We start from the raw sequence: 114,324 nt of genomic DNA, 5'->3' as shown, positions 1-114,324 counted from the left end.
GGTTGCGCACCACCCGGTCGAGCGTGGTGTTGTTGCCCTCGATGTCGATCCGCTCGACGAAGACCCGCTCGCCGCGCACCAGCGCGTAGTCGATGTCGAGCGCCAGCGCGCGATCGTTGCGGGTGATGCGCGGCTCGACCGTCAGGAACGGCACGCCGTTGCGCGCGCCCAGCCGCTCGAGCCGCTCGATGTTCTCGTCGACGAATTGCGGCGAGTAGACCTGACCCTCGCGCGGGCGGATCGCCTGCACGTAATCGGCCACGTCCGCTTCGGGGATCTCGGACGAGACGGTGACGTTGCCGATCCTGAACTGCTGCCCTTCCTGGATGTTGAAGGTGATCAGGTAGGCGTCGCGCTCGGCCGTCAGGCTGACATCGGCGCCGGTGATCTGCATGTCGACATAGCCGCGCGACTGGTAGAAGTCGCGCAGCACCTGCTGGTCGAACTCGAACCTCGCGGGATCGAACACGTCGCGCTGGATGATCTGGCGCAGCAGACCCGCCTGCTTGGTCTCGAGCACGCCGCGCAGACGCGCATCCGAGAAGGACCGGTTGCCGACGAAGGAGATGCGCTCGATCTCGGAGACGCCGCCCTCGGCGATCTCGTAGACGACGTCGACGACGTTGTTCTCGCGCTCGATCAGGACCGGGCGGACGGTGGCGTTGATCCGGCCGCGGCGGGCATATTCCTCGGTGATGAGCAGCGCGTCCGCCTCGACATTGGCGGGGTTGTAGACCCGCCGCGCGGTGCCCGAGACGAGCGCCAGCAGCTCCTCGTCGCTCAGGCGGCTGTTCCCCTCGAAGGCGATGCGGCCGATCGTCGGGAATTCCTGGACGTTGAGGACCAGCGTGCCGCCCTGCGGCACCGCGTCCACGCTGGCGAAGAGGCCGGTATTTCGGATCGCCTGGATGCCGTCGTTCAGCTGGCCGGCGGTCACCGCCTCGCCGCGCGAGATGCCGAGATAGGACAGGATTGTCGCGTCCTCGAGCGCGACGTTCCCGTTCACGACGACGTCGTTGAAGGCATAGGTCTGGCCTGCGGCGGTTCCGGCCCAGAGCGCGGCCGACACGGTGCCCGCCAGGACCGCCGCGCGGCGGCCGCGCCGGGTGATCATACGCCTCGCCGCGCGATGCGCCGCCTGCCCGTGTCCCGCCATCTGTCCCGCCTGTTCTGCTTGGCCCCTCGTGTAGTCCGGACTAGCCGAGGCGCAATATCTTGTCAAAACGTCAGACGCCCCCGGCGTCATATCGGCGGGGGCGTTCCTGTCGGGCGACGCTGAAGACGGGGCTGCGGCGCTCAGCCCGCCATCCAGCCGGCGAAGCAGAGCGAGGCATAGAGCACGCCGATCGCGGCCACGCGGTCCCAGTTCAGGGACATGAGGAAGGCAATCCTGCGGGTTTCCGTCGCGATGGTCTGCATGGTCGGGCCGAAATCTGGAATGGGTCGCTGCCCAGCCTTGTGACCTGAAATTCGGGCGAAAGTTTGACGCGCGGTCAGGCCCTCGAGGGCCCGGACTCATGAGCCGCCGAGAGACGGCGCGGCCCGTGTGCCGCCCGGGCCCCGTGTCCCGCGCCGGGCCCCGTGTGCCGCGCCGGGGCCCTCCGCGCGGCCTGCCCGCGCGTGGAGCCTCGACTCGAATGGGTCACGGGCACAGGATCAGGTCGTTGAGCAGCGCGAAGCACATCAGCGCCAGGACGATCGCCAGCCCCGCCGCCATCATCACCCGCAGCGCCCCGTCCGAGGGCATCCGCCCCGTCACCGCCTCCCAGGCGTGGAACATCAGGTGCCCGCCATCGAGCACCGGCACGGGAAAGAGGTTCAGCAGCCCCACCGCGACCGAGATCACGCCGAGGAACCACAGGAAGCTGACCGTGCCCTGGCTCGCCATCTGGCCGCTCGTCTCGGCGATGCCGACGGGGCCCGAGAGGTTGCAGGTCGAGATCGCGCCGGTCAGGATGTGCCACATCCCCGACAGCGACGACGACACGATGAAGCCGATCTGCTGGCCCGACTGGACGAAGGCCTCGACGGGGCCGGACCGCTCCATCACCGGGGTGAACATCAGGTCCGCCCCGGCGCCCAGCAGCCAGCGCGTCTCGAACCCGCCGCCCGGCAGCGGCAGATCGGTGCGGCGCGGCGTCAGGGTCACGTCGAAGCTCTCGCCGTCGCGCCAGACGGTCAGGTCCATCGGCGCGCCGCCGGATTCGCGCACCGCGTCGACGAGCTGATCGAAGGCGTAGACGGGGTCGCCGCCGACCGCCGTGACGACATCGCCCGGCCGCAGCCCGCCGTCATAGGCCGCCGAGCCGGGATTGATCGACCCCAGGAGCGAGGGGAACGGATAGGGCGCCGCGATCTCGATCGTCTCGCCGTCGCGCACGATCGTCCAGACCGGCGCGGGCTCCACCGGCAGGTCGGCCGGGAACTGCCCGCCCTCCAGCGCCTGCCCCGCGACCGCGAGCACCTCGTCCCCGGGCAGGAGCGTCTGCTCGAAGCTGTCGGGAAGCGGCGTCAGCTCGCCCACGCTCAGCGGGTCGGCCGGGCGGCCCTGGCTGAACAGGACCGCGGCGAAGAGGAGGAACGAGAAGACGAAGTTGAAGGCCGGCCCCGCCGCCACCGTCGCCGCGCGCGCCCAGAGCGGGGCGCCCAGCATGGTCCGCCGGCGGTCGGCCTCGCCGACCTCGGTCGACCCGACCGAGGCGGCGTTGGCGTCGCCCAGGAACTTGACGTAGCCGCCCAGCGGCAGCGCGGCGACCTGCCAGCGCGTGCCCCGGCGATCCACGCGGCTGAACAGCACCGGACCGAAGCCGAGCGAGAACACCTCGGCATGGATCCCCGACCAGCGGCCGACGATGTAGTGGCCGTATTCGTGGACCGCGACGATGATCGAGATCGCGACGATGAAGGCCAGGACCGTGAAGGTCGCGCCGCCGAAGCTCGGCAGGGTCTGGATCAGGTCCACGTCTCGTCTCCTCGCAGGTGCGTCGCAGGTCGGGTCGCAGGTCTCAGCGCGTCAGCGCCGCGGCCGCCTCGTCGGCGCGGGCGCGGGCGTCGGCGTCGATGCCTGCCACGCTCTCTACCGTAATCGCGGCGGAATGCAGCCCGCCTTGCGATGACATCCTGTCGATCACGCGCGCGACCACCTCGGCCATTCCCGGGAACGGGATCCGCCGGGCGAGGAAATGGTCCAGCGCCCGCTCCTTCGCGGCGTTGAAGGCGGCGCCCGCATGGCCGCCGATTTGCATCGTCTCGGCCGCGAGGGCCAGCGCGGGATAGCGCGCGGGGTCGGGCGCGGCGAAATCGAGCCGCCCCACCGCGGCGAGGTCGAGCCGGTCGACCGGCAGGTCGCGCCGCTCGGGCCAGTGCAGCGCATGGCCGATCGCGTGGCGCATGTCGGGCGCGCCCAGATGGGCCATCAGCGCGCCGTCGGCGAACTGCACGAGCGCATGGACCAGCGATTGCGGATGGATCACCGCCTCGATCCGCGCCGGCTCGATGCCGAAGAACTCGCGCGTCTCGATCAGCTCCATCGCCTTGTTGAACATCGACGCGCTGTCGACCGTGATGCGCTGGCCCATGTCCCAGTTGGGATGGGTCGCGGCCTCTTCGGGGGTCGCGTCCTTCAGCCGCTCGAGCGGCCAGTCGCGGAAGGCGCCGCCGCTGGCGGTCAGGATCACCTTCTCGACGGCCGAGGCCTCTTCCCCCCGCAGCGCCTGGAAGATCGCCGAATGCTCGCTGTCGACCGGCAGCACCCGCGCCCCCGCCCTGCGCGCCCGCGCCATGACGAGAGGGCCCGCGCAGACCAGCGTCTCCTTGTTGGCGAGCGCCAGCGTCGTGCCCTGATCCAGCGCCGCCAGCGAGGGGGCGAGGCCGGCGAAGCCGACGATGGCCGACATGATCCAGTCCGCCGGGCGCGCCGCGGCCTCGATCACCGCCGCCGTGCCGGCCTGCGCCTCGATCCCCGACCCGTCCAGCGCCGCGCGCAGGTCGTCCAGCAGGTCGGGCTCGGCGATCACCGCGACATCTGCCCGCAGCCGCCGTGCGTCCTCGGCGAGGCGCGCGACGTTGCGCCCGCCGGTCAGCGCGACCACGTCGTAGAGCGCGGGCTCGCGGGCGATCAGGTCGATGGTGCTCTGCCCGATGGAGCCGGTGGCCCCCAGGATCGTGACCCGCCTCAAAAGCCGACCCCGGGCAGGTCGAACAGGCCGACGACCAGCAGCAGAAACAGCGAGGCGCCGAGCAGCGCGTCGAACCGGTCGAAGAGGCCGCCATGCCCCGGGATCAGGGTCGAGCTGTCCTTGACCCCCATCCGGCGCTTCAGCGCGCTCTCGGCCACGTCGCCCATCTGTCCGGCAAAGGCCAGCGCGACCGAGAGCGGGATGATCTCCCACGAGGTGCGCACGAAGAGCAGGTCGAACACCGCCCCCACCAGCGCCGCCGCGACCCAGCCGCCGATCGTGCCCGACCAGGTCTTCTTGGGGCTGACGCGGGGCCAGAATTTCGGCCCGCCGAGGGATTTGCCGACGAAGTATCCGGCCACGTCGGCGGCGATGATGATCAGCACCATCCAGACCAGCCAGGTGAAGCCGTATTCGTGCCGGAACATGACGAGGCCCCAGCCCGCGATCTGGATGCCGAGGGCAAAGGCCAGCCAGGTCCGGCGCTCGCGCCGGAGCGTCGCCCAGCCGACGATCGGCGCGACCAGGAACAGCACCGCCGCCCAGGGCGAGGTGAAGGTCAGCATCCCCGACAGGACCGACGCGACCAGGGCGGCGAAGATCGAGCCCGAGGTCGGACGCCCCGGCTCGATCATCATCCACAGCTCCCACACCATCACGGCGCAGGCGAAGACGGCGAGCATGGTGAACCACGGCCCGCCCAGGATGATGGCGACGAGGCCGATCACCGCGATCACCGCGCCCGAGATCAGACGCGGCGCGAGATCGGCCCAGCGATCGCCCGCGCCGGGCGGGGTGGCGGGTTGCCCGGTCACCGTCCCGTCAGGCCTTTACCGCCCCGAAGCGGCGGTCGCGGATACCGAAGGCCCGGATGATGCGGGAGAATTCGGCCTGCGTGAAATCGGGCCAGAGCGTGTCGACGAACTCGTATTCCGAATAGGCCGATTGCCAGAGCAGGAAGTTCGAGATCCGCGCCTCGCCCGAGGTGCGGATGACGAGGTCGGGGTCGGGAAGGACACGGGTGTCGAGGAACTTCGCCAGCGTCTCGGCATCGACGTCCTGATGCGTCAGCCGGCCCTGCTCGATCTCGTAGGCGAGCCGCTTGGCGGCACGCGTCACCTCGTCCCGGCCGCCGTAATTGATGGCGATGGTCAGGTGCACGCGGTCGTTGCAACTGGTCAGCATCTCGAGGTCGTCCATCAGCGCGACCAGCTTGTCCTCCAGCCGGACGCGGTCGCCGATGAACCGCACCCGCACGCCGCTCTTGAGCAGGGCCCGGGCCTCGCGCTCGATGTAGCGGCGGAACAGGCTCATCAGGCCGGCCACCTCGGTCTGGGTGCGCTTCCAGTTCTCGGTCGAGAAGGCGAAGATCGTCAGGTACTTGACGCCGAGCTCCGGGCAGGCCTCCACGATCTCGCGGACGCGCTTGGCGCCGGCATGGTGGCCGAAGAGGCGGGGCTTGCCGCGGGACTGCGCCCAGCGTCCGTTGCCGTCCATGATGACGGCGACATGGCCCGGGCCGTTCCCGGTGGCCGTCGTCCTGATCTGTTCGTCGCGGGCCATTGCCGGCCTCCTTCAGCGTGGAACTTCCGGCCGAACCTGCCCCGACGGGCCGGCCGCTTGATCGTCGCGCGGCGCCCCGGACCCGGCCGCCGCGACCCGTCGCCCTCAGACCTGCATGATCTCGGACTGCTTGGTCTCGAGCGAGCTGTCGACCAGCTTGATGTGCCTGTCCGTCAGCTCCTGCACCTCGGCCTCCCAGAATTTCTGGTCGTCCTCGGACATGCCGTCGGCCTTGGCCTTCTTGATCTGGTCCATGCCGTCGCGGCGCAGGTTGCGGATAGCGACCCGGGCCCGCTCGGCATAATCGCCCGCCACCTTCGTCAGCTCGCGCCGGCGCTCCTCGTTCAGTTCGGGGATCGGCAGCATGATGATCGTGCCGTTCAGCTGCGGATTGATGCCGAGCCCGCTCTCGCGGATCGCCTTCTCGACCTTGCCGACGAGGGCCTTGTCCCAGACGTTGATGGTGACCATCCGCGGCTCGGGGACATTGACGGTCCCGACCTGGTTGATCGGCGTGGGCGAGCCGTAGGCGTCGACCATGACCGGGTCCAGCATCGAGCCCGAGGCGCGCCCCGTCCGCAGCGAGGCGAATTCCGTGCGCAGGTTGGCGAGCGCGCCTTCCATGCGGCGCTGGAGATCGCCCGTGTCCAGTTCGAAATCGTCTGCCATGACGCTGCCCGCCCTCTTCGTTGTCGGCCCGCCTGTCCCGGCGGCCCGCAGAGCTATAACGGGACGGCCCGCGGCTGTATAGGCCGCGGGCCGCCCACCATCCGTCCGCGCGGCGGCCGGCCGCCGGCGCGCGGACGGCTCAGGCCGAGAGCAGATCGTCCGCGAAGACGATGTCGTCCGCGTCGCGCACGCCCAGGAGGGTGATCCGGTCGCCGTCGCCCTCGAGCGTGAGCGTCACGGTCAGGAACCGGTCCTGGACCCGCGCCACCTCGACCCCGCCCAGGTCCAGGACGTCGTGCCGCACGTCGAAGTCGAAGATCGTCGCGTTTCCGCGGTCCCCGTCCCCGGCCGCCCCGTCCGCGAAGACGAAGGCATCGGACCCGCTGCCCCCGAAGAGCAGATCGGCCCGACCCTCCCCGAAGACGATCCTGTCGTCGCCGGCACCGCCCAGGATCCTGTCGTTGCCCTCGCCGCCGTCGATCTCGTCATCGCCGTCGCCGCCGAGGATGTAGTCCCCGCCCGCGCCGCCGAAGATCAGGTCGTCGCCGCCCCCGCCGAAGGCGACATCGGTGCCGCGGCCCAGGACGATCTCGTCCCCCGCGGCGGTCCCCGCCACCACGTCGCGGCGGTCGGTGCCCTCGATCAGGGTGCGCAGGTCGAACCCGACGATCACCGGGTCGTGGTCGGAATACCGCGCCGCGGTCGTCTCGTCGTAGAGGTCCGGGTCGCGCCCGAAATCGAGGTTGTAGTCGAAGGCATCCGCCTCGTTCGAGTTGATGTGCCACTCGGTCGCGCCGGTCAGCTCGCTCGCGAGCCTCTCGTTCGCGAAGGCGTAGTCGAGCGTTCCGACCAGCCCGTCGAAGACGTAGCTGTAGGGATCCTCGATCGCCGCCGCGGCGAGGTCGGTGAAGCCCGCCGCGCGCATCACGTCGATCGGGTCCTCCTGCGCGTAGGCGTTGAAGTCGCCCAGGACGAGCTGCCGGGACGCGCCGGTCCCGGTCGGGTCCGAGGCCAGCCAGTCGGCCAGGATGTCGGCCGCCGCCTCGCGCGTGGCGTCGTTGTTGCCCGCCCCGTCGCCCTGATCCTCGTCCTCCGGCAGGCCGGAAAGAGAGCCCTTGGACTTCAGGTGGTTGACCGACACCGTCACCAGCTGCCCGGTGCCGAGATCCTCGAAGGTCTGGGCGATCGCCGCCCGGTTCAGGTCGCGCCCGGCGCCCAGAGGGTCGAGGAAGTCGCGGCCCTCGAACTCGGTCAGGATCGCCATGTCGCCGACCGTCTCGACGCGGTCGGTGCGGTAGATCAGGGCGTTGGCGATGGCGTCGGTGCCGACGAATTCCTGCCCCGGATCGACCCAGGCATAGACGTCCTGCCCCAGCTCGGCATTGAGCCGGGCCACAAGGTCGGCCACGGCGATGTCCGCGCCGGCGAAGTCGTTCTCGATCTCGACCAGTCCGAACACGTCGGCGTCGATCTCGAGGATCGCGTCGACGATCTTGCCCGCCTGCCGCTCGAACTCCTCCGCCGAATTGGCGCCGCGCGCCTCCAGCCCGATATCGGTATTGCCCGACAGCGTGGTGAAGTAGTTGAGCACGTTCATGCCCGCGGCGCGGAAGTTGCCGCCCACGTCCTCGGGGCTCTCGGGGCGGACCTGCGTGTTCTCGTAGGTGCCGGTCGGATCCTGCAGGCGGAACTGGTCGAAGCCGTAGCCGAGCACGCCCGAGAGCCGGGACAGCGTGTCTCCCATCGAGAAGGTGTCGGATGGGGACAGCACGCCGTCATTGCCGTCGATCACCGTGATCTCGGCCGGGTTCTGCGCGCTCGCCCCGTCATCGACATAGACCGACGAACGGGCGACCTGCTGCAGATAGGCGTCGTTCCCCGCCGCGTCGGGTTCGGCGAACTGGGTGAACTGCTCGAACCGGTCGGTCGACAGCTGGTACTCGCCGAAGCGGTCGAGGTTGAACAGCTCGGTGACCAGCATCTCCTGCGGCAGGTCGATCAGCATTCCCTCGTAGGCCTCGAGATTGGCGACGTAGCCGCCCGAGCCGTCGATCATCACGTTCGCCACCGGGAACTCGACCTCGACCGAGCTGGGCAGCGCCACGCCCGAGGCGATCGCCTCGACCGACATGGCCGAGATCTGGGTCTGGCCGGAATACTCGCCCACGGTGCCGGTCACCGTCACGAGATCGCCCACCGCCACGTCGAGCCCGTCCAGCGCGCCGGCAAAGACGAACACGCCCTCCGACGTCAGCGGGTTGTCGTCCCAGTCCGCATCCTCTTCCTGCAGGTAGAAGCCGCGCAGACCCGACATGAAGTCGGCCGTCACGACGGCGGTCACCGACACGGTCGTCCCGGCGAGGGGCGAGACGTCGTCGACGCCCGACACGGCATAGGCGCTGGTGCCGGCGGTTCCCTGGATCTGCGAGATCAGCACCTCCTGCGGGGGCTGGACCGGCGGAACGGCCCCGCCCGGGCTGGGCGTTCCGGCGACGAAGCTGCCGTCGCCCTGGCGGATCAGGCTCTCGCCCTCGCTGTCGCCGTTCGCGTCCTCGTCGTACTGGACCGTCTGGCCGAGCGCGGCGAGCAGGCCGGTATCGGCCGCATCGTTCGTGCCGTAGACGACGGCGTCGACGAGGTTCGTGGTGGTCGCCGCCTCCCCGGTGGCGGGCGCCCCGCCGAGATAGAGCGCGACCGCGTCGGCGCCGTTCTGCAGACCGTTGGTCGTCCACGCGACGAGGTCCACGTTGTCGACGAGGTCCGAGCCGATGACGAAATAGCCGTCCTCGTTGGTGCTGTAGCCGTCGAGCGGGATCGTCGTGTAGGCGGCATCGCCATTGCCGTTGAACAGGACGAGGGTCAGCCCGTCGAGCGAGGTGTTCCCCGCGCCGCCGTCGAACAATTCGACGAATTCGGCGCTGTCGGTCCCGTCCTGGTCGGCGTCGATCTCGCTGATCCGCACCGGGCTGGTCGGGCCGGGATCGGGATCGGGGCCGGGACCTGTCGGTCCCCCGTCGGAGAGGACGATCTCGTCGATCGCGATGTCCTCGTCCCCCGAATCGAACTGGAAGGTCAGCCGCAGGTCCAAGAGCGATCCGGCCCCCGCGATGGCGGAGGAGAAGGTCTGGAACTGCGAGGTCAGCGCGGTGCCCCCCAGCAGCGGCGCCGAATTGAAGGTGCTGCCGTCGTTCTGGACAAGGAACAGGCCGGCCCAGGCGCCGCCGTCGATCCGGTACTCGACCAGAAAGGAATCCCCCGAATCCCAGTCCTCGTTCCCGTCGCTGGCATCGTCCTCGGCCAGGTCGATCGACAGCGACAGGCCGGACAGGCCCGAGATGTCGATCCCGTCGAAGGACAGCGTCGCCGGCAGCGCCGCGCCCTCGCCGTCGATGTCCTGCGCGGCGAAGTAGTGCGACCCGGTCGCGCCCGTCACCTCGTAGCCGGACCCGATCCCCGTCCCGTCCGTCCGGGTGAAGAAATCGTAGGAGCCGTCGCTGAATTGCGGGATGCCGGTGGTGTACCGGGTGCCCGACCCGTCGGTCTCGAACCCTTCGCGAAAGATGATGGCCATGCTCGTTCCCCCTGCTGGCGCCGCTGCAGGCGCATTATGGGCAGGTTCATCACGGACGGGTGACATGGCGCGCATGACGTGGCGCAACCCGGGGGAACGGGCGGGAATTCGCTGACCGGATGGTCAGGATCCGGGCGCCGCGAACGGCAGGACCGCGGGGTCAGCCCTTCACGGTCGTGTAGGTGCCCTGCCCCGCCAGGATCCCGCGGAAGCCGCCGGGCTCGTCCAGCGAGAAGACGATGATCGGCAGCCGGTTGTCCCGCGCCAGCGCGATGGCGGAGGCGTCCATCACGCCCAGATTCCTGGCCAGCGCCTCGTTGTAGCTGACCGTCTCGTAGCGCTTGGCGTCGTCGAATTTCTTGGGATCCTTGTCGTAGACGCCGTCCACCTTGGTGCCCTTGAAGATCGCCTCGCAGTTCATCTCGCTGGCCCGCAGCGTCGCGGCGGTATCGGTGGTGAAGTAGGGATTGCCCGTCCCGGCGGCGAAGATGCAGACCCGCTTCTTCTCGAGATGGCGCACCGCGCGGCGGCGGATATAGGGCTCGCAGACCTGGTCCATCGGGATGGCGCTGATCGTGCGGGTATGGATCTTCAGCTCTTCCAGGGCCGATTGCATCGCCAGCGCGTTCATCACCGTCGCCAGCATCCCCATGTAATCGGCCGTCGTGCGCTCCATCCCCTGCGCGCTGCCCTGCAGCCCGCGGAAGATGTTGCCGCCCCCGATCACCATGCAGATCTCGACGCCGAGATCGTGCACGCTCTTCACCTCCTGCGCGATGCGCTGGACGGTCGGCGGGTGCAGGCCGAAGGCGGTCTCGCCCATCAGCGCCTCGCCCGAGATCTTGAGCATGACCCGCTTGAATCTCACGGGCGCGTCGGAGGCGGCGGTCGCGGTGACGGTCATGGGGGGATCCTCCGGAAGGGTGGCGACTGGCGGTCGGACCGGGATATGTCGGAAAGCCGGGCCGGGATCAACGTGGCGGGGGAACGGGTGACGGGCGAGACGCTGGATGCCGAGAAGCTGCGCGCGCGGATCGCCGGGCTGCCGCCGGATCGGCCGGTCCTGATCGCGGGCCCGACCGCCAGCGGCAAGTCCGCCCTCGCCCTGCGCATCGCCGAGGAGGCGGGCGGCGTCGTCGTGAACGCCGACGCGCTGCAGGTCTATGCCGGCTGGGAGGTGCTGACCGCCCAGCCCCCGGCCGAGGATCGGGCGCGGGCGCCGCATCTGCTCTACGGTCATCTCGCGCCCGAGGCGGACTGGTCGGTCGGCCACTGGCTGCGCGCCGTCGAGCCGCTGCTGGCGGGCGGCGCCCGGCCCATCGTCACCGGCGGGACCGGCCTCTACTTCACCGCCCTGACCGAGGGTCTGGCAGAGGTGCCGCCCGTGCCGCCCGCGATCCGGGCCCAGGGCGATTCCCTGTCGCTCGAGGCGCTGCGCGACGGTCTCGCCCCTGCCGATGCGGCGCGGATCGACATCGCCAACCGGGCCCGCGTCCAGCGCGCCTGGGAGGTGCGGCGCGCTACCGGCCGGGCGCTGGCCGAGTGGCAGGCCGCGCCCGCCGCGCCGCTGCTGCCCCCGGGATCGGCCGAGCGGCTGCTGATCGACGCGCCGAAGGACTGGCTCACCCCCCGGATCGAACGACGCTTCGACGCGATGCTGGCGGGCGGCGCGCTGGACGAGGCGCGGGCGATGCATCCCCGCTGGGACCCCGCGCTGCCCTCCTCCCGCGCGATCGGCGCAGCCGAGCTGATCGCGCATCTGGAGGGGCGGATGGGTCTCGACGAGGTGCGCGTCCGCGCCGCGATCCAGACCCGGCAATACGCCAAGCGGCAGCGGACATGGTTCCGCGCCCGGATGGGCGACTGGTCGGCGGTGCCCGCCTTATCCACAGGCTGAGCCGCGCGGCGCCCCTGTCCCGGCGGGCGCGCCGGGGCGCGCGGCCCCGGGTTATCCCCAGCTCGATCCCCAACTTTTCCTGCCGCCGCCGCAACTTTGCCTTTGTCGGCGGGCCCTCCTCGGCCAACACTTGCACTAATCGAACCGGGGGGTTTGGGCCATGACCATGACGACGTCTCTGGCGGGCGGCGACCGCCTGTCGCTGCAACCGATCGCGCTGACCTCCGGCCTCGGCCGATGGCGGACCGAGGCGATGCGCGCCCACCGCACGCCGCGGCTGATGTTCGTCACCAAGGGACAGGGCCGCCTGACGATGGCCGGGCTGACCCGCGGCTACGGCGCCAACAACCTCGTCTTCCTGCCCGCCGGCACGATGTACGGCTACGAGGCCGGCCCGCTCGTCTCGGGGCACCTCCTGACGATCCCCGGCGCGATGGCCGCCGAATGGCCGGACGAGCCGGTGCACCTGCGCCTGCGCGACGTGATGGCGCAGCGCGAGGTGGCGGCGATCTTCGACGCGCTGGAACGCGAGCTCAAGGATGCCCGACCGGGCGCGGCACGTGCGGCGCATTACCATCTCGGCCTGCTGGGGGTCTACTTCCACCGCCAGTACGACGCCCTCGCCGAGACCGCCCGGGGCGAGCGCGAGGACAGCGCCGCCGCCCGCCTCGTCGCCGCCTATTCCGACCTCGTCGAACGCGAGTTCCGCCGCCAGCCCGCCATCGCCCATTTCGCCCGCACGCTCGGCGTCACGCCGACGCATCTCACCCGCGCCTGCCGACAGACCTGCGGCCGCTCGGCGCACGAGCTGCTGACCGACCGGCTGCTCTTCGAGGCGCGCGAGATGCTGCGCGTCGATCCCCGCCCGGTGAAGGAGGTGGCGGCCGCGCTCGGCTACAACTCGCCCGCCTATTTCACCCGCGCCTTCCAGCGCGCCACCGGGCAGACGCCCTCCGACTTCCGCCGCGCCTCGCGCCTGCAGGGGGCCGGGCCCCGCCCGGTCACGCTGCACTAGGCCCGCCCGGGCCGGACTCGCGCCATCGTGTGTCCCGCTGCACCGCCTCTCCCTGCTAAGGGGCCGGCAGGGCCGTTCCTTTCGCGGCCGGCGGCATAGATCATCCCGCGGACATGAATGCGGCAGAGGGAGTGGCGAGATGACGCGCGAGGCAGGCAAGATCCATCCCGCCGCCCTGCGTTACGCGGGCGAGCTGCGCGCGGGCACGATGGACCGGCGCGAATTCCTCGCCCGGGCCACCGCGCTCGGCCTCTCCGCTCCCGCCGCCTGGGGCCTGGCCGGCCGTGCCGCCCCCGCCGCCGCGCAGGGCCTGCCGACCGCGCGGCAGGGCGGCACGATCCGCTGCCAGATGAGCGTGCGGGCGCTCAAGGACACCCGCACCTTCGACTGGTCCGAGCTCGGCAACCTGACCCGGGGCACGCTGGAATACCTCGTCGAATACGACAGCGACGGCACCTTCCGCGGCATGCTGCTGGAGGGGTGGGAGGCGAACGAGGATGCCAGCGCCTACCTGCTGCATGTCCGCCCCGGCGTGAGCTGGAGCAACGGCGAGCCCTTCACCGCCGGGGACGTGGCCCGCAACATCGCCCGCTGGTGCGACGCCTCGGTGGCGGGCAATTCCATGGCTGGCCGCATGGTCAGCCTGATCGACCCCGCCACCGGCCGCCTGCGCGACGGCGCGGTCGAGGTGGTGGACGAGCTGACGGTCCGGCTCACCCTCTCCAGCCCCGACATCACCCTCGTTCCCGGTTTCTCGGACTACCCGGCCGCGATCGTCCCCGCCTCCTACGACCCGGCGGACACGGCAGCGGCGATCGGCACAGGGCCCTACCGCATCGCCGAGATCGAGCCCGGCGTGCGGGCCGTGCTCGAGCGCGTGCCCGGCCATGTCTGGTGGGGCACCGGGATCTATGGCGGCCCCTATCTCGACCGGATCGAGTATCTCGACTACGGCACCGACCCCGCCGCCTGGCTCGCCGCGATGGAGGCGGGCGAGGTCGACATGCTCTACGAGAGCGTCGGCGATTTCATCGACGCGCTCGACGCGCTGGGATTCCCGAAATCCGAGGTGGTCAGCATGGCCACCTGCGTGATCCGCCCCAACCAGCTGGCAGAGGTGGACGGGATGCGCCCCTATGCCGACATCCGGGTGCGCCGCGCGATCCAGCTGGCCACGGACAACGCCATCCTGCTCGAACTCGGCTACGGAAACCGGGGCGAGACGGCCGAGAACCACCATGTCGGCCGCCTGCACCCCGAATACGCCCCGATGCCGCCCCGGCCCTTCGACCCCGCCGCCGCGCTCGCGCTGCTGGAGGAGGCGGGCATGGCGGCGTTCGAGTTCGAGCTGACCTCGGTCGACGACGACTGGCTGCGCAACACCACCGACGCGGTCGGCGCGATGCTGCGCGACGCGGGCTTCACCGTCCGGCGAACCATCCTGCCCGAGGATGTCTTCGCCGGGGGCTGGCGGCGCTGGCCCTTCAGCGCGACCAACTGGAACCACCGCCCGCTCGGCGTGCAGGTCCACGCGCTCGCCTACCGCTCCGGTGCGGCCTGGAACGAGTTCGGCTGGTCGAATCCCGACTTCGACGCCCTGCTCGCGCAGGCCCTGTCGATCGAGGACGCCGCGACCCGGCGCGAGACGATGGCGCGGATGGAGGCGCTGATCCAGGAAGAGGGCGTGACGATCCAGCCCTACTGGCGCTCGCTCTACCGTCACTACCGGACCGGGCTGCTCGGCGTCGACATGCACGTCTCGTTCGAGCATCACCACTACAAGTGGGGTCTGGCCTGACGCGTCGGGGCCTGATGCGTCGGGGCCTGATGCGTCGGGGCCTGACGCGCCCGGGACCGTCCCGGCGCGGGGCCGGGCCCCGTCACATCGCCTGCCCCTCGGCGCGCAGCGGCTGCGGCCGGGCGAGGCGCGCCGTCTCCTCCGCCATCGCCCGCAGCGCCGCCAGCTCCGCGGGCAGGGTCACCGCCCCTTCCGCGTAGGCGATCCCGTTCGCCGATTCGGCCGCCGCCCCAGCGCCGAACAGCACCGGGTTCGCGCTGGCCAGCGTCCGCAGCACGCGCTGTGCCCGGATCTGCACCTCGACCAGCGCCGCGCCGTCGCGCAGGATCGGCCGGATGCAGGCGCGCAGCATCTCGGCGGCATCGAGCGCGGCGACATGCACCCGGTCGAATCGCATCTCGGGCGCGGGCACGTCGCGCCAGTCCAGCAGCACCCTCAGGATCCGGTTCAGCACGTCGATCGCCGTGCCGGGATCGTTCACCGCCGGGGACAGCGCCCGCGAGGCGACCTCGGACATCACGATCAGCCCGAAGAGCGGATCCTGGTCGAAGCTGCGCGCCGCGTCGGTGGTGATCGCGCCGGTCAGCCTCCCGACCAGCCGCGCCGCCTCCCCGTCCCCGTCCCTGTCCTCCTCCCCGCCCCCGTCCTCGTCCGGCAGGCCGGTCACCGCCAGGATCGGGTCGAGCGGCGTGACGAACGTGCCGGGCGGCGCCAGCAGCCAGACCGACAGGCCCGCCTCCTGCGCCGTATCCTGCAGCGCCTCCATGTCGACATGCTGGACGCTTCCGGTCCGGGCCGCGGTCAGGTAGCGCGCCCCGCCGGGAACCGGTCCCTCCATCGGCCGGCCGCCCAGATAGGGCGCCTCGCGCCGCACCTTCAGCGCCCGCGCCGTCGCCTCCTCGACCCGGCGCAGCGTGTCGGTCAGGCGCCCGAAGACCGTCAGATGCGCGATCCAGCGCATCAGCGCGATGACGATGACCGCGATCACCGCGATCGTCACCGCGAACAGGATCGCCCGCCCCCCCTCGCCGTAGAGGCCGGCGCGCAACGCGACGATGCCGGTCAGGGAATAGATGAACGCCCCGACGAAGATGGCGAGGACGTAGCGCGTCTGCCGGTCCGATTGCAGCAGCGTCAGCGTGCGCGGCGTCGCCGAGGAGGCGGCCGAGGCGAAGGCCGTCACCATGATCGAGACCGAAAAGGTCGTGACCCCCAGCATCGAGGTGGCGAGGACGTTCAGGATCTGGTCGATCGCGTCGACGCCGATATCGCCGCCGAAATCCTCCGGCAGCCAGGGCCGCGCCCCGATGGCGAGAAAGGACGTGACGAGGCCGAGCAGCGCGAAGCCGATCACGGGGGCCCAGATGCTGCGCAGCCAGCGGCGCAGGCGCCAGTTCAGTTTGGAGATCATGGTGGGGGACGCGTCCGGCGCGCGGCGGGCGGCGCCTCAGGATCCCCAGATGGCGCGGACGTAGCCTTCGGTCTCGGCATAGGGCGGGATCCCGCCGTAGCGCTGCACCGCGCCCGGACCCGCATTGTAGGCGGCCAGCGCCAGCGGCCAGGACCCGAAGGCGGCGAATTGGGCGGCGAGGTAGCGGGCCCCGCCGTCGAGGTTCTGCGCCGGATCGCCGGGATCGACGCCCAGGAGCGCCGCCGTCTCGGGCATCAGCTGGGCGAGGCCGAGCGCGCCCTTGTGGCTGACCGCGCCCGCGTTCCATCCGCTCTCCTGCTGGACGAGGCGCAGGAACAGGTCCTCGGGGATGCCATGGCGCCGGGCCGCGGCCCGGGCGACGGCGAGGTGCGGGCCGGCATAACTGCCCGCATAGGCGGGGGCCGCGACCGGTGCCGCCCCGAAGAGCGGGTCCGACCGCTCAGGCTGGAGCCGGGCCGAGTTCTCGTATTGCTGCGCCGCCCGCCCGTCGAGCACGTTGACCTGCGAGGCGAAGAGCGCGGCGCGGTTGTTCATCGTCGAGACCGTGTCCGCCGCCGCCGGACCGGCCAGCAGGGCCGCGAGACCGCTGGAAAGGGCCAGAGCGGCCGCCGTGCGCCGGTTCCCTGCGGGCGCAGGGCGCCGGGCCAGTTCGGGCGCGCGGCGCCGGTTCGGATCGATCATTTCGGTCGTCCCCCGATCAGGCGGCCGCCGGGCACGATCCCCGGGGGCCATTCCCGCCGCCCCGGTCGCGTTCCGGGATCGGCCGTTCCGGCGCGAAGACTAGCAGGACGCACGCCCTCTGGCCAGCGTCCTGCGGATGCCGCCCTCCCGTGCCACCTGCGGTGCGGCCCCCGGGCGCCGCCCCGGGCCGTGCGCGGACGGCCCCGCCCTTCCGCCGGCGGTGAGGATCGGTTAACCAACCTTCGATAATCCGGAAGCGAATGCGGCCGCCCGCCGGGCCGGCCGAGACATGGGGGAGCGGCCGATGGCAGGCAGCGTGAACAAGGTGATCATCGTCGGCAATCTGGGGCGCGACCCCGAGACGCGGACGTTCCAGAACGGGGGCAAGGTCTGCAACCTGCGGATCGCCACCTCCGAGAACTGGAAGGACCGCAATACCGGCGAACGGCGCGAGAAGACGGAATGGCATTCCGTCGCCATCTTCTCCGAGCCGCTGGCCCGGATCGCCGAGCAGTACCTCAAGAAGGGCTCCAAGGTCTATATCGAGGGCCAGCTCGAGACCCGCAAATGGCAGGACCAGTCCGGCCAGGACCGCTACTCGACCGAGGTCGTGCTGCGCCCCTATCGTGGCGAGCTGACCCTGCTCGACGGTCGCGGCGAGGGCGGCGGCGGGGGTGGCGGCGGCAATTACGGCGGCGGCAATGGCGGCTATGAGGACCGCGGCGGCTCCGGCAGCTACGGCGGCTACGACGACCGGGGAGGGGCGTCCTCGGGCGGCGGCGGCGGCCGCGGCGACATGGACGACGACATCCCGTTCTGATCGTCCCCCGCGGCGCCCCGGCCGGGCGCCGCGCTTCCGCCGGGCACGGGCCCACGGGTTCGTGGCATTACGGCGGATGGGAGGCGCCCCGTCCGCGGCGGCGATCCCGGACAGCGATCCCCGGCCGGGATCCGCCTTTCCATAGGGTGCAGGCCAGTAGGTAACCTTCGCTTTCGACGGCGGGGATCGTCCCGTCGGGGACTGCGTCGGACGGCGATTCCCGGTCGGGGCGCCGCCGGCCCGAGGCCGATCCCCTCGCCGCCTGGCTAGGCGGCGGCCCGGTGCGCGACGGACCGCCCGCCCCGATCCCAGTCCCGGCAGGCCTCCCCCGGGACCTAGCCCCGCGCCGCCAGCGATTCGGACAGGAGGTCCCGCACCGCGTCGCGCGGCACGTCTCCCGTGACGAAGGCATCGCCGATCCGCCGGGCGAGGACGAAGCGCAGCTGCCCGTCCACCACCTTCTTGTCCTGGCCCATCAGCGCAAGCAGCGCCTCGGCGTCCGGCAGATCGCCCGGGATGTCGGCGAGGTCGCGCCGCATCCCCATCGCCGCCAGATGGGCGCGCACCCGCCCCGGCTCCTCCTGCGGACAGAGGCCGAGCCGCGCCGACAGCTCGAAGGCCAGCGCGCAGCCGATCGCCACCCCCTCGCCGTGCAGCAGCCGGTCCGAATATCCCGTGGCCGATTCGAGCGCGTGGCAGAAGGTATGGCCGAGATTGAGCAGCGCCCGCTCCCCCTGCTCGGTCTCGTCGCGCATGACGATCCCGGCCTTCATCTCGCAGGACCGGCGCACCGCGCGCACCAGAGCCGCGGGATCGTCCCTCAGCCGCGGACCGGCGGCTTCCAGCCAGTCCCAGAACGCCGGATCGCCGAGCAGGCCGTATTTCATCACCTCGCCGTAGCCCGCGCGGAAATCCCGATCGGGCAGGCTCGCCAGAAGCGCGGTATCCGCGATCACGAGGCTCGGCTGGTGGAACGCGCCGACCAGGTTCTTGCCCTGCGCCGTGTTGATGCCGGTCTTGCCCCCGACCGAGCTGTCGACCTGCGCCAGCAGGGTCGTCGGCACCTGGACGAAGCGCACGCCGCGCCGCAGGATCGCCGCGGCGAAGCCCACGAGATCGCCGATCACCCCGCCGCCGAAGGCGACGACCACGTCGCCCCGCTCCACCCCCTGCGCCAGCAGCCACTCGGTCACGCGTGCGAGCTCGGCCCAGCACTTCGTCCCCTCGCCCGGCGGCAGGACCAGCGCCTCGGCCGCGATCCCCTCGGCGGCGAAGGCGGCGCCGAGCGCCCCGAGATGCGCGGCGGCGACCCGGTCCTCGGTCACGATCGCGACGCGCGGGCGGCGCAGCAGCGGTGCGACCAGCGCCCCGGCCCGGGCGGTCAGCCCCGGCCCGATCAGGATCTCGTAGGCCCGTCCGGGCAGGTCGACGGCGACACGCTCCATGCGCTCACTCCTCCGCCAGCAGGCCGGGACGGGCGCGCAGCGCCTCCATCACCCGGTCGGTGGTCTGTTCCAGGGTGAAGCCCGCCTCGCTGCGCACCGCCAGATCGGCCAGCGCGTAGAAGGGGCGCCGCTCCTCCAGCAGCGCGGCCAGCCGGGCCCGTGGGTCGGGGGCGCGCAGCAGCGGGCGCGTGTCCTTGTGGCGCACCCTCTCCCACAGGGTGGGCAGGTCGGCGTCGAGCCAGACCGAGACGCCCTTCTCGCCGATCACCCGGCGGTTGCGCTCGAAGAGGAAGGCGCCGCCCCCGGTCGACAGGATGGCCGGCGGCCCGGAGAGCAGGCGGGCGATCACCTCGTGCTCGCGGTCGCGGAAGAACGCCTCGCCGTCGCGGGCGAAGATCTCGGCGATGGACCGCCGCGCGGCCTCTTCCAGCGCGGCGTCGGAATCGAGCAGCGGCAGGCCCAGCCGGGCGGCGAGGGTCCGGCCGATCGCGCTCTTTCCCGATCCCATCATACCGACGAGCGCCACGGAGCGGTGAAGGCGGATGCCGCGTTCGGCCATGTCGTCCCGGTCCCCCCTCGCCGGATCCCTGCCGGCCCCTTCCCGTGCCGCCACCGCATCTGTCGGCGACCGCTTGCCGGGACCGGGCCCTGAATGGCGTGATCTCGCCCGGAAGACCAGATATAAGCCGCCTCGACAACACGCTGCGCACCGGGCCCGCCCGGCGACGGGCGGACCCGCAGGCAGAGGCGAGAACCATCATGTGGCGCGCGATCAAGCTCATCTTCTGGCTGGTGGTCCTGGCCGCCATCGCCCTGCTCGCCTACGCCTATATCGGGCCGGTCTTCTTTCCGGGCGATTTCGAGCCGCCGCTGCGCGAGATGCGCCAGCCCGTGACACTGGGCCAGGACTGATGCGCCGGACCACGATCCTCGCCGCGCTCGTGCTGATCGCCGGACCGGCCCGGGCGCAGGAGGTCGCGTCGCAGGACGCGCCGCTCTCGGCCATCGACTGGCTGTCGCAGAGCGTCGCCCTGCCCGCGCCGGATCCCGAACCCGCCGCGCCGGACGAGCCGGCCGTCGCCGACGACGCGACCGCCCCCGACATCACCGTCAGCGCGCTCGACACGCCCTCCGCCGACCGGGTGGGCGTGCTGCCGCCCGCGATCTCGGGCCTGCCGGCGACGCTCTGGTCCGCCACGCCCGAGGACGAGGTGCTGGCCGCGCTGGCCGCGCTCCCCGGCTCGGGCCTTCCGGCCAGCATCGACCTGCAGACCCGCCTCATGCTGGCCGAGGCCGCCCCCCCGCAGGGCGCGGGCGCCGACGGCGCGCTCTACATGGCCCGGGTCGACCGGCTGCTGCAGCTCGGCGCGCTCGACGCCGCGCGGGCACTGCTCGAGGCGGGCGATCCCGCCGCCGATCCGCGCCGCTTCCGCCGCTGGTTCGACGTCGCGCTGCTGCTGGGCGAGGAGGACGCGGCCTGCCGCATCATGCTCGACCGGCCCGCCCTCGCGCCGACCCTGCCCGCCCGCGTCTTCTGCCTCGCGCGCGGAGGCGACTGGACGGCGGCGGCGCTGACGCTGAACACCGCCATCGCCCTCGGCGACGTCACCGAGGCGGAAGAGGCGCTGCTGACCCGCTTCCTCGACGACGGCTCGGCCGAGACCGCCTTTCCGCTGCCCCTGCCCGAGCGGACGACGCCGCTCGACTACCGGCTCTACGAGGCGATCGGCGAGGCGCTGCCCACCGCCGACCTGCCGCTCGCCTTCGCCCGCGCCGACCTGCGCCCGATCGTCGCCTGGCGGCTGCGGATCGAGGCGGCGGAACGCCTGGCGCGCGCCGGGGCGATCGGGGAATCCGTCCTGTTCGACCTCTATACCGAATCGCGGCCCGCCGCCTCGGGCGGGGTCTGGGACCGGGCCACCGCCATCGCCGCGCTCGAGACCGCGCTGGCGGATGCCGATGCCGCCGGACTCGGCGACGCGCTGCCCCGGGCCTGGGCCGCGATGCAGGAGGCGCGGCTCGAGGTTCCCTTCGCCCGCGCCTATGCCCGCGACCTCGCCGGGCACGGGCTGGCGGGCGAGGCGGGCGCCATCGCCCATCGTCTCGGCCTGCTGACCTCCTCGTACGAGAGCACCGCCATCGCGCACGAGCCGACGGATCCCGAGGACCGCTTCCTGCACGCCATCGCCCGCGGTGCCGCGCCGGAAGACACGCCCCCGGGCCCCCGGGCCGAGGCGGTGCGCCGCGCCTTCGCGGGCGAGGGAAACGCGATGCCGGACCTCGACCCCGCCCGGCTCGGCCCCTCGATCCTCGCCGCGCTGGACCTGCTCGAGACCGGCCGCCGCACCGATCCCGCCCTCGTCGCGCAGGCGCTGGCCGGGCTCCGGACCCTGGGGCTGGAGGACGATGCCCGCCGCCTCGCACTGCAATACGTGCTGCTGGAGCGCCCCTCGTGACGAGCGGCGGCCCGGTGAACGGGACGGGCCGGGCAACAAGCGCGGCCGGGCGCCCGTCGTGACCGCCCCGTCCCGCGATTCCGACTGGATCGCCACCTTCCTCGAGGCGCAGGCAGCCGAGGCGGGCGCGGCGCGCAACACGCTGCTCGCCTATGGCCGGGACCTGCGCGCCGTGGCCGAGTGGCTCGCGCGGCACGGCAGCGGATTCGGCGCCGCGACCCGGGACCAGATCGAAGGGTATCTTGTCGCCTGCGAGGCCGAGGGCCTGGCCAGGTCGACGCGCGCGCGCCGCCTCTCGGCGATCCGGCAACTCACCCGCTTCGCCTTCGAGGAGGGATGGCGCGACGACGACCCGGCGATCCGCCTCACCGGCCCCGGCAAGGACCGCCGCCTGCCCAAGACGCTCAGCGAGGAGGAGGTGGAGCGCCTGCTCGCCGCCGCCCGGGACGGGCGCGACGCGCCGCGCGACACCTGCCTGATGGAACTGCTCTACGCGACCGGCCTGCGGGTGACCGAGCTCGTCTCGCTGCCCGTCGCCGCCGCGCGGGGCGATCCCCGGATGCTGCATGTCCGCGGCAAGGGCGGGCGCGAGCGGCTGGTGCCGCTCTCGTCCCCTGCCCGGTCCGCGCTCGCCGACTGGCTCGCCGTGCGCGACGCGCGCGAGGAGACGGCCCGCAGGGCGGGGGGCGCGCCGTCGCGCTTCCTCTTTCCCTCGGGCGGGGCCTCGGGGCACCTGACCCGCCATCGCTTCCACGGCCTGGTGAAGGAGATCGCGATCCGGGCCGGGCTCTCCCCCGCCCGCGTCTCGCCCCACACGCTGCGCCATGTCTTCGCCACGCACCTGCTGGCCCATGGCGCCGACCTGCGCGCGATCCAGACGATGCTCGGCCATGCCGACGTCTCCACGACCGAGATCTACACCCATGTCCTCGACGAGCGGCTCGGCGACCTCGTCGCCGCCCATCACCCCCTCGCACGCGATCCCGGGACCGACCGCCCCCGCGCCCCGGCCCCCGATCCCGATCCCGCTCCCCGTCCCCGGCCCGGCCCCGCGCGCGGCGCCGGGCGGGATCCCGGCCGGTGACATCCCCGCCTCCCTCCGCGCGGGCCGACTTGAAAACCGCTCGCGCGCGCCACATCAAGGGGCCATGACGCGCGCCCATCCCGCCCCGCCCCCGGCCCCGCCCACCTCCCTAGCGACATGACCGAGATCTTCACGGACGCCTCCTTCTGGATCACCGCCGGCGCGATCCTGCTGCTGCTCGTCTTCTCCGCCTTCTTCTCCGGCTCCGAGACCGCGCTCACGGCCGCCTCGCGCGGCAAGCTGCGCTCGCTCTCCGACAAGGGCTCGAGGGGCGCCGAGCAGGCGCTCCGGCTGACCGAGGACAACGAGCGGCTGATCGGTTCGGTCCTGCTGGGCAACAACGTGGTGAACATCCTCGCCACCTCGCTCGCCACGGCGCTGCTGACCCGGCTCTTCGGCGAATCGGGCGTCGCCTTCGCCACGCTGGTGATGACGCTGCTCGTCCTGATCTTCGCCGAGGTGCTGCCCAAGACCTACGCGATCACCAATTCCGAGAGCATGGCCAGCGTCGTGGCGCGGCCGATCTCGCTGGTCGTGCTTGTCTTCGCCCCGATCGTCGGCGTGGTGCGCGCCATCGTGCGCGGCGTGCTGCGCGTCTTCGGCGTGCGCACCGATCCCGACAGCAACATCCTCGCCGTCCGCGAGGAGATCCGCGGCGCGCTCTCGCTCGGCGAGGACGAGGGCGCGATCGAGAAGGAGGATCGCGACCGCATCCTCGGCGCGCTCGATCTCGGCGACCGGACGGTGGAGGAGATCATGCTCCACCGCTCCAACATCGAGATGGTGGACGCCTCTCTCCCCGTCAGCGCGATCCTGACCCAGGTGCTCGAGAGCCCGCATACCCGGCTGCCGCTCTGGAAGGACAAGCAGGAGAACATCGTCGGCGTGCTGCACGCCAAGGACCTGCTGCGCGCGATCAACCGGATGCTGCGCGACGACGGCGCCGTCTCGCCCGAGGAGCTGACGCAGTTCGACATCCTCGACGTGGCGATGGAGCCCTATTTCGTCCCCGAATACACCACGCTCGACGACCAGATGCGCCAGTTCCTGAAACGGCACACGCATTTCGCCCTGGTGGTGGACGAATACGGCACGCTGCAGGGCCTGCTGACGCTCGAGGACATCCTCGAGGAGATCGTCGGCGAGATCGCCGACGAGTTCGACGTCGGCGAGGAGGAGCCCGTCGCCCGCACCGAGGACGGCGGCTACCTCGTCGAGGGCTCGACCACGATCCGCGACCTCAACCGCCTGCACGACTGGGACCTCCCCGACGAGGAGGCCAATACCATCGCCGGCCTCGTCATCCACGAGGCGCAGCTGATCCCGATGGAGGGGCAGGTCTTCTCCTTCCACGGCTTCCGCTTCGAGGTGCTCGAGAAGGAGGAGAACCGCCTCAAGACGCTCAAGATCAGTGCGCTGGAGACGGAGGAGGCCTGAGGCACGGGCCGCCGCACACCGGCCCGGCCCCCGTTCCGCCCCTCCTCGGCGAGGCGCCCGATCATGCCGGGGACGCTGCCGTCCCGGCCCCCGCCCCCGAATGCCCGCTCCGCCGGGCGACAGGGCCCGTTCCGGACGATCGGGACCGTTCGGACGATTGTCCCGGTCCGTCCGGCCCCGCCACGATCCGCAGGCCCCCGCGGCCCCGGGCTGGAAGCGCCCCCCGGCGCCGCGGACGACGCCTTCCCCCTTATCTTGCCCGAAATACTCCGGGGTCCGGGGCAGCGCCCCGGTCCCGCAACCGCCACCGGCGCGGCCGCCGGGATCGGAGCCCCGCTTCCCGCAGGCTCCCGCGGCCCCGGGCCGGAAGCGCCCCCCGGCGCCGCGGAGGACGCCTCCCCCTTATCTTGCCGGAAATACTCCGGGGTCCGGGGCAGCGCCCCGGTCCCGCAACCGCCACCGGCGCGGCCGCCGGGATCGGAGCCCCGCTTCCCGCAGGCTCCCGCGGCCCCGGGCCGGAAGCGCCCCCCGGCGCCGCGGAGGACGCCTCCCCCTTATCTTGCCGGAAATACTCCGGGGTCCGGGGCAGCGCCCCGGTCCCGCCCCCTCCGGCCGCCCGGATGCGGGAAAGCTAGAGCCCCGCTGCCCGCAGGAACCCGACCAGGCCCGCCGTCGAGCCGTCCTTTCCGGCGGCATCCTCGGTCCCCTCGACGACCGGCTGCAGCGCGGTCGCCAGCTCCTTGCCCAGTTCCACACCCCACTGGTCGTAGGAATTGATCCCCAGCACCGCCCCCTCGACGAAGACCCGGTGCTCGTAGAGCGCCACGATCATGCCCAGGATCTCGGGCGTCAGCTGCGGATAGGCGAGCGTCGTCGACGGGCGGTTGCCGGGGAAGACGCGGTGCGCCGCCTGCCGCTCCAGCTCCGCCCCCTCGAACCGCCCGGCCACCTTCTGACGCGCCTCGTCCAGTGTCCGGCCCTTCATCAGCGCCTCGGACTGGGCGAGGCAGTTGGCGACCAGCAGGCGGTGCTGGTGGTGCAGGTCGTCCTCGTGCCCGCGGGCGGCGACGAGGAACTCGCAGGGCACGACCTGCGTGCCCTGGTGGATCAGCTGGTAGAAGGCGTGCTGCCCGTTGGTCCCGGGCTCGCCCCAGACGATCGGGCCGCTCTCGACCTCCAGCGCCGCCCCGTCCATCGAGACGCGCTTGCCGTTCGATTCCATCTCCAGCTGCTGCAGATAGGCCGGCAGCCGGGCGAGCCGCTGGTCGTAGGGCAGGACCGCGCGGGTCGGATGGCCCAGCACCTGCCGGTGCCAGATCCCCACCAGCGCCAGCATGGCGGGCATGTTGTCCCGCCACCCGGCCGAGACGAAATGGCGGTCCATCGCCTGCCCGCCGCGCAGGAAGGCGCGGAACGCCTCGGGTCCCACGGCGATCATCAGCGAAAGGCCGATCGGCCCCCACATCGAGTAGCGCCCCCCCACCCAGTCCTCGAAGCCGAAGACGCGGGACGGGTCGATCCCGAAGGCGCCCGTCTTCTCCAGATCGGTGGAGAGCGCCGCGAACTGTGCGCCCGGATCCTCCACCGCCTCGGCCATCCAGGCCTTCGCGGTGCGGGCGTTCGTCATCGTCTCGATCGTGGTGAAGGTCTTGGAGGCGACGATCACCAGCGTCCTCGCCGGATCGCAGCCCCGCAGCACGCCCGCGATATCGGCCGGATCCACGTTCGAGACGAAGTGGCAGCGCGGCCCGTCATGGTAGGGGGCGAGCGCGATGGCCCCCATCTTGGGCCCGAGATCCGAGCCGCCGATGCCGATGTTCACCACATCGGTGATCGGCCCGCCCGGACCCGCGAAGCTCCCGTCCCGGACGGCGCGGGCGAAGCCCTCCATCCGGTCCAGGATCTCCAGAACGCCCGGCATGACATCCCGGCCCCCCACCTCCACCGGCCCGCCGTCGAGGTTGCGCAGCGCGGTATGCAGCACCGCCCGCCCCTCGGTCTCGTTGATCGGCGCGCCGCCGAACATCGCCGCGCGCTTCTCCGCGACCCCGGCCTCGTCCAGCAGCGCGATCAGCGCGTCGCGCGTCTCGCCGTCGATATTCGTCTTGGAATAGTCCAGCAGCATCTCGCCGAGACGGATCGAGAAGTCCTCGGCCCGGCCGCCCTCCATCAGATCCTCGATCCGGCGATCCCGCACCGCGGCGGCCAGCGATTTCAGGTGGTCGAACATGGTCTCAGGCCTCCGCCCAGTGAACGATCGCGTTCGGCAGCACGGCCGCGACCGGCGCCTCCTCGGGGGGCAGCCTGCGGGCCCGCTCCAGCGCCTCGCGCTTCTCGGGGCCGACGATCAGGACATGGGTCGACATCGCGTCCCTCAGCACCCTGGCCGACAGGGTGACGCGCGGCTCGGGCGCGCCCGGCGCGCGCATCGGCACCAGCAGATCGTCCCCGCTCAGCGCGTCCCCCAGCCGGTCCGCGCCGGGAAAGATCGAGGCGGTGTGCATGTCCGCCCCCATCCCGAGCAGGAGCACGTTCAGCGGCAGGTGCGGGGCGATCGCGGCCGCGAGCCCGTCCAGCGCCTCCTCCGGCTGCCCGGTATCCGCCCGCAGCGGCAGGTAGCGTGCCCGCGCCGCCTTCTCGGTCAGCAGGCGCTCGCGGATCAGCGCGGTGTTCGACCGCTTGCTGTCCTCGGGGACCCAGCGCTCGTCGGTCAGCAGCACGTTGACCCGCGCCCAGTCCAGCTCGGCCCCGCAGAGCGAATCGAAGACCGGGCCCGGCGTCGTGCCCCCCGGCACGGCCAGCGACACGCTGTCGTGGTTCCCGAGGGCGGAGCGCAGCTCCCCCGCGATCTTGTCCGCCAGGTCGAGCATCATCATCTCGGCATCGGCGTATTCGACGAATTCCATTGAAGTCTCCTGCCGCTGCATTGCGAGGGGGAGTGTTAGGCCCCTTGGCGCCGCTCGGAAAGGGCGGAGGACGGGTTTTCGACCCCGCCCCCGGCCCTCACGCCCGCGTGTGCCGCCTTGATCGGCGCCCGCCCCGCGCCACCGTCCCCGCCCACACAGAAGGAGGACCCGACATGACCCGCACCGCGCTCGCCGCAACCGCCCTCGCGCTCCTCGCCGCGCCGGCCCTCGCCGAGGACGTCGCCTACGAGGTGGAGGGGGTGAGCCATACCGGCTATTTCGCCGCCGCCGAGGGAGAGGCGCGCGGCCTCGTCCTCATCGCCCATGACTGGGACGGGCTGGACGGGTACGAACGCTCGCGCGCCGACATGCTGGCCGGGATGGGATACGATGCCTTCGCCCTCGACATGTACGGCGCCGATACCGAGGCCGGCACGATGGAGCAGAACGTCGCCGCCACGTCCGAGCTGACCGGCGACCGCGAGAAGATGCGGATGCTGATCGAGGCCGGCATCGCCGAGGCCCGCGCGCTCTCCTCCGCCACCGACCTGGTCGTGATGGGCTACTGCTTCGGCGGGGGCGTCGCGCTGGAGATGGCCCGGTCCGACATGGCCGGCGAGGCCGTGGGCTATGCCAGCTTCCACGGCTCGATCGACACGCCCGAAGGCCAGTCCTGGGACGGCGACGAGCCCCCGGTCCTGATCCTGCACGGCGGCGCCGACGACTCCGTCCCGCTTTCGGCTGTGCAGACCCTGATGACCGAGTTCGAGAGCGCCGGGACCACCTACACGGTGGAGATCTATTCCGGCGCCCCCCACGCCTTCACCGTCGAGGGCTCCGACCGCTACCAGGAGCGCGCCGACCGGGAGAGCTGGGAGGCCTTCACCGACTTCCTCGCCGAGGAGACCGGCACCGAAGGGTAGGCGCAACCGCCCGGAGGCAAGAGGCGCGGGCCGCGACACGGCCCGCGCCGGGTGCACCGGCTGCATGACGGACCCGGACCGCCGATCACCGCCGATCCCGGATCGAGGCAGGCCGCGCGCCCCGAGGCTTCCTCGTCGCCGCCGCCCCCCCCCTGCTCTTATCTTGCCCGAAATACTCCGGGGTCCGGGGCGGAGCCCCGGCGACTGAAAGCCGGGTTCACCCGTCCGGCGGAGCCCCGTCTCCCGCCGTCGCCTCCGCCCGCCCTGCTCTTATCTTGCCCCGAATACTCCGGGGTCCGGGGCGGAGCCCCGGCGACCGAAAGCCGGGTTCACCCGTCCGGCGGAGCCCCGTCTCCCGCCGTCGCCGCCGCCCGCCCTGCTCTTATCTTGCCCCAATTACTCCGGGGTCCGGGGCGGAGCCCCGGCCGCCGGCCGCCCTCGCGCGGCCGCGCCTCAGCCGCGGATGTCCCGCCAGCGCCGCCCGTCCCGGTGGATCAGCATCTGCGCGTCCTCCGGACCGCTCGATCCCTGCTCGTAGAGCTTGGGCACGTCCGAGCGCGCCTCCCAGCCCTCGATGATCGGGTCGGTCCAGCGCCAGGCCGCCTCGACCTCGTCGCCACGCATGAACAGCGTCTGGTTGCCCCGGATCACGTCCATGATCAGCCGCTCGTAGGCGTCGGGCGCCTCGGCCTCGTCCCCCAGCGCGTCGGCGAAGGTCATGTCGAGCGGCACGTCGACGAGCCGCATGCCCCCCGGCCCCGGCTCCTTGATCGTCACCTGCAGGTCGATCCCCTCGTTCGGCTGCAGCCGGATCGACAGGATGTTGCGGTGCCGCTTCTCGTCGCCCTCGAACATCGAATGGGGGAGGTCCTTGAACACGACCGCGATCTCGCTCGACCGCGCCTTAAGCTTCTTGCCGGTGCGCAGGTAGAACGGCACGCCCGCCCATCGCAGGTTGGAAATGCCCAGCTTCAACGCGACGAAGCTCTCGGTGAAGCTGCGCGGGTTCTCGGCATCCTCGCGGTAGGACGCGGCCCCGGCGGCCGCGTCGTACTGGCCGCGCACGATCTGGTGCGGCTCGACCGGCTGCAACGCGCGGATCACCTTCAGCTTCTCGTCGCGCACGGCGTCCGCCTCGAACTGGCTGGGCGGCTCCATCGCGATCAGGCAGAGCAGCTGCATCAGGTGGTTCTGCACCATGTCCCGCATCGCGCCGGACTTGTCGTAATAGCTGCCGCGCCCGCCCACGCCCACCGTCTCGGCCACGGTGATCTGGATGTGGTCGACGTAATGGCTGTTCCAGAGCGGCTCGAAGAGGACGTTGCCGAACCGGATCGCCATCAGGTTCTGCACCGTCTCCTTGCCGAGGTAATGGTCGATCCGGTAGATCTGCCGCTCGTCGAAATGGCTCGCCAGGGTCGCGTTCAGCTCGCGCGCCCCGCCGAGGTCGCGGCCGAAGGGTTTTTCCACCACGATCCTCGCATCCGGCCCCGCCACGTCGTTCGAATGCAGCCGCTCGGCCAGCGCCCCGAAGAGCGAGGGCGCCACCGAGAAGTAGAAGGCCCGGACGACCCCGTCCCGCATCAGGTCGCGCAGGTCGCTCCAGCCGCCCTCGCCCGTCGCGTCGATCGGAACGTAGTGCAGCCGGGCGAGGAACTCCTCCAGCCGGCCGCTGTCCTTCTCCGCCCCGCCGAACTCGGCGATCGCCTCGCACACGAGGTCGCGGTAGCCCGCATCGTCGAGCTCCGAGCGGGCGGCCCCGATCACCCGGCTCTCGCCCGTCATCTGCCCGGCGATGAAGCGCCGGAACAGTCCCGGCAGGATCTTGCGCCGGGCGAGATCGCCCGTGCCGCCGAAGATGACGAGGTCGAACGTGTCGACGGGAATGACGCGGCTGACCATGGGCCTTCTCCTGTTCGGGCGGGCGGCGCGGGCGCCGCCGGTCGCGGCCCCGGACATAGCCGCCCCCGGGCGGGCTGTCCAAGCCGCGCTGTCTCGATGGCCGCGTTAGCGCTAACCGCCCCGCGGGGCAATGCCCGCCCCGGCGGGCGTCGCGCCCTGCCCCGCGGCCGGGCGCCCGCCGCCGCCCTCCCCGCGGGGCGCCTCAGGCCTCCAGCTCGGCATCCCAGTAGAGGAAGTCGAGCCAGCTGTCGTGCAGATGGCCCGGCGGGAATTTCCGCCCGGTGTTGCGCAGCTCCTCCGCCCCCGGCTGGCGCGGCGGCCGCCGCAACGAGAGGCCCGATTGCCGCAGCGATTTCGATCCCTTGCGCAGGTTGCACGAGGCGCAGGCCGCGACGACGTTCTCCCAGCTCGTCACGCCGCCCCGGGCGCGCGGCACGACATGGTCGAAGGTCAGGTCCCCGCGCGAGCCGCAGTACTGGCAGCAGAACTCGTCGCGCAGGAACAGGTTGAAGCGGGTGAAGGCCACGCGCTTCTGGGGCCTGACGAAATCCTTCAGCACCACGACCGAGGGGATGCGCAGGCTCGTCGTCGGCGAACGGACCCGCTCGTCGTATTCGGCCACGATGTCGACCCGGTCCAGCCAGACCGCCTTCACCGCCTCCTGCCAGGGCCAGAGCGAGAGCGGATAGTAGGACAGCGGCCGGTAATCGGCGTTCAGCACCAGCGCCGGATGATGCCGCAGCCCCGCCGGCTCGCGCACGAATGTCGTCCTGAAATCGCCGTCCATCGCCCGAACCCCTCGCATCGCGCCGGCGCCGCCGAGAGGGGCCGCCGGTCGTCCGGTCGCGGGGTGCGGGGAACCGCGCCTCGCAAGCGGGACTATATCTGGCGGTAAAGCTCTGGCAAGCCCGACAGGTCTTGTGTCCTGCCCCCTCTTCTGGGGGCGGGACGTGACAGCGGCATGACGCCGCCCGGCGCGGAGGTCACTTCAGCGGGTCGTGCCCCCAGTTCATCAGCGAATAGCGCCAGTCGCTGTTCTCGGCATCCTCGGACGGGCCCTGAGCCGTGTGCCGCTTAATGTAGCCGACGACCTTCGCCATGTGGTCCCATTGGCCGTCCGTCAGGTCGTCCTTCTTCGTCCGCTTGATCTCGACGATCCTCCGGCCCGACCTGTGGCCCGTGCTCTCGCCGCTGTCGCTGTCGCCGACGGATCTGCTCTCCTCCGTCTCCAGCCAGTCCTCCAGCTCCCCGGGCGCCATGTTCACCAGCTCGCCCCATTCGTCCCAGACCTGGTCCCTGTCCTTGCTCATCGCGCGCTCCGTCTCGAGATACCGGCGGTCAACGCCGGCGGCGCGCCGGGGGTTGCGTGCCGCGCCCTCCCCTTCGCAGGGTCGGCAAATACCGTCCGCACCCGCCGCCCGCGCAGGCACCGGGACGCGGGGGCTCGCGGCGTCGATGTCTCCGGCAAGGGGAATGCGGCCCCCCCGGGGGGGCCGCTCCGCCGGATCACCCGGATCGCCGGCGGGACGGGCCGGGATCAGGCGACGCCGAGCCGCTCGCGCAGGAAGGCGAGCGCGACGCTCAGCCCGTCGGGGGCGATGCCGTGGCCGGTCCCCTTCATCACGTGGGCATAGACCTCCGACCAGCCGGCACGCTGCAGCGCCTCGGCGGCGGCGGGCAGCGCCTCGGGCGGCACCACCTCGTCCTGGTCGCCATGGACCAGCAGGACCGGCGGGCGGCAGGTCGCCTCGTCCTCCAGCAGCTCCGGCTCCAGCAGCCGGCCCGAGAAGGCGGCGATGCAGGCCACCGGATCCTCGCGCCGCGGCAGGACGTGCAGCGCCATCATCGTCCCCTGGCTGAAGCCGAGCACCGCGACCTGCTCGGGCAGCAGGTCCTCGTCCACCATGACCCCGTCGAGAAAGGCGTTCAGGTCCTCGGCCGCGCGCGACAGCCCGGCCCGGCTCTCCTCCTCGGACGAGCCGTCGATCCAGGGGATCGGGAACCATTGATAGCCCATCGGCGCCCCGGCGCAGGCCTCGGGCGCGTCGGGGGCGAGGAAGAGCGTGTCGGGCAGGTACTCCGCCAGCGGATCGGCGAGGCCCATCAGGTCCGCCCCGTTGGCACCGTAGCCGTGCAGGAAGATCACGGCGGAGCGGAGCTCGCCGGAGGCGGGCTCGCGGCGGATGGCGTCGAGGGCGCGGGTCATCTGATGCCTTCTCTGTTCGTCAGGGTCCGGTAGTAGGCCCACAGGATACGCGCCGCAACGCTCCGCCATGGCGACCATTCGGCCGCCATCGCCCGCAGCTGCCGCTCGCGCGGCCGCTCGGGCAGGTCCCACAGCGCCCCCGCCGCCACCTGCAGCGCGAGATCGCCCGGGGCGAAGACATCGGCCCGGCCGAGAGAGACCATCGCGTAGATCTCGGCGGTCCAGGTGCCGATGCCGGGGATCGCCGTCAGGGTGCGGACCAGCTCGGCATCCGGCAGCGCCCGCAGCGCGTCGAAGGCGATCCCCGCCCCGGCTAGGGCGCGGGCGTAGCGGATCTTCTGCCGGGACAGGCCCGGGGCGCGCAGCTCGTCCTCCGTCGCGGCCCGGATCGCGGCGGGATCGGTCAGGCCCGCCGCCTCCATCCGCGCCCAGATCGCGGCGGCCGAGGCGGTGGAGACCTGCTGCCCGACGATCGCCTGCAGGAGCGGGGCGAACCCGTCCGGGCCGCGCCGCAGCGGCAGCGGGCCCGTCACGGCCAGCGCGCGGGCGAATCGGGGCTCGCGCGCCGCCAGCCAGGCCGCCCCCTCGGCCACGCAGCCGTCCCCTTCGACGATCCGGCCGACGCTCACAGGTCCCTCGCCCAGTCCTTCGCCCAGTCCTTCGCCCAGTCCAGCGCCGCCCGCGCCGTCCCGACCACCTCCAGCCCCGCGGGCAGCGGCGGCCGGTCCAGCAGCACGACGGGCAGGCCCAGCCGCCGGGCCGCCGCCATCTTCGGCCAGCCGCCCGGCCCGCCAGCATCCTTGGCCACCAGCCATTGCACGCCCAGCAGCGCGAAGAGCGCGACCTCGCTCTCTTCGGTGAACGGCGGGCGGCCCGTGATCCATTGCCCGCCGGGAACGGGCATGTCGCCCCGCGGCGGGTCCACCACCCGGGCGAGGACCTTTCGTCCGGCCAGCCCCTCGAACGCCGGCAGGCTCTGCCGCCCGGTTGCGAGGAAGACCGTCGCCCCGGCCGGGATCGCCGCGCGCGCCTCGTCCGGGGCGGCGATCCGCCGCCAGTCGTCGCCCGGCCCTTCCTGCCAGCCGGGGCGCTGCAGGCGCAGGCAGGGCATCCCCTCCGCCGCGCAGATCCCCGCGGTGCGCTCGGTGATCCGGGCGGCGAAGGGGTGCGTGGCGTCGATCACGGCGCGGATCCCCTCCTCCCGCAGGACGGCGCGGAACCCCTCCGCCCCGCCGAAGCCGCCGGTCCGGGTCGGCAGGGGCAGCGGCTCCGGCCGCGCCGTCGCCCCCGCGAGCGAGGCCAGGGCGGGGATCCCCGCCTCCGCCAGCAGCCCGGCCAGCGCCCGCGCCTCGGCCGTTCCGGCGAGGAGGAGGATCGTCATGGCGCGCCCCCTGCCGGGCCCGGTCCAGCTTCCGGCCCCGCGCCTGATCCCGCCCGCGCCAGGATCGCGCCCGCCCGGTCGCAGACCACGATGTCGAGCGCCGGGGCGGGACCGGCGAACATCTCCCTCGCCCGGTCCAGCGCGCGGGCCGCGATCGCCTCGGCCAGGGGCGGGCCCGCGATCCCGTAGGCCTCCCCGACCGAGGCGGCGCCGGCCAGGCGGGGATCGCCGGTCCACTCCGCCAGCCGGTCCATATCGGCCCGGCTGCGCGAGGAATGGAGGTCCCCCGCCCCCTGGGCGAGCTTGGCCAGCTTGCCGATGCCGCCGCCGATGGTCAGCCGCGCCACCGGGTGGCGGCGCAGGTACTTGATGAGGCCGAGCGCGAAATCCCCCATGTCCAGCATCGCGTGGTCCGGCAGCCCGTGGAGCGCCTGGACCGCCGCCTCGCTGGCATTGCCGGTGCAGCCGGCGACATGGGTCAGCCCCGCCGCCCGCGCCACGTCAACGCCCCGATGGATCGACGCGATCCAGGCCGCGCAGGAGAAGGGCCGCACGATCCCCGTCGTGCCGAGGATCGAGAGCCCGCCCTCGATGCCGAGCCTAGGATTCCAGGTGCGGCGCGCGATCTCCTCCCCGCCGGGGATCGAGATCGTGAGGGTGACCTCGGGGGCGCGGCCATGCTCGGCGGCGAGTTCGGCCACCACCTCGTCCATCATCGCGCGGGGGACGGGATTGATCGCCGGCTCGCCCGGGGGGATCGGCAGGCCGGGCCGGGTCACGATGCCGACCCCCGGGCCGGCGCGAAACGTCACGCCGCCCCCCCTCGCGCCCGCCCCGGGGGCCGGCGGCGCGGCGACCCGCGCCACGATCAGTGCCCCGTGGGTCACGTCGGGATCGTCGCCCGCATCCTTGACGATCCCCGCCTCGGCCCAGCCCGGCCCCTCCGCGCGGTGGGCGAGCGCGAAGGACGGCGTCTCGCCCTTCGGCAGGGTGATGGTCACCGGATCGGGCCAGTCCCCGCCCCAGAATCGCGTCAGCGCCGCCTTCGCAGCGGCGGTCGCGCAGGCGCCGGTGGTCCAGCCGCGGCGGAGGGGGGTGGGTTCGGCCATGTCGGGCGCAGACTACGCCGGCCGGAGGGGCGCGCCAATCCCGGCGCGCCCCCGCGGGGGCCGGCGGAGGCCGGTGCCCGGGTTCGGCCCCGCAGGGGCGTCGCGTCCGCCGGAGACGTGCCGCGGATCGCGCCTGTCCCGGCGGGCCGCGCGGGGCGGAGGGGGCGTCGGCTCTCTGCATCCGGCGAATGGGGCCCGGTCGGGGCGCACAGGTGTGGCGGCGCAGGCTGCGGCGTCCCGGCGGGCGCATGTCGCCGCCGCCTCCCCCGATGTCGCCCCCGGCTTTCCGCCGCCCGCCGGCTGTCGCATAAGGGGGGCATGGTGACGCATCTTCCCCCCGCCCATGACTGGCCCGCGCTGGAGCCGGGCTGGGTCTGGCTCTGCGGGGCCGGGCCCGGCGACCCGGGCCTGCTGACGCTGCATGCGCTCAACGCCCTGCGGCAGGCCGACGTGGTGATCTACGACGCCCTGGTCGAGCCGGCGATCCTGGACTGGGCGCCGCAGGCCGAGCGCATCCATGCGGGCAAGCGCGGCGGCAAGCCGAGCCCCAGGCAGCGCGACATCTCGCTTCGCCTGGTGGAACTGGCCCGGGCCGGCAAGCGGGTGCTGCGGCTGAAGGGGGGCGACCCCTTCGTCTTCGGGCGCGGCGGCGAGGAGGCGCAGACCCTGATCTCGCACGGCATCCCGGTGCGGATCGTGCCGGGGATCACCGCCGGGATCGGCGGGCTGGCCTATGCCGGGATCCCCGTCACGCATCGCGACACCAACCAGTCGGTCACCTTCGTGACCGGCCACGACCAGACCGGAGAGACGCCCGGCTCGCTCGATTGGGGTGCGATCGCAAGGGCTTCCGGGACGATCGTGATCTACATGGGGATGAAGCATCTTGCCCGGATCACCGCCGGCCTCATCGAGGGCGGGCGCGATCCCGGCGAGCCCTGCGCCGTCGTGACCGACGCGGCGACGCCGCGCCAGCGGGTGCTCGAGACCCGGCTGGGCCGCATGGTGGACGACGTGGCCGAATCGGGGCTCGAGCCGCCCGCGATCCTCTGCATCGGGCGGGTGACGCTGCTGCGGCAGGTGCTGGACTGGCAGGCGCTCGCCGCGGGCGCGGCGCCGCGCGACCTCGACCCGCTGGGGCGCCGGAGCGCCTCGGAAAGCGCCTGAGCGCTTGGCCGGGCGGGGGCTGATCCTCGCCGCGCCGTCCTCCGGCAGCGGCAAGACGATCGTGGCGCTGGGCCTGCTGCGGGCTCTGTCCCGGGCCGGGATCCCGGTCAGGGGCGCAAAATCCGGCCCCGACTACATCGACCCCGCCTTCCACGCGGCCGCCTGCGGGGCGGAATCCGTCAATCTCGACGCCTGGGCGATGGCGCCGGCGCAGCTGCGCCGCCTCGCCGCGGGGGACGGGCTGCTGATCGTCGAGGGGGCGATGGGCCTGTTCGACGGCGCGCCGCCGGAAGGGCGCGGATCGGTGGCCGACCTTGCGCAGGCACTGGACCTGCCGGTCGTCCTGGTGGTCGATGCCGGGCGGATGGCGCAGTCGGTGGCGCCGCTCGTCGCGGGCTTCGCGGGCTTCCGGCCGGGGTTGCGCGTGGCGGGCGTGATCCTGAACCGGGTGGGGTCGGAGCGGCACGCGGCGATGCTGCGCCGCGCGCTGGGCGGGATCGGCATGCCGGTGCTCGGCGCGCTCCGGCGCGATCCGGGGCTCGACCTGCCGAGCCGCCACCTGGGACTCGTCCAGGCGGGCGAGCTGGTCGGGCTGGAGGAGGTGCTGGAGCGGGCAGCGGACGCGGTGGCGGCGGGAATGGACCTGCCGGCGCTGGACCGGCTCGCCCTGCCGCTGCCCGAGGCGCCCACCGTGCCGGCCCCGCCCACCCCGAAGCGGATCGCGGTCGCGCGCGACGCCGCCTTCTCGTTCCTCTACCCGCATCAGGTGGCGGCCTGGCGCGCTGGCGGGGCGGAACTGATCTTCTTCAGTCCCTTGCAGGACGATCCTGTACCGGAGGCCGATCTCGTCCACCTGCCCGGCGGCTATCCCGAACTGCACGCCGCGCGGCTCGCCGGCAATGCCCGGTTCATGCAGAGCCTGAGAGACGCGGCGCATTCCTCTGACATATACGGGGAATGCGGCGGATACATGGTGCTGGGCGAGCGGCTGGTCGACGCGGACGGCAGGCCGCACCGGATGGCCGGGCTGCTGGGCCTCGCCACCTCCTTCGCCGAGCGGCGGCTGCATCTGGGCTACCGGCGGCTGGTCTCGCGCGGGGCCGCGATGCCGGGGGCCTGGCGGGGGCACGAATTCCACTACGCCACGACGCTCTCGGCGGAGGGGATGCCCCTCTTCGACGCCGAGGATGCCGAGGGCGCGCCGCTCGGCCCGGCGGGCCTGGTCGAGGGGCGGGTCGCGGGATCCTTCGCGCATCTCGTCGCGCCCGAGGCGCTGGACGGGGCCGGCGCGGACGCCTAGTCCTGCGCCATGACCGCCTCTTCCCCCCAGACGCCTCCCCGCCGGGACGACCGGCTCGCGCGGCGCAACGTCGCCATCCTCGTCGCCGCGCAGGCGTTGCTCGGCAGCCAGATCACGCTGCAATTCACGATCGGCGGCCTGGCCGGGCAGATGCTGGCCCCCAATCCCTGCCTCGCCACGCTGCCGATCTCGATGATCGTGTTCGGCTCGATGACGACGGCGCCCTGGATCTCGCCGCTGATGCAGCGGCGGGGGCGCACGGCCGGGTTCCTGATCGGGGCGGGCGGCGGGATGGCGGGGGCGGCCCTGTCGGCGGCGGGCGTCGCGCTGGGCAGCTTCTGGCTGCTGCTGCTGGGCAGCTACCTGACCGGCATCTACATGTCCGCGCAGGGCTTCTACCGGTTCGCCGCGGCCGACACCGCCTCCGAGGCGTTCCGACCCAAGGCGATCTCCTACGTGCTGGCCGGGGGCCTTCTCTCGGCGCTGATCGGGCCGCAGCTGGTGAAGGTGACAGGCGATCTCACGGTCGTGCCCTTCGTCGGCAGCTACGCCGCGGCGGCGGCACTGAACCTTGCCGGGATCGTGCTGTTCCCGCTGCTGGCGCTGCCGAGACCGGGGCCCCGCGCGGCGGACGCGGCGCCGGACCGGGGCGTGCGCGCGCTGCTGACCACGCCGGGCATCGCCGTGGCCGTCATCGTCGGCGCGGTGAGCTACGCGCTGATGAACCTCGTCATGACCTCGACCCCGCTGGCCGTGGTCGGCTGCGGTTTCACCCGCGGGGATGCCGCCGACATCGTCTCGGCCCACGTGCTGGCCATGTTCGTCCCCTCGTTCTTCACCGGGCACCTGATCGCGCGGTTCGGGGCGGCGCGGATCGTGGCGGCGGGGCTGGTCCTGCTGGGCGGCGCGGGGGTGATCGCGCTGGCCGGGGTCGAGCTGGGCAACTTCTTCGGCGCGCTGGTGCTGCTGGGCCTGGGGTGGAACTTCGGCTTCATCGGTGCGACCGCGATGCTCACCTCGTTCCACACGGCGGAGGAGCGGGGGCGCGTGCAGGGCCTGAACGACATGATCGTCTTCGGCTCTGTCACGGTGGCCTCGCTCGCCTCGGGCGGGCTGATGAACTGCACGGGCGGCACGGCGGAACAGGGATGGAGCGCGGTGAACCTCGCCATGATCCCGTTCCTGGTGCTGGCGGCGGCGGCTCTGTTCTGGCTGGCGCGCCAGCCCTCGGCCGCGCGGGCCTGAGGCCAGGGAGAGGCGCTACCAGCCGCCGGTCGCCGCGCGCCGGGCGAGGCCGGTCCGGCGGCGGAATTCCGACACGCCGAGCGCGCCCGACCGGATCCGCCCCGGATCGGCCTGCGCCTGCCGCAGCACCGGCCCGGCGAGCCAGGCGGCGCGCCAGGCGGGGGCGGCCGGCCCGGGGGCGCGCGCGGCCCGCAGCCCGTCCAGCGCCGGGCCGATCAGCGCCTCCGCCCCGTCCGGCCAAGGATGGCGGCCCCGCGCCTCGAGCTCGGGCACCGCGCGCAGCCAGGCGGCCAGCCCCTGCGCCAGGCCGACGGCCCGTGCCCCCGCCTCGTCGGTGCCGCCGAGCGCGCGCGAGGACAGCCACATCAGGTGACCGGCGGTGCGGTCGAGATGCCTGCGCAGGTCGTCCGGCCCGTCGAACGGATCGGAGAAGAGATCCCAGCGCCGCGCCTCGGCCATCTCGTCGAACAGGGCGACGGGCAAGTCCCGGCCCCGCATCACCTCGGCCAGCGGGGCGACGACCTCGTGCGCGCGGGGGCGCTGGCCCGCCGCGATCTCGGCCACCGCGTCGCGCCACCATTGCAGGCGCATCTCGCCGATCATCGGCTCGGCGCTGACGAAGGGGGCGCGGGCGATCTCGACGTTGAAGGCGTAGAGAGGGAAGAGCGCGGCCCGCGCCGGGACCGGCGCCGCCATCGCGGCCAGGAACCGGTCGGAATCGCCCTTGCGGACGATCTCGGCGCAGGCCTCGACGCTCATGCCGGACCTTCCCCGCGGGGAAGGTAATCATTTCTTAACATGGTGTTGCGAGACATTCCTAGACCGACCCCGTATCGCGGAGGAGCTTCCATGTCACGCCCTCGACCAGCGCCTCGAAGCTAGCATCGACGATGTTGGCGCTGACACCGACCGTCGCCCAGCGGCGCCCCTCGGCATCGGCGCTGTCGATGATGACCCGCGTCACCGCCTCGGTCCCGCCATTGGTGATGCGGACCTTGAAGTCGACGAGATGCATGTCCTCGACCAGCGCCTGGTGGGGCCCCAGATCGCTCTTCAGCGCCTGCCAGAGCGCGTTGACGGGCCCGGCATCCTGCAGGTCGTGCTCGTGCTCGTTCTTGAAGAAGCTGGTGCGCTTGCCGCCGCCCGGCAGCGTGACCGTCACGACCGCCTCGGATTCCACGACCAGCTCGCCGCGCGCATTGCGGCGCCGCTCGGTGATGACGCGGTAGCGCTCCACGTCGAAGAAGTCGGGCACGTCGCCCATCTCGGCCCGGGCGAGCAGTTCGAAGCTGGCCTGAGCGGTGTCGTAGGCGTAGCCCAACGCCTCCTTCTCCTTGATCCGGTCGAGGATGCGGGGCAGCGCGGGATGGTCCTTCGGCACCGCGATCCCGGCCTCCGACAGGCGCTGGACGAGGTTCGATCGCCCCGCCTGGTTCGACATCGGCACGATGCGGGCGTTGCCGACCACCGAGGGATCGACATGCTCGTAGGTGCTGGGATCCTTGGCGATGGCGCTGGCATGCAGCCCCGCCTTGTGGGCGAAGGCCGAGGCGCCGACATAGGGCGCCTGCTTCAGCGGCACGCGGTTCAGGATGTCGTCGAGCAGCCGCGAGGCGCGGCGCAGGCCGCCCAGCGCCTCGCGCGTGACGCCCGTCTCGTAGCGGCTGGCCCAGGGCTCCTTCAGCAGCAGCGTCGGGATCAGCGTGGTGAGGTTGGCGTTGCCGCAGCGCTCGCCGAGGCCGTTGAGCGTGCCCTGGATCTGCCGCGCCCCCGCCGCCACGGCAGCCAGCGTGCCGGCCACGGCGGTGCCGGTATCGTCATGGGTGTGGATGCCCAGCGCCTCTCCCGGCACGGCCTGCGCGACCACGTCGGCGACGATGGCGCCGATCTCCTCGGGCAGCGTGCCGCCATTGGTATCGCAGAGCACGACCCAGCGCGCCCCGGCCGCGTGCGCGGCGCGGATGCAGGCCAGCGCGTAGTCCCGGTTCGCCCTCCACCCGTCGAAGAAGTGCTCGGCGTCGAACAGCGCCTCGCGGCCCTGCGCGACGAGATGGGCGACCGAGTCGCGGATCGTCTCGAGATTCTCCTCCAGCGTGATGCCGAGCGCGGTGGTGACGTGGAAATCGTGGGTCTTGCCGACGATGCAGACCGCCTCCGTCCCCGCGTTCAGCACCGCCGCCAGCACGTCGTCGTTCGCCGCCGACCGCCCCGCCCGCTTCGTCATGCCGAAGGCGGCGAGCGTCGCGCGGACCCGCGGCGGCGAGTCGAAGAACTCGCTGTCGGTCGGGTTCGCGCCCGGCCAGCCGCCCTCGATGTAGTCCACGCCGAGGCTGTCGAGCACCTCGGCCACGCGCAGCTTCTCCTGGGTGGAGAACTGGACGCCCTGCGTCTGCTGCCCGTCGCGCAGCGTCGTGTCGTAGAGATAGAGCCGGTCGGTCACGCCTGCCTCCCCGGAACGGCGCGGGGAAAGCCGCCGCTCTTATCTTGCGAGAAATACTCTCTGGGGGTGCGGGGGGCGACGCGCCCCCGCTCCCGCACCATCCGCCCCGCGCTCACGCCAGATCCTCCAGCTTGCCCGCGTCGAACCCGGTCCCCGGGGCGAGGTCCACGCCGTCCTTCGACATCCGCACCTCGACGCCGGCCGCGACGAGGGCCGCCTTCATCGCGTCCACGGCCGCGAAATCCTTGCTCGCCAGCGCCGCGGCCCGCAGCTCGGCCAGCCTGCCGGCCAGGGCCGAGAGGTCGGGGGCGTCGGTCCAGCCGGCGAGCTCGGGCGTCAGCAGCCCCAGGAGGCGGGCGGATCCCGCCAGGGAGGCCGCGTCGCCTTCGGCGGCGAGACGGTGCAGCACCGCCAGCGCGCCGGCCGTGTTGAGATCGTCCGCGAGGGCGGCGACGATGTCGGGATGCGGTGCGCCGGGCACCGCGCCCTCGATCATCGTGCGCCACCGCCGCAGCACCCCTTCCGCCTCGTCCCGCTTCTTCTCGGTCCAGTCCATCGGCCTCGAATAATGCGTGCCGAGGAAGACCATGCGGATCACCTCGCCCGGCACGCCCCGGTCCAGCAGGTCGCGGACGGTGAAGAAGTTGCCGAGCGACTTCGACATCTTCTTCCCCTCGACCTGGAGCATCTCGTTGTGCATCCAGACCTGCGCGAAGCCGTGGCCGCAGCAGCGGGACTGCGCGATCTCGTTCTCGTGGTGCGGGAAGGCCAGGTCGATGCCGCCGCCATGGATGTCGAACCTGTCCCCCAGCAGCCCGTTCGCCATGGCGGAGCATTCGATGTGCCAGCCGGGCCGGCCTCGTCCCCAGGGCGAGGGCCAGCCGGGCAGGTCGTCGCCCGACGGCTTCCACAGGACGAAATCCATCGGGTCGCGCTTCCACGGCGCGACCTCGACTCGCGCCCCCGCGATCATGTCCTCGACCGCGCGGCCGGACAGCGATCCGTAGCCGGGATCGGAGGCGACGGAGAAGAGGACGTGCCCCTCCGCCTCGTAGGCATGGCCGCGCGCGATCAGGTCCCCGATCATCGCGACCATCGCGTCGATCCACTCGGTCGCGCGCGGCTCCTCCGTCGGGGGAAGCGCGCCCAGCGCGGCCATGTCGTCATGGTACCAGCCGATCGTCTCGTCCGAGCGCTGCCGGATCAGATCCTCGAGCGAGCCGGGCGCCCCCGCCTCCTTCCGCGCCAGGGCGGCCGCGTTGATCTTGTCGTCCACGTCGGTGAGGTTGCGGACATAGGTCACGTGGTCCGGCCCGTGGACGTGGCGCAGCAGCCGGTAGAGCGTGTCGAAGACCACGACGGGCCGCGCATTTCCCAGATGCGCCCGGTCGTAGACGGTCGGCCCGCAGACATACATCCGCACGTTGCCCGGATCGATCGGGGCGAAGACCTCCTTGCGGCGGGTGGCGGTGTTGGTCAGGCGGATCGTCGTCACGTCTTGTCCTCGCACGGGTGAAGGGCGCAGGTCGGGCGCGGGCCTGACTGATTTCAACCGGGAAGGAAAGGTATGAAAGAGCGGCCCGCGACGGTTGTCAGCGGGTAATGCAGCAGCGGATGGTGATGCGGATGCTCGTCATGCCGCCATTATAGGCGCCGCGTCACATCGCGTCCAGCAACTCGCGCAGGCGGCGCAGGGTATTGAGGTTGCGGGCGGTCATGTCGGTGCCGGGCAGGACCCTGTGGAGCTTGTCCGCCAGCTTCGAGCGCCCGATGCCGGCGGGGGCGTGCAGCCAGGCGGTGCGGCCGCGCAGCTCCAGCCGCTCGTCCGGCGCTTTCAGCGCCGCGTAGAGGTCGGTGTCGATCCGGGTGTCGTTCCAGAGGAAGAAGGCGTGGACGTGCTTGCCCTCCGTCGGATCGAAGGGACACCCGGCGAGGGCGTCGTCGAACGCGTCCTTCGACAGGACGAGGGCCGGGATCGCGGCGCCGATCCGCGCCTCCAGGGCGGCCGTGAGCGCATGGCCGAGGTCGCCATCGGTGCCCGCCGCGCGGAAGACCATCTGGCCGGAGGCGATGTAGGTCGCCGCGTCCCGCCAGCCCAGATCGGCCGCGGCGGCCCGCAGGTCGGCCATCGGCAACCCGACGCCGCCCACGTTGATCCCGCGCAGCAGCGCGACGCGTCTTGTTCCGGGCTCTGCCATGTCCCAGCCTGAGCGCATGAGCCGCGATGCCGTCAATGCGATCTGCCGGGTCCTGCCCGGGGCGGAATGGTCCGACCCCTGGGGCGGCGGGCATGATGCGTGGAAGGTGGGCGGCAAGCTCTTCGCCGTGATCGGCGCGGCGGGCGCGGCGGTCGCGGTGAAATGCGCGAGCGTCGACGAGGCGGAGCACCTGATGGATCTCTTCGGATGGAGGAAGGCCGCCTATTTCCACCGCTCCTGGGTCGAGATGCCGCTGGGGACCGAGGCTGATCTGCTGCGCCACCGGTTGGAGGCGTCCCACGCCACGATCCTCGCCGGTCTGCCGAGGAAGGTCCGGACCGCGCTGGAGGCCGGGCGGGACGCCGCCGCCCCGCCCGGCCCGGGTCAGGCATAGCTGACCACCTCGATCTCGATCCCGCCGCTTTCGCGGAAGTAGAAGCGGCGGCCGGGTTCGTAATCGGCGTGGGAATGGGTCTTGAACCCCTCCTCCTTCACGCGGGCCTCGGTCGCGTCCAGATCGTCCACCACCACGCCGATATGGTTCAGCCCGCCGCGCTGGCGGTAGCTGTCGGCGGGCGGGGTCTGCCCGCCCGGCCCTTCGGGGCCCGCATAGACGGCGAGATAGGTGTCCTCGCCGCCGACATGGACCGAACGGCCGCCATGGATCGCCCCGCCCGACCAGCGCACGCGCCAGCCGAAGAGGCGGCCCAGCATCGCGGCGAAGGCGTCGGGATCGGCCACGGTGACGTTCAGGTGTTCTAGCCGCGCCATCAGGCCGCCCTCCCCGTCAGGGCCGACCAGAGCCGCGCCAGCGGCCCCGGGGCGTCCTCCGACAGGCCGCGCAGGCAGCCGCAATCGAGGTCGTGGCCCCAGCCGATCCCGTCCCGCTCCAGCTGGCGGGCGATCCACGGGTCCACGCAATCGCCGAATCGTCTCATCCTTCGTCTCCTTTTGCTCTTCGGACGAATCGGGTGTAATTTCTCAAGCGCACTTGAGATCAAGGACGTTCCGTCATGCCCCTCGATCCCGCCCGTCAGGGCCTGACCATCGGCGATCTGTCCGAGCGCACGGGTCTCGCCCCCTCGGCCATCCGGTTCTACGAGACGCACGGCATCGTCGCGCCGCTGCGCAATGCGGGCGGGCACCGGCGCTATGCGCGGGCCGACATCCGGCGGCTGAGCTTCGCGATGGCGGCGCAGAAGCTGGGCCTGCCGCTGGCCGAGATCGCGGGCCACATGGCGGGGTTGCCGGCGGACCGGGCCCCGTCGAAGGCGGACTGGACGCGGATCGGGACCGAGATCCGGGCCCTGCTCGATGCCCGGATCGACGCGCTGACCCGGCTGCGGGACAATCTCGACGGCTGCATCGGCTGCGGCTGCCTGTCGATGGAGACCTGCACGCTCTGGAACCCGGACGACCGGCTGGCGACGAAGGGGACCGGGCCGCGGCTGGTGCTTCGTGACTGAGGGGGTGGAGGGGCCGGAGAGAGCAGCCCCCGGATCCGCCCGCGCCCTGCCCCGGCGCGGTGTCCTGCCGCGGCCGTGATCCCGGCCTCGTCGACGGTTCCGCGCCGGGAGGGGGTGGGCTCCGATGAAGCCGGAGCCTTCCTCCCCGCTGCTAGACGCCGCTGCCGGGACACCCCCTCAGACCCGCCAGCCCGCCGACCGCCGGTGACGCCGGGCCGCGGATTGACACCCGCCCCGCCCGGCGGTCACGTCGCGGCCATGACGACCCTCTCCTCCCGCATCACCTCGATCTCTCCCGGCGGCGACGACGGCTGGGGCCTGTTCCGCCGCGCCCGCGCGATGAAGGCGGCCGGCCTGCCGGTGGTGGAGCTGACCATCGGCGAGCATGACCGCCGCACCGACCCCGCGATCCTCGCCGCGATGGCTCGGGCCGCCGAGGGCGGTCATACCGGCTATTCCGAGATCCCCGGCACCGCCGCCCTCCGCCGCGCGGTGGCGGAGCGCGTGGCCGCGCGGACGGGCGTGCCCACGGGGCCCGGGAACGTCCTCATCACCACGGGCGGACAGGGCGCGCTGTTCTCGGCGCTGATGGCGGCGATGGATCCGGGCGGGCGTGCGCTGATCGTCGATCCCTATTACGCGACCTATCCCGGGACTGTCCGGGCCGCGGGCGGCGTGCCGGTCGCGGTGCCCGCCCTGCCCGATGCCGGCTTCCTGCCCGACATGGACGCGCTGCGCGCCGCCGCGCCGGGCGCGCGGTGCCTGACGATCAACACGCCGAACAATCCCACGGGCCGGGTCTACGGCCGCACCGTGCTGGAGGAGATCGGCGCGATCTGCGCCGAGCACGGGCTCTGGCTGATCTCGGACGAGGTCTACGACACCCAGGTCTGGTCGGGGGCGCACCTGTCCCCCCGCGCCCTGCCGGGACTGGCGGAGCGGACGATCGTCGTCGGCTCGCTGTCCAAGAGCCACGCGATGACGGGCAGCCGGGTCGGCTGGGCGGTGGGACCGGAAGCCGCGGTCGCGGCGATGACGGACCTGTCGACCCACACGACCTACGGGATTCCCGGCTACGTGATGGATGCCGGCCTTGCCGCGCTGGGGCTGGGCGCGGAGTTCGAGGCGGGGATCGCCGAGCCGTTCCGCCGGCGCCGCGCCATCGTCGAGCGGGTGATCGGGCCCTCGCGCCTCGGCCTCGTGCCGGTCGAGGGGGCGATGTACGCGATGATCGACGTGCGGCCCACGGGGCTGGACGGGACCGCCTTCGCCGAAGCGCTGCTGGAGGCCGAGCGGATCGCGGTGATGCCCGGGGCGAGCTTCGGCGCGGTCGCGGCGGGGCATGTGCGCCTTGCCCTGACGGTGGCGGACGACGCGCTGGAGGAGGCGCTGGGCCGGATGGCGCGGTTCGCCGGGGCGCTCTGATCCCGCCCTCCGGTCCCCGGTCAGCCGGATAGCGGGATCACGCCGGGACTCGACCGGGTCGCCCCGCCGATCGCGGCGCGCACCCCCGTCAGGGACGGCGCGGTGACCGGCAGCCCGGCCCGGACCCGCAGGGCGAGATGGGCCAGGGCGGCGGGCGCGAGGGCCTCCCCGTCCAGACCGGCCTCGTCGATCGGCCGCACCTCGAGGCCGGAGCCGCGCGCCAGTCGATCGGACAGCCCCGCCGCGCCGCGACCCGGCCCGGCGAGCCAGAGCGTCCGGGGCGCCGCCGGCAGGTATTCGAGGGCGTCGAGCAGCGCCTCGGCGCAGAGCGCGGTGCGCGGCGCGCCCCCGACCGCCGCCTCGGCCGCGCGGTCCCAGCGGCGCGGCGGCATGCGGTAGAAGAACCCGGTGCCGAGCGGGCCGCTCGCATCCCCGTCCGTCAGGGGGCCGGCCGGTCCGGGTCCGGCATCGAAGGCCATAAGAGCCGCGGAATCGTCCTCCGCGCCCGGATCGACCCAGGTGAGGGTCGCGGCGCGGTCCAGCTCGATCAGCGCGGCCGGTCCCGGCAGACCGAGGAATCGCGCGACCGCGAGAAGCCCGAAGCCGCCGATCGGCCCGCCCTGCCCGCCGAACTCCAGATCGGCGGCGCGCAGGTTCCAGATGACCGGGATCTCCAGCACCTCCGCCACGATCTGCCCGTTGCCGGCGACGGGCTGCGGATCCCCCAGGTCGGGTCCCTCGAAGGTCGCGAGGTCGAGGGGCCCGAGCTCGGCCAGCGCCTCGGCGCAGATCTCCTCGACCATCGGCTCGCTCCGGTCGGGATCGCGCAGGGCGGCCGCCTCCGCCGCCGTGACCATGCGCCCGGCCACGGGGCCGATCCCGGTGATCGCGGTGCCGTCCCCCTCGACCCAGGTGGCGTGCACGGCGCCGAGCGTGGACGATACATGCGCCGCCCCGCAGCGGACCGGCCCCGCGCTGCGCCCATGATGCCGTGCCATGCCCCGCCCGTCTTTCAGCCCCCGGCCCGCGCGGGCGGTTTTCCCCGCCGCGCGCCCGGTCTATAGACTGCGCCGACCACAAAGGCGGGCGCAAGAGCATGACCTACCACCCCAAGTCCGAATTCCTGACCGAGATCATCGCGCGCGGCTTCCTCGCCGACTGCACGGATCTGCAGGCCCTCGACGACGCGCTGAAGGCCGGGACGGTCACCGCCTATATCGGCTACGACGCCACCGCGCAGTCGCTGCATGTGGGGCACCTGCTGAACATCATGCTACTGCGCTGGTTCCAGAAGGCGGGGCACCGGCCGATCACCCTGATGGGGGGCGGCACGACGAAGGTGGGCGATCCCAGCTTCCGCGCCGACGAGCGCCCGCTTCTGGGGCCCGAGCAGATCGACGCCAATATCGCCGGGATGGGCCGGGTCTTCGCCCGCTACCTCGATTACGGGGCGGGCGAGCCGGGCCCGGACAGCGACGCTGCAGCGCGGAACGCCCCGGCCTCAAGCAGCGAAGCGGCAGGCCAGGACAAAACCGCCCTCATGCTCAACAATGCCGAATGGCTGGACGGGCTGAACTACCTCGACTTCCTGCGCGACATCGGCCGGCATTTCAGCGTGAACCGGATGCTGTCCTTCGAGAGCGTGAAGTCCCGCCTCGACCGCGAGCAGTCGCTGAGCTTCCTCGAGTTCAACTACATGATCCTGCAGGCCTACGACTTCCTCGAGCTGAACCGCCGCCACGGCTGCCTGCTGCAGATGGGCGGGTCGGACCAGTGGGGCAACATCGTCAACGGGATCGACCTGACCCGCCGGGTGATCGACCGCGAGATCTACGGCCTGACGACGCCGCTGCTGACGACCTCGGACGGGCGCAAGATGGGCAAGAGCCAGGGCGGCGCGATCTGGCTGAACGGCGACATGCTGTCGCCCTACGAGTTCTGGCAGTTCTGGCGCAACACGACCGACGCCGATACCGGGCGGTTCCTCAAGCTCTATACCGAGCTGCCGGTCGGGGAATGCGACCGGCTCGGCGCGCTCGGCGGGTCCGAGATCAACGAGGCCAAGGTGATCCTCGCCAACGAGGTGACCGCGCTGCTGCACGGGGAAGAGGCCGCGCGGGCGGCCGAGGCGACGGCGCGCGAGGTGTTCGAGAAGGGCGGGATCGGGGACGACCTGCCCACGCTGACCCTCAGCGCAGGCGAAGTGGGGAGCGGCATCTCGATCGTGCAGCTGATCGTGCGCTCGGGCCTCGCCGCCTCGGGCAAGGAGGCCAAGCGCCTGATCGCCGACAACGGCGCCCGGATCGACGACGAGCCGGTGACCGATGGCGGGCTGATGATCGACGCCGCGCGCCTCGCCGCGCCGGTGAAGCTCTCGGCCGGAAGGAAGCGGCACGCCCTGGTGCAGCTGGGCTGATCCGCGATGACCGTCCTGCAGGTCGCCGCCGCGCTCCTCGTGCTCGCGGCGGCGTTCGGGGCGGTCAATCACCACTTCCTGCGCCTGCCCTCGGCGATCGGGGTGCTGGTCGTGGCGCTGCTCGCCTCTGTCGTGGTGGTTCTGGTCGACCTCGCCGCGCCCGGCATCGGGATCGAGGCGGCGGTGCGCGGCGCGGTCCTCGACATCGAGTTCTCGGACACGCTGCTCGAGGGGATGCTGGGGCTGCTGCTCTTTGCCGGGGCGCTGCACGTCTCGATCGACGACCTGCGCTCGGAATGGGCGGTGATCCTACTGATGGCGACGATCGGGGTCGGGATCTCGACCCTCGTCGTCGGGGTGGGCTTCTCGTGGCTGACGGGGATGCCGCTGCTCGCCGCGCTGGTCTTCGGCGCGCTGATCTCGCCCACCGACCCGGTGGCGGTGATGGGCGTGCTGCGCGGCGCCGGCCTGTCCAGTAGGCTGGCGACCAGGATCGCGGGCGAGAGCCTGTTCAACGACGGCGTCGGCTACGTGGTCTGGCTGATCCTCGTCGCGCTCGCCTTTCCGGGCGGCGGGGGCGAGGTGCAGGCCGAGGGGGTTCGGGGCGCGGCCCGCCTCTTCATGCAGGAGGCGCTGGGCGGGGCGGCGCTGGGGCTGGTCCTGGGCTGGCTGACCTTCCGCATCATGCGGCGGATCGACGATTACGCGCTCGAGGTGCTGATCACCCTCGCCCTCGCCTTCGGCGGCTACGAGCTGGCGGTGGCGCTGCATGTCTCGGGTCCGATCATGGCGGTCTGCGCCGGGGTGCTGATCGGCGACGTGGGCGCGCGCTTCGGGATGAGCGACACGACCCGGACCTATGTCGAGGGCTTCTGGAAGCTGGTGGACGAGATCCTGAACGCGGTCCTCTTCGTGATGATCGGGATCGAGGTCTTCGCCGTCACCTTCGAGGCGCAGTTCCTGCTGGCGGGCGCGGCCTCCGTCGGGCTGGCGCTGGCGGCACGGCTGGCGGCGGTCCTCGTGCCGCTGACGCTGCTGCGCCCCTTCCGCGATTTCGAGGGCGGCACGCTGCGGATCATGACCTGGGGGGGGCTGAAGGGCGGGATCTCGGTCGCGCTGGCCCTCGCCCTGCCCGAGAGCGACTGGACCCCGCTCATCGTGACCTGCACCTATGTCGTGGTCGTCTTCTCGATCGTCGTGCAGGGGCTGAGCATCGGGCGGCTGGCGGCGGGGCTGGCCCGGCGCGGCGCGGCCGATCCTCAGGACAGCCAGGCGAGCAGCTGAAGCGCCGCCCCGCCCGGCAGCGCGAGGGCGAGCGCCAGCAGCGCCGCGCCGAGCGGGGTGAGGCGGGGGGCGGGGTGGTCGCGGGGCCGCATGGCCCCCGTTTACGGGATCGCAGGTTATCGGCCGGTTGATGCGGGGGATGGAGAATCCCCTGCCCCAGCATCCCCTCTGGGCCGACGCCCTGGCCCGGGCCGGGCTGCGATCCGGCTGGCGGGACGGCGTGCTGGTGCAGCGGCGCGGCCCGCTCGCCGCCGCGATCCGCGCGCCGGCGCGGGACGCCGGCTGGTGGCGCCGCCACGGCCCCCTCCTCGTCGAGCCGGAGGGAGATGGCGCGCCGCTGCGCGCGGCGGGCTACGGGCAGGTGATGACGGGGGCGACGCTCGCCCTCCTCGCCCTCGGCCCGCCGGGCGATGCGCTGCCCCGCGCGTCGGGCAAGTGGCGCAACCGCGCGGTGGCGGGGGCACGCGCCGCGCCCGCCCCGCAGGTCGCGCCGCTGCCGCCCGATCCCGGCCACTGGCTGCTGCGCCAGGAGGCGGCGCAGAGACGCGCCCGCCGCTACCGGGGCCTGCCGCACGCCCTGATCCTCGCCCTCGCGGCCGGCCCCGCGCCGCCCCTGCTCTTCCGGCTGGGCGGCCGCGCGCCCCTGGCCGGGATGCTCTTCCTCCGCCACGGCGATGCCGCGACCTACCTGCTCGGCTGGTGCGGCGCGGCGGGGCGCGCGGTCAGCGGCCACCACGTCCTGCTCGCCGCCGCCGCCCGCCATTTCGCGGCGGAGGGCGCCACGCATCTCGATCTCGGCACGATCGACACGGGACGCGCGCCCGGCCTCGCCCGGTTCAAGCTCGGCGCCGGCGCCGCGCCCCGCCGCCTCGGCGGCTCGTGGCTGCGGCTGCGGCCCTGACCGCCGGACACGCGGCCCGCCGCGGCGCCCCTCCCGCCGCAGGGCGCCCATGGGGGCGCGGCCCGCCTCCCCTGCGCCTCGTCCGCCCCGCGCGCGCCCCGTGCCGCCGCATCCGCTTTCGGGGCGCCGGCGCCGCCCCCGACCCGCACCGGCCGCGAACCCGAGCGGGCCCGCCTCTTATCTTGCCCCGAAATACTCCGGGGGAGCGCGCGGAGCGCGCGGGGGCGGAGCCCCCGTCCTCCCCCATCGCCGATCCCGCCGCCCCTTCCCCCCGGCCGCCGCCGGGCCTACACGCCCGTTCATGACCGACCGCTTCTCCTTCGCGCTCCACGCCACCGACGGCGCCGCCCGGACCGGGCTCATCTCCACCCCGAGGGGCGGGATCCGCACGCCCGCCTTCATGCCCGTCGGCACCGCCGCGACGGTCAAGGCGATGCTGCCCGGCTCGGTGCGGCAGACCGGGGCCGACATCCTGCTCGGCAACACCTATCACCTGATGCTGCGGCCGGGGGCCGAGCGGGTGGCGCGTCTCGGCGGGCTGCACCGCTTCATGAACTGGGACCGGCCGATCCTCACCGATTCGGGCGGCTTCCAGGTGATGAGCCTCGCCTCCCTGCGCAAGCTGACGGAGGAGGGCGTGACCTTCGCCAGCCATATCGACGGCAGCAAGCACATGCTGAGCCCCGAGACCTCGATGGAGATCCAGCGCCTGCTCGGCTCGGACATCGTGATGGCCTTCGACGAATGCCCCGCCCTGCCGGCGGACCGGGCCCGGATCGAGGAGAGCATGCGCCTGTCGATGCGCTGGGCGCAGCGCAGCCGCGACGCCTTCGGCGACCGGCCGGGCCACGCGCTCTTCGGCATCCAGCAGGGCGGGCTGGAACCGGACCTGCGGGAGGAGAGCGCCGAGGCGTTGACGGGCATCGGCTTCGACGGCTACGCGATCGGCGGCCTCGCCGTCGGCGAGGGGCAGGAGGCGATGTTCGCCTGCCTGGACCACGCGCCGGGCGCGCTGCCCGTGGACAAGCCGCGCTACCTGATGGGCGTGGGCAAGCCCGACGACATCGTCGGCGCGGTGAAGCGCGGCGTCGACATGATGGATTGCGTGCTGCCCTCGCGGTCCGGCCGGACCGGGCAGGCCTGGACCCGCCGCGGCCAGGTCAACCTGCGCAACGCCCGCCACGCCGACGATCCGCGCCCGCTCGACGCGGCCTGCACCTGCCCGGCCTGCACGGGCTATTCCCGGGCCTACCTGCACCACGTCGTGCGTGCCGGCGAGATGATCGCGGGCATGCTGCTGACCTGGCACAACCTGCACTACTACCAGGAGCTGATGGGCGGGATGCGGGACGCCATCGCGGCGGGGCGGTTCGCCGCGTGGGAGGCCGGATTCCACGCGGCCCGGGCCGAGGGCGACATCGAGCGGCTCTGAGCCGTCCGCCTCCAGAAAGGACGGAACCGCACCCGGCATGCGGGCGCCGCCGCCACGGAGCGCCAGGACCCGCCCCGCAAGCCCCGGTACCAGCGGCCGCCGATCCGGGAGGCGGGGGATCCCCGCGACGTGCGGGGCGGGGATGCGGGGGTCGCCGAGGCCGGGGAACAGGCCGGTCGTGGTCAGACCCCGATGCGACCACCCCTAGGCCGCCCCCGGCCGATCACTCGCCGGCGAGGCGCATCTCGCCCTTCCGCGAGCGGGGAAGGGAGAGGGTGAAGCGGCTGCCGGCCCCCAGCTCGCTCTCGACGCCGATCGCCCCGCCCTGAAGTCCGGCGAGGTCGCGCGCGATCGCCAGGCCCAGGCCGGTGCCGCCGGCCCGTCGCACCGACGACGAATCCACCTGGTAGAACGGCTTGAAGATGGACTCGAGTTCCGAGGCGGCGATGCCGGGTCCGCTGTCGGTCACGGCGATCTCGACGACATTGTCCCGGGGGAGGACCGAGACGCGCACCGACCCGGCCTCGGTGAACTTGACCGCATTGCCGATGAGGTTGAGCAGGATCTGATGGGTCCGCTTGGGATCGGCCATCACCCGGGCCTCGGCCGCGTCGACCTCGAGCGTGATGCCCTTGCCCTCGGCGCGCCCCCTGCATTGCTCGACCGCCGCGTCGACGAGGCCTGAGACCTCGCAGATCTCGGGCTCCACCGTGAGCTTCCCGGCCTCGACCTTGCCGAAATCGAGCATCTCCTCGACCAGGTACAGCAGATGATCGGCCGATTTCCGGATCGTCTCCATGGTCCGGCGGATCGACCCTTCGCGCGACTCGACGGCTTCCCTCAAGGCGGCCGGATCGTCCGGCGCCTCGTCCATGACCGAGGCGAGCCTGCGGGAGTCCGGCATCGCGCCGGGCGTGCCGACGAGCCGGGCATAGCCGTTGATGACGGTGAGCGGCGTGCGCAGTTCATGGCTGAGGACGTTCAGGAACTCGGTCTTCGCACGGTTTGCCGCCTCGGCCGCGGCCTGCGCTTCCTTCAGCTCGGTCACGTCGACACGGATGCTCACGAGGACGCCGTCCTCTGCCCGCTGTTCGCTGATCCGCACCCAGCGTCCGTTGGAGAGGCGCTGATCGAACTCTCCGGCCGGATGCGCATGGAGCGCGAGGCGCTCCTCCAGCCATTCGTCCTCGCGGCCGACGGCATCGGGGTACTGGCCGTTCCTCAGGCCCGCGCGAAGAATGTCCTCGAACCGCGCGCCGCGGCGGATGGCGCCGCGGCATCTGTCGTACATCTGGGTATAGGCCGCGTTGTAGGCGAGCAGCCGCCCCCCGGCATCGAACATGGCGAAACCGCCGTTGATCGCCTCGACGGCCCGCAGGAGCTGCAGTTCCGCCTTGTCCCAGTTCCGCATGATGATCTGGAGGATCCAGATCGCCGCGATGGCCAGCAGCGCGAGGGCCGCTATCGCGACGTTGTGCGGATGGGTGAGGGCGTTCTGCGGCCACCCCCCTGCCGGGGCGGCGAAGAAGCTCCAGTTTCCGCCGACGAAGTCGAAGCCGAGCTCGACCGGATCCTGCGAGGCTGCGACGCCCGCATCGCCGAACAGCACGTGCAAGGCCCCGTCGCGCGGCCCCTGGGAGGTCACCGCCACCAGGAGCCCGGAGGGAACGACATCGCCGATCGCCGAGGCGATCGCGGCCGAATGGTCGAAGACGACCGAGGCCACCCCCCAGAGGCGTTCCTCGCCCGCTGCGTCGATCGTCGTGACCGGGTAACGCCCGATCGAGCCGATACCGCCCTGCACCAGCTCGACCGGACCGTCGACCACGACCTTTCCGGTCCTGATCGCCCTCGCGACCCCCGCAAGCTGATCCGGGTAGTCCCGCAGATCGAAGCCCAGGATCGTCCTGTTGGGCTCGTAGGGATAGGCGAGCGAGAGCCGCAGATCCCGTGCCGCGGCGAGGTTCAGGATCGACGGGTTGTCCCTCACGATCGTCTCGGCGACGATCTCGTACTCCGCCTGCGTCATGTCGGGATCGAGCCGAAGGGCGGTCCCCAGCTGCAGCAGCGACGAGACCACCGCGTCGATCTCGGCTTCGACCCTCTCGCGCAGCTCGACGGTTTCCAGCGTGACCGTCAGCCGCAGATCGTTGATCCGGTCGGCATGCAGGGTCTGCGACAACTTCAGCGCGCTCGCGGCGATGGCCAATGTCAGAAGGACGGCCAGGACCGAGCCGACCGTCGATTCCACCACGCGCTTGCGCAACATCGGTATCGGCACTCTCGCCTCTCGCGCTGAACGCCCCAGTCAGGCCGGTACAGTAGACATCATGCGAGGCTGTCGCGAAACCGGCGCCATTGTGGCGATCACTAGGCGGGCGGCCGCCTTCGCGGTCCGAGGCGGCGGCTGGCCGGCCCAGCCGAGCCGAGCCGCAGCGCCGGCCGGGTGCGGCCGGATCATTGCCAGGCAGTCACGGCCGGCGCCGCCGCCGCCGCCCCCTGCCCGGCAGCAGCGCATTCCGCCCCGGGCGACAGTCCTGCCTTGCGCGACCGGCGGCATCCCGGCCTGGCTGCAATTGGCGGATCGTCGCCCCCCCCCCCCCCCGGGCTGCGCGGGCTCCCGCGATCCGGCATCGCCTGTCAGGTCTTCGCCCCGTTTCGGACGATCCCGGCGCGCGCAGCCCCGGTAAGGCGGGCGCTCGCGATCGGGGACGGGAACATCTGCGCCGGGTTCCGGTTCCGGGCGAGGCGTCGGCCGAAGGCAGCCGGTGCCGGAACCGGGCGCTGGGACAAATCGAATGGATCCGGACGATTCCGTGAGGATCGGATATTTGGTGCATGACCTGTCGGACCAGGCCGTGGGGCGGCGCGTCGCGATGTTCCGGGAGGGCGGAGCGACGGTCGCGCTTGTCGGCTTCGTCCGCGAAGGGCGACGTCCACCGCCCTGTCCCGATCTGCCCGAGGGGCCCCTCGTGCTGGGGACGACACGGGATGCGCGGCTGATCGCGCGCGCCGCGTCCGTCGTCCTGGCGCGGCTATCCACGGTGCATGTCCTGGCCCGACGGCTGATGGGCGCGGAGGTGCTGGTCGCCCGCAATCTCGAGATGCTCGCCATCGCCGTGCCCGTGGCGCGGCGTATCGGCCGAAAGGGCGGCAGGTCTCCCCGCATCGTCTACGAGTGCCTCGACCTCCATCGGCTCCTGACGACGCGGTCGGTGGCGGGTCGCGCGCTGCAGTCGCTCGAGCGTTCGCTCGCGCGCCATGCGGACCTCGTCCTGACCAGCGCCCCGGCCTTCGTCGTCCGTCACCTCGGCGGGCTGTGTGCGGCCCCTGCACTCGTCGTCGAGAACAAGGTCGCGCTCCGGCCGGGCCGGCCGCCGGCGCCGCCGACGCCGCCGACCGAGCCGGGGCCGCCCTTCAGGATCGGCTGGTTCGGGAACCTTCGCTGCCGCCGGTCCTTCGACCTCCTGGCCGACCTCGCGCGCGGCATGAACGGCCGGGTCGAGGTCGTGCTTCGCGGGCGGCCGTCGCCCGCCGTCTTTCCCGATTTCGACGCGCGCCTCGCGGCCAGCCCGTTCATGACGTTCGGCGGCCCCTATGACGGCTCTCGCGACCTCGCCGATCTCTATGGCGGGGTCCATTTCGCGTGGTGCATCGACTTCTACGAGGAGGGGCACAACTCGGCCTGGCTGCTGCCGAACCGGCTCTACGAGAGCGGGCATCACGCCACGATCCCGATCGCGCTGGCGGGCACCGAGACGGGCCGGTTCCTCGACCGGAACGATGTCGGGCTCGTCCTGCCCGATGTCGAGGGCGACCGGCTGGAGGCGGTCTTCGCCGGGCTGTCGCCGGAGCGCTACGGCAGGCTCGTCGCGGATCTGACCTCGGCGCCCCGGCACCTGTGGACCAGCTCTCCGGACGAGTCGGCGGCGCTGGTGCGCGCCGTTTCCGGGCGATCCGGCCCGGATCGTCCGCCGAAGCCGCGCCCCCGGCCGGGTGGCCCGGCATGAGGATCGTTCTCGCAAGCGCCCATCCGTACCTGCCTCAGATCGTCGGCGGCGCGCAGCGCAGCACGCACGACCTCGCCACCGATCTTGGGATCCGGGGCCATCGCGTGTCGATCCTCGCCGGGCTCACGGGGGCGGGCTGGACGGGGATGTCGGGACGGGTGCGGCTGAAGCTGGGAGGCGGGCAACTGGTCCGCGACGACCGGCTCGGCTACCCGGTCCATCGCGGCTGGTTTCCGCCCGGAGCCGTGGCCGAGCTGGTCGCCCGCGAAGCGCCCGACGTGGCGCTCGTGCAGTCGGGGCAACCGGTGCCGCTGGCCCGCGGTTTCCTGGCGGCCGGGGTCCCGGTCGTCCTCTACCTCAGGAACGTGGAAGCGGAGGATTTCGGAGGCGATGCGTCGGAGCTCGGCCCCGTCCATACCATCGCCAATTCCGCCTTCACCGCCGACTGGTATGCCCGAAACCACGGCCTCGCGGCGACCGTGATCCACCCGACCTTCCGGCCGGAGGCCTATCGCACGCGGACCAGCCGGCAGGTCGTGACCTTCATCAATCCCCATCCGCTGAAGGGACTCCACACCGCGATCGGGATCGCGCGCGCCTGCCCGGACATCCCGTTCCTGTTCGTCGACGGCTGGGGTCTGGACCCCGCCGAGCACGAGCGGCGGGACGCGGCCCTGGCGGGCCTGCCGAACGTGACGCTGGTGCCGAGGACGAACGACATGCGCGACGTCTACGGCCGGACGGCGATCCTGCTCGTGCCGAGTCTCTGGCAGGAGGCGTTCGGCCGCGTCGCGGCGGAGGCCCAGTTCAGCGGCATCCCGGTCCTCGCGTCCCGGTGCGGCGGCCTGCCGGAGGCCGTCGGCCCCGGCGGCCTCCTCGTCGATCCCGACGCCCCGCCGGACGTCTGGGTGGCGGCGCTGAGAGCGATCTGGGACGACGCCGCCCGCTATGGCTCCCTTTCGGCCGCGGCGGAGCGGCACGCCGCGCGGCCGGCGCTGGACCGAACGGTGCAGATGGACGCGGTCGCGGCCGTCCTTGAGGCCGCGGTGGCCGCCCATCGACGCGGCGGCCGGGAACAACGGGGGCCCGGTCCGGTTTCGGACGGCTTTCCGACGGCAGCGGTACCAGGAGAGGGGGCACCATGATGTTCCGTGCGATCGGCACACCCACCGAACGAGGTCGGGCCGCCGTGCGGGGTCTCGACCTGGCCGCCCGCAAGGCGGCGCGACGCGCCATCGGGACCGCAGTGGACATCGGGGCGCCGCCCGGATGGTTCGGCTACCGCCATGTCGTGGCCGAGGATCCTGCCGCCTATGCGCGACGGAGACAGGCGGCCGGCGGGGCCGTCGAGACGATCCACGACACCGCCCGTGCCAGCAACCCGCTGCCGGTCACGGTCGCGGAGCGGAACCGGCTGCCCGATACCCGGCACTGGTGGGGCTATTCGATGCGGGATGTGCCCAGCCGGACGAGCGGTCCGACCCTGATCGTCACCCTGCCCGACGCCCGCATCGTGTCCTACAGGAATCCGCGGGGCGAATTCTATCCGGCGATTCTCGGCGCGGGGCGCCGCGCCCTCGACACCCGGGAGGTGAAGTTCCGCAACGGCCATGCCGAAGTCCTTCGCCAGGCGATCGCGGACCGCACCGAACCCGTGCGGCTGCGCCGGGCGACCTGGATCCTCGAGAGGGTCTGCGACAACCATTCGCACTGGCTGACGGCGCACCTTCCCAAGCTGCAGCTGCTGCGCGAGACCGGCCGGCTCGAGGGGGTCCTGCTGCCGCAGGACCTGACCCCGGCGCAGGACGCATCGATCCGGCTCCTGGGGATCGACCCCGACCCGCTGCCGCGCCACGATCCGTCCCGCCCCCTCGACGTCGACGAGCTGACCCTTCTCGTCACCGACCGGTTCCGGCCGGAACTGCTGCGGCCTGTCCGGGACGCGATCGCGCCGGCGGATGCATCGCAGCCGTTCCGCCGCATCTTCATCACCCGTGCGCGGGCGCGATTCCGCCGGTTGCGGAACGAGGCCGAGATCGGCGAACTGCTCGACCGATACGGCTTCGAGACGGTCGCGCTCGAGGATCTGGGATTCCGCGATCAGGTCGCGCTGATGAGGCAGGCCCGGGTCGTCCTGGCCCCGCACGGGGCGGGCCTGACCAATGTCATGTTCTGCCGCGAGGGAACCCACGTGGCCGAGATCGCCTCTCCCGACTTTCCGAATCCCAATTTCTACGCGCTGTCGGCGGCGATGGGGCATCGCTACCATCTGGTGCCGGCGCGAAGCCGGGGGAGCGGGCCACCGCTCGAGCGCGACCTTCACGTCGACCCCGCGACCCTGAAGGACACTCTCGAGGGGATCGAGGCGGCCCTGGCCCGCGAAGCCCGCGCGGAAGGCTGATCCATGCGTGTCTCCGTCATCATACCGGTGCGCGATGGGGGCCCCTACCTCGCCCCGGCGATCCGATCGGCGCTGAACCAGACATCTCCGCCGGCCGAGGTGATCGTCGTCGACAACGGATCGACGGACGGCAGCGCCGAGGTGGCGGCCGGCTTCGGCCCGGCGGTCCACCTCGTGCGATGCGCGCGGCGCGGCGCGCCCGCGGCCCGCAACCTCGGCGCGGAAGAGGCCACGGGCGACGCCCTGATGTTCCTCGACGCCGACGATCTTCTCGGACCGTCGGCGCTCGCCGCCATGACCCGGGCGCTCGCGCCGCGACGCGCTGCCATCGCCGCCTGCCCCTGGCGCCGCTACGTGAAGGAGGGAGAGGCGTGGATCCCGGCCCCTGCCTCCACCCCGCCGCGGCGGCCCGACCAGGACGATCTCGCCGCCTGGATCACCGGCTGGTACCACCCGCCCTGCTCGGTCCTGTGGTCGCGTGACGCGTTCGAGCTGACGGGCGGCTGGAACGAGGCGCTGGCCGTCAACCAGGACGGCGAGCTGATGATGCGGGCGCTGGCCTCAGGCACGCCGCTCGTCCGCAGCCGGGAGGGACTCGCCTATTATCGCCGCCTGCCGGGGGACGCCGTCTCGCTCAGCGGGATGTCCCGCACGCCGCGGGGCCTCGCCGCCCGCCTGTCGGTCCTGGAGGGCATCGAAGGGCGTCTGGCCGGCGAGGACAAGTTGGGCCGCTATCGCGCCGCCCTTGCGGAAGGTTTCGCGTCCATCGCGCAGGAGAGTGCCGGGGTCGATCCGGGAACTGCCGAAGCCGCCGGCCGGGGAGTGTCGCGGAACGGGGGCTTCGGGAGGGCGCGCCGGCTGCACCGGACGGCCGCCCGCGCGGCCGGGCGGCGGCGCGAACGTTCCCGTATTCCGATCGGACCGGCGGCCCCCGTTCCCGACCGGGAACCGGGCGACCAGCCGGACCCGCTGGTCAGCGTCATCCTTCCGACCTTCCAGCGCGCGGGACCCGTCCGGACCGCCATCAGGTCGGTGCTGGACCAGACCTACCCCCGTCTCGAGCTGCTGGTGATCGACGACGGCTCGACCGACGGGACGGACGAGACGGTCGCCGGGTTCGACGATCCGCGCCTGCGCTACATCCGCCTCGCCGGCAATCGCGGCGTCGCGGCGGCGCGCAATCGCGGGCTGTCCGAGGCACGGGGCGCCCTTCTGGCCTTTCTCGATTCCGATGACGAGTGGATGCCGGAAAAGACCGCCCGACAGGTCGCGCTGATGGGCCGGCGCCCGTCGCGGGTCGGACTGTGCCATACCGGGTTGCGGCTCCGAACCAGCGGCGAGACCTGGTCGCCCTCGCTCCGCGGCGACGTCCTCCCCGAGATCCTGGCGGGGAACGTCGTCCATTTCGGGACCTCTTCGGTGATGATCCGGCGCGAGGTGGCTGACGCGGTCGGCGGGTTCGACGAGACGCTTCCCGCGAACGAGGACCATGACTACTGGGCGCGGATCGGACGCTTCTACGACTTCGACGTCCTTCCGGAGCCCCTGATGATCTACGATGACGGACCGGGACAGGCGGAGACGGGCGAGCGGCGGTCCCGCAACTTCGCGGCGAACATGGCCGCGCGCGATCTCTTCGTCAGCCGACACGGGATCGAGGCGGCGCGCCTTGGGATGCGCTGGCGCTACCAGATGGACAGCGCACGGCGGCACCTCGACTGGGACGACGGCGATGCCCGCGCCGGGCGCTGGCTGCTGGCGAAGGCCGCGCGGGACCGGCCCGCCCATCCGGCGGCCTACGTCCTCCTGGCCCTGTCGGTCCTGCCGCGTCCGATCCGGGCCGGTCTGTCGCGGCGCCTGGGCCAGTTCTGGGGGCGGCTGCGTTCCGCGCGCGTGCATCCGGGTGCGTAGCGACGGGCCATTGTCGATCTGCGTCGTGGTCGATGCGTTCCCGAAGCTGTCCGAGACGTTCGTCCTCGATCAGGTCGAGGGGCTGCGCCGGCGGGGGCACAGGGTGGAGGTCCTCTGCAACCGGGTGACCGTCCCGGGTTGCGGAAGGCCGCATTGGGGACCGCTCTCGGGCCTGCGACCGCTCCTGTCGCGACTGCCTCTCCGCGCCGGCCATCGTTTCCGCCGGGCCCTTGACAGGCTCGACGGATCCTTCCTGTCGGAGTTCGACGTCGTGCTCGCGCATTTCGGATACGAAGGCGCGCGGATCGCCGACCTCGCCGCGCACAGGCCCGGTCTGCCGCCGCTCGTGACGATCTATCACGGACACGACGTCGCGACCGTTCACCACGACGGCGGCCTGTCGCTCTACGGCACCCTGTTCCGCGAGGGTGCCGCACATCTGCCGGTCAACGATCGGTTCCGGGGGATGCTGGTCGAGGCGGGCGCGCCCCGCGCACGCACGCGGGTCAACCACATGGGCATCGATCTGTCCCGCTTCCGGTTCGCGGCGCGTGACTGGACCGCGCGCCCGCTCCGGCTGCTGTCGGTCTGTCGCCTGACCGAGAAGAAGGGGATCGGCGACGCCATCGCCGCACTGGACATCCTGCAGAAGGAACTTCCCGATCTCGACTGGTCCTACGACATCGTCGGCGGGGGGGAACTGGCCGCCCGACTGAGGATGCAGGTCCGCGAATCGTCGGTGTCGCGGCGCATCACGTTCCACGGCCCCCTGCCCCATCGGGAGGTGCACCGCCTGTTGACCCGGTGCCATCTCTTCCTGTTGCCCAGCGTCGTCGCGGGGAACGGCGATGCCGAGGGCATCCCCGTGTCCCTGATGGAAGCGATGGCCACGGGTGCGGTCGCGGTCAGCACGTACCATTCCGGGATCCCGGAGCTGATGGAGAACGGCGTTTCGGGCCTTCTCGCGCCCGAACGCGATCCCCGGGCGCTCGCTTCGCTGCTTCGCGGAGTGGCGGCAGATCCCAAGGGACTGGCCCTGATGGCCCGTCGGGGGCGCGCGACGATCGAGACGGGGTTCGATGCGCAGCGCCAGCTCGATCTGCTCGAGGCGGAGCTGCGTCTTGCCTCGCGCAGGCCGGACCGGGCTGCGCCGTGCCTCGCGCGGGCCTGACCGGATCGCGGCGGCCGAAGGGATCGGCTCCGCAGGCTGACGGGAGCGTTCCGGCCGGCGAAACCCCCGGGCCCGGCCGCGCGATCACCCCGGATCCGGACCGCGCCCGCGCCTCGCAGGCGCAGGGGGCCGCGTCGTCGCCCCCGGGTCCGGATCCTGCCCGCTCGCATCGCCTCCGTAGCTCACGCGCTGGGGCAGCGACAGGGCCCCGGCCACCACACCCAGATGCAGGGCCGCCCGCAGGGCCCAGGCCGCCCGCCGGGCGCGCGACAGGGCGTGGAGCCCGGTCATCCCGCCGCAGGCCGTCGCCTTGGCCGCCGCGCCGGCGCCGAGGCGCAGGCGTTCGGCGCGTCCGCTCGCCCGGGCCGCATAGCTCTGCCCCATCCTGTAGCGGCGGCGGGCCAGCCAGCGGAAGCCGAGCCGATCGGGAGAGACGGGCTCGTGCACGTCCGCGTCGTCGGCGATCTCGAACCGCGCGCCGAGGCGGTGGAGCCGAAAGAAGAACTCGGTATCCTCGCCGCCGGTGCGGCCCCGCCCGACGTCGAAGCGCTCGCCGCTCCAGCGGGGATCGTCGCAGCGGAGAAGGACGTTGCCGGCGATCCCGGTCTCGACCACCCCGGCACGCCGGACCGGCCTGCTGGAATGAAGGTCGAGCTGCCGGATCCAGTCCGGCGTCCCGGGCGGATAGACCGAAAGGACGGGGCCGAAGACGGCGTCCGCGCCGGTCGCCGTCGCGCAGCGCCAGAGGGAGGAGAGCCAGTGGGGCGATGCGACCTCGTCATCGTCCAGGAACGCGACCCATCCGCTTTGCGCCTCGTCGAGAAGGGCGTTGCGGGCGGTCGAGATGTTGCCTCCGCCGGTCCGGAGGTAGCGGACGGGAATCTGCATGTCCCGGGCCGCGGTCAGCACCGGCACCCGGCCGGATCCCGTTCCGTCGTTGTCCATGACGACGACCCGCAGGCCGAGGCCGGCCGGCAGTCGCTGCGCGTCGACCGAACGCAGCGTTTCGGCGACCTGCGGTCTGCGGAATGTGCAGATCAGCACGTCGACCGTGACCGGAGGAAGGACGGGACCGGTCATCTGGTCTGCACCCCGACGCGCTGGCCGTGCCCCGTGATCGCCTCCTGCAGGAACCCGCTGCCCCAACCGAGATGGATCGCGCCCGTCGCGGGGCCGGCCCAGGCCCCCGACGGGTCGCGGAGCGCGGCGATAGCGGCGAGCGAGACGCCCGTCAGCGCCGCGGCATAGAATGCCGGGTAGAGCAGAGCGGCCGGCGCGAAGGGGGCGGCCGCGACGCTCGCCAGGAGGAGGAGGAGGTTGAGAACGGGCACCTGCTGGCGGAGACGCAGTCCCGCCCGATGCTTCAGCCATGTCCGGGCCCGGCCCCGCCCGTAACTGCGGTACTGTCTCCACAGCTGCGGCAGACCCCCGCGCATCGCGTAGTCGACGCGCAGATCCGCATCCAGCCAGATCCGGCCACCGGCGCGAGCGAGACGCAGATCGTATTCGGCGTCCTCGTTGTGCGAGAAGGTCGGATCGTAGCCGCCGAGGCGCCTGAACCAGTCCAGCCGGAAGCCGGCATGGTGTCCGTGATCGACCCAGCCCGAGCGGCGGCCGCCGCGATGGGCCGAGCCGCCGGATGCGAGACCCGTGTCGACAGCCCAGGCTGCGGCCCGCTGGAACCCGCTGCCGCCCCCTGCGTCGAGGACCGTGACCACCGACGCGGCCTCGGGGCGGGCGGCCAGCGCGCCGGCGATGCCGCGCAGATAGCCTGCCGGATACCGGGCATGGGCATCGCAGCGGACGAGCACGCCATCGCCCCTCATGGCCCCCATCAGGTCCACGGCCCGGTTGACCGCCGCGGATTGCAGACGGTCCGGATTGTCGATCAACCGCAGGTTCCGATAGCGCCGCTCCGCGAGGTCGGAAACGATGCGCCGTGTCGCGTCGCCGCTGCCGCCATCGGCGACGACGATGCGCGTCGCCTGGGCGAAGCCGTCGGCGTCGAGTAGAGAGTCGAGGCAGAGCTCGATCGTCTCCGCCTCGTCGAGCGTCGGGATCACGACCAGGACATCCGCCGGATCGAACGCCCGAGCCGGGGTGGAGGGGGGATCTGTCAGCACGATATCTGGCCCTGGGCAGTCCGCACGCGGGGCGTGCAGCGGTTCGTCCCCGAACAGGGGACGGGGCCGATTGATCCCGGCTGAGGATCAGTTTCCTGCCGGCCGCCCCGCGACCCGCGCCCGCATGCGCCCCATCGCCTCGCGCCCGAGACGCGCCACGAGATCGGCGGACACGGCGGGCGGACCGGCGAGGCAGCGCGCCGCCGCCAGCGGGTCGCGTCCCCTGACGGCGTCGATCATGCGCCGCCACGCCCATTCCTTCTGAACTTCGCGCAGGTGGGCCCTCAAGACCCGCCGCGCCTGCCCCGTCGCCTGCGGCATCGCCAGCAGCGCCCGGTCCTCCGCCGCGAGGGCGCCGTGGACTTCGGTGGGGTGCCGCCCGGAGAGCGAGCCCTCCCGGACGATCGCCACGTAGCCTGCCGGATCCGTCAGCACGAAGCGGGCGCCCAGCAGAAGCGCGCGCGTGTAGAGCGCGTAATCCTCGCCGAGCCGCAGATCCGGGTAACGCAGGCCATGCCGGTCGAGAAAGTCCTTTCGCATGAGCGGCTTGACGAAGCCCAGCTCCCTCCGCCCGCCGTGCCGCGAAGACAGATTGCCGGACACGAAGGACGCGGCGTCGAGCCTCACCCGGCCGATCGGAGCGTCCGAGAACAACCGGCATCGGGTCCGGCCGTCGCGATCGGCCTCCTCTTGCCGCCAGAGATCGTCGGCGACCATGTCCGCATCTTCGTCCGACGCGATGTCGAGAAGGCGCCGGATGCGCTCCGGCTCCATCATGTCGTCGGCGTCGAGCGGGGCGATCCATGCCGCCCGTGCGGCAGTCAGCGCCATGTTCCGGGCAGCGGCCGGTCCGCCGTTGCGCGGCATGCGCAGAAGGCGCAGCCGCCCGTCGGGCCCGGCCCGCCGCTCGGCGAGAGCGGCGGTCCCGTCCGAAGACGCGTCGTCGATCACGAGCACCTCGACGGCGACACCCTGCTGCGAGAGGGCACTGTCGATGGCACGGCCGAGCGTTGCCTCGGCGTTCCAGGCGGCGATCACGATGGTGACGTCCGGGTGGATCATGCCGCCTCGCTGCGCTCCATGCGACAGACTAGCCGGCCCGCGCCGACCGGCAAGGTGGCCTCACGACCGGTTCGTGGACCCCCCGCGCGATCCGGTCGTGCGATCCTGCGGCGCGACCCGCGCCTGCCGGCGGTCCGACCGGGCGTGGATGACCGCCACGATCAGGCTGAAGACCGCACCGCCGACCCACCAGCCGAGCAGCGCCTGCCAGACCGGACGGCCGAAGAGACCGGCCGCCACGGCGAGAACCAGGGCGAGGCCGTAGCCCCAGGCGATGGTCCGTATCGCGGATCGTTTCACGGTGATCGGTCTTCGCGTTTGTGGACGGCATCGGCTGCCGCCCGGCCCCGGGCACCAAATAGCCTACAACCGCCTGAATTGCAAAGGCTTCCGTTCCGGCATCCCCATCGCGCCCGCCCCGCGGCGGCCGGCCGAGGGCCTCTGCCTGGAACATTCCGTCCTCCCGGCGTTACGGGGTCGGACCTCGGGACAGGATGTTTTCCGTCATGACGCCGAAGAAGCCGACCGACCCGCCGGATGTGACGATCGTCATTCCGGTCTGGCGCGCCGCCGACTCCGTGGCGGCGGCCGTCGCCTCCGCGCTCGGTCAGGTCGGGGTCACGGTCGAGGTCCTGGTCGTGGACGACGCCTCGGAGGACGGCACCGCGGATGTCCTGCGTGACCTCGCCCGGCAGGACGCCCGGATCCGGATGGCCGGACTCGATGCGAATGGCGGCCCGGCCGCGGCCCGCAACCACGGGCTGGACCTGGCCCGGGGGACGTGGATCGCGATGCTCGACGCGGACGACACGATGACGCCCCCGCGGCTGCACCGGATGATCGGCCTCGGCCAGCGGACCGGCGCCGACATCGTGCTCGGGAACGTGGCCGACCTGCATCCGGGCGACGATCCGGCAGAGGCGCGACCGTTCCTGCGCGACCTCGCCGCGCCGGAACGCTGGACGGCGGAACGGTTCCTGGCCGGCAACCGGCGCGCCGCGGGAGAACGCTCGCTCGGCTACCTCAAGCCCGTTCTCCGCCGCGGCTTCGTCGAACGGACCGGGCTGCGATACGACCCCTCGCTGCGCAACGGCGAGGATTGCCACCTGATCCTTGAGGCCTTCGCGGCCGGCGCGGCGGTCTGGTACGCGCCAGCGGCCGACTACCTCTACCGGCGCCGCCCCGGATCGTTGTCCCATCGGTCCGATCCCGCGCATCTGGCCGCCCTTCTGCGCGCCGAGGCGGCGGTCGCGCCGCGTCTCGGCGGCGGAACCCGGATGCGCCGGTTGCTGCGATCGCGCCGGGCCTCCATCCGCAACGTGATGATTGCCGAGACGGCGATCGCGGCGCTGAAGGCGGGTCGGCCGGCAGAGGCGGCGGCGGCGATCCTGCTTCATCCTGCCGGGGCGCCGCGCCTCGCGATCCAGCTTGCCGAGGCGACGCTGAAGCGGGCAACGGGACGCCGCTCGCCTCTTCCCCCGGATGGGGCGCTGCGGACGGGGGGCCGCGAATGAGGGCGAACTTCCGGATGATCTTCGACCTCCTCGACCGGCGCGAAAGGACGAAAGCGATCGGTCTGACCGGTCTCGTCGTCCTGATGGGGCTGCTCGACGTCCTCGGCGTCGCGTCCGTCCTGCCGTTCCTGGGCGTCGTCGCCAATCCCGGCCTGATCGAGAGCAATGCCGCCCTCGCCTGGGCCCATTCGGCGACCGGCAGCCCGAGCGAACGCACCTTTCTGATCCTGCTCGGCCTCGGCGCCTTCCTCTTCGTCCTCTTCGCCGCGCTGTTCCGGGCGGGGACCTTCTACGCCCTCTCCTACTTCACCCGCATGTGCGTCCCGAGCCTGTCGATCCGGCTGATGGGGCATTACCTCGCCCAGCCATACGCCTGGTTCCTGAACCGGCACAGCGCCGACCTGGGCAAGTCCATCCTGTCCGAGGTCGGGAACGTGGTGAACGGACCGATCGAAGCGAGCGTGAGGCTGGTCGCGCATGGCGTGATGCTCACGACGCTGGTCCTGTTCCTTCTGGTGCTGCAACCCTATGCCGCGCTCGGCTCGGTGGTGCTGTTCGGCGGATCCTACGGCCTGATCTACCTCTTCGCGAGCGGCCCGCTCAGCCGGATGGGGACCCAGAGCATCGGATCGAACCGCGACCGGTTCCAGATCCTGCAGGAGGCGATGACGGGCATCAAGCAGGTCAAGCTGCGGGGGCTCGAGCGGGCCTATCTGGAGCGCTTCCGACTGCCGGCGGAGATCCAGGCGCGGAACCAGGCCGCGCTCTCTGTCATCTCCGAGCTGCCTCGCCAGCTGCTGGAAGTCATCGCCTTCGGGGGGATGATCCTCTTCGTCCTCTGGCTTCTTCTGACCCGGGAGGGGGGACTGGCGGGGATCGTGCCGATCCTCGGCGTCTACGCCTTTGCTGCCGCGCGGCTGTTCCCCACGATACAGCAGCTCTTCGCCGCGGTCTCGAGGATCCGCTTCGGCCAGCCTGCGCTGATCCAGCTTCATTCCGAACTGTCGGGGACGTCCACCCAGACGCCTGCCGGGGACGATGCAGGGCCGGCGATCCCGCTGCGCCGCTGCCTCGAACTCGACGAGGTGAGCTTCACCTTCGCCGGAGCGGCGCAGCCGGCCCTGAACCGGCTGACGCTGCGCATCGACGCGCGGACGACGGTGGGCATCGTCGGCACGACCGGGGCCGGCAAGACGACGACGGTGGACCTGATCCTCGGACTTCTCCATCCCGATTCCGGCACGCTGCGCGTCGACGGGCGCCCGGTGCTCCGCAATTCGATCCGGGACTGGCAGAAATCCGTGGGTTACGTGCCGCAGGAGATATTCCTCGTCGATGACACCATCGCTGCCAACATCGCCTTCGGCACGCCGTCCCGGGCGATCGACCGGGCGGCGGTCGAGACGGCCGCCCGGGTCGCCTCGCTGCACGATTTCGTCGAGAGCTCCCTGCCCGACGGCTACGATACCGTCATCGGCGAACGCGGCGCCCGTCTGTCCGGCGGCCAGCGCCAGAGGATCGGCATTGCCCGGGCCCTCTATACCGATCCGGACGTGCTGGTCTTCGACGAGGCGACAAGCGCGCTCGACAGCGTGACCGAGCGGGCGGTGATGGATGCGGTCCGGCGTCTCGGCCACCGCAAGACGGTGATCATGATCGCCCACCGCCTCAGCACCGTGCGCGATTGCGACAAGATCTTCCTGATGGAACAGGGCCGGGTGGTCGGCGAAGGGACCTACGGGGAGCTTCGCAGTCGCCACGAAGGGTTTCGCGCGATGGTCGGAGGTGACGCATGAGACGAAGAGCAATCCACATTCTTGCAGGACTCGTCCTCGCGGCAGGGGCGGCGGTCGCGCAGGATCCACCCGTGCTCGTCCAGTCCCGTGCCGCGGCGCCGGGCGAGTGGCTGGTCTCCGATTGGCCGGCGGGCCAGTCGGGCAGGATCGTCTGGTTGCCCGGGAACGTCCGGCTGTCGGACGGCGTGGTCGAGCTGGTGCTCGACCGGTCCCCCGCCGGCTCGGAACGCCCCTTCAGCGGCGGCGAGATCCAGTCCGGCACCGTCGCCGCCGAAGGAACGTGGCGGTGGCGGGCACAGGCACCGGAGATGAGCCCCGGCGCCGTGTTCGGCATGTTCCTCTACCGGGCCGACTACCAGCGGGATCCGTGGCGCGAATACGATTTCGAGTTCGTGGGCGCCGACACGACGCGGGTCCAGCTGAACGTCTACGCCGAGACCGCAGGCGGCGATGCGGTCAATCTCGGCCAGGCCAGGGGCGGTCCCGTCGTGGTCGAACTGGGGTTCGACGCGGCCGAGGGCATGCACGACTACGCCATCACGGTGACCGGACGGGAGGTGGTGTTCGCGGTCGACGGCAGGGAGGTGGGCCGCTTCGGCCCGGACGACATGCCGCAGGGCGCCTGGTCCCCCGGCAACCTTCGGGCCTTCGCTGACCTGTGGGCCGTCGCGGAGGCGCAGGAGGGCTGGGCCGGGCGCTGGGACTGGCCGGGACGGCCCCTCGTCGCGAGGATCGGCGCGGTGGAGGTTCCGGGGTGACGGGTCAGTCGGCGGCGGATCCCGACAGGTCCGGGGTGGTCTCCGGAAGGGGCCCCTCGGCCCCGAGCTGGGCGGGGACGGGTATCCGACCGGGCTGCCGTTCCGCGTCGAGATCGGGCGGAACGACCCTCAGGACGTCGCCGGCCCTCAAGGCGGTCTCCTCCCCCGCGATCAGGAGTTCCGGACCGTCCGGCCCCTGACGCGTCACCTCCAGCGTCGGCAGGCCCGACGGGCCGAGAGAGACCACTCCGTCGCCCAGTCGCAGCGCCTCGGCATAGAGCGTCGAGACGGTGTCCATCCGGATCCCGATCCTCTCGATCTCGATGCGGGACTCGCCCAGCTCCTCCACCAGGGACTGACGGCGCTGACCGACCAGCGCCGATCGTTCGAGACCGAGCTCGTTCAGGCGCTGCTCGGCGTTGAGACGGGCCGTCTCGAGTTCGAGCCTGCGCACTTCCTGATCGGCGACCAGCCGCTCGAGTTCGTTCTCGCGGCTGCGCCGCGACAGGCCCTCGCGGACCAGCGCGCTCGCCGATTCCAGTTCCTCGCGCGCCAGCGCGATCTGGCGGGCCCGCAGGTCCAGCTGCTCGTCCAGCCGGGCGATCCGCTCGCGCAGAAGGGTCTCGAGATCGGCGAACTGCTCGAGGCTGGACCGGTAGGCGGCCATGCGCGCCGCCCGGATCTCGCGTTCCTGCGCCATGAGCTCGTCGCCGAGGGGGGCGTCCGCCAGTTCCGGCGGCATCCCGATGGTCTCGGCCTCGGCGAGTTCCGCTTGCAGCCGGGCGAGCCGGGCGAGCAGGCGGTGTCGCTCGAGCTGCAGCACGCGGTATTCCCCCCGATGGCCGAGCGCGTCCTGCTCCGAGCGGAGATAGGCGGTGTCTCCGTCCTGCGTCCCGCCGGCAAGCGCGATCGCCTGCAGGGCCGTGAGCCCCGGGACGAAGGGATAGGCACCGGCCGCCCGGACGCCGCCCACGACGTAGACCGGCCCGTAGCTCACGATCGTGGCCGCCGCCTCGACGCCGGCGCCGAGGCCCATCCGCGCCGAGAGCCGCGCGGCGATCTCGGCGGACAGCTCGGCTTCCGTCATGCCGTCGATCGCGATCGTGCCCGCCATCGGCAGCGTCACCTCGCCGTCGGCGCCGATCCTGAACTCGCCGCCGAGATCGGGCCAGCCGGTATAGAGCTCGGCCACCGGGTCCCACTGCCCCACGCTCACGCGGATGGTCTGCTGCGGCTCGAGCGGGCTGTCCTCCTGCGCCGCGGAGGCGGTGCAGACAAGCGCGAGCGCCGCGGCCAGAACGGTGACGGGGGCCCATCGGTCAGCCACGAGCGGCCTCCTGTTCGTAGCCGCCCCGCGGCATGTAGAGCCGCGCCCGGCGAAGCCGGCCGCCGACAAGGACGGTCGTCGCCAGCCGCGACCCGAAATCGGGGTGGTCCGCGAGGGCGCCCTCGACGAGTTCGGGGCGGATCCGGCCCCAGGGAATCGTGAGGATCGTCGCATCGCTGCGTTCCGAATAGGGGTCGTTCCCGGCGGTCTCGGTCAGCGGCGGGAGGATCGACAGGATCGTCCGCCTCCGCCCGTCCGGACCCGTCCTAACGCCGATGTCGGACGGTCGGGCGGCCGCTCGAACCTGCAGGCCGTGGCGGCGGCGCATCTTCTCCAGTTCCCGGTCCGTCGAGCCCCGGCAATCGAGGACGATCGGCTGATCCATGCCCCGCTCCTGCATCGCACGCGCCAGATGCGCGGCCATGTCCATCGGATCGGACCCCGAAGCGACCGGCGCGATGGCCACGACCATCGGGACCCTCCCCTGCCCTGTCCGCCCCAGCGCCGCCAGCGCCCGCAGGGCGGTCTGCCGCCCAACCCGGCCCCTGGCGTCCGTCCCGCGGGCGCCGCTCCCGGCAGGCAGCAGCCCGGCACAGGGAAGGCCGGACAGCTCGATCACCTCGTCGCGGGTCCGCAGCCGGCGCGGCCCGATTTCGCGCAGACTGCCGATCACGACACCGAGGAGCAGCCCGATCAGCAGGCCGGAGAGGAGGCCCGCCTTCTTGCGGGGGCTCGACGCCCCCCTCGGGGCCTCCGCCTCCGAGATGATGCGCACCGTCGCGATGGGAAAGGCCTGCTGCTGGGTCGTCAGCTCGTAACGCTGGAGGTAGTCCCGGTAGACCTCCTGGTAGGTCTCGGCCACGGCCTCGAGCTGGGACAGGCGGCCCAGCATCGCGACATCCTCGCCCGACCCGCTGGCGAGGGAGCCGAGATCCTCCCGCAAGGACGCCTCGCGGCCCAGGGCGATGTCCCTCCGGGCCCGGAGCGCGGCGATCTCGCTCTGCAATTCCTCCCGGATCCTCTGCTCGAGCGTCGCCAGGACCTGCCCGATCTGCTGGGCCAGCGGGTGGTCCGGGCCGTACTGATCCCCGAGCGCCACGAACCGTCGCCGGGCATCGAGATACTCGCGGCGGAGCTCCTGAAGCACGTCATCCGCGCCGGCCTCGTCCGTCGGGCCGGCGAGGATCAGCGCCTCGACCGGGGTATCCTCCTCGACCGCCTCGAGATTGGCGAGACGCGCGTTCACCTCCGCAACGGCGGCCGACGCCTCGATCAGCTCACCCGCCATGTCCGACAATTGCTGCTCGCTGAGCAAGTCGCCGCGCACCTGCACGAGATCGTTCTCGGCCCGGAACTGCTGAAGCTCGGCCGCGGCCTCAAGACTGCGGACCTCCAGCGCCTCGAGCCGCTGCTGGATCCACGCGCCGGCATTGGCCGCGACATCCCGCGACGCCTCGAGCTGATAGGTCTGGTAGGACCGGCCGTAGGCCCGCGCGATGTCGCGGGCACGCTCCGGGCTGAAGCCTTCGTAGCCGATCTGCAGGACGAAGCTGCGACCGACACGATCCGCACTCATGTTTCCTTGCAGGATCGTGGCGGCCCGGGACCGCGCGGCGGCTTCGGGATCGACAGGGGCGACGTTGTCGGGCGTCTGCGGACCCGCGACCACAGGCTCGGGTTCGAGCCAGTCGGCGACCGGGCGGACGATCCGGTCCGCCATGGCGGCCAGCCGCTCGGCGGCGCCGGCCGGAGGATCGAGGAAGGCCTCGTCCTCGTGCAGGTTCATCCGGTCGACCACCTGCAAGGCCAGCTCCCGCGACTTCAGGATCTCCAGTTCGCTCTGCAGGGCCGAATCCGAATAGATGGCGTTCGGTATCGGCGAGACCGCCTCGAGAAGCTCGCGGCGTTCCTCGTCCAGGAGCACGGTCTCGACGGCGCGGTAGCGCGGCACCGACATCAGGATGAGCGCGACCGCGACGACGAGGCCGGCGAGGCCGCAGAGCCCGACGAGCGGGGCCTGGCGCCGGACGGCCCGCGACACCCGGCGCAGGTCGACCCCGTCGCCCGGCCCCTGCGAAGCCGGGCCGGACAGGTCGAGCCGCCGCTCGCGCACCGGGCCCGTCATTGCAGGGCCTGCGGGCGGCGCCGATCGGGCGCCTCCATCCGGACGCTCCGGGCCGGCACCGCCATATGCCACAAGGGCGCATCCCCGCGTCCCGCCGGCGCCGAACGCGGCCGGGCCGAACGCCGATCGGCCATGGCGAGAAGCAGGAACGGAACGAGGAACGACCCCATTGTGTAGGGCGTGAAGAAGTCGACCTCGACGGTCGCCCGCACGATGAACAGCATCCCGAGCGCGGCACAGAGGGCCGAGGTCGCCGGGGCGGCCCCCGGTGTCCAGGCCGAATTGATCACCATCGCGAGGAGCGCGGCGAGCAGCGCGCAGAAGAGGACGAGGCCCACCAGCCCGAGCGCCACGTAGGCCTCGATCGGGCCGTTGTGAAAGTGGAAGCCGGTCCGGCCGGAAATGTAGAACTCCTCCCAGAGCCGCTCTGCCCGGGGCTGCCCGGGCAGCCAGAACGCCGCGTAGCCGAGGCCGAGGAGCGGGTGCTCGCCCCCCTGCTCCACCCCCTCGCGCCAGAGATAAGTCCGACCGGTCAGGGACGTGTCCTTGTCGAAGATGGCGAGGGTCGCGTCGAGCGCGCCGAGACGCAGGGCCGCCAGAGCGGAGACGACGCCGCCCGCCACGATCGCGATCAGCGCCGCGCCCCGCACCCGTCCCGGCAGCACGGAAAGCCCCATCGTCAGGAGGATCGCGGCGCCCGCCACGCCGAGCGACAGGATCGAGGTCGCCGACCGCGAGGCGACGAGGGATATCACGGCCAGCATCAGCGCGGCGAGGGCGATCGCGCGCCAGGCCGTGGTCGCCCGGTAGAGGACCAGGACCGCCGTCGCGGACAGAAGCGTCAGGCTCGCGTAGAAGCCGACCTGGTTCTTGGACCTGAAGGCGCCGGTGAACGCGTAGGTGCCGTCGACCACGTCGTAGGCGTAGTCCCCGATCCACGCCGAGTAGCCGAGAACCATCAGGCCGCCGACGCAGCCGCCCGCCGCGAGCGACGTCACCGGGACGAGACGCGCCGCGATCAGTCCGCACCCGACGGTCGTCGCCCATTGGACGGCGGTGCGCAGGGTCTGGGCGGGCGCGTCCGACCAGAGCATCGAGAGCACGGCGAGGACCGGAAGGACGAGCAGCGGAGCGACGTGCCGGATGCCGACCAGGAGGATCTGCGGGTTCAGGACGAACGGCACGAGCCAGAGGGCGTAGAAGAGCAGGATGGAGACCGGCCCGAAACGGATCGAGTAGGCGAAGACAAAGGAGGAGATCGCCACGGCGGCGATTCCGTAGCCGTGGGCATGTCCCTCCTGCAGGTCCTTCGCCATGCGCCTCCTTCCGGACGTCGTGGCGCGGGTCGTGACCGCGCTCCGGCCTCCGAACAGACCGGCCTTGCGGTTGTTCCAATGCGCGCATGCGAGGGCCGGCGGGTGGTCCCGGGCGACCGCCGGGCAGGCGCGGAACAATCCCACAGGGCGCTTGTTCGGGGCACCAACTGCGACTGACGAGACCCGCGCCCGACGAGACCTGCGGCCGACGTGACCTGCGGCCGGCAGGCCGGCTCGCGCCGCGCGAAATCGATGGCGTTCCGCGACCGGCCTGCTGGCCGGTCTGGTGATCTGCCCGTCGCCTGAAGAGGTGAAGAGATGCAAGACGAAGCCCCCTGGGCGCTGGCCGTTGATCGGGACCCCGACGGGCCCCGCCCGGCTCCGCCCCCTGCGCGCCCCCCGCAGGAGGATTCCGGACATGCGGATGCGGAGGCCTTTTCCCGGGGGAGAGGCTACCGGATGAAACCGGTGATCGACCGGGCCGGCGCCTTCCTCGGACTGATCGGCCTCGCGCCGCTCTTCCTGATCATCGCCGCGGCGATTATGCTGTCCGACCCCGGCAATCCGTTCTACGTCCAGTCACGCCTCGGCCGAAACGGCCGGATGTTCCGCTGCATCAAGTTCCGCAGCATGGTGCTCGACGGCGACGACGTCCTCGCCCGCCACCTGAACGACGACCCTGTCGCCAGGCGCGAATGGGAGTCCACGCGGAAGCTTCGCAGCGATCCCCGCATCACCGGCATTGGGTCGGTGCTCCGCAAGTCGAGCCTCGACGAGCTGCCGCAACTGCTGAACGTGCTCCGCGGCGACATGAGCCTTGTCGGCCCACGCCCCATCGTCGAGGACGAGGCTGTCTATTACGGCACCGCATTCGGCCATTACAGCGCTGTCCTGCCGGGTCTGACGGGCCTTTGGCAGGTCAGCGGCCGGAACGATGTCAGCTACCAGGAGCGGGTGCGGCTCGACCGCCTGTATGTCGAGACCATGAGCCTGGCCACCGATGCCATGATCCTGACGCGGACCGTCCGCGTCGTCCTGTTCCGGGTGGGCAGCTATTGAAGGGACGCACTCGCGGCTCGGCCCCCCATCGGCGGGCCGGGCCTCGGCTGGGGCGCGATCGGACGGCGCTCGCCCGCGGGGGGGGGATCCCGGCGCCGGCGTCGATTTCCGGAGCCGCGGAGTGCCGGCGGAGCGGGGCATGGGTGCCGGGGCCCGGGGCCGGCAGCTCCTCCCCCCCGCGGGGCGCGGCGATCGCGGCGAGATCCCGACGCGGCCGGCGGGCGGCGCGGGTCAATCGCGGGTGCGGCCGAGCCGCGCCCCCCTGCCCCCCGGCGCCGGGCGCCGCCATTCGGTTCGAGGACGAGGTTGTCGCGACCGGACGTCTTCGCCCACGTGCCGGGGGCCGGGGCGACCCGGTGCCGGGGGTTGGGGCGCCCGCTGTGCCGGGGGCCGGGGCGCCCGCTCTGCCGCATGTCTCCTGCCGGGGCCCGCGAACGACGTGCCGCGCATCGTTGCCGCGACCGGCGGGGAACCGGCAGATGCCGCCGCCCATGCAGGAACCGGGCCGCTGTCTCCAGCGGCCCGGTGCATTGTCGGGACAGGGTCCGTTGCCGGCGGCCTAGTCCATCCAGGTGTTCTCGTCCTGCGAGAGCATGTCGTCGTCGTTCGCATCCATGGCGTCGAACATGCTCGTATTGAACTCGTCCTGCGACAGTCCCGTCATGGTGGTGTCGAACTGGGCGTCCGTCCGCATGGTGTCGAACATGCCCTGGGACTCGTAGCCCGCGGTGAATTCATCGCGGTCGAGCGTGCCGTCGCTGTTGGCGTCCCAGGTCGCGTAGTCGAGGTCCGCGCCCTGCTCGCCGAAGGCACGGTCGATGCCGTCGTCCCACTCGGTCGTTGTCAGGGTGCCGTCGCCGTCCATGTCGAAGCGGTCGAACGATCCGCCGGCATATTCGGCGCTCTCGATCATGCCGCTGCTGTCGGCATCCCAGTCGGTGAACGCGGTCGACTGGTCGATACCGGTGTTCCATTCGTCCCGGCTGAGGCTGCCGTCGGCATCGGTGTCCCAGTCGGTCGTGGTCTGCGCCAGCAGCGGCGAGGCGAAGGCGAAGGTCGCGCAGAGCGCGCATCTGATGAGCGTGGTCATTCCGGGTCTCCTCTCTGGATCGAGGTCCCGAAAACCGCGCCGTGCCCCGAATGTTCCCGCAGCTCCGGCGAAGCGGATCCGTCGCGCCCAGCCCCCGACCCGGCCACGACCTCGCACCGCGCCGGACCCTGTCAGGTATCCGGCGTCGGCGGCGCATGGCCGGAAGCGGGCCTCGCGGCCCGATCGCCGGGATCGCCCCCCTTGCCCGGCGGAACGTCCGCGCAGGAGTCCAGATCCCGGACCTCGTCACCGCCCAAACCCGCGATCCGGCCGTGCCCGCCCGCGCGTCGGTGGACGATGCCCGGGTGCCGCGCGGCCGGGAACTCATCCACGGGGCCGATTGCACCGCGTGAGACCGCCCGGCCGTCTTGAGGGACCGGATCGCGGACGCGCCCGGACGGTCGGACCAGCCGATCCGGCCTTGTTCCGATCTCCTGCGGCACGACAGGGGCCAGGCCTTGCCGACGACCTGCCCGCCGGGCCGTCCGGCGCCTCGCAGGGGAGCCCTTACGGGCGCGCGACGGAACAAGCGCCGCCGTCGCGCCTTGCCTTTCCGATGATACATGACAGCGATGCCCCGCCCTCCGACCGGAGCGAGCAAATCATCCTGATGACCGGCGCCGAGGGAAATGTCGGCTCCGCCCTCAAGGCGCGGCTTTCCGAGCGCTACACGGTCGTCGGGCTCGACCGGGACGGATCCGGCGAGTCCCTCGTCTGCGACCTCGCCGATCCGGCGTCCGTCCGCGACGCGATGGAGAAGGTCGCGCAGGGCAAGGGGACGCGCATCGCCGCGGTGATCCACCTCGCCGCCTATTTCGACTTCAGCGGGGAGGAGAGCCCGCTCTACGACGAGGTCAACGTCGAGGGTACGCGCAACCTCATCGAGGCGCTGAAGGGGCTGGAGGTCGAGCAGTTCGTCTATTCCGGCACGATGCTGGTGCACCGCGCCGGCAGCCCCGGCCTGCCGATCACCGAAGCGACCGAGATCGACCCCGGCTGGGCCTATCCGCAGTCGAAGGCGCGCGCGGAGGAGGTGATCCGGCAGACGCGGGGCGACATGCCGGTCGTACTGCTGCATCTCGCCGGGCTCTACGACGAGATGACGGCGGTGCCGACCCTGTCCGAGCAAATCCGCCGGGTCTACGAGCGCGATCCGAAGTCCCACGCCTATTCCGGCAGCCTCGAGACAGGGCAGAGCTTCCTGCACCGGGACGACATGGTCGATGCCTTCGTCCGGGCCGTGGACCGGCGGGCGGATCTGCCCGAGGAAGCGGTGATCCTGATCGGCGAGGAGGACGCGGTTCCCTACGCCGAGCTCCAGCGCATCCTCGGCCGCGAGATCCACGGCTCGGAGGACTGGTCCACCCTGGTCGTTCCCAAGCCGATCGCCGCCGCCGGCGCCTGGGTGCAGACGAAGGCGGAACCCCTGGTGCCGGACGATTTCGACCAGGGCGAGGCACCGTTCATCAAGCCCTTCATGATCGACATGTCGGACGATCACTACGCGCTCGACATCGGCCGCGCCCGCTCGCTGCTGGGCTGGGAGCCGAAACACAGCCTCCGCGAGACCCTGCCGGAGATGGTGCGCCGGCTGAAGGACGATCCGGCGGCCTGGTACGAGGCGAACAGGCTGACGAAGCCCCATTGGCTGCAGGCCGCCGAGAGCCGGGGCGCGACCGATCCCGACGCCCTGCGCGAACGGCACGAGGACGAGCGCCGCCGCGCCCATGGCGCGAGCGTCTGGGCGCAGTTCCTGAACCTCGGCCTCGGCGCCTGGCTGATCGCGTGTCCCCCGATCCTGGGCTACCAGGGGATCGGCATGATCCTCGCCAGCGTCATTGCGGGGATCCTGGTCATGGGCGGCAGCTTCCTAGCGCTCAGCTGGCGCCTGGCCCTCATCCGCTGGGCGGTGACTGCGGTCGGCGCGGTGCTGATGGCCGCCCCGCTCATCCTCTGGACGGAGCAATCCGTCGCCTACCTCAACTGCACCCTCGTCGGCGCGCTGGTCTTCGGCTTCGCGGGATGCGTGCGTCCCGCCCCCGGCATCGGGACGATGGCGGCGACGACGGGACCGACGATCCCGCCCGGTTGGGACTATTCCCCGTCGGACTGGACGCAGCGCCTGCCGATCATCGGCCTCGCCTTCATCGGTCTCTTCGTGTCGCTCTACCTCACCTCCTACCAGCTGGGCCATATCGGCGCCGTCTGGGAGCCGTTCTTCGCCGGCGATCCGGCAAATCCGCAGAACGGAACGGAGGAGATCATCACCTCCGACGTGTCCGAGGCCTGGCCGATCCCCGATGCGGGTCTCGGCGCGCTGACCTACCTGCTGGAGATCCTGATCGGCCTGATCGGTTCGGCCCGCCGCTGGCGGACGATGCCCTGGCTGGTGATGATCTTCGGGATCATGATCGTGCCGCTGGGCGTGGTGTCGATCACCTTCATCATCATCCAGCCCATCGTCATCGGGACGTGGTGCACGCTGTGCCTGATCACGGCGGCCGCGATGCTGATCCAGATCCCCTATTCGATCGACGAGCTCATCGCGACCTGCCAGTTCCTGCGCCGCCGCAAGCGGGCGGGTGCGCCCATCCTGCGCGTCTTCCTGACCGGCGATACCGACGAGGGGCAGGACGACCGCACCGACGAGAGCTTCGAGCAGCCCCCCCTGGCCGTCATCCGCGACATGCTGGGAGGCGGCGTGGTCCCGCACTGGAGCACTCTCGCCGCCGCCGCGATCGGCCTGTGGCTGATGTTCACCCGGCTGACCCTCGGCACCGAGGGAACGCTGGCGAATATCGACCACCTCGTCGGCGCGCTCGCCGTCACCATCGCCGTCACCGCGATGGCAGAGGCCGCCCGCGCGGCCCGGTTCCTCAACATGTGCCTCGGCGCCGGACTTGCCATCGCGGCGCTGGTCTCGGAGGCGACGTGGCTCCAGGCCGGTGCGGACATCGCCGCCGGTCTCGCGCTGATCGCCGTGTCGATCCCCCGCGGGCCCGTCCGGCATCGCTACGGCAGCTGGTCGCGGGTCGTGGTGTGAGCGGGCTGTTCGAGGGCCTGCCGCTCGCGCTCAACATCGCGATCTTTCTCGTCGCGGCCGTCTTCGTCTGGGGGGCGGGCACACGGCTCTCGGCCTATGCCGACGCGATCGCGCGGCGCACCGGCATCGGGGAGGCGACGCTGGGCGTCCTGCTGCTCGGCGGGGCGACGTCGCTTCCCGAGATCGCCGTTGCCGGCAGCGCCGCGATAACCGGCAATGCCGCGCTCGCGGCGAACAACCTGCTCGGCGGGTTCACGATGCAGGTCGCCATTCTCGCCGTCGCGGACGCCGTGCACAGGCGCGGCGCCTTGACCACCGCGGTGCCCGACCCGGTCGTGCTTCTGCAGGGGGCGCTAGGCGTCGTGCTGATGTGCCTGATCATCGCCGGCATCGCATCGGGCGACATCGCCTTCCTCGGCGCCGGTGTCTGGACGTGGATCGTCTTCGTGACATTCCTCTACTCGCTGCGCCTCGTGACGCAGGCACAGGGATCACTGGACTGGAAGGTGGTCGGCCAGCCCCCGGGCGAGCAGGTGGGCGAGACGGAGGCGCTGTCCCTCTCCGATCGCGCCCTCTGGCTGCGCACGGCCGCCGTCGCGGGCGTGATCCTCGTGGCGGGTGTGGCGCTTTCGTCCACGGGCGAGGCCCTGGCGGAGCAGACCGGCCTCGGCGCCAGCTTCTTCGGCGCGGTCTTCGTGGCCATCGCGACCTCCCTGCCCGAAGTCTCGACCGTGCTCGCCGCGATGAAGCGGGGCCGCTACGTGATGGCGGTCAGCGACATCTTCGGCACGAACCTGTTCGACATCGCCCTGATCTTCGTCCTCGACCTCTTCTATGCCGGCCCGCCCATCCTGTCCGAACTGGACAGCTTCTCGATCCTCGCCGCCACGCTCGGAACCCTCGTCACGGCCCTCTATCTCGTCGGCCTGATCGAACGGCGGGACCCGACGGTCGCGAAGATCGGCCTCGACTCGGTCATCGTCGCGGTCGTCTATCTGGGCGGCCTGGGCGTGCTGTACACGCTGCGCTAGCCCGGGCTCGGGAGGTGCGGTCTGCTTCGCGGGCAGGCCTCTGCGCGTCGCCTGCGGGACCATCGGGCGCAGACGGCGGGAACGGGTGCTGGGAGAGGGGCCCGACATTCGTGACTGCCGCGGGGGAAAAGGCTGCTTCTCCTGTTCGTCGGCTCCGGCGGGTCTGCCATGGCCTGATCGCCGGAAGATGAACCTCTCTCGGCCGAAGGTCGCGGCTGCGTCTCCTCGCCCCGGAGAAGAGGGGCCATTCTGATAGACGCCTGTCGTGCGCGGATCGCGGCCGGTCATGAAACTGGCGCGGGAGGGCGTGCGGACCGGGCTCTGGCAGAAGGCGTGGTCCACCCCCACCCCCCCTCATAGATCGCATCCATGTCGGGCGTGCGGACGGAGGTGTTGCCGGTCGCGCCGAGCGTGTCCCACCGCTGCCGGTCGGTGCACAGGACGAGGATGTTCGGACGGTCGGTCATCGCTTGACGGCTCCCGCGAAGCCTTCGACGAAGTATCGCTGCATGAAGAAGAAGAAGAAGAGGACGACCGGCAGGAGCGAGATCGTCGCGGCGGCGGCCATTCCCGACCAGTCGGTCTTGCTAGAGTTGACGAAGGCCAGCATGCCCACCGGCAGGGTTCGCATCTCGGGGCTGCCGAACGTGAACACCAACGGGATGCCGTGACCCCTGTCGTGACAATCATCGTCGCGGCGCGACCACGACCGTAACGACCCCCCGCGTGGTCAGCACGGTGTTCAGCCTGTAGAGATCGAAGCTCGCGACGCTCCAAGCCCGGACGCAGTTCGACCAGAGCGGTTCGTCGGGGAGCAGGTTCAGCCCCTTCTCGAAGATCTCGAGCGACTCCTCGAGCGAGGCGGAGACGAGCCACGCGGAGACCCAGCAGGAACGGCCGATACACTGCGCCGGAGGAAGGACGACATGACGAAGCACGAGCTGGCAGAGCGCCATCCCCATCCGCGTATGGCGCGGGAGCGATGGATCGACCTGTCGGGACCCTGGGACTTCCGCCACGACGATGCCGACGAGGGGCTCGATGCCGGCTGGGGCGCCGGAGAGATAGCGGGCACGCGGCCGATCGTCGTGCCCTACCCTCCGGAATCCGAAGCGTCGGGCATCGGGGATCCCGGGTTCCACCCGGTCCTCTGGTACCGGCGCGACTTCGTCCGCCCGGAGATGGCCCCGGGCGAGCGCCTGGTCCTGCGCTTCGGCGCGGTGGACCACGCCGCCCGCGTCTGGGTGAACGGCACCCTCGTCGCCACCCACGAGGGCGGCCACACGCCGTTCGAGGCGGACGTCACCGCCGCTCTCGTCGGCGCCGGCCCGCAGACGATCACCGTCCGGGCCGAGGATCCGCCGGAGGAGAACCGCATTCCGCGCGGCAAGCAGGACTGGCAGGAAGAGCCGCACGGCATCTGGTACAACCGGACGTCCGGGATCTGGCAGCCGGTCTGGGCGACGATCCTTCCGGCGGTTCACATGACGGACATGCACCTCGTTCCCAGCCTCGCCCGGGCCAACCTCCGGTGCGAGATCCGGCTCAACCGCCGGCCGGCCACCGCCCTGCCCGTCCGCGTCCGCATCAGCACGGACGGCCGGGTCCTCGCCGATACGACCGTGATGGTCGACGAGGCCGAGGCCGAGTTCGATGTCGCCGTGCCCGCCTTCGCCCATTCGACCCGGCGCGAGCGGATGGTCTGGTCGCCCGAGCATCCCCGCCTGCTCGATGCCGAGGTCAGCGCCGGGGACGACCGGATCGAGACCTATGTCGGCTTCCGCACCGTCGGCACGGAGGCGGGCCGGTTCACCCTCAACGAGCGTCCGACCTTCCTCCGGATGGTGCTTGGACAGAACTACTGGCCGAAGAGCCACCTGGCCGCGTCGGGGGAGGAGCTCAGGCGCGAGGTCGAGCTGATCAAGGCGCTCGGCTTCAACGGCGTGCGCATCCACCAGAAGATCGAGGATCCTCGGTTTCTCTACTGGTGCGACCGGATCGGCGTGATGGTGTGGGAGGAGATGCCGAGCGCCTATGTCTTCTCGAACTCGGCCGTCGAGCGCCTGTCCCGCGAATGGACCGAGGCCATCCGCCGGGACAAGGGGCATCCCTGCATCGTCGCCTGGGTGCCCTTCAACGAGAGCTGGGGCGTTTCCGAGATCTCGCGTCGTCCCGACCAGGCGGCCTACACGCGGGCGCTCTATCATCTGACGAAGGCCCTCGATCCGTCCCGCCCGGTGATCAGCAACGACGGGTGGGAGCTGACCGAGACGGACATCGTCTCGATCCACGACTACGCCCCGCGGGGGGCGGGCCTGACGGCGCGCTATGGCGACGCGGGGGCCCTTGAGGACCTCCTGCGCGGCTTCGGCGCGCCGGGGCGGCGGCTGCTGCTCGACGAGGCGGCGGCGGGGGACCGTCCGGTCATGCTGACCGAGTTCGGGGGGCTCAGCTTCACGCCCGATGCCGGCGATCACTGGGTCGGCTATGCGACGGTACCGGACGAGGCCGCCTTCGAGGCGCGGCTGGTGGAATGGTTCGACGCCATCGCGGCGATGCCGCTGCTGCAGGGCTACTGCTACACCCAGCTGACCGACACCATGCAGGAGGTGAACGGTCTGCTGACCGAGGACCGGGAGCCGAAGCTGCCCATCGCGGCGCTGCGCCGCATCCTCACCGCCCCCGCCGCGGCGATCCCCGGGGAGGAGGTCGACCTCGAGCGTCGCGCGGCCCTCGAACGCACGGGGCGCGCGGGATGACCCGCGCCGACGCGCCGTCCTGCTGCGGATCGCGCGTCGGCGCGCCCGCCCTTCAGGGGGCGCCTGCCGCCGCGGCACGGGCCGCTCTCGGGATCGCCGATCCCACGCCGCCGGCCCGGATCGCGTTCGACGCGGGCCGGAGCCATGTCGGAACCGACGCGCCGGTGATCGGGCCCGACGGAGAAGGCCCGAGGCGATCGGTGGAGTTGTCCCCGTTCGCGATCGATGCGGTGCCGGTGACCAATGCACGTTTCGCGGCCTTCGTCGCGGAGACCGGCTTCGTGACGGTGGCGGAGCGGTATCGCTGGGCCCCGGTCTTCCGGGACCTTATTCCCGCCCGCAGGCGGCCGGCGCCCTCGAACTCGTCCACGCCGTGGTGGGTCGCCTGCGAGGGCGCCGCCTGGTTCGCCCCGGAAGGCCCCGGGAGCGACCTCGCCGGCCGCGCGGACCATCCCGCCGTCAATGTCGCATGGGAGGATGCCCGCGCCTTTGCCGCATGGGCGGGCGGGCGCCTGCCGAGTGAGGCCGAATGGGAACACGCGGCCCGCGGTGGCGCCCCCGACCCGCGCTTTCCCTGGGGCGACCGCGAGCCGGACGACACCGCGTTCCTGCCCGCCAATATCTGGCAGGGACGTTTCCCGGACTTGAACACGCTGGCCGACGGATGGGCGGGCCCCTCGCCGGTCGGACGATACCCCCCCAATCCCGCCGGCCTGTTCGATATGGCCGGCAATGTCTGGGAATGGACGGCCGACCCGTTTCGCGTCCGCTCCCGCAATGCCGTGGCGCAGGCGCGGAACGCCCAGTCGCGCAATCGCCGGGAGAAGGTGATGAAGGGCGGCAGTTCCCTCTGCCATGCCAGTTACTGCTACCGCTACCGCATCGCCGCGCGCTTCGGCACGCCCGCCGAAAGCGGCGCGAGCAATACCGGGGTCCGGGTGCTCTACGCCAAGAGCAGCGGGCAGGCGTAGTCGACAGGGAGGGGACCGCCGGAGCAGGCGGATTCCTTTCCAGCCGGGAAAGCGAAGCCGCAACGTCACGCGGTCCGGTCCTCGCGGTGCGGAGCAACGGCTGGCCGGGCCCGGGGGATTCCCTCCGCAATTCGTCTCGGCTTTCCTGTTGAGTTATTGTACTCATCATACCAGATGCCGAGCCCGCGAATCCGGGGGTGCCGGCATTCGCGGGTCGGCAGGAAGGATGCGACATGGCCGTTTGGATCGGCACGAGCTGGAAGATGAACAAGCTCCTCGCCGAGGCGGAGGGCTACGCCGCGGCGCTGCGGGACGCGCCCGCCCCGCCGGGGATCACCCGCTTCGTCGTGCCGCCCTTCACCTGCCTGAGACAGGTGCGAGCGGCGCTCGACGGCACGGACATCCGGGTCGGCGCGCAGAACATGCATTGGGACGACGCGGGCGCGTGGACGGGCGAGATCTCTGCCCCGATGCTGGTCGATTGCGGAGCCGACCTCGTCGAACTCGGCCATTCGGAGCGCCGGGCCCATTTCGGAGAGACCGACGAGACCGTCGCCCTCAAGGTCGAGGCCGCGCTGCGGCACGGGCTCGTCCCGCTGGTCTGCATCGGCGAGACCGCGGCGGAGAGGACGGCCGGGCGCGCCGACGACGTTCTGGCCGGACAGGTCGAGGCGGCCCTCTCCCGCATCCGCGGCACGCCGCCGGAGACGCGGCTCCTCTTCGCCTATGAACCGGTCTGGGCGATCGGAACGGCCGGAACCCCCGCCTCGCCGGACTACGTCGCCGCCCGCCACGGCGCCATCGCGGACCGCGTGCACGGCCTGCTCGGCCGCTCGGTCCCCTGCCTCTACGGCGGGAGCGTGACGGCCGAGAATTGCGCCGGACTCGTGCGGCTGCCGGGCGTGGACGGCCTCTTCATCGGGCGGGCGGCGCTGTCCCCCGAGGGCTATCTCGACATCGTTTCCCGCTGTGCGACGGCTCTCGCCGGCGCGGCACAACCCCACTGACATGACAGGAGCGACATGATGAAACTCGCGATCGCCGGCGACAGCGCGGGCGCCCCCCTGGCCAAGGCGCTGGCCGACCATTTCGGCGGCCGTGCGGAGCTGGAGGTCAGCCTCGTCAGCGCCCCGCCATCCGGCACGGAGGAGCTCTACCCCCATCTGACCGAGCGTGTGTGCCGGGGAATACTCGACGGCACCTACGACCGCGCCATCCTCTGCTGCGGGACGGGCATCGGCGTATGCCTCTCGGCGAACAAGGTGCCCGGGATCCGGGCCGCCCAGACCCATGACGCCTATTCGGCAAGCAAGGCCGCCACGTCGAACAACGCCCAGATCATCACGATGGGCGCGCGGGTGATCGGGGCCGAGCTTGCGAAATCGATCGCCGAGGCATGGCTGGCCGCGAGCTTCGATCCGAACGGTCCTTCGGCCGGGAATGTCAGGGCGATCGACGCGCTGGACGCGAAATACGCGGCGCGCTGACGCCGCGTGCGGGCCGGATCGCGGGACTTTCCTGACGGACCTCCCGCGACCGCCGCCCTCCTACCGCGCCCCGCCGCCGTCGCGGACCCAGGCGAAATAGTCGTCGCTGCCCATCTGCCCCCCCTTCAGCGCGATCTCCAGCCCGTCGACCGCGCCGTCCGCATGGGCACGGCAGATCGCGGCGTCGGGGATCGTGGGGGCAAGGGCGGTCAGCGCATGGATGCCGAGGGCGGTGCAGACCTCGCCCGACGTGTCGCCGCCCGAGACGACGACGCGCCGCAGATCGTGGGCCGCGACCAGCCGCGCCAGCACCGCGCCGAGCGCCCGTCCGATGCGGGCATTCGCCTCGGCCCCGTCCTTTCCGGCGAGACGCGCGGTCAGCCGGGCCACCTCGGGATCGTCGGGGCCGCGCGCAGTGCAGACCAGCGGGATCGCGCCCCGCCCCAGCGCGGCGGAGGCGGCCGCGACGGCCGCGTCGACGGCCGCCCTCTCCGCGCCCTCCGCCACGGCCATCGCGTCGAGCCGCAGCACGGCGAACCCGTCCGCTTCCGCCGCGTCGATCTGCGCGGCGGTGACGGGCGAGACCGAGCCGGAGACGACGGCCATCCGCTCCGCCCTGTTCAGCCGGGCCGGGGCCGGCGCGGGACCGATCCGGCCGGTCTGCCGCCAGTGCCGGATCAGCGCGTATTCGATCCCCTGCGAGCCGACGACGAAGGGGTTCTGCCTGCGCCCCTCCCAGATCAGCCGGCCGGCGGCGGCTTCCTCGGCCGGCCCCATCTGGTCGAGGCACCAGCCGCGCGGGCCACCGGCATCCCGCATCCGCTCTGCCGCACTGCCCGGATCGGCCAGCGCCTCCACGTCCATCACCTGCAGCGGCAGGTCCGTCTGCCGCGCGATGTGGCGGGCGACGTCGGCCTCGTCCATCGGGGTGACCGGGTGCCGGGACATCACCGGGTGCCGGTCGAGCCGCGAGACCCCGCCCGGACCCGCAGCGAAGAGATTTCCGAAGGCTTGGTAGCGGCGCATCACCGGGGCGGCGATCACGATGGGGACCGTCACGCCTCCGAAAGTGCGGAGCCCGATCTCCATCGCGCGCCCGATGGAGCCGACATGCGGCGCGGAATCCAGCGTCGTGCAGACCTTGTACTGCACCAGCTCCGCCCCGGTCGCCCGGACACGGGAGAAGAGGTCGGGCAGGTGCGCGTCCATCCAGTCGGGGGAGCGGGTCCGCGCCATCGTGGCGATGCCGATACCGGCCATCCCCTCCGCCAGCTGCAGACGCGCGGCATCGGGCGCGTCGAGGAACAGCATCGCCGGCAGGCCCGCGAAGGTCAGCGCCTCCATCACTGCGGCGGAGCCGGTGAAGTCGTCGCCGACCCAGCCGACCAGGGGGGCGCTCGGCTTGACCTCATGGTTCATCTGTTATCTCATCATACCATTGGAAACGGATACGTGGGAGGGACACGGTTTGATATCCCAGATCCCTCCCCGGGCGGGCAGCGAGCGGATCACCCGGCGCAAGCTGTCGGACGAGGTGTTCGACCGGCTGCGCACGATGATCGTGACCGGCGAACTCGCCCCCGGCGACACGGTCCCCTCCGAGCGCGACCTGATGGAGCGGTTTGGCGTCGGTCGTCCGGCGGTGCGCGAGGCGCTGCAGACGATGGACACGATGGGGCTGATCACGATCAGCCACGGCGAGCGGAGCCGGGTCAACGCGCTCTCTCCCGCGCTGGCGGTCCGGCAGGTTGACGCGGTGGCCAAGATCCTGCTCTCGGCCGATCCGGCGACGCTCGACCAGCTGAAGGAGGCGCGCAAGCTGATCGAGGTCGGCCTCGCCCGGATCGCGGGCGAACGGCGCGGTCCCGCCGATGTCGCAGACCTGCGCGCGCTGCTCGACCGGCAGCGCAGTATGCTCGACAGCCGCGAGCAGTTCATCCGGGCCGACATCGCCTTTCACCGCCGGATCGCCGAGATCACCGGCAACCCGCTCGTCGTGGCGGTGGCGGATGCGATGCTGACCTGGCTCTTCGACTATCACACGACGCTGCTGCACTGGTCGGGCAACGAGGACGTGACGTTGAGCGAGCACGCCCGGATCATCGACGCGATCGAGAGCGGCAATCCGGAAGACTGCGCGCGGATCATGTCGGTCCATCTCGACCGGTCGGCCAGCCTTTACCGCCATCACGAGGACGAGGCGGCGACCCGCAGGGTTCCGTAGGGGGCCACGGTCAGGCGCCTGTCCCCCAGCGCGACGACGATCTCCGCTTCGGTCAGGTTCGCCAGCCACAGCTCGTCTCCCGCGCAGAGCGCGGCGACGCGTTCGGGATCGGTGACCTCGACCTTCCGCACATGCCGGCCGGCGAGCGGGGCGAGGTCCGCCAGCAGCGCACCGAGCGGCGACAGACCGTCCGCCCCGTCCACGCCCGGCCCATCCACACCCGCGGGACCGGCCCCGGCGGCGGGGGTCCAGACCGCGACCCCGAAGGGCGCGATGGCGGCGAGGTAGCCCAGCGTGAAGGCCGCGCCGAACCGGGCGCGGTGGCGGGGGTCGGACCCGGCCATGCAGATCCGCCCGTCATCGGGGTTTTCCATCACGCGCGAGCCGTAGGGGTTCTGTCGCATCGGGATGGAGGACAGTCCGAGCCGGTAGGGCACGTCCCCCGCGATGGCCTTGCCCGAGCGCAGGATCCACGGGATCGCGGTCAGGGTCTGCATCACGCTGCGGTCGGCGGCGTCGTGGACGATGGGGTTCGTCCCGTGGGCGACGAAATCCAGCATCCCGACCGGGGGCCGCTTGCGGTTGAACTCGGTGAAGTAGGACAGCATCCCGCCGCCACGCGGCAGGTCGGGGAAGGCGCGCGCGGCGGCGGCATGGATCTGCTCCAAGGGCGGACAGTCGGGCCAGTCGCTGCCCGGCGGTGTCGATCGCCGGTCGACCGAGGGGCAGACGAAGAGCGAGGCGAGATCGAGGCCCGCCGACGCGACCTGGTCGGCCAGCTCGGCGAATTCCGCGCCCAGGTCGCCGTCGCAGGACGCCGCGTAGTCGAGGTCGAGCCGTGCCCCCAGCGCGGCGAGCCGCGCGAAGGCCGAGAGGTCGTCCCCCCGCTCGGCATGGCAGGCGATGCGGTGCGGCGCGATCCGGGCGAGCAGGCCAGGATCGGCCTCCCGCGCGCCGGCGGCGTCGAGGACGAGGGCCAGCTCGGGCACGATCGTCCCCGTCGGCACCCCTACCCGAACGGCGATGTCCGACGCGTTCCGCGCGACCGGCACCGGGCCCGAGAAGGTCAGCGTCACCGATTGCTCCAGCACCTCGCCCGCGGCGATCCGGTAGGGCCAGGGCTTCGCGAGCGGGCGGTTGTAGGTCTTGAACGAGGCGTCGGACCATTGGCGCTGGTCCTCCATCTCGAACGTGTCGCCCTCCATCCGGCAGGCGATGGTCGCCCCGGACCGGACATGCGTGAGCGCGCGGATGTCCATGAAGGGCTGCCAGGGCTCGATCAGGGTCGGCAGCGCGCCGCGCGTCTCTGTCCCGTCCGAATGCTCCACCACGGCCGGGCAGCCAGAGGCCCCCACCGGGTGCAGCACGGTGAAGCCGGCGCGGTTGGTCTCGAACGCGCCATCGGAACGCCCCCGGCCCAGCACGGTCAGGCCCTGCGGCCCCGCCTCGACCGACAGATCGGCGGTCAGGGTGGCGCAGCCGCTGGACCAGGTGGCGGTCCAGCGCAGGCGAAGCGCGCCCTCCGCCCGCTTCTCCGACAGGGCCGACAGGCGCGGCACCAGCGTGCCCCAATCGCGGTCGCGGACGGGGAAGGTGATGGCGCTGATCATCTCGGCGTCGCCGTAGCGGATCGCGTGCAGGCCGCCGTCGATCCATTCGAAGCTGACGGGACCGATCGCGTACCGGACGACCTGCGGCCGGGGGGCCTCGGTGCCGACGAGGGTCAGGGCATCCTCCACGCTCAGACCTCCGAGACGTCGACGCTGCGCCCCTCGGCCGCCGAAAGGTAGGCGGCCTCGACCAGAGCCAGCGTCGAGAGGTTGTCGGCGCCGGAGGTCTCGGGCGCGCGCCCGGCCTCGATGCAGTCGACGAAATGCTGCTGGATCGACGCGACGCTCTCCTGGATGTTGAACCACGGGCGCTCGGCCCAGTCGGCGAGGCGCGGCGTCACGTCCCGCGTCTCGCTCCCCTCCGCCGTCTGCACCGTCAGGCGGTAGCCCGCATCGAGCCGGAGCGTTCCGGCCTCCCCGTCGACCTCGAGCAGCGTCTCGGGAAAGGTCTCGGGCTGCCGCCGGGTCGCGTAGGAGCAGTCGACCACGCTCGTCGCGCCCCCATCATGGACGAGCAGCATCGTCGCCACGTCCTCGCCCCGGATCGCGGGATTGACCCGCTGCATCGTCGCCGTGATGCGCACCGCGTCACCCATCAGCGCCCGCGCGATGTCGAGGACGTGGATGCCGAGGTCCTGGACGATGAAGCGCTCGTCCGTGGCCAGATAGGGCTGGCCGGAGAACACGTCGTAGCCCGACCGGAACGAGGCGCGGGCGAAGAAGGGCGTGCCGATGGCGCCGCCGCGCACCGCCTCGATCGCGGCGCGGATCGGGGATTGCCAGCGGAAGTTCTCGTGCACCATGAAGGTCCGGCCCGCCGCGGCCACGGCGGCGACCATCGCGCGGGCATCGTCCATCGAGGAGGCGAGCGGTTTCTGGCAGATGACGTGAAGCCCCCGGTCCGCCGCGAGTTCGACCAGCGCGCGATGGCTGCCGACGGTGGTGGCGATGTCGACGAAATCGAGATCCTCCTCCGCCAGCATCCGGGCCGCATCATCGTAGCGCGCGGCAATGCCGAACGTGTCACCCGCCTCGGCCAGCCGGGCCGGGTCGCGGTCGCAGATCGCGACGATCCGCGCCCTTGAGGCCTCGCGCCAGCCATGCAGCTGGTTCATCGCGAAGAAGCCGCAGCCGATCAGTCCGCCCCTCAGCATTTCGGCCCCCCCCGGTCTTCCCTTTGATCGGTCGTCGTTTGGGTGTCAGGTGATCCGGCGGATGCTCGCCGCGATCTCCTCGGGGTCGAAGACCCGCTTCCAGTCGTCCTTCATCAGCACCGGCTTGCCGAACTCGATCGCCTTGTTGCAGGCGTCCGAGAAGACGCCGGGCTGCTCCTCGAAGATGACGGCGGCGAGGATGTTCATGTGGCCCAGAAGGAAGTCGCGGGCCGCCTCCTTCGGGACGCCGCGCGCGACGCATTCGTCCATCGCCTCGCGCATCACGTCGAGGAGCGAGGCGCAGACCGTCTCGCTCAGCCCCGGCTCGAGCATGGCGAGCTGGTCGAGCGTGACGCGGTAGGTCTGGCTGACCGGGGCGAAGATGGCGCGCGCGACCCTGTCGCCGAGGGCGTAATGCTCCTCGGGGCCCTGCATCAGCACGTTGACCACGCCCTGCGGCGCGGCGACCCCCCCGAACCGGTCCATCCGCTCCTCGTGGGTGGCGAGATCGTGGAAGATCGGCGGATGGCAGGGATGGGTCACGAAATAGGTGATGTCCGCGCGCTCCGGCAGGTGGCCGGCATGCGGGCCCGCCGCGTCGAGGCAGACGAGCATGGTGCCGGGGCGCAGGTGATCGACGATCTTGCGCGCGACGGCGCCGATCGCGGTGTCCGGCACGGCCAGCACGACGACCTCGGCCTCGGCGAGGGCCTCGTCCTGAGGCACGCAATCCCAGTCCACGGCCTCCTTCAGGCGCGCCCGGCCGGCCTCCGAGACCTCGACGGGCAGAACCTCGAACTCCGCCTTCACGAGATTCCTCGACAGGCGCACGCCCATCTTCCCCCCTGCCCCGAACAGCGCCAGCCTCGTCATCGAAATCTTCCCTTCGCTCTCTCGACTGGTATAATGACCCAATGACCTGCTCTGGTCAAACCCATCGCTCATGTCCCGCGGGACGTAGCCCGCACATCTTTCTGGAGAGGCCCCGGATGGCCGAGTGGATCACCGTCACCTACCGGATCGAGACGCCCGGCTCCTGCGCTGCGATGGCGGAGAAGATCGCCTCGGACCAGTCCACGGGCACCTTCACCGAGCTGCCGGGAGAGACCGACGCGGTGCGGCGCCGATGCGCGGCGCGTGTCCTCGACGTCGTACCTCTGGCGCCGTCGGAGACGCCGTCCCTGCCCGACGACCGGCCCGGACCCTACAACCGCGCCGATGCGCGTATCGCCTACCCGCTGGAGGCGATCGGCACCGACATCGCGGCCCTGATGACCATCGCGATCGGCGGCGTCTACGCCGTGCGCGGGGTGAGCGGCGTGCGAGTGATGGACATCGACCTCCCCCCGGCCTGGGCCGTCCATCCCGGTCCGCAATTCGGCATAGACGGCTCGCGCCGCCTGATGGGGGCGCCGGAGGGCATCCTTCTCGGCTCGATCATCAAGCCCTCGCTCGGTCTCCTGCCGGAGGAGACGGCCGAGATGGTCCGCATCCTCTGCGAGGCCGGCGTCGACTTCATCAAGGACGACGAGAAGCTGATGAGCCCCGGCTATTCGCCCCTCGCCGAGCGGATCGCCACGGTCATGCCGGTGATCGACGCCCACGAGCAGAAGACCGGCAAACGGGTCATGTATGCCTGGGGGATCAGCGCGGCCGACCCCGACGAGATGATGCGCAACCACGACCGCGTGGTCGCGGCCGGGGGCAGCGCGGCGGTGGTGAACATCAATTCGATCGGGCCCGGTGGCATGTCCTTCCTGCGGCGGCGCTCGCAGCTCTGCCTGCATGCCCATCGCAACGGGTGGGACATGATGACCCGCAATCCCGGCTTCGGCATGGAGTTCCGCGCCTACCAGAAGATCTGGCGCCTGCTCGGCGTCGACCAGTTCCAGATCAACGGCATCCGCGCGAAATACTGGGAGCCGGACGAGAGCTTCGTCCGGTCCTTCGAGGCCTGCCGCACGCCGATCTTCGACCCCGCCGACCGGCCGCTGCCGGTCGTCTGCTCGGGACAATGGGGCGGCCAGGCGGTGGAGACCTACGACCGGACGGGCCGCACGACGGACCTGATGTATCTTGCCGGGGGCGGCATTCACGGGCATCCGATGGGCCCCGCCGCCGGTGTCCGCGCCATCCGGCAAACCTGGGACGCGGCCGTCGCTGGGGAAACCCTGGAAGACCACGCCCGCGATCGGCCGGAGCTGAGGGCATCCCTGGACACGTTCGGGGCGCGGTAGCGCGCCCATATCGGCGAGAGGCAGCGATCTCGACGTGTCGGACTGCGCCGGGTCTGCCCGAGGCTGATTATCACAAGCTGGACGGCTGCGGCATCGGCTTCCGGAGCCGCGAAGTCTTCTGGTTCGGCTTCTGCGGGGGAATGTTCTTGTGGCCCAGCAGGCAGCGGATGACTGCTCCCGGGGAACCGGACTCTGACGGAAGCACCGGATTGAGATCATCTTGGTCTTGGAGAAGGAGACGGGCGAGATGGCGACAGGGAAGCGGGTTGCGGCTGCGTTGAAGGTAGAGGTCCACCAACGGAGCGAGCCATCGTCCGCCAATGATCCGAGGACGATGGCGGGAGCGCCGGTCGGGATCGCGTCCGGAAACGGTCAGAGCGATCGGCCTAGCCCCGCCTCGATGGCCCTCACCTTACCAACAGACCGTAGGATCTTGCTCGCGCGGCCTATCGCCATGATTGTCAGCGGCCACACCGGTGAGCAGTAGATCACGGCGGTATCGTCTTATAATACCTCTGCATCCCTATCTGGCCGACATGGGAATACTTGATTATCGCGCACTCGAACCTGCCTATGCCGAGCCTATCGCCTCAGAACTGAATGGACGCCGGCGCAGCCGTCCCGTGCCCGTGGACCTGGCTCGAAGATCACTGCCGAAAGCGCGGCCGGGCTCTGTTCACTCGACCTCGGCGCATCGCACCAGCCGGTAGCAGGCTGCGAGGTTCGTGGAGCAAAGCAGGACATCCTCTGCCTCGAATGTCACGCTGTAGCTGCGCGTCTCGCCGTCCGGGTCGGGCAGCCATTCGTTGTCGCGCCTCACGCCCTCGGTGCAATTCATCTGGGCCCCGACCATATCGCACTGGCTCATGCTTCCGATGGCCTCCGAAGCCCCCCGGAACTGGCTCAGCCGACCACGGTCCGAGAACTCGAGCCGGCTGGTGGCGCAGGCATCGGCGATGTAGGCGGCCGCCAGCGCCCACCCGTTCTCGTCGGCCCCGGGGCCGGGCCGGACGGTCGCGGCAGTCGCGGCATCTCCCGGCAGGCGGCCCCATCTTCCGGCGAGGGCGAAGCCGGGCTCCCCGAGCGACTCCCAGCCCCGGGCGCCGCCGACCCCGGCCGCACCCAGCGCGTCCGGATCGACGACGGCGGGCGGCGGGGCGGCGGCCATCGCCTCGATGCCGAAGCCGGGCATGAGCGGCGGCACGTCGTCGGGGCAGCGGGTCAGCGCCTGCGGCCGGGTCGATCCCGCGTCGAGGATCAGCACGCCCGTCGGATCCACGAACAACGTCCGTCGCGGCGCGCCTCCGTCCGCCCGCGGAACGTGCAGGGCACCCTCCACGATCTCGCCGCCATAGCACGCGTCGCCGCCAGGCTCGGGCCGGCAGAAGGCGCCCGACCGGGCGACGTAGCCGGTGCCGTCGAAGCTCCGTTCCAGAAGCTGTCCGTCCCCGGTCAGGAGCCAGGGGAGGATCGCGCAGAATTCCGGCGGATTGGGCGCGGCATGATAGAGCCCCGCGGCCGCAGCATAGGGGCCGTCCTGGGCCCCGGCGGGTCCGGACAGGACGACCATGGCGGCCAGCGCGCCAAGACGGGTCTTCACGCTCATCCTCGGTCTCCTCACGGTCTCTGCGTGGCGACGAACCGGGCCTCGTGCGTCGCACAGGTCCGGATCGTGTCGTAGAAGTTGGTGCGGCGCGCCGGAAAGCCGCGATCGACATCGGTTTCGTCGCATCCTCGGGTCTGCGCGACGATCTCGAGGGCGTCGGGCGCGAAGGCCTCGACGGCCACGACGGGGGGGAGCTGCGGCCGGAAGCCGCCCTGGAGTTCGGAACCGCGATAGGGGATGGGCGCGCCGAAGGCGCCGCCGCCGCCGGGGGCCACCAGTCCCGGCCCCGCGAAGTCGAAGCCGCCGGTGCCGTCGAACAGGTTCGACCCGCTGTCGTCGAGGAACAGGTCCGCACGCTGTTGTCTCAGCGCCTCGACGGTCCCCATCTCGGAGTTCGTCAGGACCGAGGTGTAGCGGCAGGAGAGGTCGTTCGCGTCCTGCTCGGTCAGAACGGTCAGCCGCATCTCCGGATAGCTCTCGAACCGGGTGATGTCGCCGGTGATCTCCACCGTGCCGGTGCCGACGACGGCGAAGGATTGCTGGCCGGTGAGGGCCAGCATCGCGCGCGAGAACGGCTGCAACTCGGTCACGAGGCCGGGGAACGCATCGGGTCCGCAGGCGCAGTCGCGCCGCACGACGGCGCCGCTGACGGTCGAGGAATCGCCCGGCCGCTGGAACCGCACGAGCGAAGGTGGCCCGGCCTCGGTGATGCCGAACACGCCGGGGGCGAGGGCCGTCAGTCCCGGGCCCGGCATCCAGGCGAAGTCGTGGGGATCCAGCGCGCGCCCGGTGCGGCGATCGTTCAGCCCGATCTCGACCCGTGCGCCGACCCAGCCGCAGGCAGGACGCACCGTGGCGTCGGCCTCGCCCGTGGTGACGATCTGCGTGAGCGTCGGCGGATCCTCGCGCGAGCGTTCGAGCGTGAGCGAGGTCAGCGTGGCGGTCACCGCGATGGGAAAGCCCTCGGGGTCGCTGGGCGTCTGGACCCGGACCGCCGAGGCCTCCGGCCGGGCCTGCCGGTCGTCGTCCCATGCGATCGCGGCCTCGCCCACCACCTCCCAATCGACGAAGGGCCGGTTCTCGAGTCCTGCACCGGTAACCTCGACGCGGGCCTGCTCTCCCGGCTCGACCACGAGGTCGCTGTCACCGGTGGACAGAGCGGCGGGCTGGATCACGGTCCAGGCCTCGACCGGATCTGCGACGCGGTCGCGGGGCAGTCCGATGTCCGGCTTCACCGACATCTCCACGCCCACGAACCCCTGGTCGATCGCGAGGAAGACCCCGTGACCGAAGGCCGGGCGCGCCGCGCGCCAGTCCCGGTCGATCAGGTAGGCGTCGATCGTCGTCAGCAGCGGGTCGGGAATCCGGCACCTTGGCTGGACGAGGCCGTCGGACTGCTTCTCGATCTCGCCGATCGCCTCGCGCCAGAGGGCATCCAGGATCGCCGCGTCGATCACGTTGCCCAGCGTGGCCGAGATCGCCTTGGCGCCCTCCTCGACCAGCACGCGGCCGAGCGTCAGCCCTTCGCGGGCCGCCATGCCGGTCGCGCCGGTGAAGCCCATCTGCTCCACCTGCTTTCCCAGCGCCCCGCCCGGCGTGGTCCCGCGCCCCGACGCCGCGGCGACGATCATCGCCAGGTCGACAGCGCCGCGCAGCGGGCTCCAGCCCCGGCTGTCGGTGCGGAGCGCGACGTCGACCAGCCGGAGCGCCGGGTCCGAAGTGTCCTCGGTGACCCGATCCCGCGCGAAATGCCCCTCGATCGCGGTGATCCGGTAGGGCGCGACGCCTTGCATGAAGTTGAGGAAGAGGTTGTAGCTGCCGGCAGCGACGCCCACGCCGCGCTCGGCATATTCGCCGCCCTTCTCCTGCCCCGCTGCGGCGAGGAAGAGGTGAACCGACGTCCCCGCCAGCACGCTGCCCGCCGTGAACAGGGCCTGGTTCAACGGATCGGCATTGGCATTGCCGATCGAGCCCAGCAGGATCCAGGTCCTGAGTTGGCCGATGTCGGCCGGACAGATATGGGACTGGCCGCCGCCCTCCCCGCCGCCCGCCGCGTGCCAGAGCCGCTCGGGTCCGCCGGGAACGGTGTCCAAGGCCCCGCGCCGGATCGGCGCGGGATGGGTGTCGATCCAGGCCTCCATCGCGGCAATCATCTCGCGATCCGGCGCGATCCGCGGCGCGTAGAGGTCGAGAACGGCCCGCGCCTCGGCCGGCAAGTCTGCGTAACCTTCCGCCAGGTCCGCCAGTTCGGCCTGCATCGTCCGGGGCAGGCCCCCCATCGGCAGCCCGGCCCAGTCCGCCCCCCGCTCCAGCAGGGCGGCCGCGTCGGCGAGGTCGGCGAGCGCTCGGGGCCAGGCCTCCGGGATGGCGGTGGCCGCGGCGATGTCGAGCGGCAGTGGCGGGCAGAGCACGGTTGCGCCGCTCTTGGCATCGACCCAGCCGAACGACAGCAGCCCCGGGCCGCCGCCGATGCCTTCGGGATGCAGCGGCAGGGTCACCGTCGCGCGCCCCCCGGCATCCGGCAGGATCAGCATCGGCAGCGCCAGCGCGTCGGTCAGGTAGACCGCAGACATCGCCCCTTCGGGGCCGAGGAAACCGGGCGGCAGGTCGAGATGGACTTCGGAGAACGGCAGGTGCGGCCCGTCCCCCTCGGCGAAGGCGACACCGTCGCAGGAGTCCGCTCCGCGCGCCCGCGCCAGCGCGGCGGCGATCAGGTCGGCCGGTGCCGGGTCCGTCGGCGGCCCGCCGTTCAGGAGGTCGCGGATCGGCGTCAGCGCCGCCTCCCTCCGCGCCGCGTCCCAGCCCTCCTGGGCCGCCCGCAGGATGATCTCGAAGGCGAGCTCCTCGAGGGCCTCCCGCTCGGTCGGCAGCGGATCCGGCAGGTCGGAGGGCAGAGAGGCGCCTGGCTCGGCGGCTGGTGCGACCGGCGGCAGTGCGGCGAGCGCTGGCAGCTCGACAGCCTCGCCCAGGGCGCGACGCAGGAGCGCGGTGCCTAGAGCAAGCGCGTCAGGCCCTGGAACGGTGCCCGCCCGTGCTGCGGCGAGCCCGTCCTGCACCGCGGCGAACAGGCGGTCGGGGTCAGTGTCATCGGGCATATCGAGGTCGCGGCAGGTCGCCTGGGCGACCCCGGGCAGAATGGCCGCGCAGAGTGCCGCGGCGAGCGCCTCTGGCCCGTCGTCGGCGCAGGCCGACGCCCCGTCGAGACAGGGGGCGGTGGCATACGTGGCCTCGGCGGCAAGCCGTTCCAGCGCCTGATCGAGCAGCTCCGGCGTCTGCGGATGTCCCGGTCCCGGGGAAAAGGCGAGCAGGGCGCAGAGTGCCAGCCGCGCCCTCATTCGCCGCCGCCCTCCAGCGTCACGCCCCGGTCGGCACCCGGTCCGGGCGGAGGCATGTCGTTGCTGCCGCACAGCGCCAGCGGTCCGCAGCCCCCGGCCCCGTCCGGACAGAACTGCAGGAAGGCGCTGTCGGCGCGCTCTTCCAGCCGGAAGCCGGGCTGACCGTCGAGCGCGCTGTCGATCAGCACGGTGCCCCGGTCGAGGCTCAACTCCAGCGGCCGGCAGTCCCGGGCGCCGGGCCCGTCGGGCACGCACCAGGCCGCGAGGCCGGTAAGCCAGGTGCCGGTGCCCGCCGGATCGACCCGGACCACGGCGAAGCCGTCGGCATCGAGCATGATGACGCTGCCGGTGCAGGCGATCTCCTCGGCGATGATGCCCCAGGTTTCCACCGGCACGAAGGGGACGGAGCCGCCCAGCAGCGCGCTGGGCGCTTCCGGCCGGGGCGACAGGTCCCGGGGCATCGGCTCGGGCGCGGCGAGGCCCGGCTCGGAAGCCGCAGGCGCCAGGTGGTCGGCCTCATAAGGCACCAGGCAGGCCTTGTGCCCGGCGCCGACGATTGCCGCGCAGCCGATCCGGTCCGGCGCGGTCAGGGCGGCGAGATCGTCCTCGCTTAGGCGCGCGCCCTCGCCCACCGTGATCTCGACCGGCTGCCCGGGTTCGGTCACCCGGACCAGGATTTCGGACCGTGTCGTGCCGCCGCCCTCCTGGCCCACGTTCATCCGCCAGACGCCCGGCGGCAGAAAGAAGGGATTGCGCGTGCCGTCGGCGTTCGGCCCACCCGAGCCCCGGACCCAGGCGCCCTCGTCGGGTCCATCGGCTAGTCCGGCGGTCTGCCTGGTCACCGGCTGTCCGGCAGCATCGAGCGCCGCGACCGTGACCGGCGCAAGTCCGAAGTCAAAGGCCACAAGGACGGTCTCACCCGCCCCAACGCTGACCGGCATGTCCCGCGTCACCGTTCGCGCGAAAGTCCCTCGCAGGATGTAGTCTCCGGGCGGCACGCCTTCGTCGAAACCGCGGGTGCCCGCGGCGACGGGGTCCTCGGACATCGTACCGTCCGGGGCGCGCGCGAAGAGCTGGTAGTTGACAACGGCGGTGCCGGCCACGGCGGAGGGAACGGCCTGCCCCGGCTCCAGCACCATCCCGGGCCAGAGCAGCGTCTCGACCGTCAGCCAGCCGCGCAGGGTCAGGTCGATCACCTGCGCCCCGGCTCCCGGCTCGACGACGAACCGGGCGATGGCGTCGAAGCCCGTGTTCTCGCCCTCGCTTTCCACCCGGCTAACGCGAACCACCCATTCGCCCGGAACCAGATCGAGGATCGCCGTCGCCTCCCGATCGTAATCGGGTCGCGCCTCCACAAGCTGGCCTTCCGGCCCCTCGAGCACCAGCGAGACGATCTCGCGCGCGTTCATGACCTGCTGACCCTCGGCCTCCCTCAGGCGCAGCGTCACCGACAGCGGCGGATCGGCGGTGGGGATCTCGGGTACGACCAAGACCTCGGTCATGGGCTGGAAGGTCATCCGCAGCGCCTCGTCCAGGGCCGCCCCGTCGCCTGCTAGGATGAAACGCCCGCCGGTCTCCGTCGCGAGGCAGGACACCGCCCGGCCTTCCTCGGTGCTCAGGCCGAAGCCCACCACGTGAGCGGTGAAGTCGACCCCCGTCACCTCGAGCTCCTGTGCGAGCGCGCAGGGATCGGCGGCGCAGGTCTCCACCCCGTCGGTGACGAGCACGACCGTCGCCGCCTCCTCGGTCGAGCGCATGAGCCGCGCCGCCTCGCGCACCGCGTCTGTCAAAGGCGTCTTGCCGAGTGGCGTGACCCCGGCCGCGGCGGCGGCGATGGCGTCCCGCGTCGTTGCGACCGGCCCCGGCGGGACCGCGAGCGCGATGTCGGCACAATCACCCCTTCGTTCGGCACCGTAGACCATGAGGCCGAGCGCCTGGTCGTCGGGCAGATCCGCGACCGCCGCGGCAAGGGCCTCGCGCGCGATCTCGATCTTGGTGCGGCCGTCGACCTGGCCCCACATCGACCCAGACCCGTCGAGGACGATGATCGTCGTCGGCCGCTCCTGCGCCGGGGCGGAAAGCGGAAGGAGGAGCATCAGAAGGACAGGGAAGAGGCGACGCATGGTGCGGGTCCGGATCCGGGGGAAGGGCGAAAATCGCTGTCCAGTCAACTGCCTCGTACGCATCCTTGCCATTGCAGGAAGTGAGCAATTCTGGCGTATTTCCGCCAGATCGGAGAGGACGCCTGCCATGTCTGCACCAGACCGGCCCACCGTGACGGCCCGCCAGCGCGCGGTCCTGGAGCTGCTGGCCGAGGGTGCGGGACGACAAGAGATCGCCACGCGGCTCGGCATCTCGGTCGTGACGGTGGACCGGCATCTCGCCGACCTTCGCCGCAGGCTGGGCCAAGCTACGACGCTGCGCCTCGCAAGCCACGCCCGCACGCTCGACCTGCGACCTCCGCTGGCGGCAAGCGGACGCGTCGAAGGTCGCCTCGGCAGCCACCGCGACGACGAGACAGACGCCCTGACCGAGCTGTTCGACGACTTCCTGCGGCGGCTGGAGCCGTTCGGCATCCGCGATTTCGCCTGGTCGCAGCTGGCGCTCACGCCCTCGGGGCGCGTCGAGCATTTCGGCTCGCATCTGCACTTTCCGCCGGGGGTGGACTACGACATCTCGATCCCCAACGCCTCCAACCTCGCCGTGCATCACGTCACCACGAGTTGGGAGCCGCTGGTCCTCGACCTCGAGGCCTGGACACTGTCGCCGCAGTACGACCCGCCCGCCGAGGTGCGCGCGATGGACCGGGCGTTCCTGCGCGCGGGCATGGCCCGGGGGGTGATCCTGGCATTGCCCGGCACGTCGGAAATGGACCGGATCATGTGTGCGCTGATCTACCGCGGCATCACCTTGAGGGATTTCGCGGATCGGGCGGTGCGCGACATCCCCTTGCTGCATCACGAGGCGATGCGCGTCCGGCATCGCCATCTCGACCTGAAGGGCGGTCCGCCGGATCGAGCCGATCTGATCGTGCGCTTCATGGCGGCTGACCTGGACCTCGACGAGGCTGCGGCGGAACTGGGCCTAAGCCGGCGCGCGGTCGATCGTGCCCTGGCGGCTCAGCAGAAGCAGGGTGCATACCGGACGCCCTTCGCGGCTCGGGCAGCATCCCTCGCGGCCCGCCCGCGGAGACTGCTCTTCGCCGGTTAGCAGGGCTGCGCCCTCGTCACGCCGGCGCGCGTTGCCGAAGCTTTGCGCGTAAGTCGCCAGATCAGGCAGGTCGGGCCGGCCCGTATCGCCCCCAAGGCGGCTGTCAGACTGATGCGAACCAGTCCCTGCTAGCGCAGCGGTCGACCACCCTACCCCGCGCAGAGACCGCGCCATTCGGCGAGGGCGGCGTCGCTATTCAGCTTGGAGATCGTCCGGCTGGAGAGGCCGCGCTCGAGGTTGAAATGGTTGTGGATGGAAGCGTGGACCGATGCGAACTTCTGCAGACATCGCATCTGCCGGAAGCGCAGTATCGCCCTCTCCCGTCGTCGGAATGGCTGATGCGAGTTCTCGGCTCGATTGTTGATCCAGCGTCCTTCGGTTTCGTGGTGTGACGCTCGCAGCTCCTTCATCGCCGCACCGTAGGTCCGCAGGTGGTCGGTCACGATCCCTTCGGGCGGACGGTGTCGCCTGACGAGCTTGCGGAGAAACTTGAGCGCTGCGGGCGTGTCACGCGACTTGGTGATGTAGCTCTCCAGCACCTCGCCTTCCTGATCGACGGCCCGCCAGAGGTAGTGCGTCTTTCCGTTGATCTTCACGAACACCTCTTCGAGGTGCCATCGCCACCGACTGCTGCGCATCGCCCCCACCCGGCGCCTGCGGATCTCGGTGGCGAACATCGGGCCGAACCGGTTCCACCAGTAGCGGAGGGTCTCGTGGCTGACCTCGATGCCACACTCATGCAGCAGGTCCTCGACGTTCCGGAGCGAGAGCGGAAAGCGGATGTAGAGCATCACCGCCAGGCGGATGATCTCGGAACTCGTCTTGAAGTACCGGAACGGATCGCGCTGGGTCATATCGCGAGGGGAGGTCTGCGCCCTGCCCCACACCAGCGTTTCCTCTGACAGTGCCGTTCCCCTGGCAGTGCCATCCGAAGTCATGGCTGCCCGTCAGCGGGTGGGCAACGCCTCGACACTTACCCGATAGCGGATCCTGGTCTCCTCGCCGGCAGCCAGAACAAGCGCTGTCGGGGTGCCGCCCTGCGCCACGGGGTTATCGCTCAGCGACGTCTCCGGCGAAAGGCCGAAGGCCGTGCAGGCAGGTTCGATCCCGAGCACCTGCGTCCGGCCGTTCCATGGCGCGTATTGGCGGCCCCGGTTGGAAAACCAGAGAACCACGCTGGGCAGGAGCGCTCGGTCCCAATCGAAAATGACCCGATACCCGCCCCCCAGGTTGGCGAGCGCGATCGGTCCGGCGAGACCGTCGAGCTGGAGCAGTTCCTCGACCGCGCTGCCGAATGGCAGACCCGTCGCGTCGACCGGAGCTCCGTCGAGGCCGGGGACGGAACAAAGATCGACGAAGGTCTGGTCGGATTCGAACAGGCCGGCACCGGGCTCGACCCGTCCGGGATGGGTTCGCCCCACCCGGAACGCCGGCACGTCGATGCGGGCCAGACCCGGCGTGGCGGGGAGCGAAAAACAGCCGTGCAGGGCAACAGGCAACCGGGTGGGGCGGCGCGCCTCGATCGACAGATCGAACTCGATTGCGGCGGCGCCCGGAACCGGCCGGAGGGTGCGGCGCAGACGTCGGACCGGGTGGCCCGGCGGATAGTCGATGCGCAGGCCGATCTGCCCCTCGGCCGGCGGACCGAAGCTCCAATTTGCATTGGATGAATAGCCGTGGACGGGGCCGGGCGGTGCGGCATCCTCCAGCGCCCTGTCCCATCGCCCGGAAAAGGAGTCGGTTGGGAACGGGTAGCCGAACGGAATGCAGGGCCACTCGCCGCGCAAGGCCGCCGTCATGGGATCCACGTCGGCGGGAACATCCTCCGCATGCCAGGGCGCGATCCAGAACGGGGAGACCTGCCGCCCGTCACCGAGCACGAACGAGGTCGGACCCAGCATCCCGCCGAAGGACTGGACGCTCAGCACGCCGTGCGACCAGGCGAGCGAGCGCATCTCGCCGGGGGCGCGCGGGTCCGTCACGTCGCGGCCGGCGATCGGCTGTCGTGGAAGTATTCCGGGTGCTCGGCCCGGATCGCGTCGAGATCGGTGAAGACGGACAACAGGTGCCGGCGCGTGCTCTCCTCCGCCCGGTCGGCCGAGCCGTCCCGGATCGCCTCGAAGATCCCGGCATGCTCCGAGGTGATCGCCATCATCCGCGCCTTGCCCAGCAGCGAGAGCCGCCGGATGCGGTCCATGTGGATGCGGATCTCGCCCAGATCGTCCCAGATGTCGCCCATGCCGGCCGCCCGCGCGATCAGGACATGGAAGGCATCGTCGGACTTGAGGAAGCTGGCGTGATCGCCGAGCGAGGCGAAGGTCTTCTGCAGCGCGATCTCGCGCGCCATCGACGCGGCGACCTCGGGCGTGATCCCCTCCGCCGCGAGCCGCGACAGCGGGCGTTCCAGCGACTCGCGGATGAAGCGGGCCTTGGCGACGCGCTGGATGCTGATCGGGGCGATGAAGGTTCCGCGCTGGGGATAGACCTCGACGAGATTGAGGCGGGACAACCGCGCGAGCGCCTCGCGCACCGGGGTGCGGGACACGCCGAGCTCGCTCGCGAGGCGGGCCTCGGACACCTCGTCGAAGGGCTTGAGTTCCATCGACAGGATGCGGTCCATCAGCAGGTCGTGGACCTGGCTGGTGATCGAGCCCGTGCCGCTGCGCTGGAATCCCGCGGGCTGCCTCATGTCGGATGCCTTCACGGCCTGCCCTCTCATGGCTTCAGGTGCCGAGCTGGAGGCCGGACATAAAGTACCGGCGCAGGAAGATGAACAGGACCACGGTCGGAACGCTGCTGATCAGCGAGGCTGTGACGACGACGTTGGGCCCGGTCGAGGAATAGGTGCCCTGCAGCGCCTGCAGCGCCACCATGATCGAGCGCACCTCGGGCGAGCCGGCGAGGATCGACGAAAAGAGCAGGTCGTTCCAGACGAAGGTGAACTGGATGAGGAAGAGCGCGATGAGCGGGCCTTTCGCGTTCGGCAGGATCATCGAGGCGAAGACGCGCCATTCGCTCGCCCCCTCGATCCGCGCCGCCTCGTCGATCTCGCGCGCGATGGCGCCGAAGGAACCGCGCAGGACGAGCAGCGGGAACGGGATGCAGATCGCGGTATAGACGAGGACCATGCCGGCCCAGGTGTTGATCAGCCCCGTCCGCTGGAACCCGAAGAAGAGCGGGACGAGGAACATCTGGAACGGAAAGAGTGTCCCGGCGAAGATCAGCATGAACCAGGCATTCGCGCTGCGCAGTTTCAGCCGGGTCAGTCCGTAGGCCGCCCCCGCCGCCAGCGCGGTGGCCAGCCCCGCGCCGAGCACGGCGTAGCTCATCGAGTTGATCGACGCGCGCCCCATCCCGCCCAGCGTCCAGGCCTGCACCACGTTGTCCCAGAAGGGCGCGAGCGAGGTCGGCAGGTCGAGGACGCTGCTGCGCAGGTATTCGTCCGTCGTTTTGAAGACCGTCACGAAGAGGTAGTAGAACGGCACCAGATAGGCGATCAGAAGCACCACGGCGATCGCCAGCCGCAGGTAGCTCGGCTTCTGTCCGGCCCTCTCCCGGCGCTTGAGGGTCTCGATGAAGGCGGGGTCGCTGATGTCCACGGCCATGTCCGGCTCTCCCTACCTGATCCGCTCTTCGACGCGGCTCTGCATCACCGTCAGCGCCCAGCTCACGAGGATGACGAGCGCGCTCAGCATCACCGCGATGGCCGCGCCGAAGGCCCAGCGGCTGTTCGAGAAGGTCTCGTAGTACATGTAGACGGCGAGGCTGAGGCTGCGCTGCGCGGGGTATCCGTTCGCCATGACCCAGATCAGGTCGAAGGCGGTGAAGCCGGCGATCACGTTGAGGATCGTCACCACGAAGACGGTCGGCAGCAGCAGCGGCCAGACGATGTGGCGGAAGATCTGCCACGAAGAGGCGCCGTCCACATGCGCGGCCTCGATCGGGTCTCGCGGAATCGCGGCCATTCCGAGCAGCAGCAGCACCATGTTGATCCCCAGCGTCTGCCAGACGAAGGTCATGATGATGGCGGGCGTGATCGTGTGGCTCTCGAACAGCCAGCCGTAGTCTATGTCCTGGCCCACGGCGGCCCCGGCCAGCGAATTGATGACCCCGTCCGGGGCGTAGACGTAGAACCAGATCGTGCCGACGGCGGCGGGAGCGAGGACGCGGGGCAGGAAGAACAGGCTCTTGAACAGCCCCTCCCCCGGCACACCGCGCAGCAGCAGCGCGAGCCCCAGGCCGAAGGCCAGCGGCAGCGTGATGGCCCCGATCACCCACATCGCGGTGTTGATCACCACGTCCGAGAAATACGGGACCATGAAGAGGCGCTGGTAGTTCATCAGGCCGCCGAATTCGTCGAGGCCGGAGAACCGCTGCCAGCGCGTGAAGCTGAGGCCGAGATTGAAGACGACCGGAAACAGCAGGAAGAGCGCGACGAGACCGAGCGCCGGCGCGATGAAGAGCAGCGCGACCCGCCCCGACCGGCGGCGCGCGGCGATCTCCCGCTTCCGGGCCTCGGCCCGGATCGCTTGGCTGATCGGAGGATTCAGGGGGGCTGACATCTGGGCGGACTCCCGCGGCGCGGATGGGCCGCGCCCCTCTCGCGAGGCGCGGCCCGGTGGATCGGATTACTGGAAGGCCCAGTAGCTCTCGTTCAGGGCCTGCATGTCGTCCATGACGCGCTGCGCGTTCTCTTCCGTGGGATCGAGCATGAAGGCGTTCATCTGCGAGACGAGATCGCCCTGCAGTTCGGGGGGAACGGCTTCCCACCACCGCACGATCGAGCGCGGCGCGTCCTCGGCGATGATCGCGTTCACGTCCGAGACGATGGCGTTCGGCGCGTCGGTCATCAGGTTGCCGCTGTAGATCCCGTTCGCCGCACCGAGCGCGTTGCCGGCCTCGGGCGACATCAGGTAGCGGGCCGCGTCCATCAGGGCCGGCATCTCCTCCATCGCGTCGGCGGAGAAGACGATCGGCGCCGCCTCGACGATGACGGAGTTCTCGGTTTCGGCGTCGATCGGCGGCAGCAGGAACGCGCCGATCTGCTCCCCCGGCTCCATGCCGCGATTGGCGAGGATGCCGGCGGTCCACTCGCCGATGAGGTACATCGCCGCCTCCTCGTTGACCATGAAGCGGGTCTCGTCCTGCTCGCGCGCATCGGTGAAGTAGCCGCGCTCGTAGAAGTCGGTCCAGATCTCCATCGCCCGCTGCACCTCGGGGCCGTCATAGGGGACGGAGCCATCGGTCAGGCCGACGAAGGCGTCGGGATCGGTGCGGATCATCAGCTCCGAGAACCAGATGAAGCCCATCCAGCCGCCCACGGCGGGCGCGTTGAAGGGCACGTAGCCGGCCTCCTTCAGGGCGTCGGCGGCGGCGATCAGCTCGTCCCAGCTCTGCGGGGGCTGCTCGATCCCGGCCGCCTCGAAGGCGTCCTTGTTGTAGAGGACCGGCCAGCGCGCGACGTTGAGCGGGATGGCGTAGGGCGTGCCGTCGACCGAGAAGAGTTCCCGCTCGGCCTCCGAGAACCAGCCCGCCTCGATGGCCTCGTCCCAGAGCGCGGTCAGGTCGGCGATCTCGCCGGTCTCGACGAGGCTGTCGAGCTGCTTGCCGTTCCACCAGGTGAAGATCGCGGGCGTCGCGCCGCCGGCGATGGAGGACATGATGTAGGCCTGGTAGCGATCGGTGGGCGTCTGCTGCTGGCCCGCGATGTCGAGGCCCGACGCCTCGGAGGCGCCCTCGATCAGCGCGGCGAAGCCCTCGTCCCAGCCGCTCTTGTCGTAGTAGAAGGTGACGTCCTGCGCGCTCGCGGCGGTCCATCCCGCCGCCGTGATCGCGGCGGACGCCAGCAATGTCGAAACTCTCATCTTTCTCTCTCCCTGTTCTGTCTCGCTGCGCAGGTCAGTCCCGGCGCAGGGTCGTCTCCGTCTCGGTGTCGAAGAGGTGGATGCGCGTGCCGTCGATCCGGAACGAGAGGGTCTCGCCCGCCCGGACGGGTCGGGGGCGCTGCATCCGGGAGACCAGCTCCACGCCGCCGACATCGAAGAAGATCAGGCTCTCGTTGCCGAGCACCTCCGAGAATTTCACCGCGCCCGACACGTCTGCGCCGGTCTGCGGGCGCTGGCCGTGGCCGTCCGGCACGATGTCCTCCGACCGGATCCCCAGCGTCACGGAGGTGCCGGGCAGCGGCAGGTCGAAAACGCCGTCCTCGACCGGGATCTCGAGCCCCAGGGCGCGGACCACCGGCCCCTCCCCGATCTCGGCGGGCAGGATGTTCATCGCCGGCGCCCCGATGAAGCCCGCGACGAAGAGGTTGCGGGGCCGCTCGAACACGTCGAGCGGCGCGCCGGTCTGCGCGACCAGTCCGTCCTGCAGGACGACGATCTTGTCGGCGAGGGTCATCGCCTCGATCTGGTCGTGGGTGACGAAGATCACCGTCGCGCCCAGCTGCTGCTGCAGGCGCTTGATCTCGAGCCGGGTCTGGTTGCGCAACTTGGCGTCCAGGTTCGAGAGGGGCTCGTCGAAGAGGAACACCTCGGGCTCGCGCACCATCGCGCGGCCGATGGCGACACGCTGGCGCTGGCCGCCCGACAGCTCGGACGGGCGCCGATCCATGTAGGGGCCGAGGCCGAGCATCTCGGCCGCGCCCTCGCGGCGGCGGTCGATCTCGGCCCTGTCCTGGCCGGCGATCCGCATCCCGAAGCCGAGATTGTCGCGCACGCTCATATGCGGGTAGAGCGCATAGCTCTGGAACACCATCGCGATGCCCCGGTCGCGAGAGGGCACGTCGTTCACGACCCGCCCGCCGATGGTCAGATCGCCGTGCGAGATCGTCTCGAGCCCCGCGATCATCCGCAGGAGCGTGGATTTACCGCAGCCCGAGGGACCGACGAAGACGCAGAACTCCCCGTCCTCGACATGCAGATCGATGCCCTTGATGGCGACGTGATCGCCGTAGAGCTTCACGAAATCCTTCAGCTCGACCGAGGCCATCAGCGCATCCCCCCCGCGCGCGGATCGGCGAAGCGCGTCTCGGGCCAGGTCGCGTACCAGTCCGGGCGGCCCGGATCGCGGTCGTAGGCATAGCCGCCCACCTCGCGGTAATGCTCGGCGTATCGCGCGAGCTTGTCCCGGTCGACCTCGACGCCGAGACCGGCCCCCTGCGGAACCTTCATCCGTCCGTTCTCCACCGGGATCTTGCCGCCGACGAGGATGTCGTCCTGCAGGTGGTGGTAATGCGCGTCCGCCGCGAAGCTCATGTTCGGCAGGGCCGCTCCGAGATGGAGCATGGAGGCCAGCTGGATCCCCGCCTCTCCCGAGGAATGGACCCCGGCGCCGAACTGGAACGCCTCGAGGATCTGGCCCGCACGATAGGCCTGCCGCAGCCCGCCGAAGAAGGTCGTGTCGAGCAGGACGACATCCACCGCCTCCTGCCGGATGTTCGCGGCGAGCTGTTCGAAATTGACGACGACGACGTTCGTGGCGGTCGGGGTGGTGACGCGTTGGCGCAGCCGCCGCATCCCCTCCAGCCCGAAGCAGAAATCCTCGAGATAGTCGTTGCGCACGCCCTTCACCGCCTCGGCGACGCGGATCGCCTCCTCCACGCTCCAGGCAGAATTGGGGTCGAGGCGGAAGCGGTCGCCGGGTAAGGCATCCGCGAGCGCGGTATAGACCTCGATGTCGTGGTCAGGGGCGAAGACGCCGCCCTTCAGCTTGTGGCTGGTGAAGCCGTAGCGGTCCTTCAGCCGCTTCGCCTCGGCGATCACCTCGTCGGCGCTGGTCTCTCCGCCACGCCCCTCGCCGGGATAGCGGTAGAAGAGGTAGGCCGCGAAGGGGACCTCCTCGCGCAGGGCGCCCCCGATCAGGTCGCAGGCGCGCATGTTCCGCGCCTTGCCCGCCACGTCCATGCAGGCCATCTCTATCGCGGCGTGAAGCTGCATCCGGTTGTTGTAGAGGGACGCGACGGGGTTCATGATCTTCCACCGCAGCTGTTCCAGCTGCAGGGGATCGTGCCCCTTGAGATAGGGCAGCAGCCCGGTGATCGCCGCCTCCGCCGCCTCGCCGCCGCCGCCGAGCTCGCCCCAGCCGGACAGGCCGTCATCGGTCACGATCTCGACGATGGTCCGCACGAAGCGTTGCCAGTGGGCGCCGTGGGCGTGGCGCAGCGGCGCCTCGAGCGGCAGGGCGATGGTCGTCGCCCTGATGTCCACGATCCTCATGCGCCGCCCCCCGCCTCGGGCGCGCCGCCGATGAGCGACAGCAGCCCCCCGTCCACGCGCACCATCTCGCCGGTGACGAAGGACGCGGCGTCCGACAGCAGGAAGGCGATCACCGAGGCCACCTCCTCCGCCGTCGCGCGGCGCCCCAGCGGATGCATCGCGTCGATGGCACGGCCGAGCGCGTCCGGGTCGGGGTCGAGCGCGATGGCGTCCCGTAGCATCGGCGTATCCACCGATCCCGGCGCGACGCCGTTCACCCGCACGCCCCGCCACGCTTCGTCCACCGCCATGCCGGCGACGAGACCCGCGAGCCCGTGCTTGGCCGCGACATAGGCGAGCGCGCCCTGCTGCGCGGCGAGGCTCTGCACCGAGGCGGTCATGACGACCGACCCGCGCGCCCGGCGGATCGCCGGCATCGCAGCGCGGGCGATCAGGAAGGCGCCGGTGAGATTGGTGTCGATCACCTCTTGCCAGCCCTCGGGCGTGGTCGAGACGACGTCGCCGTAGCGCTGGATCCCGGCATTGTGAGACAGCCCGTCGAGCCGGCCGAAGGCGCGCTCCGCCGTCTCGGCCGCTCGCTGGCACGCCGCGGCATCGGCGACCGAGCCGAGGACGGCTTCCGCCCCGAGCTCGGCGCTGGCCCGGCCGAGGGCGGCCTCGTCCAGATCCATCAGGACGAGATCGGCGCCCTCTTCGGACAGGCGGGCCGCGACGGCCCGGCCGATCCCCTTGGCCGCCCCGGTCACGATGTAGGCTTTCTTCGTCAAGACGCTCATCCGATGCGATAGGTGTTGCACCTCTGATAGTGCTACCATACTAGTGCAGTCAACATGTGATTTCGGAGGGCCGATGTCCCGCCTGCTGATCGGAAGCCTGACGCGTCCCGCGCCCCATATCGGACCGGCCAACGGCGAAGGGGTGACGGCCTGCGCCTTCGACGACGCCTCTGGGCGACTCGACCGGCTGGGGGCACCCCTTCCCCTGCAGGATGTCTCGTGGATCGTGCCCTTGCCGAAGGGCGGGGCCGCCTGGACCGTCACCGATCACGACGGCGGGGCCGAAAGCGCGTTGGCGCGCCTCTGCCCCGGGAAGGACGACGCCGTGGGGCCGGTCTGGCCCGCCGGCGGATGGGAGGGATGCCACGCCGCGCCCTCGCCGGACGGACGGCTGGTCGCCGTGACGAGCTATGGCGGGCCTCGGGTCGACGGCCCGGATGCCGGCCTAGCGGTGTTCGACGCCTCCACGGGCGTACGGCAGCTATTCCGGCACGATGGCTCCGGCCCGAACCCCGACCGTCAGGAAGCGCCGCATGCCCATTGCGCGGCCTGGTCACCGGACGGGCGCGTCCTATACGTCTGCGACCTCGGCATCGACAGGATCGTCGCCTACGGGGTCACGGACGGCGCGCTCGAGGCGCGGCCCGACCTCGACACCGTCCTTCCGCCCGGGACCGGGCCCCGGCACCTCGTCTTCGGGCCGGACCCGGATCGCGCCTGGCTGATCGCCGAGCTGATCGGCGGCGTGACGTCGCTGGCCTGCCATGCCCCCACCGGGCGACTTACGGCGCTGCACACCGAGAGTCTTGCCGATCCGGGCGGTGCTCCGGTCCAGCCTGCGGGGCTGGTCGCCCATCCGGACGGGCGGCATCTCTACGCCACCAATCGCCTGACGGACGAGATCGTCACCCTCGGCGTGGGCGGCAGCGACCGGACCGCCCGGATCGTCGGTCGCGCCCCGTCCGGCGGCAGGACGCCCCGCGACCTGGCCCTGTCCCCGTCCGGCCGGCACCTCGTCATCGCCAACCAGGAGTCCGACGAGGTGACCGTCTGGCCCCTGGACGACGGCCTGCCCGGCCCAGTGCCGTCCTTCCGGCTCGGCGTCGGTTCGCCGCTGACGGTCGCCTTCCTCTAACCACCCCATTCCCCAGAACCCCGAGGTCCCCATGGCCATCCAGGACATCCTGCTGATCAACCACACGCATACCGATATCGGCTACACCGACTACGCCGACACGCTGTTCCGTCATCAGCGCCGGATCATCGACGACGCGCTCGACCTGGTCGAGGCGGAGAGTCATCGCCCGGACGAGGCGCGGTTCCGCTGGACCTGCGAGGTGAGCGCGATCACCGCCGACTGGTTCCGCCATGCGAGCGACGGCCAGAAGGACCGCTTCCGCGGCCTCTATGCCGACGGGCTGGTCGACGCCGCCGCGATGCCGGTCCACTGGACGCCCCTCATCAGCCCGGCCAATGCGCTGCGATCGCTCAAGCATCTGCGGCTGCTGAAGGACGAGGGTCTCGACCCGAAGGTCGCGATGCAGTGCGATGTCAACGGTCTCGGCTGGTTCTGGACCGACATCCTGATTGACCTCGGCATCGAGGGCTTCCTTCTGGAATCGAACCCCCACCGGGGCATGCATTTCGACACCATGCAGCGGATCTTCGACTGGCGCAGCCCCAGCGGACGCGACCTCTTCACCTATCACGGCTGGCACTACTCGACCGGAACCAACACCTTCTATCTCGGCAACGACGACCCCGAACATACGCAGGCCACGATCGACCGCACCCTCGCCCGGCTGGAGGAGCGGGGCGGCTACCCCTACAGCGCCGTCATCATGCCGGTCACGAACAAGGCCGCGCCGGACAACGGCTTCGCCACGCGCGGCCTGTCCGAGTTCGTCGAGCGCTGGAACGGCGAGGGGCGCACCCCCCGCATGCGGATCTGCACCGTGACGGAGGCGATGCGCGCGATCCGGCGCTCGGTCGAGGCGGAGGGCACCCCCCTGCCCGTCCATGCCGGCGACTGGTCCGACTACTGGGTCGACGGTGTCGGCTCCACCGCCTACGAGACGGTCGTTGCCCGGCAGGCGGAGCGGCTGCTGCCGGCCGTCGACTTCCTGACCGCCTTCACGAAAGGGGGCGACGACAGCCTGCTCGACCGGGCGGCGGACGAGCTGCAATGGTACGACGAGCACACCTGGGGCGCCTACAACACCCATGCCGATCCGGATTCGCCCTTCGCGCGGATGCAGCTCAGCTGGAAGACGCACCGCGCCCATCACGGCTTCGCCCTCGCGCTCGAGGCCGCCTCGACCGAGAGCCGCCGCCGGGCGCACGAGGTCGCGGACGGCGCGGTGGAAGGGGACCACATCCTGCGCCGCGTGAACGGCAAGGGCGAACGCAGGGGCGGCAACGCCTTCGACCCGGGGCCGGTCGAGGAGCACGGGTATTACGTGGCCAACCCCTCGTCCTATCCCCGCCGCCTCTACTGGCCGGTCCCGGCCGACCACGCAGGATCGGCGCCGCAGACGATCCTCGACGCCCATTCCTCGGACAGGTTCCTGACCGGCATGCAGACCCGGAAGGAGCAGAGCCCGAGCACGACCCACGTGCTCGTGGCCGACCTGCCGCCGTTCTCGGAGGCGGTCGTTCGTCCCGTCCATGCGCCGGAGGTCCCCGGAATGGCCTCGGGCGAGGGCTGGATCGAAAGCCCCCGCTGGCGGCTGGAAATCGATCCCCGCGACGGCGCGATCCGCTCGCTCGTCGACAAGGAGACGGGCCGCGACTGCGTGGCGCCCGACGCGCCGCTCGGCCGTATGATCTACGAATCCCTCCCCGACCCGTCGAAGGATCGTTTCGCGACCTTCGGCGGCGATTACGACTGGAGCCGGATGGAGACGATCCGCTGGCCGGAAGGAACCGAGTTCGAACGCGCGACCGCCGCGAAGGTGACCCTTGAAACCGCCAAGGCGACGCCGATGGGCATTGCCCTGACCGTCCACCTGTCCTGGCCCCACGGCGATGCGGCCCGGATAACCTACAGGCTCCCTGCCGAGGGTGACGGGATCGAGGTCGACGCGATGCTCTTCAAGACGCCGGTGACCGCGCCGGATTCCGTCTACATGCTGTTCGGCGCACCGGGCCGCGATCCGTCCATCCATCTCGACGTGGGGGATGCCGTGATCGACGTCGCCCGAGAGCAGATCCCGTTCTCCTGCGAGGCCTGGATCGGCATCCAGCGCTTCGCCGCGATCGGCACCGATGGCGCCGCGCTCACCGTCGCCTCGCCCGATGCGCCGCTGGTCCAGCCCTTCGGCATCCAGACCGGCAATGTCGGCAGCGGGCGTCAGGGGAACGACCCCCTCCTCGCGTTCTGGCTGACGAACAACCACTGGGACACCAACTTCCCGATCGTGCAGAGCGGCGGCATTCCGTTCCGCTTCCGCCTCCTGCCGCGCCCGAAACTCGATCTCGGCGAGGCCGCGCGCTTCGCCGAACTGGAGACCACACCGCCCGTCATCGTCCGCGCCTACGACAGCGAGGAGAAGCCACCGAGGGCTCTCGTCGAACTGGATGGACCGGTCACCGTGACCGCCCGGGTCAGGAAGGCCCCTGCCGGGTCGGGCCTCATGCTGAGCCTCAACAATGCCGGCCCGGCAGCGACGGTGAGCCTGTCCATGCCGAGCCGCGAGATCGGGTCTGTCAGGCTCGCCCGACCGGATGGGGCAATTCTGCCTGACACGCAGATCGACGTCTCCCCGCGTTTGATCGAAATTCCCCCGCGAGCCACGATCCATGTGTTGCTGGATTAGTTGCGACCTGGTGAAACAGGACCGGGTTCAGAAATGGGCGGCTGGGGGCCTATCCACGAGGCTCTCGGCTCACCCTGCTTCCGCACGGAGGCATGCTGAATTTCCAGTGCTCTGACCCCCGGTAGTTCCTCCATCTGATGTTAGGGTCCGGCCCAACCAGAGGACCGGATGATGAAGCGAACCAAGTTCACCGAGGACCAGATCATCGGCATTCTGCGTGAGCAGGAAGCCGGGGCGAAGACGGCTGAGCTGTGCCGCCGGCACGGGATCAGCGGCGCGACGTTCTACGCCTGGAAGGCCAAGTTCGGCGGGATGGGCGTGTCGGACGTAAAGCGGCTGAAGGCGCTCGAGGAGGAGAATGGCCGTCTGAAGCGGCTGCTGGCGGAATCCCTGCTTGATCAGGCCGCGCTGAAGGATCTCCTGTCGCGAAAGTGGTGACGGCCGCCGTCAGGCGCGAAGCTGTCGCGATCCTCGTGGAGCAGCACGAGAGGAACGAGCGGCGGGCGTGTTCCGTGATCGAGGCGGACCGGACCTCGGTCCGCTACCGCAGCCGACGTCCCGACGATGCTGATCTACGCGAGCGTCTGCGGGCGCTGGCGTCCGAGCGATCGTCATTGGAACGCCATTGGTCCGAGTGACAATGACGATGGTTCGGCTACCGGCCGCTGCACGTTCTGCTCAGGCGGGAGGGACATGTCGTGAACCGCAAGAAGACGCAGCGGCTCTACAGCGAGGAGGGCCTGTCGGTTCGGAAGCGACGGGGGCGGAAGAAGGGCTGCCATTGGAGCGCCATTGGTCCGAGCGACAATGGCTGCGACACGCGGGCGCCGCTCCTGACGGTGGCCGTCCCGAATGCACGCTGGTCGGTCGACTTCGTCCACGACCAGTTTGCCCGGGGCCGCCGCTTCCGGATCTTCAACGACGAGCCCTGTGCGCCATCGGTTCAAGCACGATGGCGAGTGACGACGTGACGAAGGAGTGCCTCGCCGCAGTCGTCGATACCTCGATCTCGGGCCGCCGCGTGGCGCGTGAACTGACGTCGCTCATTGCCCGGCGCGGCAAGCCGGGGCTGATCGTCAGCGACCACGGCACCGAATTCACCTCGAACGCGATGCTGGCCTGGAGCGAGGAGGCGGGCGTGCCCTGGTACATCATCGCGCCGGGCAAGCCCATGCAGAACGGCATCTGCGAGGCGTTCAACTCGAAAATGCGGGACGAGCTCCTGAACGAGACGCTGTTCTTCGGCCTCGACCAGGCCCGCAGCCTGATCGCCGCCTGGATCACCGACTACAACGCCGCCCGGCCCCATTCGGCACTCGGCTACCAGACCCCCGCGGCCTCCGCTGTCAATCGGCGCCGAAGTTTGACCCCTTATCGGCGTCCAAAACTGACCCCTCTGGGAGCACGGGAAGCTGGCCCGAGGCGGCGTAGCTTCCA

Annotated in this window: 95 protein-coding genes and 1 pseudogene (1 of these 96 only partly in view); 40 read left to right on the top strand and 56 right to left on the bottom strand. The window is 71.5% G+C overall.

All coding sequences use genetic code 11. The annotated features are described in order from the left end of the window. The 9 genes from bamA to pyrH all read right to left on the bottom strand — a co-directional run. A protein-coding gene (gene bamA, locus BUE30_RS00490) for an outer membrane protein assembly factor BamA (protein WP_083600968.1) crosses the window boundary here: on the bottom strand, positions 1-1,114 show its 5' portion. Its footprint begins 1,178 nt before the window's first position; only the first 1,114 of its 2,292 coding nucleotides appear in the window; it begins with the start codon at positions 1,112-1,114; its stop codon lies beyond the left edge, outside the window. Positions 1,115-1,296: 182 nt separating this feature from the next. Continuing rightward, positions 1,297-1,419: a hypothetical protein gene (locus tag BUE30_RS18130; RefSeq protein WP_280157010.1), complete on the bottom strand. Its 123-nt coding sequence runs from the start codon at positions 1,417-1,419 to the stop codon at positions 1,297-1,299. Positions 1,420-1,642: 223 nt separating this feature from the next. Next, on the bottom strand, positions 1,643-2,962 hold the full coding sequence (gene rseP, locus BUE30_RS00485; RefSeq protein WP_073325636.1) for an RIP metalloprotease RseP: 1,320 nt from the start codon (positions 2,960-2,962) through the stop codon (positions 1,643-1,645). A 43-nt stretch (positions 2,963-3,005) separates the two neighbouring features. Then, positions 3,006-4,178: a 1-deoxy-D-xylulose-5-phosphate reductoisomerase gene (gene dxr, locus BUE30_RS00480; RefSeq protein WP_073325634.1), complete on the bottom strand. Its 1,173-nt coding sequence runs from the start codon at positions 4,176-4,178 to the stop codon at positions 3,006-3,008. After that, complete coding sequence (locus BUE30_RS00475) at positions 4,175-4,993, bottom strand: phosphatidate cytidylyltransferase (RefSeq protein WP_073325633.1); 819 nt, start codon at positions 4,991-4,993, stop codon at positions 4,175-4,177. Before BUE30_RS00475 ends, dxr begins: the two co-directional genes overlap by 4 nt. A 7-nt stretch (positions 4,994-5,000) precedes the next feature. Beyond that, positions 5,001-5,741, bottom strand: a complete 741-nt coding sequence (uppS, locus tag BUE30_RS00470; protein ID WP_073325631.1) for a polyprenyl diphosphate synthase — start codon at positions 5,739-5,741, stop codon at positions 5,001-5,003. A 105-nt stretch (positions 5,742-5,846) separates the two neighbouring features. After that, positions 5,847-6,410 carry a ribosome recycling factor gene (gene frr / locus BUE30_RS00465; RefSeq protein WP_073325630.1) on the bottom strand — a complete coding sequence of 188 codons (564 nt, stop codon included), beginning with the start codon at positions 6,408-6,410 and terminating at the stop codon, positions 5,847-5,849. 139 nt (positions 6,411-6,549) lie between these two features. Next, positions 6,550-9,981 carry an ExeM/NucH family extracellular endonuclease gene (locus BUE30_RS00460; RefSeq protein ID WP_073325628.1) on the bottom strand — a complete coding sequence of 1,144 codons (3,432 nt, stop codon included), beginning with the start codon at positions 9,979-9,981 and terminating at the stop codon, positions 6,550-6,552. Between the two features lie 160 nt (positions 9,982-10,141). Next, on the bottom strand, positions 10,142-10,885 hold the full coding sequence (gene pyrH / locus BUE30_RS00455; RefSeq protein WP_073325626.1) for a UMP kinase: 744 nt from the start codon (positions 10,883-10,885) through the stop codon (positions 10,142-10,144). A gap of 45 nt (positions 10,886-10,930) precedes the next feature. Between pyrH and miaA the strand changes: the two genes are divergently transcribed. The 3 genes from miaA to BUE30_RS00440 all read left to right on the top strand — a co-directional run bounded on the left by miaA (position 10,931) and on the right by BUE30_RS00440 (position 14,691). Continuing rightward, complete coding sequence (gene miaA / locus BUE30_RS00450; protein WP_083600966.1) at positions 10,931-11,878, top strand: tRNA (adenosine(37)-N6)-dimethylallyltransferase MiaA; 948 nt, start codon at positions 10,931-10,933, stop codon at positions 11,876-11,878. 160 nt (positions 11,879-12,038) lie between these two features. Then, positions 12,039-12,893 (top strand): AraC family transcriptional regulator, encoded by an 855-nt coding sequence (locus BUE30_RS00445; RefSeq protein ID WP_073325624.1) that lies wholly within the window; start codon positions 12,039-12,041, stop codon positions 12,891-12,893. Positions 12,894-13,032: 139 nt separating this feature from the next. Continuing rightward, positions 13,033-14,691, top strand: a complete 1,659-nt coding sequence (locus BUE30_RS00440; RefSeq protein ID WP_073325622.1) for an ABC transporter substrate-binding protein — start codon at positions 13,033-13,035, stop codon at positions 14,689-14,691. Between the two features lie 82 nt (positions 14,692-14,773). Here the strand turns inward: BUE30_RS00440 and BUE30_RS00435 are convergent, their stop codons facing one another. After that, entirely contained in the window at positions 14,774-16,102 is a 1,329-nt protein-coding gene (locus BUE30_RS00435) for a DUF2254 domain-containing protein (protein WP_083600964.1), read from the bottom strand. A gap of 36 nt (positions 16,103-16,138) precedes the next feature. Further along, positions 16,139-16,804, bottom strand: coding sequence for a lytic transglycosylase domain-containing protein (locus tag BUE30_RS00430; protein WP_083600962.1), 666 nt, complete (start codon positions 16,802-16,804; stop codon positions 16,139-16,141). A gap of 304 nt (positions 16,805-17,108) precedes the next feature. Between BUE30_RS00430 and ssb the strand changes: the two genes are divergently transcribed. Continuing rightward, the gene (gene ssb, locus BUE30_RS00425) at positions 17,109-17,624 is read left to right on the top strand and encodes a single-stranded DNA-binding protein (RefSeq protein ID WP_073325620.1); all 516 of its coding nucleotides are present in this window, start codon (positions 17,109-17,111) and stop codon (positions 17,622-17,624) included. A gap of 335 nt (positions 17,625-17,959) precedes the next feature. Here ssb and aroB read toward each other — a convergent pair whose 3' ends face one another. Continuing rightward, entirely contained in the window at positions 17,960-19,069 is a 1,110-nt protein-coding gene (gene aroB, locus BUE30_RS00420; RefSeq protein WP_073325618.1) for a 3-dehydroquinate synthase, read from the bottom strand. A 4-nt stretch (positions 19,070-19,073) separates the two neighbouring features. Then, a complete protein-coding gene (locus BUE30_RS00415) occupies positions 19,074-19,628 on the bottom strand; it encodes a shikimate kinase (RefSeq protein ID WP_073325616.1) in 555 nt (184 codons plus the stop codon). A 200-nt stretch (positions 19,629-19,828) separates the two neighbouring features. Between BUE30_RS00415 and BUE30_RS17695 the strand changes: the two genes are divergently transcribed. The 4 genes from BUE30_RS17695 to BUE30_RS00400 all read left to right on the top strand — a co-directional run bounded on the left by BUE30_RS17695 (position 19,829) and on the right by BUE30_RS00400 (position 24,046). After that, positions 19,829-19,981: a hypothetical protein gene (locus tag BUE30_RS17695; protein ID WP_170865599.1), complete on the top strand. Its 153-nt coding sequence runs from the start codon at positions 19,829-19,831 to the stop codon at positions 19,979-19,981. Continuing rightward, complete coding sequence (locus tag BUE30_RS00410) at positions 19,981-21,525, top strand: hypothetical protein (RefSeq protein ID WP_073325615.1); 1,545 nt, start codon at positions 19,981-19,983, stop codon at positions 21,523-21,525. Before BUE30_RS17695 ends, BUE30_RS00410 begins: the two co-directional genes overlap by 1 nt. Positions 21,526-21,583: 58 nt before the next feature. Then, positions 21,584-22,609, top strand: a complete 1,026-nt coding sequence (locus BUE30_RS00405; RefSeq protein WP_073325613.1) for a tyrosine recombinase — start codon at positions 21,584-21,586, stop codon at positions 22,607-22,609. A gap of 117 nt (positions 22,610-22,726) precedes the next feature. After that, positions 22,727-24,046 carry an HlyC/CorC family transporter gene (locus BUE30_RS00400; protein ID WP_073325611.1) on the top strand — a complete coding sequence of 440 codons (1,320 nt, stop codon included), beginning with the start codon at positions 22,727-22,729 and terminating at the stop codon, positions 24,044-24,046. A 631-nt stretch (positions 24,047-24,677) separates the two neighbouring features. Here BUE30_RS00400 and pgi read toward each other — a convergent pair. Then, on the bottom strand, positions 24,678-26,276 hold the full coding sequence (gene pgi / locus BUE30_RS00395; protein ID WP_073325609.1) for a glucose-6-phosphate isomerase: 1,599 nt from the start codon (positions 26,274-26,276) through the stop codon (positions 24,678-24,680). Between the two features lie 4 nt (positions 26,277-26,280). After that, positions 26,281-26,952 (bottom strand): 6-phosphogluconolactonase, encoded by a 672-nt coding sequence (pgl, locus tag BUE30_RS00390; protein WP_073325607.1) that lies wholly within the window; start codon positions 26,950-26,952, stop codon positions 26,281-26,283. A 173-nt stretch (positions 26,953-27,125) separates the two neighbouring features. On the opposite strand from pgl, the gene BUE30_RS00385 reads away from it, so the two are divergent. Next, a complete protein-coding gene (locus BUE30_RS00385) occupies positions 27,126-27,875 on the top strand; it encodes a dienelactone hydrolase family protein (RefSeq protein WP_073325605.1) in 750 nt (249 codons plus the stop codon). Between the two features lie 453 nt (positions 27,876-28,328). Here BUE30_RS00385 and zwf read toward each other — a convergent pair whose 3' ends face one another. The 7 genes from zwf to BUE30_RS00350 form a co-directional block, all read right to left on the bottom strand. Further along, positions 28,329-29,777 (bottom strand): glucose-6-phosphate dehydrogenase, encoded by a 1,449-nt coding sequence (zwf, locus tag BUE30_RS00380; protein ID WP_073325603.1) that lies wholly within the window; start codon positions 29,775-29,777, stop codon positions 28,329-28,331. A gap of 202 nt (positions 29,778-29,979) precedes the next feature. Then, positions 29,980-30,564 carry an HNH endonuclease gene (locus BUE30_RS00375; RefSeq protein WP_073325602.1) on the bottom strand — a complete coding sequence of 195 codons (585 nt, stop codon included), beginning with the start codon at positions 30,562-30,564 and terminating at the stop codon, positions 29,980-29,982. A 196-nt stretch (positions 30,565-30,760) separates the two neighbouring features. After that, positions 30,761-31,087, bottom strand: a complete 327-nt coding sequence (locus BUE30_RS00370; protein ID WP_073325601.1) for a DUF3140 domain-containing protein — start codon at positions 31,085-31,087, stop codon at positions 30,761-30,763. A 227-nt stretch (positions 31,088-31,314) separates the two neighbouring features. Next, positions 31,315-31,983 (bottom strand): alpha/beta hydrolase, encoded by a 669-nt coding sequence (locus BUE30_RS00365; RefSeq protein WP_073325600.1) that lies wholly within the window; start codon positions 31,981-31,983, stop codon positions 31,315-31,317. Continuing rightward, positions 31,980-32,612 carry a DNA-3-methyladenine glycosylase family protein gene (locus BUE30_RS00360; RefSeq protein WP_073325599.1) on the bottom strand — a complete coding sequence of 211 codons (633 nt, stop codon included), beginning with the start codon at positions 32,610-32,612 and terminating at the stop codon, positions 31,980-31,982. The genes BUE30_RS00365 and BUE30_RS00360 overlap by 4 nt, the downstream gene beginning before the upstream one ends. Next, complete coding sequence (locus tag BUE30_RS00355; RefSeq protein ID WP_073325597.1) at positions 32,609-33,364, bottom strand: cobalt-precorrin-6A reductase; 756 nt, start codon at positions 33,362-33,364, stop codon at positions 32,609-32,611. The genes BUE30_RS00360 and BUE30_RS00355 overlap by 4 nt, the downstream gene beginning before the upstream one ends. After that, entirely contained in the window at positions 33,361-34,473 is a 1,113-nt protein-coding gene (locus tag BUE30_RS00350) for a cobalt-precorrin-5B (C(1))-methyltransferase (RefSeq protein WP_073325595.1), read from the bottom strand. Before BUE30_RS00350 ends, BUE30_RS00355 begins: the two co-directional genes overlap by 4 nt. Positions 34,474-34,791: 318 nt before the next feature. On the opposite strand from BUE30_RS00350, the gene cobA reads away from it, so the two are divergent. Genes cobA through BUE30_RS00335 form a run of 3 tightly spaced genes read left to right on the top strand, consistent with a single transcriptional unit; the run spans position 34,792 to position 38,185 of the window. After that, entirely contained in the window at positions 34,792-35,640 is an 849-nt protein-coding gene (cobA, locus tag BUE30_RS00345; protein WP_073325593.1) for a uroporphyrinogen-III C-methyltransferase, read from the top strand. A gap of 4 nt (positions 35,641-35,644) precedes the next feature. Beyond that, the gene (locus BUE30_RS00340; protein ID WP_073325591.1) at positions 35,645-36,940 is read left to right on the top strand and encodes a cobyrinic acid a,c-diamide synthase CobB; all 1,296 of its coding nucleotides are present in this window, start codon (positions 35,645-35,647) and stop codon (positions 36,938-36,940) included. Between the two features lie 9 nt (positions 36,941-36,949). After that, positions 36,950-38,185 (top strand): MFS transporter, encoded by a 1,236-nt coding sequence (locus BUE30_RS00335; RefSeq protein WP_073325589.1) that lies wholly within the window; start codon positions 36,950-36,952, stop codon positions 38,183-38,185. 15 nt (positions 38,186-38,200) lie between these two features. Here BUE30_RS00335 and BUE30_RS00330 read toward each other — a convergent pair whose 3' ends face one another. The 4 genes from BUE30_RS00330 to BUE30_RS00315 all read right to left on the bottom strand — a co-directional run bounded on the left by BUE30_RS00330 (position 38,201) and on the right by BUE30_RS00315 (position 42,823). Then, positions 38,201-38,944, bottom strand: coding sequence for a phytoene/squalene synthase family protein (locus BUE30_RS00330; protein ID WP_073325587.1), 744 nt, complete (start codon positions 38,942-38,944; stop codon positions 38,201-38,203). 58 nt (positions 38,945-39,002) lie between these two features. After that, positions 39,003-40,625, bottom strand: coding sequence for a citramalate synthase (gene cimA, locus BUE30_RS00325; RefSeq protein WP_073325585.1), 1,623 nt, complete (start codon positions 40,623-40,625; stop codon positions 39,003-39,005). A 112-nt stretch (positions 40,626-40,737) separates the two neighbouring features. Next, positions 40,738-42,120 carry a cysteine--tRNA ligase gene (cysS, locus tag BUE30_RS00320; protein ID WP_073325583.1) on the bottom strand — a complete coding sequence of 461 codons (1,383 nt, stop codon included), beginning with the start codon at positions 42,118-42,120 and terminating at the stop codon, positions 40,738-40,740. A gap of 163 nt (positions 42,121-42,283) precedes the next feature. Next, a complete protein-coding gene (locus tag BUE30_RS00315) occupies positions 42,284-42,823 on the bottom strand; it encodes a DUF1697 domain-containing protein (RefSeq protein WP_073326489.1) in 540 nt (179 codons plus the stop codon). Between the two features lie 16 nt (positions 42,824-42,839). On the opposite strand from BUE30_RS00315, the gene BUE30_RS00310 reads away from it, so the two are divergent. Then, a complete protein-coding gene (locus tag BUE30_RS00310) occupies positions 42,840-43,217 on the top strand; it encodes an MmcQ/YjbR family DNA-binding protein (protein ID WP_073325581.1) in 378 nt (125 codons plus the stop codon). Here the strand turns inward: BUE30_RS00310 and BUE30_RS00305 are convergent. Beyond that, complete coding sequence (locus BUE30_RS00305) at positions 43,208-43,594, bottom strand: VOC family protein (protein ID WP_073325579.1); 387 nt, start codon at positions 43,592-43,594, stop codon at positions 43,208-43,210. The two genes, BUE30_RS00310 and BUE30_RS00305, sit on opposite strands and share 10 nt — an antisense overlap. Further along, a complete protein-coding gene (locus BUE30_RS17690; RefSeq protein WP_170865598.1) occupies positions 43,594-43,761 on the bottom strand; it encodes a hypothetical protein in 168 nt (55 codons plus the stop codon). The genes BUE30_RS00305 and BUE30_RS17690 overlap by 1 nt, the downstream gene beginning before the upstream one ends. Before the next feature lie 75 nt (positions 43,762-43,836). On the opposite strand from BUE30_RS17690, the gene soxR reads away from it, so the two are divergent. Together soxR and BUE30_RS00295 are read left to right on the top strand one after the other, a co-directional pair. After that, positions 43,837-44,289: a redox-sensitive transcriptional activator SoxR gene (soxR, locus tag BUE30_RS00300; RefSeq protein WP_073325577.1), complete on the top strand. Its 453-nt coding sequence runs from the start codon at positions 43,837-43,839 to the stop codon at positions 44,287-44,289. Positions 44,290-44,547: 258 nt separating this feature from the next. Then, a complete protein-coding gene (locus BUE30_RS00295; RefSeq protein WP_073325575.1) occupies positions 44,548-45,714 on the top strand; it encodes a pyridoxal phosphate-dependent aminotransferase in 1,167 nt (388 codons plus the stop codon). A gap of 20 nt (positions 45,715-45,734) precedes the next feature. Here the strand turns inward: BUE30_RS00295 and BUE30_RS00290 are convergent, their stop codons facing one another. Then, positions 45,735-46,712, bottom strand: coding sequence for an anhydro-N-acetylmuramic acid kinase (locus BUE30_RS00290; protein ID WP_073325573.1), 978 nt, complete (start codon positions 46,710-46,712; stop codon positions 45,735-45,737). A gap of 98 nt (positions 46,713-46,810) precedes the next feature. Between BUE30_RS00290 and tyrS the strand changes: the two genes are divergently transcribed. The 4 genes from tyrS to tgt all read left to right on the top strand — a co-directional run bounded on the left by tyrS (position 46,811) and on the right by tgt (position 51,747). Beyond that, entirely contained in the window at positions 46,811-48,130 is a 1,320-nt protein-coding gene (tyrS, locus tag BUE30_RS00285; protein WP_073325571.1) for a tyrosine--tRNA ligase, read from the top strand. Positions 48,131-48,136: 6 nt separating this feature from the next. Beyond that, positions 48,137-49,414: a cation:proton antiporter gene (locus tag BUE30_RS00280; protein ID WP_073325569.1), complete on the top strand. Its 1,278-nt coding sequence runs from the start codon at positions 48,137-48,139 to the stop codon at positions 49,412-49,414. Positions 49,415-49,553: 139 nt separating this feature from the next. Then, complete coding sequence (locus BUE30_RS00275) at positions 49,554-50,315, top strand: GNAT family N-acetyltransferase (protein ID WP_170865597.1); 762 nt, start codon at positions 49,554-49,556, stop codon at positions 50,313-50,315. A 301-nt stretch (positions 50,316-50,616) separates the two neighbouring features. After that, entirely contained in the window at positions 50,617-51,747 is a 1,131-nt protein-coding gene (tgt, locus tag BUE30_RS00270; RefSeq protein ID WP_073325565.1) for a tRNA guanosine(34) transglycosylase Tgt, read from the top strand. A 223-nt stretch (positions 51,748-51,970) separates the two neighbouring features. On the opposite strand, the gene BUE30_RS00265 is transcribed toward tgt, so the two are convergent. Further along, positions 51,971-54,016 carry an ATP-binding protein gene (locus tag BUE30_RS00265; RefSeq protein ID WP_073325563.1) on the bottom strand — a complete coding sequence of 682 codons (2,046 nt, stop codon included), beginning with the start codon at positions 54,014-54,016 and terminating at the stop codon, positions 51,971-51,973. 547 nt (positions 54,017-54,563) lie between these two features. Here BUE30_RS00265 and BUE30_RS00260 point away from each other — a divergent pair. From BUE30_RS00260 to BUE30_RS00240, 5 genes are read left to right on the top strand one after another with little or no spacing between them, the layout of a single operon-like run. After that, complete coding sequence (locus BUE30_RS00260) at positions 54,564-55,757, top strand: glycosyl transferase family 1 (protein WP_139300433.1); 1,194 nt, start codon at positions 54,564-54,566, stop codon at positions 55,755-55,757. Continuing rightward, positions 55,754-56,902 carry a glycosyltransferase gene (locus BUE30_RS00255; RefSeq protein ID WP_073325558.1) on the top strand — a complete coding sequence of 383 codons (1,149 nt, stop codon included), beginning with the start codon at positions 55,754-55,756 and terminating at the stop codon, positions 56,900-56,902. The genes BUE30_RS00260 and BUE30_RS00255 overlap by 4 nt, the downstream gene beginning before the upstream one ends. Before the next feature lie 44 nt (positions 56,903-56,946). Beyond that, positions 56,947-58,158 carry a glycosyltransferase family 61 protein gene (locus BUE30_RS00250; protein WP_170865596.1) on the top strand — a complete coding sequence of 404 codons (1,212 nt, stop codon included), beginning with the start codon at positions 56,947-56,949 and terminating at the stop codon, positions 58,156-58,158. Between the two features lie 3 nt (positions 58,159-58,161). Then, on the top strand, positions 58,162-60,069 hold the full coding sequence (locus BUE30_RS00245) for a glycosyltransferase family 2 protein (protein WP_073325554.1): 1,908 nt from the start codon (positions 58,162-58,164) through the stop codon (positions 60,067-60,069). Positions 60,070-60,079: 10 nt separating this feature from the next. Continuing rightward, positions 60,080-61,240, top strand: a complete 1,161-nt coding sequence (locus tag BUE30_RS00240; RefSeq protein ID WP_073325552.1) for a glycosyltransferase — start codon at positions 60,080-60,082, stop codon at positions 61,238-61,240. Between the two features lie 84 nt (positions 61,241-61,324). On the opposite strand, the gene BUE30_RS00235 is transcribed toward BUE30_RS00240, so the two are convergent. The 4 genes from BUE30_RS00235 to BUE30_RS00220 form a co-directional block, all read right to left on the bottom strand. Next, positions 61,325-62,320, bottom strand: coding sequence for a glycosyltransferase family 2 protein (locus BUE30_RS00235; protein WP_073325550.1), 996 nt, complete (start codon positions 62,318-62,320; stop codon positions 61,325-61,327). Beyond that, a complete protein-coding gene (locus BUE30_RS00230) occupies positions 62,317-63,363 on the bottom strand; it encodes a glycosyltransferase family 2 protein (protein WP_244526240.1) in 1,047 nt (348 codons plus the stop codon). The genes BUE30_RS00235 and BUE30_RS00230 overlap by 4 nt, the downstream gene beginning before the upstream one ends. Before the next feature lie 87 nt (positions 63,364-63,450). Then, complete coding sequence (locus BUE30_RS00225; RefSeq protein ID WP_073325546.1) at positions 63,451-64,425, bottom strand: glycosyltransferase family 2 protein; 975 nt, start codon at positions 64,423-64,425, stop codon at positions 63,451-63,453. Positions 64,426-64,485: 60 nt separating this feature from the next. Continuing rightward, on the bottom strand, positions 64,486-64,725 hold the full coding sequence (locus BUE30_RS00220) for a hypothetical protein (RefSeq protein ID WP_073325544.1): 240 nt from the start codon (positions 64,723-64,725) through the stop codon (positions 64,486-64,488). 206 nt (positions 64,726-64,931) lie between these two features. Here BUE30_RS00220 and BUE30_RS00215 point away from each other — a divergent pair, with 206 nt between their 5' ends. The 3 genes from BUE30_RS00215 to BUE30_RS00205 are packed head-to-tail and all read left to right on the top strand — an operon-like array spanning position 64,932 to position 68,493. After that, a complete protein-coding gene (locus BUE30_RS00215; protein ID WP_073325542.1) occupies positions 64,932-65,939 on the top strand; it encodes a glycosyltransferase family 2 protein in 1,008 nt (335 codons plus the stop codon). After that, a complete protein-coding gene (locus BUE30_RS00210; protein ID WP_170865595.1) occupies positions 65,936-67,735 on the top strand; it encodes an ABC transporter ATP-binding protein in 1,800 nt (599 codons plus the stop codon). The genes BUE30_RS00215 and BUE30_RS00210 overlap by 4 nt, the downstream gene beginning before the upstream one ends. Continuing rightward, entirely contained in the window at positions 67,732-68,493 is a 762-nt protein-coding gene (locus BUE30_RS00205; RefSeq protein ID WP_083600943.1) for a family 16 glycosylhydrolase, read from the top strand. Before BUE30_RS00210 ends, BUE30_RS00205 begins: the two co-directional genes overlap by 4 nt. Positions 68,494-68,497: 4 nt before the next feature. Here the strand turns inward: BUE30_RS00205 and BUE30_RS00200 are convergent, their stop codons facing one another. Genes BUE30_RS00200 through BUE30_RS00190 form a run of 3 tightly spaced genes read right to left on the bottom strand, consistent with a single transcriptional unit; the run spans position 68,498 to position 73,261 of the window. Continuing rightward, positions 68,498-69,820, bottom strand: coding sequence for a polysaccharide biosynthesis/export family protein (locus tag BUE30_RS00200; protein ID WP_073325538.1), 1,323 nt, complete (start codon positions 69,818-69,820; stop codon positions 68,498-68,500). Continuing rightward, entirely contained in the window at positions 69,813-71,945 is a 2,133-nt protein-coding gene (locus tag BUE30_RS00195) for a GumC family protein (RefSeq protein ID WP_073325537.1), read from the bottom strand. Before BUE30_RS00195 ends, BUE30_RS00200 begins: the two co-directional genes overlap by 8 nt. After that, on the bottom strand, positions 71,942-73,261 hold the full coding sequence (locus BUE30_RS00190; protein ID WP_073325536.1) for an O-antigen ligase family protein: 1,320 nt from the start codon (positions 73,259-73,261) through the stop codon (positions 71,942-71,944). Before BUE30_RS00190 ends, BUE30_RS00195 begins: the two co-directional genes overlap by 4 nt. A 459-nt stretch (positions 73,262-73,720) precedes the next feature. Between BUE30_RS00190 and BUE30_RS00185 the strand changes: the two genes are divergently transcribed. Continuing rightward, positions 73,721-74,320 carry a sugar transferase gene (locus tag BUE30_RS00185; protein WP_139300431.1) on the top strand — a complete coding sequence of 200 codons (600 nt, stop codon included), beginning with the start codon at positions 73,721-73,723 and terminating at the stop codon, positions 74,318-74,320. Between the two features lie 559 nt (positions 74,321-74,879). Here BUE30_RS00185 and BUE30_RS00180 read toward each other — a convergent pair. After that, complete coding sequence (locus BUE30_RS00180) at positions 74,880-75,410, bottom strand: EF-hand domain-containing protein (protein WP_073325535.1); 531 nt, start codon at positions 75,408-75,410, stop codon at positions 74,880-74,882. A gap of 610 nt (positions 75,411-76,020) precedes the next feature. Here BUE30_RS00180 and BUE30_RS00170 point away from each other — a divergent pair. Then, positions 76,021-78,453, top strand: a complete 2,433-nt coding sequence (locus tag BUE30_RS00170; protein ID WP_244526239.1) for a vitamin K epoxide reductase family protein — start codon at positions 76,021-76,023, stop codon at positions 78,451-78,453. After that, complete coding sequence (locus tag BUE30_RS00165) at positions 78,450-79,484, top strand: sodium:calcium antiporter (RefSeq protein ID WP_073325532.1); 1,035 nt, start codon at positions 78,450-78,452, stop codon at positions 79,482-79,484. The genes BUE30_RS00170 and BUE30_RS00165 overlap by 4 nt, the downstream gene beginning before the upstream one ends. A gap of 463 nt (positions 79,485-79,947) precedes the next feature. Here the strand turns inward: BUE30_RS00165 and BUE30_RS00160 are convergent, their stop codons facing one another. Beyond that, complete coding sequence (locus tag BUE30_RS00160) at positions 79,948-80,142, bottom strand: hypothetical protein (RefSeq protein WP_073325531.1); 195 nt, start codon at positions 80,140-80,142, stop codon at positions 79,948-79,950. A gap of 28 nt (positions 80,143-80,170) precedes the next feature. After that, positions 80,171-80,440, bottom strand: a complete 270-nt coding sequence (locus BUE30_RS00155; protein ID WP_073325530.1) for a hypothetical protein — start codon at positions 80,438-80,440, stop codon at positions 80,171-80,173. Between BUE30_RS00155 and BUE30_RS00150 the strand changes: the two genes are divergently transcribed. From BUE30_RS00150 to derI, 4 genes are all read left to right on the top strand, one after another. Continuing rightward, positions 80,411-82,243, top strand: coding sequence for a glycoside hydrolase family 2 protein (locus tag BUE30_RS00150; RefSeq protein ID WP_073325529.1), 1,833 nt, complete (start codon positions 80,411-80,413; stop codon positions 82,241-82,243). The two genes, BUE30_RS00155 and BUE30_RS00150, sit on opposite strands and share 30 nt — an antisense overlap. Beyond that, positions 82,240-83,214 (top strand): formylglycine-generating enzyme family protein, encoded by a 975-nt coding sequence (locus tag BUE30_RS00145; RefSeq protein WP_073325528.1) that lies wholly within the window; start codon positions 82,240-82,242, stop codon positions 83,212-83,214. Before BUE30_RS00150 ends, BUE30_RS00145 begins: the two co-directional genes overlap by 4 nt. A 233-nt stretch (positions 83,215-83,447) precedes the next feature. After that, the gene (locus BUE30_RS00140) at positions 83,448-84,221 is read left to right on the top strand and encodes a triose-phosphate isomerase (RefSeq protein ID WP_073325527.1); all 774 of its coding nucleotides are present in this window, start codon (positions 83,448-83,450) and stop codon (positions 84,219-84,221) included. An 18-nt stretch (positions 84,222-84,239) separates the two neighbouring features. Beyond that, on the top strand, positions 84,240-84,701 hold the full coding sequence (derI, locus tag BUE30_RS00135) for a D-erythrulose-4-phosphate isomerase (protein WP_073326487.1): 462 nt from the start codon (positions 84,240-84,242) through the stop codon (positions 84,699-84,701). A 60-nt stretch (positions 84,702-84,761) separates the two neighbouring features. Here derI and BUE30_RS00130 read toward each other — a convergent pair whose 3' ends face one another. Beyond that, the gene (locus tag BUE30_RS00130; protein WP_073325526.1) at positions 84,762-86,120 is read right to left on the bottom strand and encodes a four-carbon acid sugar kinase family protein; all 1,359 of its coding nucleotides are present in this window, start codon (positions 86,118-86,120) and stop codon (positions 84,762-84,764) included. A gap of 49 nt (positions 86,121-86,169) precedes the next feature. Here BUE30_RS00130 and nanR point away from each other — a divergent pair, with 49 nt between their 5' ends. After that, positions 86,170-86,925, top strand: coding sequence for a transcriptional regulator NanR (gene nanR, locus BUE30_RS00125; RefSeq protein ID WP_212590694.1), 756 nt, complete (start codon positions 86,170-86,172; stop codon positions 86,923-86,925). Here nanR and BUE30_RS00120 read toward each other — a convergent pair. Genes BUE30_RS00120 through BUE30_RS00110 form a run of 3 tightly spaced genes read right to left on the bottom strand, consistent with a single transcriptional unit; the run spans position 86,889 to position 90,562 of the window. Further along, entirely contained in the window at positions 86,889-88,664 is a 1,776-nt protein-coding gene (locus BUE30_RS00120) for a D-apionate lactonase family protein (protein ID WP_139300430.1), read from the bottom strand. The two genes, nanR and BUE30_RS00120, sit on opposite strands and share 37 nt — an antisense overlap. Positions 88,665-88,666: 2 nt before the next feature. Next, positions 88,667-89,689 (bottom strand): Gfo/Idh/MocA family protein, encoded by a 1,023-nt coding sequence (locus BUE30_RS00115; protein WP_073325519.1) that lies wholly within the window; start codon positions 89,687-89,689, stop codon positions 88,667-88,669. A gap of 45 nt (positions 89,690-89,734) precedes the next feature. Continuing rightward, the gene (locus BUE30_RS00110; RefSeq protein WP_073325517.1) at positions 89,735-90,562 is read right to left on the bottom strand and encodes a phosphogluconate dehydrogenase C-terminal domain-containing protein; all 828 of its coding nucleotides are present in this window, start codon (positions 90,560-90,562) and stop codon (positions 89,735-89,737) included. A gap of 116 nt (positions 90,563-90,678) precedes the next feature. Here BUE30_RS00110 and oiaX point away from each other — a divergent pair, with 116 nt between their 5' ends. Further along, complete coding sequence (gene oiaX, locus BUE30_RS00105) at positions 90,679-91,926, top strand: 3-oxo-isoapionate-4-phosphate decarboxylase OiaX (RefSeq protein WP_073325515.1); 1,248 nt, start codon at positions 90,679-90,681, stop codon at positions 91,924-91,926. Between the two features lie 676 nt (positions 91,927-92,602). On the opposite strand, the gene BUE30_RS00095 is transcribed toward oiaX, so the two are convergent. Genes BUE30_RS00095 through BUE30_RS17925 form a run of 3 tightly spaced genes read right to left on the bottom strand, consistent with a single transcriptional unit; the run spans position 92,603 to position 98,990 of the window. Beyond that, a complete protein-coding gene (locus tag BUE30_RS00095) occupies positions 92,603-93,532 on the bottom strand; it encodes a hypothetical protein (RefSeq protein ID WP_073325510.1) in 930 nt (309 codons plus the stop codon). An 11-nt stretch (positions 93,533-93,543) separates the two neighbouring features. Beyond that, the gene (locus BUE30_RS00090; protein WP_073325508.1) at positions 93,544-96,867 is read right to left on the bottom strand and encodes a hypothetical protein; all 3,324 of its coding nucleotides are present in this window, start codon (positions 96,865-96,867) and stop codon (positions 93,544-93,546) included. Beyond that, positions 96,864-98,990 carry a VWA domain-containing protein gene (locus tag BUE30_RS17925; protein ID WP_073325505.1) on the bottom strand — a complete coding sequence of 709 codons (2,127 nt, stop codon included), beginning with the start codon at positions 98,988-98,990 and terminating at the stop codon, positions 96,864-96,866. Before BUE30_RS17925 ends, BUE30_RS00090 begins: the two co-directional genes overlap by 4 nt. Positions 98,991-99,117: 127 nt before the next feature. Between BUE30_RS17925 and BUE30_RS00080 the strand changes: the two genes are divergently transcribed. After that, the gene (locus BUE30_RS00080) at positions 99,118-100,077 is read left to right on the top strand and encodes a helix-turn-helix domain-containing protein (protein WP_212590693.1); all 960 of its coding nucleotides are present in this window, start codon (positions 99,118-99,120) and stop codon (positions 100,075-100,077) included. Between the two features lie 149 nt (positions 100,078-100,226). Here the strand turns inward: BUE30_RS00080 and BUE30_RS00075 are convergent, their stop codons facing one another. The 9 genes from BUE30_RS00075 to BUE30_RS00035 form a co-directional block, all read right to left on the bottom strand. Continuing rightward, entirely contained in the window at positions 100,227-100,931 is a 705-nt protein-coding gene (locus tag BUE30_RS00075; protein ID WP_073325499.1) for an IS6 family transposase, read from the bottom strand. Between the two features lie 93 nt (positions 100,932-101,024). Then, positions 101,025-102,032, bottom strand: coding sequence for a hypothetical protein (locus tag BUE30_RS00070; protein ID WP_073325497.1), 1,008 nt, complete (start codon positions 102,030-102,032; stop codon positions 101,025-101,027). Positions 102,033-102,055: 23 nt separating this feature from the next. Continuing rightward, entirely contained in the window at positions 102,056-102,766 is a 711-nt protein-coding gene (locus tag BUE30_RS00065) for a GntR family transcriptional regulator (RefSeq protein ID WP_073325496.1), read from the bottom strand. A gap of 34 nt (positions 102,767-102,800) precedes the next feature. After that, positions 102,801-103,682, bottom strand: a complete 882-nt coding sequence (locus BUE30_RS00060; RefSeq protein WP_083600938.1) for a carbohydrate ABC transporter permease — start codon at positions 103,680-103,682, stop codon at positions 102,801-102,803. Between the two features lie 12 nt (positions 103,683-103,694). Beyond that, positions 103,695-104,639 carry a carbohydrate ABC transporter permease gene (locus tag BUE30_RS00055; RefSeq protein WP_073325495.1) on the bottom strand — a complete coding sequence of 315 codons (945 nt, stop codon included), beginning with the start codon at positions 104,637-104,639 and terminating at the stop codon, positions 103,695-103,697. Positions 104,640-104,705: 66 nt separating this feature from the next. After that, a complete protein-coding gene (locus tag BUE30_RS00050; protein WP_083600937.1) occupies positions 104,706-105,941 on the bottom strand; it encodes an ABC transporter substrate-binding protein in 1,236 nt (411 codons plus the stop codon). Between the two features lie 34 nt (positions 105,942-105,975). After that, positions 105,976-107,067 (bottom strand): ABC transporter ATP-binding protein, encoded by a 1,092-nt coding sequence (locus BUE30_RS00045; protein WP_073325493.1) that lies wholly within the window; start codon positions 107,065-107,067, stop codon positions 105,976-105,978. Continuing rightward, on the bottom strand, positions 107,067-108,293 hold the full coding sequence (locus tag BUE30_RS00040; RefSeq protein ID WP_073325491.1) for an enolase C-terminal domain-like protein: 1,227 nt from the start codon (positions 108,291-108,293) through the stop codon (positions 107,067-107,069). The genes BUE30_RS00045 and BUE30_RS00040 overlap by 1 nt, the downstream gene beginning before the upstream one ends. Further along, the gene (locus BUE30_RS00035) at positions 108,290-109,060 is read right to left on the bottom strand and encodes an SDR family NAD(P)-dependent oxidoreductase (protein WP_425303913.1); all 771 of its coding nucleotides are present in this window, start codon (positions 109,058-109,060) and stop codon (positions 108,290-108,292) included. The genes BUE30_RS00040 and BUE30_RS00035 overlap by 4 nt, the downstream gene beginning before the upstream one ends. Positions 109,061-109,142: 82 nt before the next feature. On the opposite strand from BUE30_RS00035, the gene BUE30_RS00030 reads away from it, so the two are divergent. The 3 genes and pseudogenes from BUE30_RS00030 to BUE30_RS17975 form a co-directional block, all read left to right on the top strand. Then, positions 109,143-110,204: a lactonase family protein gene (locus BUE30_RS00030; protein WP_073325487.1), complete on the top strand. Its 1,062-nt coding sequence runs from the start codon at positions 109,143-109,145 to the stop codon at positions 110,202-110,204. Between the two features lie 31 nt (positions 110,205-110,235). Next, positions 110,236-112,887 carry a glycoside hydrolase family 38 N-terminal domain-containing protein gene (locus BUE30_RS00025; RefSeq protein WP_073325484.1) on the top strand — a complete coding sequence of 884 codons (2,652 nt, stop codon included), beginning with the start codon at positions 110,236-110,238 and terminating at the stop codon, positions 112,885-112,887. Between the two features lie 171 nt (positions 112,888-113,058). Continuing rightward, a pseudogene (locus BUE30_RS17975) lies at positions 113,059-114,324 on the top strand (IS3 family transposase); the annotation flags it as partial.

Source organism: Wenxinia saemankumensis, assembly GCF_900141735.1.
In the GTDB taxonomy this organism is placed as follows: Bacteria; Pseudomonadota; Alphaproteobacteria; order Rhodobacterales; family Rhodobacteraceae; genus Wenxinia; species Wenxinia saemankumensis.
This window is presented reverse-complemented; position numbering and strand designations above follow the sequence as displayed.

Excerpts from the sequence above, each read along its gene's own strand:
- BUE30_RS18130 (WP_280157010.1), bottom strand. The coding sequence starts at position 1,419 with ATGCAGACCATCGCGACGGAAACCCGCAGGATTGCCTTCCTCATGTCC.
- uppS (WP_073325631.1), bottom strand. The coding sequence starts at position 5,741 with ATGGCCCGCGACGAACAGATCAGGACGACGGCCACCGGGAACGGCCCG.
- frr (WP_073325630.1), bottom strand. The coding sequence starts at position 6,410 with ATGGCAGACGATTTCGAACTGGACACGGGCGATCTCCAGCGCCGCATG.
- BUE30_RS00460 (WP_073325628.1), bottom strand. The coding sequence starts at position 9,981 with ATGGCCATCATCTTTCGCGAAGGGTTCGAGACCGACGGGTCGGGCACC.
- pyrH (WP_073325626.1), bottom strand. The coding sequence starts at position 10,885 with ATGACCGTCACCGCGACCGCCGCCTCCGACGCGCCCGTGAGATTCAAG.
- miaA (WP_083600966.1), top strand. The coding sequence starts at position 10,931 with ATGTCGGAAAGCCGGGCCGGGATCAACGTGGCGGGGGAACGGGTGACG.
- BUE30_RS00445 (WP_073325624.1), top strand. The coding sequence starts at position 12,039 with ATGACCATGACGACGTCTCTGGCGGGCGGCGACCGCCTGTCGCTGCAA.
- BUE30_RS00440 (WP_073325622.1), top strand. The coding sequence starts at position 13,033 with ATGACGCGCGAGGCAGGCAAGATCCATCCCGCCGCCCTGCGTTACGCG.
- BUE30_RS00435 (WP_083600964.1), bottom strand. The coding sequence starts at position 16,102 with ATGATCTCCAAACTGAACTGGCGCCTGCGCCGCTGGCTGCGCAGCATC.
- BUE30_RS00430 (WP_083600962.1), bottom strand. The coding sequence starts at position 16,804 with ATGATCGATCCGAACCGGCGCCGCGCGCCCGAACTGGCCCGGCGCCCT.
- ssb (WP_073325620.1), top strand. The coding sequence starts at position 17,109 with ATGGCAGGCAGCGTGAACAAGGTGATCATCGTCGGCAATCTGGGGCGC.
- aroB (WP_073325618.1), bottom strand. The coding sequence starts at position 19,069 with ATGGAGCGTGTCGCCGTCGACCTGCCCGGACGGGCCTACGAGATCCTG.
- BUE30_RS00415 (WP_073325616.1), bottom strand. The coding sequence starts at position 19,628 with ATGGCCGAACGCGGCATCCGCCTTCACCGCTCCGTGGCGCTCGTCGGT.
- BUE30_RS17695 (WP_170865599.1), top strand. The coding sequence starts at position 19,829 with ATGTGGCGCGCGATCAAGCTCATCTTCTGGCTGGTGGTCCTGGCCGCC.
- BUE30_RS00410 (WP_073325615.1), top strand. The coding sequence starts at position 19,981 with ATGCGCCGGACCACGATCCTCGCCGCGCTCGTGCTGATCGCCGGACCG.
- BUE30_RS00400 (WP_073325611.1), top strand. The coding sequence starts at position 22,727 with ATGACCGAGATCTTCACGGACGCCTCCTTCTGGATCACCGCCGGCGCG.
- pgi (WP_073325609.1), bottom strand. The coding sequence starts at position 26,276 with ATGTTCGACCACCTGAAATCGCTGGCCGCCGCGGTGCGGGATCGCCGG.
- pgl (WP_073325607.1), bottom strand. The coding sequence starts at position 26,952 with ATGGAATTCGTCGAATACGCCGATGCCGAGATGATGATGCTCGACCTG.
- BUE30_RS00385 (WP_073325605.1), top strand. The coding sequence starts at position 27,126 with ATGACCCGCACCGCGCTCGCCGCAACCGCCCTCGCGCTCCTCGCCGCG.
- zwf (WP_073325603.1), bottom strand. The coding sequence starts at position 29,777 with ATGGTCAGCCGCGTCATTCCCGTCGACACGTTCGACCTCGTCATCTTC.
- BUE30_RS00375 (WP_073325602.1), bottom strand. The coding sequence starts at position 30,564 with ATGGACGGCGATTTCAGGACGACATTCGTGCGCGAGCCGGCGGGGCTG.
- BUE30_RS00370 (WP_073325601.1), bottom strand. The coding sequence starts at position 31,087 with ATGAGCAAGGACAGGGACCAGGTCTGGGACGAATGGGGCGAGCTGGTG.
- BUE30_RS00365 (WP_073325600.1), bottom strand. The coding sequence starts at position 31,983 with ATGACCCGCGCCCTCGACGCCATCCGCCGCGAGCCCGCCTCCGGCGAG.
- BUE30_RS00355 (WP_073325597.1), bottom strand. The coding sequence starts at position 33,364 with ATGACGATCCTCCTCCTCGCCGGAACGGCCGAGGCGCGGGCGCTGGCC.
- BUE30_RS00350 (WP_073325595.1), bottom strand. The coding sequence starts at position 34,473 with ATGGCCGAACCCACCCCCCTCCGCCGCGGCTGGACCACCGGCGCCTGC.
- cobA (WP_073325593.1), top strand. The coding sequence starts at position 34,792 with ATGGTGACGCATCTTCCCCCCGCCCATGACTGGCCCGCGCTGGAGCCG.
- BUE30_RS00335 (WP_073325589.1), top strand. The coding sequence starts at position 36,950 with ATGACCGCCTCTTCCCCCCAGACGCCTCCCCGCCGGGACGACCGGCTC.
- BUE30_RS00330 (WP_073325587.1), bottom strand. The coding sequence starts at position 38,944 with ATGAGCGTCGAGGCCTGCGCCGAGATCGTCCGCAAGGGCGATTCCGAC.
- BUE30_RS00315 (WP_073326489.1), bottom strand. The coding sequence starts at position 42,823 with ATGGCAGAGCCCGGAACAAGACGCGTCGCGCTGCTGCGCGGGATCAAC.
- BUE30_RS00310 (WP_073325581.1), top strand. The coding sequence starts at position 42,840 with ATGAGCCGCGATGCCGTCAATGCGATCTGCCGGGTCCTGCCCGGGGCG.
- BUE30_RS00305 (WP_073325579.1), bottom strand. The coding sequence starts at position 43,594 with ATGGCGCGGCTAGAACACCTGAACGTCACCGTGGCCGATCCCGACGCC.
- BUE30_RS17690 (WP_170865598.1), bottom strand. The coding sequence starts at position 43,761 with ATGAGACGATTCGGCGATTGCGTGGACCCGTGGATCGCCCGCCAGCTG.
- soxR (WP_073325577.1), top strand. The coding sequence starts at position 43,837 with ATGCCCCTCGATCCCGCCCGTCAGGGCCTGACCATCGGCGATCTGTCC.
- BUE30_RS00295 (WP_073325575.1), top strand. The coding sequence starts at position 44,548 with ATGACGACCCTCTCCTCCCGCATCACCTCGATCTCTCCCGGCGGCGAC.
- BUE30_RS00290 (WP_073325573.1), bottom strand. The coding sequence starts at position 46,712 with ATGGCACGGCATCATGGGCGCAGCGCGGGGCCGGTCCGCTGCGGGGCG.
- tyrS (WP_073325571.1), top strand. The coding sequence starts at position 46,811 with ATGACCTACCACCCCAAGTCCGAATTCCTGACCGAGATCATCGCGCGC.
- BUE30_RS00280 (WP_073325569.1), top strand. The coding sequence starts at position 48,137 with ATGACCGTCCTGCAGGTCGCCGCCGCGCTCCTCGTGCTCGCGGCGGCG.
- BUE30_RS00275 (WP_170865597.1), top strand. The coding sequence starts at position 49,554 with ATGGAGAATCCCCTGCCCCAGCATCCCCTCTGGGCCGACGCCCTGGCC.
- tgt (WP_073325565.1), top strand. The coding sequence starts at position 50,617 with ATGACCGACCGCTTCTCCTTCGCGCTCCACGCCACCGACGGCGCCGCC.
- BUE30_RS00265 (WP_073325563.1), bottom strand. The coding sequence starts at position 54,016 with ATGTTGCGCAAGCGCGTGGTGGAATCGACGGTCGGCTCGGTCCTGGCC.
- BUE30_RS00255 (WP_073325558.1), top strand. The coding sequence starts at position 55,754 with ATGAGGATCGTTCTCGCAAGCGCCCATCCGTACCTGCCTCAGATCGTC.
- BUE30_RS00245 (WP_073325554.1), top strand. The coding sequence starts at position 58,162 with ATGCGTGTCTCCGTCATCATACCGGTGCGCGATGGGGGCCCCTACCTC.
- BUE30_RS00235 (WP_073325550.1), bottom strand. The coding sequence starts at position 62,320 with ATGACCGGTCCCGTCCTTCCTCCGGTCACGGTCGACGTGCTGATCTGC.
- BUE30_RS00225 (WP_073325546.1), bottom strand. The coding sequence starts at position 64,425 with ATGATCCACCCGGACGTCACCATCGTGATCGCCGCCTGGAACGCCGAG.
- BUE30_RS00215 (WP_073325542.1), top strand. The coding sequence starts at position 64,932 with ATGACGCCGAAGAAGCCGACCGACCCGCCGGATGTGACGATCGTCATT.
- BUE30_RS00210 (WP_170865595.1), top strand. The coding sequence starts at position 65,936 with ATGAGGGCGAACTTCCGGATGATCTTCGACCTCCTCGACCGGCGCGAA.
- BUE30_RS00205 (WP_083600943.1), top strand. The coding sequence starts at position 67,732 with ATGAGACGAAGAGCAATCCACATTCTTGCAGGACTCGTCCTCGCGGCA.
- BUE30_RS00195 (WP_073325537.1), bottom strand. The coding sequence starts at position 71,945 with ATGACGGGCCCGGTGCGCGAGCGGCGGCTCGACCTGTCCGGCCCGGCT.
- BUE30_RS00190 (WP_073325536.1), bottom strand. The coding sequence starts at position 73,261 with ATGGCGAAGGACCTGCAGGAGGGACATGCCCACGGCTACGGAATCGCC.
- BUE30_RS00185 (WP_139300431.1), top strand. The coding sequence starts at position 73,721 with ATGAAACCGGTGATCGACCGGGCCGGCGCCTTCCTCGGACTGATCGGC.
- BUE30_RS00180 (WP_073325535.1), bottom strand. The coding sequence starts at position 75,410 with ATGACCACGCTCATCAGATGCGCGCTCTGCGCGACCTTCGCCTTCGCC.
- BUE30_RS00170 (WP_244526239.1), top strand. The coding sequence starts at position 76,021 with ATGACCGGCGCCGAGGGAAATGTCGGCTCCGCCCTCAAGGCGCGGCTT.
- BUE30_RS00150 (WP_073325529.1), top strand. The coding sequence starts at position 80,411 with ATGACGAAGCACGAGCTGGCAGAGCGCCATCCCCATCCGCGTATGGCG.
- BUE30_RS00155 (WP_073325530.1), bottom strand. The coding sequence starts at position 80,440 with ATGGCGCTCTGCCAGCTCGTGCTTCGTCATGTCGTCCTTCCTCCGGCG.
- BUE30_RS00145 (WP_073325528.1), top strand. The coding sequence starts at position 82,240 with ATGACCCGCGCCGACGCGCCGTCCTGCTGCGGATCGCGCGTCGGCGCG.
- BUE30_RS00140 (WP_073325527.1), top strand. The coding sequence starts at position 83,448 with ATGGCCGTTTGGATCGGCACGAGCTGGAAGATGAACAAGCTCCTCGCC.
- derI (WP_073326487.1), top strand. The coding sequence starts at position 84,240 with ATGAAACTCGCGATCGCCGGCGACAGCGCGGGCGCCCCCCTGGCCAAG.
- BUE30_RS00130 (WP_073325526.1), bottom strand. The coding sequence starts at position 86,120 with ATGAACCATGAGGTCAAGCCGAGCGCCCCCCTGGTCGGCTGGGTCGGC.
- BUE30_RS00115 (WP_073325519.1), bottom strand. The coding sequence starts at position 89,689 with ATGCTGAGGGGCGGACTGATCGGCTGCGGCTTCTTCGCGATGAACCAG.
- BUE30_RS00110 (WP_073325517.1), bottom strand. The coding sequence starts at position 90,562 with ATGACGAGGCTGGCGCTGTTCGGGGCAGGGGGGAAGATGGGCGTGCGC.
- oiaX (WP_073325515.1), top strand. The coding sequence starts at position 90,679 with ATGGCCGAGTGGATCACCGTCACCTACCGGATCGAGACGCCCGGCTCC.
- BUE30_RS00095 (WP_073325510.1), bottom strand. The coding sequence starts at position 93,532 with ATGAGCGTGAAGACCCGTCTTGGCGCGCTGGCCGCCATGGTCGTCCTG.
- BUE30_RS00090 (WP_073325508.1), bottom strand. The coding sequence starts at position 96,867 with ATGAGGGCGCGGCTGGCACTCTGCGCCCTGCTCGCCTTTTCCCCGGGA.
- BUE30_RS17925 (WP_073325505.1), bottom strand. The coding sequence starts at position 98,990 with ATGCGTCGCCTCTTCCCTGTCCTTCTGATGCTCCTCCTTCCGCTTTCC.
- BUE30_RS00080 (WP_212590693.1), top strand. The coding sequence starts at position 99,118 with ATGTCTGCACCAGACCGGCCCACCGTGACGGCCCGCCAGCGCGCGGTC.
- BUE30_RS00075 (WP_073325499.1), bottom strand. The coding sequence starts at position 100,931 with ATGACCCAGCGCGATCCGTTCCGGTACTTCAAGACGAGTTCCGAGATC.
- BUE30_RS00070 (WP_073325497.1), bottom strand. The coding sequence starts at position 102,032 with ATGCGCTCGCTCGCCTGGTCGCACGGCGTGCTGAGCGTCCAGTCCTTC.
- BUE30_RS00065 (WP_073325496.1), bottom strand. The coding sequence starts at position 102,766 with ATGAGGCAGCCCGCGGGATTCCAGCGCAGCGGCACGGGCTCGATCACC.
- BUE30_RS00060 (WP_083600938.1), bottom strand. The coding sequence starts at position 103,682 with ATGGCCGTGGACATCAGCGACCCCGCCTTCATCGAGACCCTCAAGCGC.
- BUE30_RS00055 (WP_073325495.1), bottom strand. The coding sequence starts at position 104,639 with ATGTCAGCCCCCCTGAATCCTCCGATCAGCCAAGCGATCCGGGCCGAG.
- BUE30_RS00050 (WP_083600937.1), bottom strand. The coding sequence starts at position 105,941 with ATGAGAGTTTCGACATTGCTGGCGTCCGCCGCGATCACGGCGGCGGGA.
- BUE30_RS00045 (WP_073325493.1), bottom strand. The coding sequence starts at position 107,067 with ATGGCCTCGGTCGAGCTGAAGGATTTCGTGAAGCTCTACGGCGATCAC.
- BUE30_RS00040 (WP_073325491.1), bottom strand. The coding sequence starts at position 108,293 with ATGAGGATCGTGGACATCAGGGCGACGACCATCGCCCTGCCGCTCGAG.
- BUE30_RS00030 (WP_073325487.1), top strand. The coding sequence starts at position 109,143 with ATGTCCCGCCTGCTGATCGGAAGCCTGACGCGTCCCGCGCCCCATATC.
- BUE30_RS00025 (WP_073325484.1), top strand. The coding sequence starts at position 110,236 with ATGGCCATCCAGGACATCCTGCTGATCAACCACACGCATACCGATATC.